We start from the raw sequence: 95,472 nt of genomic DNA on the forward strand, positions 1-95,472 counted from the left end.
AGCTGGATGAATTACTAATTATTGATTCTAACGCACTATACGTATTTGACCGGGGCTATGTCGATTACAAGAAATGGGATGACTATTGCGAAGCCGGAATACGCTTTGTTACCAGGATCAAAGACAACTTTATCATTAACACCATTGATGATAAGCCGGTTGACGGTACCAATATGACCGAAAGCATTGTGATACTTGGTGATCCTAATACAACAATGATGAGGAATAAGTTACGACTTATTCACACTGTGGATACCACGGGAAGTCCGGTTGTTATTCTAACAAATGACTTTAGCATTAGAGCTCAGGAAGTATCTGAGATATACCGCCTCAGGTGGAAGGTGGAGCTGTTTTTTAATTAGAGATTCTACGAAAGCAGCCCACCAGGACTTCTTGTGGCAGGCGAAAGATTGAAGATTACAACTGGCAATTTGAGCAATTGCTAACGGAAATTAAGCATGGAGATACCGAATTCCTTGACAGTTATGATGTAGAGCTGAATTATCTGTAATCCTAAATAAAGCATATCTGTATAAATGTGGATACTGGATTACCTTTTATGGTGCCGTTGCCTTTTTAGATTACGTAAGAAAAAACCCTGTTCAGAAAATTCTGTCACCCCTTTTCTTAGCCTAAATTCTTATTATTTTTTAATGTTGACTTTTGAAATCAAGTTTTATGCAACACTACTGATGTCAGATGAAGAACCTCGACTGTATTCATAAAATGGTATAGAATATGCATATGGAAATCTTCTACCATTATTTTTAGACCAGTGAACAGACTTAAATATAATATAAGATGAGGGGATTTATTTGAAATTCAGGAAAACTATTTTTAAATCAGCATGTATTAATATAATTACCCTGGCTGTTATTATAGCAATAGCCCTGTTACTCACATCCAGTGCCTTTGCTGCCGAGAAAATCTTTTTAGACCTGCCTGAAAGCGATCCTTTCTACCCGTATGTCAACTACTTAGTAAAAACAAACCTCATCCAAGGATACCCCGATGGTAGCTTCCGTCCGGCCGATTCCATCACCAGGGCCGAGGTAGCCGCACTCTTGGTAAGAGCCGGTAAATTAAATGAACTTGCTCCTGTTACACAGACCTATAGCGACATCAGCCCTTCCCACTGGGCGTATACCACAATTGAAAGAGCAACCTATGCTGGTCTCATTAAAGGGTACCCTGACCAAACATTCAGGCCAGAAGCACCTATTAGCCGGGCAGAAGCCTGTGCTTTACTCCTGCGCCTGACCAATAAGCCCGTGCCCTATTCACCGTTAGACGAAACTATCATTGACATTGAGCCTGCATACTGGGCTAGACAGCAGATAGCCGCAGCATTACAGGCCGGTATGTTTACCATGACCTCAAAAAACACTTTCGAACCAGAAGCCCAGGCTACCCGCGCGCAGTTGGCCAGAGGCTTGGCTATAGCGCTCAACATGGAAGACAGCTTGTCGCCTGTTGGTATCACCGCCGGAAACATTAGATCAGGAAACCACATTGCTGGAGGAGCAGATCATACCTTGTTCCTGAATAGTGGTGGTACAATCTGGGCATGTGGGGGGAATATGTATGGCCAGCTTGGTGATGGAACATTAATTGATAGGTATTCTGCACCTGTGCAAGTGCAAGGCCTTACGGGTATGGTGTTAGTAACTGTGGGTGACTTTTTTTCGCTTGCCCTTAAGAACGACGGCACGGTTTGGGCTTGGGGCAAAAATGAGAGTGGCCAGCTTGGTGACGGAACAACAACAGACAGGTACAATCCAGTACAAGTACCGGGTTTGTCCGACGTAGTGTCGGTTGTTGCCGGGGGAGTTCACAGCCTGGCGCTTAAAAAAGACGGTACGGTTTGGGCCTGGGGGTATAATTCCTCTGGCCAACTTGGCAGTGGTGCAACAATGGACAGCTACACCCCGCAGCAGGTGCAATTCCTGACTGACGTGGCAGCGATAGCCGCAGGCTCCGGGCATTCCCTGGCTGTTAAGAGTGACGGCACGGTCTGGGCTTGGGGAGAAAATGATTTTGGTCAACTCGGCGATGGGACAAAAGCACACAGGTACACTCCAGTGCAGGTAGAAGGACTGACCGGTATTACATCGGTAGTTGCAAGGAGGGAATATTCCCTAGCTCGTAAGAGCGATGGCACAATATGGGCTTGGGGTCAAAATTATCTTGGCCAGTTAGGTGACGGGACAAAAACAGATAGGTGCGTGCCAGTGCAGGTGCTGGGTTTGTCCGGTGTGGTGTCAGTATCTGCCGGGGCGGCGCATGTCCTAGCTCTTAAAGGAGACGGCACAGTATGGGCCTGGGGGTTAAATAAAAATGGCCAAGTTGGGGTAGCATCTTCCAGTTACGGCCCTTTGCGGTTACAAGGCATGACTGACGTGGAGGAGGTAGCGGCCGGCGAGCGCTTTTCCCTGGCTCTCAAGAGCGATGGCACGGTCTGGGCCTGGGGGGAAAATTATGCCGACCCGCTGGCAGATGAAATTGCAATGGACAGTTTTAGCCCGGTTCAGGTACCCAAGATTATAAATAGCATTATAGCGGCAGACAGCGGGAACAATATAGGATTGGGAAATGGTGACAGTATTACAATCACCTTCAGCGTAAACATAAACCAGCCCCCGGTTAATAGCAAGGCGGGTGTAGACGCATTAATCAATTTCGGCGGGAAGTCATTCGGTACTAATTATAGCGGGACATGGACGGACGCCAATACCCTTGTGCTCACTGTTGGCAACGCTACCGGTGCTGACCTGGCTGTTGGCGACACGATCACAATAAATGCCGGTGTTGACCTGAAGACTGCCGGTGGAATCTCCTATACCCGCACCTCCAGCGGTACCATCAGCGGTACTTTTGGCAAGGCAGGTGTTGTGCATTTCACGGACACCACTCTGGAGGCCGCTGTCGGGGCAGCTTTAAACATACCGGTAGGTAATATAACTGAAACGGAAATGCTAGGTTTAACGAGCCTGAACGCATCAGGTGAATTCGTTATGTATAGCGACAAAATCAAAAATCTAACCGGTCTTGAGTATGCAGCCAACCTGCAATCCCTTAATTTAACTAACAACAATGTCAGTGACATAGGGGTGCTGTCTAAATTAACCAACCTGCAAACCCTCAACCTTAGCAGTAACCAGATTAGCGATATAAGAGCGTTAACAGGCCTGACCAACCTTCAAACTATTAACCTCGGTAATAACCAAATCAGTGACATAGAGGCACTATCCGGCTTAACTAACCTGCAAACCCTTTACCTTGATAATAACCAGATCATCAATATTGATGGCCTTTCCAGGTTGACCAACCTGCATCATCTTTCCCTTTATAGTAATAAGATCAGTGCTATAGGAATACTAACAGGTCTGACCGATCTGCGGATCCTTAACCTTGAGAAGAACCAGATTGGCGAAATAGAAGCGCTAACAGGCTTGACCAAGCTGCAGAACCTTTATCTTAGTGATAACTATATCAGTGACATTGGGGCACTATCAAGTCTACCCGACTTACAAAACGTTAGTATTGAAAATAACCCGATAAACCTTGACCCTGATTCGCAGGCAATAGGTATTATCAGAGCTCTATTATCCAGATGTGTGATAGTGGATTACTAGCAACGACATGAGTGAAAGAACGGATGGAGTTATCCGTAAATTGACAATTACCTTCACGGGTAACACGGCATGTTACCTGTTACCATGGCTATGCCATAAAACAGGTACCACGGTAGCGATCATCGGTGCAGATATTCCTTCCTCTTGTCCTCCAACCAGGCTGCCTCAATAGCCGCCTTTATTTCATTAACCGTCAACTTGATACCGGCTGCCACCGCTTTTTCTTCCAAGTATTTTTTAGCCTGCTCCAGTTTACTTACCCCATTCAAGTCTTTATAAACCGTTTCAGCGAATGAAAAGGCCTCCTTCCCCAGGAGATTCAGTGTCTTTCTTTGCTCTGCCGTCGTTTTCAATTCCAGGTAAGCCTCGGCCTTCTGCTTCAAGTCCTTGAGCCAGGCTTTTGCCAGTACGACTAGAATGCCTATAACGGCGAGGAAGATTTCAGTAGCATACTGATTGATTTGTTCTTGCATAACATTTTCCCTCCTAATCCAACTGTTACCGTTTTAATCGCTTCGTCCCAAACCTCCTTCCCAAATGAAACTATAACAGGCCTTTTCGAAAACTGCTCCTTTACTATATAAAGAGAAAATAAGGGGCTTTTTAACAACCCCCTAAATAAAGAAGTAGAAAATTTTTTAGCTTGATAATGATGTACATGCTGTATTGATTTAAGGTGACTTTTTCATCATTAATTTTTTAACCTAAATACGGTGAGGGATTATGGTATGTGAATGTTTAGTTTGCCGGCATATGTATCTGATTCCCCTACTAGTTCGGAATTTAAATGTTTTCTTTAAGTGGGATTTCCATCCAAAAAATTTTGCGTCATCGCCAAGTTAAAAGTTATATAGAATATTCTAGCGCAGAACATACTTTTGGTGTCTTGTTACTTGTGGTATACTAGTAATGTAAAATAATATCTGGAAGGTATAATAATGCGGCCTTTTCAGCTAAAATCGGAATATAAGCCCATGGGGGACCAGCCCAAGGCTATCTCCGCCCTGGTAGACGGCTTGCAGAAGGGTTATCGGGGGCAGGTTTTGCTGGGCGCCACCGGTACCGGTAAAACTTATACAATAGCCCAGGTGATCCAGGCTGTCCAACGGCCGGCCTTAATCCTGGCGCCGAACAAGACACTGGCTGCCCAGCTTTGCGGGGAGTTTAAAGAGTTCTTTCCCGACAACGCGGTGGAGTATTTTGTCAGCTATTATGACTACTACCAGCCGGAAGCATATATTCCGCATACCGATACTTACATTGAGAAGGACTCGTCCGTCAATGAAGAAATAGATAAACTGCGCCACTCGGCCACTTGCGCTCTCTTTGAGCGGCGGGACGTGATTATCGTGGCCAGTGTTTCCTGTATTTACGGCCTGGGTGATCCCGAGGAGTACAGCACGCTGGTTCTCTCCCTGCGCCAGGGGGAGAGCTATGACCGGGACGCTGTCTTGCGCAAACTGGTAAGCATCCAGTACGAGCGCAACGATATTAATTTTATCCGGGGGAAGTTCAGGGTGCGGGGCGACGTGTTGGAGATTTTCCCTGTGTCCGCCACGGAAAAGGCAATCAGGGTGGATTTTTTCGGTGACGAAGTGGAAAAGATGCTCGAGTTCGATGTGCTGACCGGGGAAATAATCGGGGAGCGTAAGCACGTGTCTATCTTTCCGGCAAGCCACTACGCCACCTCCAGGGAGAGGATGGACCGGGCTATCGTATCCATAGAAGCTGAGTTGGAAAAGCGGCTGACCGAGTTGCGCTCTAAAGAAAAACTGCTTGAAGCGCAACGTTTGGAGCAGCGCACCAACTACGATCTTGAAATGATGCGGCAAATGGGGTTCTGCAGCGGGATTGAAAACTATTCGCGGCATCTGACGGGAAGAGCGCCGGGACAGGCTCCCTATACCCTGCTGGACTACTTTCCCAAGGATTTTATCGTGTTTATTGACGAGTCCCACGTGGCGGTACCACAGGTGGGCGGCATGTACGAAGGGGACCGCTCCCGCAAGCAGTCCCTGGTGGAGCACGGCTTCCGGCTGCCTTCCGCTTTCGACAACCGTCCGCTGACCTTTCCGGAATTTGTGGAGAGGTTGAATCAAGTTGTTTACACTTCCGCCACGCCAGGACCTTACGAATTGAAAAACAGCGCTCGGGTGGTCGAGCAGATCATTCGCCCCACCGGTTTAGTTGACCCGGAAGTATCCATTAGACCGACCAGGGGTCAAATTGACGACCTGTTGAAGGAGATACAGCGGCGGGTTCAAAAACAGGAAAGAGTGCTGGTTACTACACTGACCAAAAAAATGGCTGAAGACCTTACCGATTATTTCCGTGAGACGGGAGTCAAAGTGCGCTACCTGCACTCGGACATCAATACCATCGAGCGTATGGAAATACTGCGTGACCTGCGACTGGGGGTTTTTGACGTCTTGGTGGGCATCAACCTGTTAAGGGAAGGCTTGGACCTTCCTGAAGTGAGCCTGGTAGCCATCCTCGACGCCGACAAAGAAGGCTACCTGCGCTCCGAACGTTCCTTGATCCAGACCATCGGCCGGGCGGCCCGAAACGCCGAAGGAAAGGTAATAATGTACGCGGACAAGGTCACCGGTTCGATGAAAACAGCCGTTAACGAGACCGAACGCCGTCGGAAAATACAAATCGAGTATAATAAAAAACATGGTATTACTCCGGAAACCGTCCACAAGGCGGTGCGGGACGTGATTGAAGCCACCCGGGCGGCGGAGCCTAAAGCAATTTACGAAGCCGGCCCGCGCGCAGGCAAGAAGATGAGCAAAACCGAGTTGAAAAAGTATATCGCCTCTCTCGAAAAAGAGATGCGGGAGTCGGCGCGCCGGCTTGCCTTCGAGCAGGCGGCGCAACTGAGGGATATTATTATAGAATTGCGGCTCCAACTGAGAGGCGAGAAATCAATAAGTTAATCACAGTATGATTAAATGAAACAGGAGTCTTTTATGCTTGACAAGATCTTAATCAAGGGCGCCCGCGTCCACAACTTGAAAAATATTGATGTTGAGATACCCCGTGACAAGTTTGTGGTAATCACCGGCCTGTCGGGCTCAGGCAAGTCCTCGTTGGCTTTCGACACTATTTACGCCGAGGGTCAGCGCCGTTATGTGGAGTCTCTTTCAGCTTATGCCCGCCAGTTTCTGGGGCAAATGGACAAGCCGGACGTTGATTATATTGAAGGGCTTTCCCCTGCTATATCTATCGATCAGAAGACCACCAGCCACAACCCGCGCTCCACGGTGGGTACGGTGACGGAAATTTATGATTACTTGAGGCTGCTCTACGCCAGAATAGGACGTCCCAACTGCCCCCGTTGCGGCAAGTTGATTACCCGGCAGGCGGTGGAGCAAATGGTGGACCAACTGGCGTCTCTTGCTGAAGGCACGCGGCTCCAGATCCTGTCGCCGGTGGTCCGCGGCAAAAAGGGAGAACATGTGAAAGTTATTGAGGATATCCGCCGCAACGGTTTCGTCAGGATCAGGGTGGACGGTGAAGTACTGGAAGCATCAAGGGAAGTAAAGCTGGATAAAAACAAGAAGCATACTATTGAAATAGTCGTGGACCGTATTATTGTCCGGCCCGGCTTCGAGAGACGGCTCGCCGACTCACTGGAAACAGCCCTCAAGCAAGGCGGCGGCCTGGCGGTGGCCGTAGTTGACGGTAAGGAGGAAATCACCTTCAGCGAGAACTTCGCCTGTGTTGATTGCGGCATCAGTATTATGGAAATCACACCGCGCTTGTTCTCTTTCAACAGCCCTTACGGGGCTTGTCCCGAGTGTACCGGTCTGGGTTTTAAGAAAGAAATTGACCCGGACCTGGTCATACCCGACCGGCGCAAATCTATAGCCGGCGGGGCGATTGAGGGTTGGTCCAAGGGCGGCTATTCTTATCAATTTCTGGAGGGAGTCGCGCGGCATTACGGCTTTAATCTGGATACCCCGGTGCATGAACTGGCGCCGGAACACCTGAATATAATTCTATACGGCACGGGCAGTGACCGGATTCATTTTATCTTACAGAATGATTTTTACGGCCGCAGGCACGAAATGTACGTACCCTTTGAAGGGGTGATTAATAATCTGTCCCGCCGCTATAAGGAAACGGCCTCGGAGCACCAGCGGGAAGAAATTGAAAACTATATGAGCAGCCGACCCTGCCCGGCTTGCGGCGGCGCCAGGCTCAAGCCGGAAGTGCTGGCTGTGAAAGTGGGGGACCGTTCTATCACCGAGGTCACCCGCTTTTCTGTGCTGGAAGCGCGAGATTTCTTTAATACACTGGATCTTACCGGACGGGAAAGAATAATTGCCCGGCAGGTTCTGAAAGAAATCAACGAACGCCTGGGTTTTCTGGTGAATGTGGGGCTTGATTATCTTACCCTGGACCGGGGGGCGGGGACTCTTTCAGGCGGCGAGGCGCAGCGGATCAGGCTGGCCACCCAGATCGGTTCCGGGCTGATGGGTGTGCTCTATATCCTGGACGAACCGAGTATCGGGCTGCACCAGCGGGACAACCAGCGCCTGCTCCGCACATTGGAGCGCCTGCGTGATTTGGGGAACACATTAATTGTTGTGGAACACGACGAAGATACTATGCTTACCGCCGACTATATCATCGATATCGGCCCCGGCGCCGGGGTGCACGGCGGGCGGTTGGTGGCGTGCGGCACGTATCAGGATATTGTTGACAACCCGGATTCTATCACCGGGCAGTATCTAAGTGGAGAGAAATCTATACCGGTGCCCCTTTTCCGCCGTCAATCCAATGGCAAGGCGCTGGTAGTGGCGGGCGCGGCGGAAAATAACTTGAAAAATATTGACGTGTCTTTTCCGCTAGGCTTATTCATTTGTGTGACCGGGGTTTCCGGATCAGGTAAAAGCACCCTGGTGAATGATATTCTTTACCGGAAACTGGCCCAGGAACTGCACCGGGCGAGGACTCAGCCCGGGCGCTGCCTGAGTGTCAGCGGCATTGAATATCTGGATAAAGTAATTGATATCAACCAGTCTCCCATCGGGCGCACGCCCCGGTCCAATCCGGCTACTTATACGGGAGTCTTCAACGACATACGCGATCTTTTCGCCATGACGCCGGAATCAAAGATGCGCGGGTACAAGGCCGGGCGTTTCAGCTTTAACGTTAAAGGGGGACGTTGCGAGTCCTGCCAGGGGGACGGGATTATCAAGATTGAGATGCATTTCCTGCCTGATGTATATGTACCCTGCGAGGTCTGTAAGGGCTTGCGTTACAACCGGGAGACCCTGGAGGTCCGCTACAAGGGCAGGAATATAGCCGACGTGCTGGAAATGACGGTGGAGCAAGCGGTTGAGTTCTTCGGGCAAATCCCGAAAATTCACCGCAAGCTGAAAACCTTGCAGGATGTCGGTCTTGGATACATCCGCCTCGGGCAGCCGGCAACCACTCTTTCGGGCGGCGAAGCCCAGCGGGTGAAGCTGGCTACGGAACTGTCCAGGCGGTCTAACGGCAAGACTGTCTACATTCTGGACGAGCCCACCACAGGCTTGCATACCGCCGACATCGACCGTCTGCTGAAAGTGCTGCACCGGCTGGTGGATGCCGGGGATACGGTAGTAGTGATTGAACATAACCTTGATGTGATCAAAACTGCCGATTATATCATCGACCTGGGTCCTGAGGGGGGCAATAAGGGTGGCGAAGTGGTAGCCACCGGTACTCCGGAAGAGGTGTCGGCAGTTTCCGGGTCGTATACCGGTCAATTTCTGAAAAAAGCTATCTTAAAAGGACCACGGCAAGAGGCTGGGTTCTGGGGGGAAGTGGATGAAGAACCACCGGTGTTGAGCAAGAGCGTCGGCGAGTGAACTTATCAATTGGGGACATGAAAGCGGTGGTTAGGTGGAACTGGAAGAAAAAATTAAACTGCTGCCCGCCAAGCCGGGGGTTTACCTTTACCGGGACGCGGGCGGTGAAATAATTTATGTAGGCAAGGCGGTTTCGCTCAAAAATCGTGTTCGTTCCTACTTCCAGTCCGGCGCTCAACAACAGCCCAAGACGAAGCTGATGCTGCAAAAAGTGGCCGACCTGGATTATATTGTCACCGACTCTGAAGTGGAGGCGCTGATCCTGGAGCAGAACCTGATTAAGGAACACCGCCCCCGCTACAATGTTTTGCTAAAGGACGATAAGAGTTATCCATACCTTAAAATCACGTTGAATGAAAATTACCCGCGGGTGCAGATCACCCGCCGGCACGTAAAAGACGGGTCAAAATACTTCGGGCCTTACACCAGAGTGGGAGCGGTAAACGAAACCCTCCGACTTTTGAAAAAAATCTTTCCGTTCCGTTCGTGCAAGCAGCGGGAACCGGCAATTAGAGAAAGGCCTTGCCTGAATCACCACATCAAGCGTTGCCTTGGCCCGTGCTGCGGGCTTACGGACAGGGAGACATACCGGGCGATGATTAATGAGGTATGCCTTTTCCTGGAAGGGCGGCAGGAGGACTTGGTCAAACACCTGACGGCCAGAATGCAAGAAGCCGCGGAAAATCTTGAGTTCGAGCGGGCCGCTGAATTGCGTGACCAACTGCATTCGGTACGGGAAGTAATTGAAAAACAAAAGATTATTTCAGGCGGCTTTGAAGACCAGGATGTCATGGCCATGGCCAGGGCTTTCGATGAGGCTTGTATAATGGTATTTTTTGTGCGGGGCGGCAAGTTGATCGGGCGTGATCATTTTATCCTGAAAGGCACGGAGGGTCTGAGCCGCTCAGAAGTGCTCGGCGCGTTCATCAAACAGTATTATACCGGCGTTGATTTTATTCCCCGGGAAGTTCTCTTATCCGAAGGCGTTATGGAAGAAAAGGCGGTAATTGAAGAATGGCTAACCCAAAGAAAAGGAGTTAAAGTTTTCCTGAAAACACCCAGCCGCGGGGAGAAAAAGAAATTGGTGGAGATGGTGGCCAAGAACGCTCTACTGACTTTGGAGCAAGTGCGAAGCGAAGGTACCGCCCAACGTGACGAAGCGGCGGCGGCTTTGGCTGAACTAGCCGGCGCGCTGAGGTTGGAGCGGCCTCCCTGCCGTCTGGAATGCTATGACATTTCAAATACCCAGGGTACCGGCAGTGTTGCCTCGATGGTTGTTTTCGAGGAGGGGAAACCTGCCAGGGACCAGTACCGGCGCTTTAGAATTCGTACAGTGGAAGGGCCGGACGACTATGCCTCCATGCAGGAAGTGCTCAGGCGGCGTTTTACCCGCGCCCTGGAAGAGAAGGAGCTTTTGCGCACAGGACAGATTTCCAGTAAGGAAGCAAAATTTTACCGTCTGCCGGATTTGGTTGTTGTGGACGGCGGCAAGGGGCAGCTTTCCGCTGCCCGCCGGGTCATGCGGGAACTGGGTTTAGAAAGAATACCGGCTTATGGCTTGGCCAAGGAGGAAGAACTTCTCTTTGGCGAGGGCCTGCCGGACCCGGTTGCCTTGCCCCCGGATTCCCGGGCGCTCCACTTGTTGCAGCGCTTGCGGGACGAAGCGCACCGCTTCGCGGTGACCTATCACCGGAACTTACGGGGAAAAGCCGGGTTAAGGTCCTTACTGGATGAAGTGGAGGGTATCGGTGAGGTGCGCCGTCGCGCCTTGCTTAAAGCTTTCGGCAGTATCTCAGGAATTGAAAAGGCTTCGTTGGAAGATTTGACTGCCGTTAAAGGAATGAATAAAAAAGCTGCGCTTGCCATATATGAATTTTTTCGCAAGTGAGAAGCTTGTTAATTATTTTGCCTTTTTTTAATCTAATGTATAATATTGGTGCGGGGAGGATTTATGCAGGCATTTAAATTAATCGCCGCGGATTTGGATGACACTTTGCTGGACGATAACCTGCGATTGACCGAGCAGGTTAAAGATACCATAGTCGCTGTGCGGGACGCCGGTGTTCAATTTACCGTTTCCACCGGGCGGATGTTCCGTTCCGCCGTGCCATACGCGCGGGAACTAGGGCTGGATCTGCCACTGATCACTTACCAGGGGGCGTTGGTGAAAAATGCCCTGTCCGGGGAAGTTTTACTATACCGCCCGCTGCCGCTGAACTATGCTAAGGAGATAGTCGTCCGTATTCACGAACTGGGCTACCATTTAAACGCATATCTTGACGACGTGCTTTACATGGAGAATGATACTCCCGAAGGCCGCCGGTACAGTCATATTTCCGGGGTGAAACCTGAACTTGTCGGGGACCTTCTGAAGATCCTGGACCGTGATCCCACGAAAATAGTGGCTATCGCCGGGGAACCGCAGCTTGACCGGCTAAACGCCGAGTTGACACCGCGATATGCCGGGAAAGTGCATATCGCTAAATCAAAGCCGTTTTTTTTGGAATTTTCCCACCCGCAAGCGACCAAAGGACATGCTCTTAAAGCCCTGGCCGGACATTTTGGGGTAAAAAGGGAAGAGATTATGGCCGTCGGTGACAGTTATAACGACCTGGAGATGCTGGAGTATGCCGGTTTGGGTGTCGTGGTCGCCAACGCCAGGGATGACATCAAGAAGAGGGCCGGGTATGTAACCGCCGCGCCGAACGGCGCCGGAGTGGTGGAAGCGTTGGAAAAGTTTGTGTTGGGGAGGTGAGCCTCCTGCCGGATCGTTATGTAATCGGGGTTGACCTCGGCGGCACTAAGATACACACCGCGCTGGCCGACGGGGACGGCAATATTCTGGCAGAAACGAGAGTACCTACTGAGACAATAAAAGGACCGTCACACGTTATCGGGCGAATTATTGCCACTATCGAACAAGTACGGGAGCAGGCTGGATTACCCGCTGGTTTTGTTGAAACTGTCTCAGTGGGATCACCCGGCCCCCTGGACATTGCCAGTGGCATTATTCATTTTTCGCCGAACCTTGGCTGGCACGAAGTCCCCCTAAAAAAACTACTGCAGGAGGGCCTGCGGACAAAGGTAATGATCGACAATGACGCTAACCTGGCCGCTCTTGGCGAGCATGTTTTCGGGGCCGGGCGGGGCGTGAACAATATGGTTTACATTACTGTCAGCACAGGAGTCGGCGGGGGTTTAATCCTGGGCGGGCGATTATATCACGGCGCCACGGACGGGGCCGGAGAGATCGGGCATATCACCGTGTTGCCGGATGGACCGCCTTGTGGCTGCGGCGCACGGGGCTGTTTGGAGTCTGTTTCTTCCGGCACTGCTATCGCGCGGGAAGCCCGGCGGCTGGTGGAATGCGGCAAGGGACAGAATATCCTGACCCGGGCCGGGGGCGATCCGGACAGGATCAGTGCCGTTACAGTGGCTGAGGCCGCATCAGGGGGAGATCAGGAGGCAGTTTCCATCATTTCGAATGCGGCGCGCTTTTTGGGAATTGGAGTGGCCAATGTGATTAATCTGCTCAACCCGGACATGATTGTGCTGGGCGGCGGCGTGATGGAAATAGGAGAACCCATCTGGCAGGGTGTCAGGCAGGAAGTGGAGGCCCGTACTTTGGGCGCGGCCCGTACCCATGTCCAGGTGGTGCCGGCCGGACTGGGCCGGCGCGCCGGTGTGCTCGGCGCTGTGGCATTGGCGCTGCAGATGGACTAACATTGTACATTCAATGAAACTATTCAGAATAAAAGCCAGTCCCACTGATTATGCTATTGGTGGGAGGGGGAAAAGATGTATTTTTTTGGCAAACACGATTGGCGTACTTTCGAGCGGGGTACTGAAAAAGAGTGGCTTGTCACTAATGGTATTGGCGGTTACGCTTCCAGTACGATCATCTGCGCCAACACCCGTAAATACCACGGATTGCTGGTTGCCGCTCACAATCCCCCCGGCAACCGGATGGTGCAGTTGGTTAAGTTGGACGAGCGATTTGCATCCGGCGGGCATACTTATAATCTTGCCACGAACAGCACCGGTTCCGGGGTAAGCGAATCGGGCTATATCCACTTGCGACAAGTTGAAGTCGATCCTTTTCCTGCCTTTACCTACAGTTTTACTGATGTAACCCTAAAAAAAACAATTTTCATGGTGCACGGACAGAATACCACTGTGATTTTATATAAAATCACGAACGGGGCCAGCCCCGGCGTTTTACGTTTAATTCCCATGGTCAACTGCCGGGGCTACCATTTTATTACTTACGCGGACCAGATTAACTTTACTCAGAAGAGAATCAAGGGCGGTGTTTCGGTAAAAGGCCGGGAGGAAGTGCCCCCGTTGCTGCTCACTATCAGCGACGGCGCTTACATTCCTGGCGGCAACTGGTTCAGGGGTATGGCTTACCTTGAGGAGAAAGAGCGCGGGGAAAATTGCTTCGAGGATCATTACATGCCTGGCTCTTTTGAGGTGCCCATTGCCGCGGGTGAAAACAAAACTGTGGCGGTGATCGCCTCGACAATCGAACTTGACAACCCGGCCGGCGAGAAGTTGCTTGAAAGAGCAAGGGGCCGGCAGCGGGATCTGGAAAATCTGGCTGGTTATGACGAAATCCTGACCCGTGAACTAGTGCGGGCGGCGGACGCTTTTATCGTCCGGCGCGAATCAACCGGAGCCAAAACTGTGATTGCCGGTTATCCCTGGTTTACCGATTGGGGCAGGGACACAATGATCGCCCTGCCGGGGCTGACCCTGGTAACAAAAAGGTTTAATGACGCGCGGGATATTTTGTTGACCTATGCGCGGCAATGTAAGAAGGGACTTTTGCCGAACTGTTTTCCGGATGGGGATGAAGCTCCGTTTTATAATACCGTGGATGCTTCCCTCTGGTATTTTCAAGCGGTCTACAAATACTTGGTTTACACCGGCGACCTGGAGTTTATCCACGAACAGATTTATCCTGTGTTAAAGGACATAATCCGCTGGTACATAGACGGGACCGACTACAATATCTTTATGGACGAAGACGGCCTGTTGAATGCCGGGAATCCAGATGTTCAGTTGACCTGGATGGACGCCAAGGTTGACGGATGGGTAGTAACACCGCGGAACGGCAAACCTGTAGAGGTCAACGCCTTATGGTATAACGCCGTCTGCGTGCTGGAAATTCTGGCCGCCATATATGGGGAGCAACCGGCTCACCATGATTTGATAGGCAGGATTAAAGAAAGCTTTACCGGCAGTTTCTGGAGTGAAAAAGAGGGATATCTTTGCGATGTGATATCACCTGAGGGAAAAGACTGGAAAGTCCGGCCGAACCAGTTGCTGGCGGTCAGCCTGCCATACAGCATGCTGACCGGAGAACAGGCGCGCCGGGTCGTGCGCAAAGTCTGGCGGGAGCTTTATATCGCTTATGGCATCCGCAGCCTTTCCCCGGAATCTGGTGAGTACAAAGGGGTTTATACCGGGGACCGGTTTCAGCGGGACAGCTCGTATCACCAGGGGACTGCCTGGAGTTGGCTGATGGGGCCTTTTGTCACCGCCTACCGCAAGGCCAACAACTATAATACAGCCAGTCGCGAGCAGGCATATCGTTTCCTTGAGCCTTTCCGCAATCATTTGCGCGACCGTGGTGTTGGCCAGGTTTCTGAGATATTTGACGGCAATGAGCCTGTAGTTCCAAAGGGCTGTTTCGCCCAAGCCTGGGGGGTTGCCGAGGTGCTGCGGGCTTATGTCGAAGACGTGCTGGAAATCCGGCCGCCGGCGCTGGAAAAAATAGAAGCGTTAATTGCAAACCGCTGAAACCATAACTGTAGTTCCTTTGAGCAACGTCAAAAATTTTTCGAATTATTGCAGTTTTCCTTATTCGACATTATAATAAGAGTATTTTAGGAATAAAAACCGTGTTTTTCTAAATTTGTCCCAATTTTGAGAGGGGGTATGGTTACGCAAAGACTTGTTATTGTTACCGGTTTGTCCGGAGCCGGCAAAACTCAGGCTTTACACAGCCTGGAGGATCTGGGGTTTTTCTGCGTTGATAACCTGCCCCCGGCGCTAATTCCGAAATTTGCCGAGCTCTGTGCACAAGCGGCCAATAAAATTAATAAAATAGCATTAGTTGTAGACATCAGGGGCGGAGAGTTCTTCGATACCTTCTTTGAAGTATTGTCTGACCTCGATGCCAGGGGGATCAGGTGTGAAATACTTTTCCTCGAGGCTTCAAACGAAACACTGGTGCGGCGGTTTAAGGAGTCCAGGCGGCGTCACCCCTTAAGCACGTATGGGGAGGTGCTGGAAGGAATACAGGAAGAAAGAAGCCGGCTTCAAGATTTGCGGGGCAGGGCGAACAAAATAATTGACACCTCAAATATGGCGGTTCAGCAGTTAAAAGAGGTGATAAACGGCATTTTTGCCGACGGCGCCAGTGCCTCCGGGCTGCATATCACGGTTATTTCGTTTGGTTTTAAATACGGAATACCCCTTGATTCGGACCTTGTGTTCGATGTCCGCTTTCTGCCTAATCCGTACTACCAGAATAACTTGAGGCCTTTTACCGGCAACGACGCGGTAGTCCGTGAATATGTTTTCAGTTCTCCGTTGACGAGTGAATTTATGGGGAAATTTTCAGATTTGGTCCAGTTTCTTATCCCGCAGTATTCCAAGGAAGGTAAAACCACTTTAATGATTGCTGTTGGGTGCACCGGGGGCATGCACCGTTCAGTAGCCCTGGCCAACCGGCTGGGGGAAATATTGTCCGAAAAGAATTTCCGGGTGACTGTGCGTCACCGGGATATCAACCGCTCAAAGTAATATGGGAGTATCACAAGAAGATGATCATAATCAAGTGGCTCTATCCGGGCATGCGGGTAAAACGCTGGTTATTCATGGCTCTGGCGGGATTGGTGCTTGCCGCGCTAGGGATTGACTTGTTTACCGGCGGCAAGGTTTTTAGTGACATAGCCTATTCTGTTCATCAGCTGGAAAAGAGTTTCATTTTTAAGAGCTACAATATAGTTACCGGTGTCTTAGTTGTCTCCATGGGTTTAGTTGTAATGATCATCGGCCTGTTAAAAGCATTTCAGTCTGTAGCCTCTGTGCTCTTGCCCGGACAGGAAGGCAGAGTGGCTGAGTTTATTTACGAGAAACGCAACCTTAGGCGCGGACCCAAAATCGTGGTGATCGGCGGAGGCACCGGGTTGTCTGTGCTGTTAAGGGGATTGAAAAAATATACCAGCAATCTGACAGCCATTGTCACTGTGGCTGACGACGGAGGAAGTTCCGGCCGCCTGCGGGGTGATTTAGGTATTTTGCCGCCCGGAGATATACGCAACTGCCTGGTAGCTCTTGCTGATAAAGAACCATTAATGGAAGAGTTGCTGCAGTATCGTTTTACAACTGGTGAACTGGCTGGCCATTGCATGGGCAATCTGCTTTTAGCCGCGCTGACCGGAGTGACCGGGAGCTTCGACCAGGCGGTGCGCGGGCTTAGCAAGGTTCTGGCCGTACGCGGGCGGGTGCTGCCGGCAACTTTGTCGAATATCACATTGTGTGCTGAGCTGTTAGATGGGACAGTGGTACAGGGAGAGTCCAGCATCACCCGGTGCCATGGTAAAATAAAAAGGGTATTTACCAAGCCGCAGCGCTGCCTGCCGTTAGTCGAGGCGCTAGCCGCCATCCAGGCGGCCGACGCTGTTGTCCTGGGGCCAGGCAGTCTTTACACCAGCATCATTCCGAACTTGCTGGTAAAGGGGATTCCCGAAGCTCTGGCCAGGTCTTCGGCTATTAAAATATATGTCTGCAACGTTATGACCCAGCCGGGCGAGACGGATGACTATACCGGTTCGGAACATCTACGTGCGATTATAGCCCATGCCGGAAAATTTCTTGACTACGTTTTGCTTAACACCGGTCAGATTCCGGCCAGGTTACGCGTCCGCTACCGTCACGATGGAGCCAGTCCTGTGTTAGCGGACCTGGAGAAGATTGAAGAAATGGGTGTAACCGCGGTAGGCGAAAACTTAATTCACGAGATAGATGTTGTGCGCCACCACCCGGATGAACTCGCCCAGGTGATTCTGCGTTTGATCTTACCTGCCAACGGGCCGCAAGAGCGTGTCCACTTTTTACATGAGCACCGGAAGAATGTTCACGACCAGAAGCTTTCCGGCGTGAAAACACATTAATTTAAAAAATGAACCGGAATTATAATCACGAGGCGGGAAACCCCGTCTCTTTCTTCATTATATATGTTATAATACATTTAAAAGAAAGAAGGTAAGTTGTTTGTCTTTTTCGGTGGCAACAAAAAATGAGCTGGCCCGCGTTACCGGCCGGCAGTCATGCTGCCGCCTGGCCGAATTGGCTGCCTTGATCAGGATGGACGGCAGTATTCAGATCAGCGGAGGGCGGCTTGTGTCACTGAATATTTCCACTGAAAACGCCGCAGTCGCAAGAAAAATACTATCCATGATCAAGGGTTTGTTTGACATTCATACTGAAGTACTGGTGCAAAGAAAAACCCGCCTGCGCAAAAACAATGTGTATTTGGTGCATATTCCTCCCCAGCCGGGAGTAAACATGCTCTTGAACAGGTTGGGAATGATTGACCGGGACGGCCGTTTGGTTAACGACATACGGGAAGACCTGCTGAAGAAGGAGTGTTGCCGCCGCGCCTATCTGAGGGGGGTTTTCCTCGGCGGCGGTTCAGTGAATAGCCCCGAGGGCAATTATCACCTTGAACTAATTACAGATAACGAGAAACATGCCGGTTACATTGGCAGGTTAATGCAAAAATTGAGACTGCCGGCTAAATTAAGTGAAAGAAAAAACTGGCATGTTGTGTACTTGAAAGGCAGTGAACAGATAGTCCGTTTTTTAAATATTATCGGCGCCCATTCCGCGCTGCTCAACTTTGAGAATGCCAGAATATACAAGGATATGCGCAACCAAGTCAACCGTCTGGTAAATTGCGAAACGGCCAACTTAAACAAAACTGTTAACGCATCGGTCCGGCAGTTGGAAAATATCAAACTCGTGAGAGATACAATGGGTTTTGAGCACATTCCTGTTTCCTTGCGTGAAGTAGCTGAGTTGCGGGTTAAATACCCTGATGCGAGTCTTAAAGAATTAGGGGGGTTTTTGCAACCTCGCTTAAGCAAGTCCGGTATTAACCACCGGCTGCGGAAAATTGAAGAAATAGCTGATAATATCAGAAGAAAAAAGTTCTAATGATAAGTTATTTTGAGATATGGTTGGTGCTCATGAAATAATTACCTGCCGAATATCATGAAATGTCAGATTGTTTGGCAGGAAAAAGCCTTTACTTTAGTGAATCTATTATTTAAGAAAAAGATCTCCAGGGGCGTGGACTTTAATGCAGATGGGTTATAATCTTAACTTGGAACAGACCCAAAAATTACTCATGACACCCAAGTTGTGCCAGGCTATTACTGTGCTGCAGCTTTCTTCCCTGGAACTCTCCGCGTATATTGAACGGCAACTTGAAGAAAACCCTCTTCTAGAGTTGCGGGAGGACGGGGAGGACGGTGTGTCTGATGACGTGGAAAAGCACAACGAGCCGGAAACGGAAAAGCAGGATTACGGATTTAATTGGGAAGATTATTTTGTGGATCAGTACTATGACGGCAGGGACGGCGGGAATATCCAAAAAGAGAGACAGCGGAAACAGATGGGATATAGTTACGAGAAATTCCTGTCTCAGACACCTACCTTGTCTGAACACCTCCTGTCGCAGTTGAATTTAACCTCGTGCTATGGTATGGATAAGTTAATCGGGGAATATTTGATCGGCAACATTGACGACAATGGTTATCTGAGAGTTTCCCTCGCAGAAGTGAAGGAGCGGTTAAATGTTGCCCCGAACAGAATTGCTAAAATGTTGAATTTAATACAGAGTTTTGAGCCGGTGGGAGTTGGCGCCCGGAACTTGCAGGAATGCCTGTTGATTCAGATTGAGCGTTTAGGTATTAAAGATGAGGTTACTAATGAATTAATCAACCACCATTTAACAGACTTGGCTAAAGGGAGGCTTGCCAAAATAGCCCATGATCTGGGGGTGTCGATACTTGAGGTGCAAGAATCCTCAGACCTGATAAAAACGCTTGACCCGAAACCAGGCCGCAATTTCACCAGCATGAACGACGCGTGTTATATTATACCCGATGTTGTCCTGGAAAAAGTGGGGGGAGAGTATATCATCCTGGTGAACGATGTAACCGTTCCACGGGTAACAGTTAACTCGGCTTACCGGTCTGTTTTGAGCAAGGAAAAAAATTTTGATTCCGACACCCGCCGTTTTGTTGAAAATAAGCTTAATGCGGCTGTTTGGTTGATCCGGAGTATTGAACAGCGGCGTTTGACTTTGTACAAAGTTGCCAGTTGTCTGGTTGAACTGCAGAGAGATTTTCTGGAGAGCGGTATTAAGTACCTAAAGCCCCTGAACCTGAAAAAGGTCGCTGAGATGGTTGGACTGCACGAGTCAACGGTAAGCAGGGCCACATCTAATAAATATATCCAGACACCCCGTGGTGTTTTTGAAATGAAATGTTTCTTTTCGACCGGGTTAAACAACGATGCCGGGACAAAAATATCAGCCGGGAGCATAAAAAAATTGCTTCAGGAGATTATCGCCGGGGAAGATAACAGGTATCCTTTAAACGACCAAAAGATCGCCGAAATTTTTAGCCGGAGAGGAATACAAATTTCCAGACGCACTGTGGCTAAGTACCGGGACGAACTGAGTATACCGGCGGTGCAGAAAAGAAAAAGATACTAAAATAGTAGTCAGGAGTCAGTAGTCAGAATTCAGAATATTTAAAAACGATAGATCTTTTTCTCATTCTGACTCCTGACTCCTGAATTCTGAATACTAGAGCAACTTCCGGGGTATGGCAAAAGTCGTGCCCCAATTTTTTATGGGAAATTATATTAAAGAGAAGGAATTTGAAAAGCAAATGAAGAATAAAGTATGTAATAATTAAATAAAATAGGTTCAATATGGCACACTAATGAAGGGAGTGGGTAACACTAATGGGTGTGAAAATTGGGATTAATGGTCAAGGACGGATTGGTCGCGATCTATTAAGGGGCGCCCTGAAGCGCCCGGATATTGATGTCGTAGCGGTTAACCACAAAACCCGCCGGCTTCCAGTTTCAGAGACTTATGCGGAATCAGTCGCGCACATGATTAAATATGATTCAGTGCATGGCGTTTATGACGCAGATATTGCAGTTAAAAATGGAAACTTTGTTATTAACGGGAAGGAAATCAAACTGTTTGCGGAAGGTGATCCCGCAAAACTACCATGGAAAGAATTGGGTGTTGACATAGTTCTTGAGTCCACCGGCAAATTTAACAACCCGGCAGAGGCGGCAAAACACCTGCAGGCAGGGGCTAAAAAAGTCCTCCTGAGCGCCCCGGCCAAAGGCGGAGAATGCTTAACGGTAGTTATGGGCGTTAATGAGGGCACGTATGACCCGGCGCAGCATCACGTGGTTTCCAATGCTTCCTGCACAACCAACTGTCTGGCGCCGGTGGCTAAAGTCCTCAATGATAAGTTTGGCATTGTCAAGGGTGTTATGACTACTGTACACGCTTATACCAATGATCAGCAAATCCTGGATATGCCTCACCGGGATACACGGCGTGCCAGAGCGGCGAACCTTTCTATTATACCCACCAGCACCGGCGCCGCTAAAGCGGTGGGACTGGTGCTCCCGGAATTGAAGGGTAAATTAAATGGTTTCGCAATGCGGGTGCCAACTCCGAATGTGTCTGTCGTGGATCTAGTGGTGGAATTGTCCAAGAAAACTAGTGCGGAAGAAATCAACGCGGCTTTTAAAGAAGCTTCGGAAGGATCCCTGAAAGGAATTATGGAGTACTGCGAACTGCCGCTGGTTTCAATAGACTTCAACGGCAACCCGCACTCGACTATTGTTGACGCGCTTTCAACCATGGTCATCGAAGGGAATTTGGCCAAAGTAATAGCCTGGTACGACAATGAGTGGGGCTATGCCCAGCGGTTGCTGGATCTGACTTCCTATGTTGCTTCTAAAGGCTTATAGGGCGTAAATGAGGTCGCGGTGTTGCCCGCCGGCAAACCGCGACTATTTATATAAGGAGGTGTATGTAAAATAGCCAAGAAAACTGTGCGTGACCTGGATGTAGCCGGCAAACGGGTGCTGGTCCGGGTGGATTTTAATGTTCCGGTGGATAAAAACGGCCAGGTGTCCGACGATACCCGGATCAGGGCGGCCCTTCCCACTATTAATTATCTTCTCGAAAAAAAGGCTAAAGTCATTCTGGCTTCACATCTCGGGCGCCCCAAGGGAAAAATAGACGACAAGTACAGGATGGACCCAGTAGCCAAGCGGCTTTCGGAATTGCTCGGGTTCCCGGTCCAAAAAGTGGACGATTGTATTGGTGAATTGCCGCAGGCCGCTATTGGCAATATGCATGGCGGAGATGTGGTTCTTCTCGAAAACGTCCGGTTCCATCCCGAAGAAGAGAAAAATAACCAAGAATTTGCCCGGAAACTGTCCGAGTTGGCCGATATTTATGTTAACGACGCGTTTGGCACAGCCCACCGCGCCCACGCTTCCACCGAAGGTGTGGCTAAATTTTTGCCTGCAGTGGCCGGCTTCCTTATGGAGAGCGAACTGTCGGCGCTCGGCAAACTCCTGGCAGAGCCGGAAAGACCGTTTGTGGCTATTATGGGCGGGGCAAAAGTCTCCGATAAAATAGAAGTTATCGCAAATTTATTAAACAAGGTCGACAGCCTGATCATCGGCGGCGGAATGGCCAATACATTTTTAAGCGCTATTGGCTGTGCTACCGGCAAATCGCTTCTTGAGGCGGACAAGGTCGAGTTGGCGAGAAACTTGATTGAAACAGCCAAGAGCAGGGATATAGATTTCCTGCTGCCGGTGGACGTGGTAATCGCGCCGGAAGCTTCGCCGGACGCGGAGCGCAAAACCGTACCGGTCAGCCGTATTCCGGACGACTGGATGGCGCTGGACATCGGGCCGGAGTCCGCGGAACTTTTTGTTGAAGCCATTAAATCAGCTAAAACCTTGGTGTGGAATGGTCCCATGGGTGTCTTTGAAATAGAGCCTTTTGCCAAAGGTACGGAAGCTGTGGCCAACGCGCTGGCCGCGATAGACGCGACAACCGTAATCGGGGGCGGAGATTCGGTGGCGGCAGTGAAAAAAGCCGGAGTTGCCGACAAGATGACCCATATTTCCACCGGCGGGGGCGCTTCCCTGGAGTTTCTCGAAGGCAAGCAGCTTCCCGGGGTAGTGGCTTTACTAGATAAATAGCAAATTCCAGTTAATGATCGGGGGCCTGACAGATGACAATGAAACGAAAGCCCATTATTGCCGGGAACTGGAAAATGTATAAAACGGTTTCCGAAGCTTTGGCGTTTGCCCAAGAATTAAAGCGGGCAGTGGACGGAATCAAAGAAGTTGAGGTCGTCGTGTGTCCGCCTTTTACTGCCTTGTATCAAGTGTCCGAGGCGCTGCGCGGCACCGGAATCGGGGTTGGCGCGCAGGACGTGTACTGGGTGGACGAAGGCGCTTTTACCGGTGAAGTATCACCTAAGATGTTGAAAGACGCCGGCTGTTCATATGTAATCATCGGTCACTCCGAGCGCAGGCAGTTCTTCGGAGAAATTGACGATAACGTTAACCGCAAGGTTAAAGCCGTATTAGAAAGCGGCTTAACCCCGATAATGTGTGTGGGTGAACGGATCGAAGAGCGAGAGTCAGGTATTACTGAAAAAGTTATTAGAACTCAAACCGAGGCGGGGCTGGCCGGCTTGGCGGCTGACCAGGTGGCCGGTATGGTAATCGCTTATGAGCCGGTTTGGGCCATTGGGACGGGAAAAACCGCTTCGGACGCGGACGCTCAGCAAGTGATCGGGTTTATCCGCGGTCTGGTGAGTGATTTATTCGGCGCTGACGTGGCGGCAAAGGTGCGTATCCAGTACGGCGGCAGCGTAAAGCCGCAAAACGCCGCGGGCCTGATGGCGCAGCAGGATATCGACGGCGCCCTGGTTGGCGGCGCCAGTCTGGATGTGCCAAATTTTTCAGGTATAGTAAAAGCAGCCGCCGGAGTTTAGCTCTTGTTCCGACGTCCGACTTCCGACGACTGACGACCGAAACCGGAGGTTCTTGATTTGAAGAAAGATAGAAAACCCCTGGTCCTGGTAATAATGGACGGCTGGGGTCTCGGTTCCAGGGTTGAAGGCAACGCCATTGCCGTTGCCAATACGCCAAATATGGATAGTTACCTGGCCGGCTGTCCCCACTGTACCCTCGTTTGCTCAGGTGAGGAAGTCGGCTTGCCTGAAGGACAAATGGGCAACTCCGAAGTGGGGCACTTGAATATCGGCGCCGGCCGGGTGGTCTACCAGGAATTTACCCGGATAAACCGGGCAGTCAGGGATAAAAGTTTTTTTGAGAATGAAGTTTTGCTAGAATCCGTAAAACACGCCAAAGAACATGGTACAGCGCTTCACTTGATGGGACTGCTGTCGGATGGCGGGGTGCACAGCCATATCAATCATCTGTTTGCCCTGTTGGATCTGGCGGCGCGTGAGAACCTCGACAAGGTGTTTGTCCATGCCTTTCTTGACGGGCGGGATGTGCCGCCTGCCAACGCCAAAGAATATTTTACCCTTCTCAAAGCCAAGTTGGATGAACTTGGCTTTGGAGCGGTGGCGACGGTAATGGGCCGTTATTACGCCATGGACAGGGACCGCCGCTGGGAGCGTGTTGAACAAGCGTATAACGCCATGGTTTTCGGTGAAGGGTTTCAGACAGAAACTCCGTTTGAAGCGGTAGACCTGGGGTACGGCAGGGGAGAAACAGATGAATTCATCCGGCCGACGGTAATCACGCGGGAGGACGGTAGGCCGGTGGCTAAGGTTTCCGATAATGACGCCATAGTATTTTATAATTTTCGCCCCGACAGGGCGCGCGAGCTGACCCGCGCTTTCATAGACGAGGATTTTGACGGCTTTATCCGCCGCGACGGATACCCGAAGGTGCATTTCACCTGTATGACGCTTTACGATAAGACCATTATAGCGCCGGTCGCTTTTAAACCCCAGACGCTGGATAATACGTTAGGACAGGTGCTAAGCGACAACGGAATTGTTCAGCTAAGGCTGGCGGAGACGGAAAAATACGCGCATGTGACGTTTTTCTTCAACGGTGGCGTTGAAACGCCCAACCCGGGCGAAGAGAGAATTCTTATTCCTTCTCCCAAAGTGGCGACTTACGACCTGAAGCCGGAAATGAGCGCGTTTGAAGTTACCGATAAATTTTTAGAACAACTAAATACGGACAAGTTCGGTGTAATCATCATGAACTACGCGAACGCCGACATGGTCGGGCATACCGGTGTTATGGCCGCGGCTGTCAGCGCGGTGGAGACCGTGGACCATTGCCTCGGCAGAGTGGTCCGGGCTGTGCTGGAAAAGGACGGCACCGCCCTGATCACGGCGGACCACGGCAACGCTGATGAAATGGTCGATGAAAATGGCGAGGTTTTTACCGCCCACACCACAAATCCGGTGCCCTTTTTGATGATCCGCCGCGATGTGGCAGGGGTTTTTCTGCGTGACGGAAGCCTGGAGGACATTGCCCCAACCATGCTTGAACTGCTGGATATTTCCAAACCACCGGAAATGACCGGTAAATCACTAATTTCAATACACTAGTACAATTAGATAAGGGGGAATACCTGTGTCCACAATAATTGAAGACATTTACGCCCGTGAGATTCTTGATTCCCGCGGCAACCCGACCATCGAGGTGGAAGTAGTTCTGGAAAACGGAATAATGGGAAGGGCGGCCATTCCGTCCGGGGCGTCGACCGGCGCCTATGAGGCAGTTGAATTAAGGGATGGCGACAGCAAGCGGTATAATGGCAAGGGAGTGCTGAAGGCGGTTGAGAATGTCAACTCCATCCTTGCTCCTGAAATAGCCGGATACGATGCGACTGATCAGGCGGGTATCGACCGGGCCATGCTGGAATTGGACGGGACACCGAACAAAGGCAAGTTTGGCGCCAACGCCATTTTAGGCGTGTCCATAGCAACGGCTAAAGCCGCCGCGGAAGCGGTGGGCCTGCCTCTCTACCAGTACCTGGGGGGCACGAACGCCAAAGTGCTGCCGGTGCCGCAGATGAATATCCTGAATGGCGGCAAGCACGCGGATAACAACGTAGATATTCAGGAATTTATGATTATGCCGGTGGGCGCCGCAAATTTCGCCGAAGCTGTGCGGATGAATGCGGAAGTGTACCACATGTTGAAAAGCGTGCTGAAAAAGAAAGGGTTGAACACCGCTGTCGGCGACGAGGGCGGCGTGGCGCCGATGCTTGGGTCAAATGAGGAAGCGCTGGCGGTGATCATTGAAGCGATTCAAACCGCGGGTTACAAGCCTGGTGAGGAGATTGCCCTGGCTATCGATGCCGCCGCGTCAGAATTTTTCAAAGACGGCAAATATGTTTTGGCGGCCGAAGGGAGAAGCCTTACAGCGGCTGAGATGGTGGACTATTACGCCATGCTGGCGGATAAGTACCCGATTATATCCATTGAGGACGGCCTGGCCGAAGACGACTGGGACGGCTGGAAGTTGCTCACCGACCGCCTGGGCGGAAAAATTCAGATTGTCGGCGACGACCTTTTTGTCACCAATACGGAGCGGTTGTCCAGGGGCATCAAGTCTGGCACGGCAAATTCAATCTTGATTAAGTTAAATCAGATCGGCACCATTACTGAAACGTTGGACGCCATTGAGATGGCCAAGCAAGCCGGCTATACCGCTGTTGTTTCCCACCGTTCCGGTGAGACGGAGGATGTAACCATTGCCGACCTCGTGGTGGCGACCAACGCCGGGCAAATAAAAAGCGGCGCCCCCTGCCGCACCGACCGGGTAGCCAAATACAACCAACTGTTAAGGATTGAGGAAGAATTGGGCAGCCTGGCCGTTTATAAAGGAAAGGGAGTTTTTTATAACATAAAATAGAATTAATGTGTCATGATCACTATGAATAATTATGCATAGTCCGGGGGCAGGTGTTAATGTCCCCGGCAGCTTATTTTTCCCTATAATCCGGTAAGCCGGGGATAACTGGCGTGGACTAAATAATTGTCTTATTGCGATTGTCAGTTATTTCACGGTGTGATATAATAACTTCGGTTTATTGACCGCTGAACCCGGTATTGCTATGTATTTATTATCATTATTTTAAAGGGGATTCAAGACCTGATAAGGAGGTGAACTATGTAGTGAAGATCGCAGTGACTGCCCTGCATGTCATTCTTTCTGTCGCACTGATCGCGGTCGTAGTTCTGCAATCCGGCAGGAGCGCCGGTCTGTCCGGATCAATCGCCGGTGGTGCGGAAACACTATTCGGTAAAAAGAAGGGGCTGGACGAGCTGCTGGGGAAAGTCACTATCGTGGTAGCAGTATTATTTGCGGCTACCGCTCTAGGTTTGGTTGCCTGGAAGTAGATTTTGGGGCAGACAAAAGAATTTTGGGAGAAGAGGAGGGTTAATAAAGTGCAGAGTGATATTACATTAGCTTATTATGCCGCTGGCGCCGGAATCATTGCTCTACTGTTCGCGTTTGCTACTCTGGCGAGCATTTTGAAAGAGTCCATGGGCACCCCTAAAATGAAGGAAATCTCTGAAGCTGTTCAGGAAGGGGCCATGGCTTATCTGAACCGTCAGTATAAAACCTTGATTCCTTTCACTATCATAGTCGCAGTTCTTCTGGTGGTAGTATTGCCTATGATTAGTCCGGAAGTTGAAGGTGTTCCACTATGTGTATCATTTCTCGTAGGTGCCGTTTGTTCGGCAATCGCCGGTTACATCGGCATGAACAGCACCACCAAGTCTAACGCCCGTACTGCCGAGGCCGCCCGAAGCAGCGGATTGGGGAAAGCCCTTAACGTTTCTTTCCGCGCTGGAGCTGTCATGGGCTTATCCGTTGCCGGTTTAGGCTTGCTGGGCGTATCTGCGTTATTTATCATTTTTAAGGATCCTGTGGTAATTAACAGCTTTGCTTTCGGGGCGTCAGCCATCGCGTTCTTCGCCCGTGTCGGCGGCGGGATCTATACCAAGGCTGCTGACGTCGGCGCTGACCTGGTCGGTAAAGTTGAAGCCGGTATCCCTGAAGACGACCCGCGCAACCCGGCCACGATTGCTGACAACGTTGGCGACAACGTGGGTGACACCGCCGGTATGGGCGCCGACTTGTTTGAGTCGTACGCCGCGACTACGATTGCTGCAAGTATTATTGGAAACAGCTTATATGGAATGAAAGGTGCTTTGTTCCCGATGGTTGTTGGGGCGATCGGTATTATCGCTTCTATCATCGGTACCTTCTTTGTCCGCACCGGTGAAGGCGGCAATCCGCAGGCAGCCCTTAACGTGGGCCTGTGGGCGACCAATATTATGACTGCTGTAGGTGTTTATTTCTTATCCGTCCAAACCTTTGGTAGTACTGAAGGCTTTGGCATCTTTCTCGCTGTAGCTGCAGGTCTTATCGTTAATGTTGCCATTGGCGCCTTGACTGAGTACTACACCGCCAATAACAAGCCACCCTGCCGGCGAATTGCCGAAGCCTCCAAGACCGGCCCGGCTACTAACGTTATTCATGGCTTGGCTGTTGGTATGGAATCAGTATTTCTTCCCATGTTATTTTTCGCGTGCGCTATTTATTTCGCCTTCTGGGCTGTCGGTCATATTGCTTCACAACACGCCATTTTCGGAATCGCGATGGCTGCCATGGGCATGCTTTCCACCGCGGGGATTGTTGTGGCCATGGACTCCTTCGGTCCTGTTGCCGATAACGCCGGCGGCATCGCCGAAATGGCCGAGCTTCCGCCGGAAGTGCGTCAAAAAACCGACAAACTGGATGCTGTTGGTAACACCACCGCTGCTATTGCCAAGGGATTTGCCATTGGTTCGGCGGCCTTGACAGCGCTGGCCCTCTTCCAGGCATTTGCCGACGAGGTAGCAAAGAACGCTACTTTAATGAGTAAGATGGGTATGCAAGGCGGTCACTTTGTAATTAACTTAATGAATCCGCAAGTATTGATCGGTCTTTTGATTGGCGCGTCGATTCCTTTCGTTGTCGGGTCTTCCACCATGCGTGCTGTTGGCGACGCCGCTTTTGGTATGGTTAACGAAGTGCGCCGCCAGTTCCGTGAGATTCCCGGCATTATGGAAGGTACGGGCAAGCCGGACTACGCGCGTTGCGTGAGCATCGCCACCGGCGCCGCTATCAGCAAGATGATCTTCCCCGGCCTGGTAGCGGTTATTATGCCTATTATCGTGGGCTTTGGATTAGGTGCTCTTTCACTGGCTGGTTACTTGACTGGTTTGACAGCTACCGGTGTTTTGATGGCTCTGTTCCTGGCTAATGCCGGCGGTGCCTGGGATAATGCCAAGAAGTGGATTGAGGAAGGCAACCTGGGCGGCAAGAAGATTGACGGCCAGCCCAACCCGGTTCACCAGGCTGCGGTTATCGGCGACACAGTCGGTGACCCCTGCAAGGACACCTCCGGTCCTGCCATGAACCCGCTGATCAAGGTTGCCGGTACTGTTTCTCTGATTATCGGCTCTGTGCTTTTCCACTAAGAACTAAAAAATGCCGGGTTTAAACCCGGCATTTTTTTTGCCGTTGAAAATTGATAAAAATGGTTTATACTAGTAGAATAGAAGATTTGCCGAACCAAAGAGAAGGTGAGACGATGGCTAAATTCCTGCGTGAAGACAACATGTGCTTCGCTTGCAGCGCACGCAATCCCATCGGACTAAAGTTGAAATTTGAACAGGACGGCGACATCTGTCGGACATATTTTCTCGCCGGGCCCGAACATCAGGGCTGGAACGGAGTATTGCACGGCGGACTGGTTGCCACCTTGCTTGATGAAGTGATGGCCCAGTGGTTATGGGTGCGTGATATTATAACGATGACCGCTGAAATTACCACCCGTTACAGTAAAGCAGTTCCGGTGGGCGTGAAGCTTACCCTCGAAGCGAACATGTTGTCCGACCGGGGGAGGTTGGTTGAGATGGCGGGTAGGTTGATCCTGCCGGACGGTACTGTGGCGGCGCGGGCGAAAGCGAAGTTTTTAAAGATGGACCCGGAAAAGATGTCGAAGGGAGAATTGAAACTTGAACAGAACAGAGGCCGTGGCACTGCTGAAGAAAAACCTGACAAATAAAAACTTGTTTAACCATTCTCTCGCGGTGGAGGCGGTGATGCGCCGTCTGGCCCGGCATTTCGGCCAGGACGAGGAGAAATGGGGGCTGGCCGGGCTGCTGCACGATATCGATTACGACCGTACTAAAGACGACCCTGACCGCCACAGCATAGAAGGCGCCGCGTTATTGGAGGAATCCGGCCTGCCGGAAGATGTTGTTTACGCGGTCAAAGTACACAACGATCGGCATGGATTACCCCGTCAATCACTTATGGATAAAGCTCTTTTTGCCACCGACCCGGTTACCGGGCTTATTGTGGCGGGAGCCTTGATCAGGCCCGAAAAGAAGCTGGCAGTAGTAGATGTTCCCTTTCTGATAAAGCGTTTTAATGAAAAATCATTTGCCCGTGGGGCGAACCGGGAAACGATCAAAGCCTGTTCCGAATTATCGCTTTCCCTGGAAGAATTTCTTGGGCTAAGCCTTGAAGCGATGCAGGGCATTGCCGCGGAACTAAAACTATAAGCCAGTTAACAACTTTTTATACCTTGACAAACCAGGCCCGCCTGCTATAATGAAAGCATTTCCCGGCACGATTTAATTAAAATGGTGCCAGTAAAAGTTCTGGTGAATAAGCATGGGTTTTAAAACCGTAACTGAAAACAGAAAAGCCCGGCATGAATATCATATTATTGAGACCTATGAAGCAGGCCTGGCATTGACCGGGACCGAGGTGAAATCCTTGCGCGCCGGGCGGGCCAATCTGCAGGATAGCTTTGCCCGCGTTGAAAACGCCGAACTTTTATTATATAATATGCATATAAGCCCTTATGATCAAGGAAACCAGTTCAACCATGAACCCAAGCGCACCCGTAAACTACTAATGCACAAGGTGGAGATCTTGCGGTTACTGGGTAAAGCCAGGGAGAAAGGTTTGGCTTTGGTTCCGCTAAAAGTATATTTTAAAGACGGTATTGCCAAGGTGGAACTGGCGTTGGCAAAAGGCAAGAAGATTTACGACCGGAGAGATGATATCGCCGCGCGTGACGCCCGGCGGGAAATTGACCGGGCTGTGAAGGAAAGATCTAAGATGTATTAATTGCATAAATTAAAAAATGTATATTTGACGACTGTCACTTTAAACGAGAAATTTTTTATGGGGGCGTAAAGGTTTCGACGGGGGAAGCGGTGGCAGGAGGAGCGAGCCGGGGTTCCATCAGCCCGCAATACGGTGGAAAACTTATAATTGCCAACGAAGAATACGCTTTAGCTGCTTAGTTGCAGTTAACCTTCTACCCGCGCTGGGCCCGTGGCCCGGGCTAGGGGGTCATCTAAACGGGCTGGCTTGAGTCCAATTCTCGGAGGATTCAAGCAAGACTCATCGAGATAGTTCCAACGGAGCTTGGCTGTAAGCGCCCGCGGAGCAAAACCTAAACTACAGCCTGCGCTCGGAGATACTCCTGTGGTCGGTCTTCCGGACGGTGGGTTCGATTCCCCCCGCCTCCACCATTCAAATCAACAGTAATTTTGAACACAACTTCAATTTTTTCTTTCGTGACAATAACCTTTTCTATGAATTCCTGGAGCAACCTTTTGCAGGTATCCAGGTTTTTATTTTGTAGTAAGCGCATGTTTATTTGAAGATATTCTATTACAGAATCTATGCTGATAGTGTTGGCTTCAGCTTTAAACTGCCATTCTTGTAACTGGATTTCCAAAGTGGACTTCTTATGTTCCAACCCGTTGAGTTTTTCAATAATAGAGTGTACAGCATTGCTACCTATAGCTAGGGCGTTGACTAGATTATCAATTTCTTTTTTTGTTCCGGCCAGTTCCTTTTCAATTTGTTGAAGTTCACCAGCGTAATCAGTCTGTAATCGACGATGATACTCCACAATCTTTTCTGCCAAAGCTGGTAATGTTTCATTGTTAAAAATTTGCTTTTCTAGTTCAGCAAGAACATATGATTCAACGAGGTTCGTAGCAATTTTCTCATTTGAGCACTGTTTTGTCCGGTTGCCATAGTTGCATGTATAGTAGTGAGTCTTTTTATATTCTTTACTTTTTTTTGTTTGATAGCTAGATGAGGCTCCTGTCATCCTGTGGTCGCACTCCCCACACCAAATCAACCCCGAAAGCAGGTAATTGATCTTTGCTTTGGAGCGGGCTGGCCCTGTGCGGTTTTTGTCCATACGCAGCTTGACCCTATTATACGTTTCCTTATCAATTATGTGTGGCAATATATCAGGAATTTCGATAATCTCATCCTGGGGCTTGCTTTTGTGGTTATTCCTGCAGCCGTCATTCTTTGCAGCGCTACGGTTAAATATATATGTGCCGATGTATTTTTTATTGCAAAGGATGTCATGCAGGCTATTTTTGCCGAACTCGCGGCCGGCTTTGGTTTTGTAACCATATGAGTTTAACGTATTGATTATATTGCCGTAGCTTTTACCCTGGCTGTACATTTCAAAAATTATCTTTACCGCCCTGGCTTCTGTTTCATTTATGATATACTTTCCTTCACTGTCAACATCAAAACCTAATGGCGGCTTTCCCCCGTTATGTTTCCCCTGTAACGCTGTTTCTTTCATCCCTTTCATCCCTTTCATCACCTCGCGTGCAAGGTTGCGTGAATAATACTCAGCCATGCCTTCGATAACGGATTCCATCAAAATTGATTCCGGGCTGTCGTCAAGGTGTTCAAGCGCCGATTCCACGCGAACACCAGACTGGCGCAGCTCCCGCTTATAAAAGGCGCTGTCGTACCGGTTGCGGGCAAAGCGATCCAGCTTGTGGACAAGCAGAAAATCAACTTTCATCCTGCCGCTCTTGATATCCTTAATCATTTTGAGGAATCCAGGTCTGTCATCAGTTGTAGCGGAGCGGGCCTCATCGGTATAAACCTTTACAACAGAAAAACCCCGCCGCCCGGCGTACTCGTTGCATGCCCGCACCTGGGCGGTGATGCTTTCCTCCCGCTGGTTGTCGCTGGAGAACCGGGCATATATAACCGCCTTCACAGAGAATCATCCCTCCTAGTCAGTTGTCCTATAACATCCACTAGCCTGTCCAGCCGGCCATGCGCAGCCGCCTCCTGGATCTCAGACTGGTATTGCTCAGCCTTTTCACCGAGCATGAGCACACAGGCAAAGCGGTTGGCCTGGTACTCGTGCTTTGAATAAAAGCCGGTCTTTTCCAGGATAAAAAGAAAATTAGTATTCGGGTGCAATAAAAAATGGCCCAGTTCATGGCCACACACAAGCTGCTGTTCAATTTCCGTCAGGCCGGAGTCAATAAAAATGAATCTCTCAGAACCCAGGGATAAAGTAATACCTTTAAGTACCTTTAACGGTATATATAAAACCTTAATGCCAAGAGAGGCGGCGATCTCTAACGGCTTACCGCTCCCTCGCTTTTTTATATAATGACATTTACAGAAATCACTATCCTTTGGGCTGTATCTTTGCAGCCCGCTCTTTTTTTACTACCTCCCAGGCCGTTTTCAAAGCCAGCATCACGTCGTCTTTCACCTCTTCAGTGAGCGGGTCGCCGAAAACGCGAATATTCGGATGCTCACGGATAAACCTTTCCAGTTCGATATCGTCCGGCGGGCTTTCCTTGTCCAGCCATGATTCATCCCTGCCCAACAAATAGTCAGCCGATACACCGTAAAGGTCTGCCAGTCTTTCCAGGGTTTTAGTCTCCGGCGTCCTGTATTCGCGCTCATAACCGGAAAAAGTGCCGACCTCCACGCCGAGCATTTCAGCGATCTGCTTTTGGGTCCACCCCTTTTTCAGCCGTTCTTCTTTGATGCGCCTCGCCAGAGCTTTATTTCTATATGGCGTTAAATTGTCTTTTGTTTGCCCGGACTGACTTAAGCTACCTCCATTTTTACCGGTTAGCAGGTAATTTGGGCTAGTTTCAAGCTTTTCAGAGATTAACAACAATGTCTTATAACTTGGTTCTCTTTTACCGCTCTCATACAATGAAATTGTCGGCTCGCTAAGATTACAGAGCCTGGCTAAATCAGCCTGGGTCAGGTTTTCCCCCTCCCGCAATTCACGCAGTCTTTGCCCGAATTCTATGCCCATGTTCTCCACCCTTTGCGTATTGCTAACTATTAAACTTATTATAGTTTGCTATTAGTAAATATGCAAGGATATTATCTAATAAACAAGTTTACATTTTGTAAATTTTATTATTGCAAAATGTAATGTAGTCATGATATATTATTTACAGTTAGTAAAGTCTTTAGCTCGGAGGTGATGCATTATCCTTGTTAAATTAAAAGCCTTTCGACTAGAAAAAGAAGTCACGCAGAAGCAAATCAGTGAAGCAATCGGTATTTCCGAGAGCTATTACTGTCAAATGGAAAACGGTTCAAGGCGCATGTCTTTACTCTTAGCCAAAGAAATAGCCCAGTTCCTAAATGCGACTCTGGATGAATTATTTATGGACACTGACTTAGCGTAAAGCTTATACGCTAAAAGTTTCAATGGAGGGTATGCATGCAGACCGTGTTGGTGAAGGTAACAGCCCGCAGGACAAAAAGCGGCTTGGAAACGGTAAGGCGGGAAGTGGTCGGCCACAGTTCGGAAGACGCCGGACAGCACCTGGACCGCCTGGCCGGCATCCTTACGGACCTGTTCATGACACAGATCGATAAAAGTAAAAAGGAGGTTGCGGCAAGTGGACAATAGTGGCATTACCAATATTCTTTCAGTTAGTGAAGCGCTTGAGTTGTTGGAAATTGCTTTAAAAAAGCACGGCCTGGACAGCGCGAATATTACTATCAGCAGTCACGGCCTCACCCCGGAGCAAAGCGGCAGTATTGCCAGGGACATAGTTGCCGGCGGTTTTGGTGAAGATGTCAGGCTGGCGGGAAAACTCGTAAAGTATGAGGACCGGGAAGGCTGGTTTTCCTGGAATACTGTGGGGCGGGACGGTGATTACATTAATCTGTTTTTCAGTGTTGGTGAAGATGACCAACCAGTTAACTATTTTCCTTCGGAAAAGGAGGTAAGCTAAATGGCTATCCAAGCAAGCGAACGAGATTTCATCGGCGCCGCCGGCGACAGGCAGCCAAATGTCCCGCTGCCGGGGGCGCTCACACTATTGGACCTGCCTGCTATCTACAGGGACTTTTGTAGTGAACTACCTGTCGACGCCATTCAACGCACGAAAGGGCGTGAAACCCGGAAAGGTTATGATACCGACGGGTACGGCTACCAGTATTGCATAGACATGCTCAACAACGTGGCCGGGCTCGGTCACTGGCGCATCATTTCGGAGGAAGTGTTTTGCGACGAGGGCGAGTATAACAACGGCCGGAAGGCCTACGAGGTAGGTTATGACGTGGTCGTTCAAATCGGGAACTGGACTCCGGCCGGCTTTGAAGTTCTGGCTGAAACCCCGCGCACACCGGGCGGCCATGTGTCCGCGCTGAAAAACGACGCGAGAAAGGGCGCTCTGACCAACGCAATCAAGAAAGCTCTGGCCTTCTTTGGTATCGGCGCGGCGGCATACCGCGGGGAGCTTGACGACGATAACCTCCTGCCTGGAGGCCGCGAGGACCTCCAGGAGAAGACAGGCCAGAACCCGCCGCCCAGGCCGCAGAACCAGCCTCAGCAAAACCGGACGCAGAGCCAGCCGCCGGCGCAGGGCGCCGGTAAGGCCACTGACAGGCAATTAGGCATGGTCAAGGGCACGATTGAGCGTGCCGCCCAGGCCGCCGGCTTCAACATGACCCTTAAAGATCAGGCGTTTCTCGGCGCTGTCCTGTCCGCCGCTGGCCTGAGCGCGGCAAGTTTGGATGATTTGACCAGGCAGGAGGCCAGTTACCTGATTGAAAACGCGGCCGGACTGGTGAATCAGGCAATCTTTTTCCTTGAAACAAATCGGTCCGGTACACACCAAACCCCGCCGCCCGGGCAAAAACAGGCCCCACCGGCCAGCCGGGGTAATGGCCAGGGAAACAGCCCGCGGAACAGTGAGGGGAATGGAAGGAGGCGGCTATTCTGATGAAAATCAACCGTCTTTATCTCCAGAACTTTCGTAGTCACAGGGAAAGCGACATAAGCCTTGACCGGGTGAATTTTTTCCTCGGCAAAAACAACGCAGGTAAAACCTCCCTGCTGGCCGCTCTGGAATGGGGCTTAACCGGGCGCTGCTACTGGACCGACAAGGCTGGCCGGGGAGCAGGCGACCTGATCAAGACAGGCGCAAAAAGCGCCACCGTGCTGGCGGACCTGGCCGGTGCCGGCCTGGCCGTCCGCACCATGAATCCGAACGGGTTTACTTTTGATGGTGAAACGGCCGCGCAGGCCGCCCAGGCTAAACTATACGCCGCCCTGCAGACAAACGAGGGCGACCTGCAGGCCGCGCTTAACGTGAGCGCTTTCCTCGCCATGAGCCCGTCCGAACAGAAGACCTACCTTTTCAATGTCCTTGACCTGCGCTGGGATATCGACATTGTCCTGGCCGCATTACGCGAATGGGCGAATAGGAGCGGGCACGGTGAAAAAATAGAACGGCTGGAACATCTGGTCCGGCCGCTCTACCCACCGAAGGTTCAGGCCGGGCCGGAAGTGTTGGACGCGATTGAGAAGAAACTGCGCGACCTGCGGCGCGACACCAAGCGTGACCTCCAGCGAATCCGGGCCGCCCAGGAAGAAAACCCCGTTTCAAACCCTGCTCCGGACGTAACGCTGGAAGAAGTGCTGGCCCAACTTGCGGAATTAAGGGCAGAACGCGACAATATCCTGACTATGCTGGCAGACCGCAAGCGGAGCGAGGACCGGCGGAAAACCCTGCAGGCTAATTATGAAGCGGTAAGAGGCAGGTTATCACAAATCACGGACGCACTGGCCGGACTTGCCGGGCAAGCCCCAGTAAAACCTTTCGCGGTACCGGACCGGGCAGTACTGGATGGAGCCGCGGCGCTGGTAGCAAAGCGCCAGGCCGGCGTAGTAAGCCTGGAAGCTGAGTGGCGGACCCTGAAAGCAGCCCTGGATGCGCTTTCAAAAGCGGGCAGCCGCTGTCCGCTGGCGCCGGACCATATCACCTGCGCCATGACCACGGCTAAAAGGATCAAGCTGCTGGAAGACCTGGCCGCACAGGCAGACGCGAAGGCTGCGGCAGTGGAACAGGCGCGGTTGGAACTGGACCAGGCCAGGCGTGAAAACGAGCGGCAAAAGACCTTTGCGGAGCAGGCGAGGCAGGCCGAGCGGGCCGCCCAGGAAGCGAACGCGAAAAAGCCCGGCTGCAGGCCCAGGCTGGCGAACTGTCCAGGCAGGCTGACGACCTGGCCGCGGAGCTGCAAAAATACGAAGCCCTGCAGGCCCCGGATCTATCACCTTTAAAGGCGCTGGATGAGCGCATAGCTAAAGGGGAAGCCTTTGCCGATAAGATGAAAGCCTACCAGCAGGCCAAAGCCCAGGAGGATACTTTTGACCGTGATACCGTCGCGCTGACTGAAGATCTGGCCGAATATGAACTGCTTGTAAAAGCGTTCGGCCCGGACGGCATCCGCCGCTGTGTCCTGGCGAACAGCCTCGACCCGTTTACCGCGCGCGTGAACGCGAATCTGGCCGGCCTCACGGACGGGGAATACTCCGTCGAATTTGCGCCGGACATGAGCCCCATCGTCAAGCACGCCAGCGCGGTTGTCCCGGCCCGCCTGCTGTCTACCAGCGAACAGCTGCGGGTAGGGATAGCGGTACAGGAAGCCATAGCCGCATATCTCGGCCTGCGCATCCTGGCGATTGACGGTGCGGATCTGCTGGATCAGGACAACCGCGACCGGCTGACCGGGTTTGTCCTGGAGCGAGCGGAAGCAGGTGAATTTGACCAAGTCCTGGTGTTTTCCACCGTGGGCGATGTGCAGCCCGCGAACCCGGGCCTGCCCCGCTTTAAAATGTTCCGGGTTGAGGCGGGCACGGTGAGGGAAATTTAGTGACAACTGAATAGCCCCGCTCCATACCGGTCCATCCAGGGGCGGGGCATTCTGTGAATAATACGCACTGTTGACATAACTTTAAGAATTATTGCCGGTCAATAATTGACTTTAGTTTATCAAGTTGCTGCTTAAAGGTAGGACTGTTTACTGTAGGACCACCATTGGATGGGTGCCTGAAGTATACTAGTTTGTTCTTGATTGATGATATCTTGCTTAGGTCGTCTCTGGCTTTGCTGTGCATCGCAATAATTGCCTTTGGGTTAAAATAATTGATTTCTTGTAACAAGTGTTTCTGACAATGAATTCTATTATTTAAAGGTATATTAGGACCAGTTTCAGATTCAGTACTGCATTTAAATAAATCAGTTAGCCAGACATAGTCAAGCCAGTTGTTGAACGCTTCCTTACGGTCAACTAAGCCACAATAAACAAGAGCTTCTACCATGTAATTTTTCATTTTACTGTGGAATACGGTATCCCTGCCATTGCCTCTAATTTGGGGATTAGTAAACGTATCTGTTGCAAAATTGTATAAATAATCTATTTCGTATTGACCTAGCTTATCGTTCATACTTACCTTGCTGAATTGTTTTATTTCACTTTCCATCGGATGGCCGGGATTCAGGGTTACTACAACAAGCTTTACTTTGTTTCTATCCGTGCCGCCCGCCCATCCTCTTGGAGGAACAAAAGGTTCTTTTAGTATAAAATCCGAGTTCCAGCAATAACGGCAGTTAATTGTTTGCGACATTATTTCATATAGTTGCTGAGTAATCATAGGTTTCCCCCTCAATAAAAAACTTTTTGTAAAGTACGACATTACTAACGTAAATCCCTTTCTATGTTACATTTTTCAACATTAATGTTGCAGTAATGTGGAGGTGACATATGGGAAACCCAATTCATAAATTATGCTGTTATCGCTCTGAAGATTTTAGACTATATATTCCAGGGAAATCGTGAGGGAGGGATTGATGTGACTAAGCAATATTTAAGCCCTCAGGAGCAGGCCGTCTTAGACTGTATTCCTGCCGGCCACAAAAAGGCCATTAGTCGCCGGTGCCTGGTAGAAAGAAGCAGGCTAAACGAGCGGAAGGTCCGCAAGATAATTCTTTCCCTGATTGTTCACCGCGGTATTCCTATCGGGAGCTGCACCGGCAAGGAAGGCGGCGGCTATTTTATCATTCAGAGTTACGATGATCTGGCCGTGGCCATGATGCACTTGAAGCCGAGGGCGAAGAAAATATTCCTCCGGGTGCGGGCGCTGGAGAATATCGCCCGGGAGAAATTCAGCCGGCAGCTGAAGCTGGTGATACCCGAATGAAGCAAAAGCCGGTTTTGTGTATTCGTGGCTGTGCCGGGCCTTCCCTGATTAAACAACTTGCCCGCTACCTGGACAGGCAGATCACCGCCTGCCAGGAGTGGCTTGAGGGGCCGGACAAACCGTCTGACCAACTGATGACGAAAGCTGTATTGATTACAAGCGCCGTATATATAGCGGCTCATTTGATATTAAGGATATGCCGTGGAGGCTAATAGTGGAGGGCTGGATCAAGCTGTGGCGAAAACTGAAAAACAACGGGCACTTAAAAATGCCGGGGACAGCATTCAAGTTATGGATCTACTGCCTCCTGGAAGCTGCCCCCTACCCCGACCGGGCGCGGGCATTGGAGGCCGGGGAACTGTGGCTCAATTACGAGCACGTCCGGCAGGTTATCGGCGAGGCCGACCGGCAGATGAGCAAAAGCACCGTTTCAAGCGCCCTGAAATACCTGGCAACGAAAGGCTATGTAGAGCTTGAGGTAAAGCAGTTTTACGGGGTTAAAGCCCGTGTGATCAACTGGCAGGATTACCAGTCGAGTACAGAAACTGTACCCGTACCTGTACCCGTGGAAGACATGTCGAGTACAGAAACTGTACCCGGCAAAAACTCAGAAATGACACCGGTTTGCATGCTGCCGGGCACACAAACTGTACCCGTGGATGGTTCACCGGGTACAGTAACGAGTACAGTCACGAGTACGGAAACCGTACCCGGTCCTGTACTCGCGAGGGCATCTGAGCCTTACGGCGGCGCGGCCTCCGGAACGCCTAAGAACAACAAGAATAAAGATCTTAATAATACAGTAGTTGTTGTTAATCTGATTACCAGTTTTGAAAAAGAGTTCGGTAGGCCGCTTTCACCTTTAGAAGTTGACCAGTTAGCCAAATGGCGCAGTGAGCTTCCGGAAGACTTAATCCTGGAAGCCCTGACCCAGGCTGTCATCCGGAACAAGCGTACCCTGGCCTACACCGGCGGCATCCTGCTGAACTGGCAGCGGGCCGGTATTCGTACCGCAGACGAAGCCCGGCAGGATAAACTCAGGCGAAGCCGGCGGACGGGCAGGCAAGCCGGCAGGCAAGATCCGGCCGGCAGCAAGAAGAAAGAATTTATCAAAACCCTTTATGTATGAGGAGGTTGCCATGAGCGAAATAAAGATAACCATACCAGGCCGGCCTGTGCCGAAGGGCCGCCCCAGGATAGGATACAGCGGGCGCAAAGTTTATTTGTACACCCCGCCGGAAACAGAGAAATATGAGAGGGACGTATCAAGGATAGGTAAGTTAATATGCAATAGCCCTGCGTCGGGGCCGGTTGAAATGGAAATAGCCTTGTTTTTCAACCCGCAGGCAAAAGTTTATACCACGGGCGGAAAACTCCGGCACGGTACTCTGCCGGACTTGGATAACTGCGTCAAATCCATCGTGGACGGCCTGAACAAGGTCGCTTACGTGGATGACCGGCAGGTTGTGCGCATACTGGCAGAGCGTAGATGTGACCAGGTGGAGCGGGCGGAAGTGATTGTGAGGGAGGCTGATGTATAACCATGATCGAAAAGAATGATTTTATGGTTGCCTTGATTTACAGGCAATGCAAGTAAAATTGGAAATAGATACTATTACAGATATAATAACCTGTCGCTGTAGATTCCGCGAATTAGACGCAGGCGGCGAGTGCTGGGCCAAGTGTGACAAGCGAGTGAATAGCTGCGAAGAATGCGGGTTTGGCGGCAGGAAATTTAATCCTGTAAATAAGATAAAGAAGGTCCGGAAAAATGGTAAAATAACAGGGAGGAAGCTATGAGAAAAGCAGACTTTAAGGCGCGAATCAAGAAAATTGAGATTGTCAACCGGGTGCTGACAGACGGTTGGCAGCAGTCCATCCGGGTGATCCTGGAGGACATCGAGCTTTCTGACGAGAACCTTTTAGAATTAAAGCAGTTCAGACCGAATGAGCAGGTTTTAGTAGAATTAACCCCGGTCCAGGTTAACCTGTTTGACTTCGATGCAAAGAAGCAGGCTGCGGGAGCAAAGGGGCAGAACAGCCAGGAGTTGATTGGTACTGCCGGGAATGAGGAGTTTATCAGCTTTGTTGAGGGAAACGAACCCTTGCGTGAAAACGAGAAAATTGAAAAGAGGTGGGAGTTTTAGTGCTCTTAACAAAGGATGAGTTATTTAATCTAAGAAAAGCTTTGGCTATGAGTTTGAGATTTATTGAAGACTGTGACAGGCAAGATGAGGAAACATTAAAAGAAATAAAAGAAATAGAACAGCTCAGGGATTTATTTCACTTTGTCAAAAACGCTGAAGTTGAACTGTATCCGGGAGATGGGGACGACGGCAGTAATGTAAAAAGAATTAACGAGATTTTAGATAAAAGAAGACAAAAGAAGGAAGAAAAAGAAGCTGAAAACGTGATCGTATTCCCCGGCCGCATTTAGGTTAAGAAGGGGCAAGTTATCTGCTGATCAAATTAACAGGTGAGGATAAACGCAAATTAGTTTTTATTACAATTTTTCACGTCATCATCCCCATGTGACAGCTGAGAGCGTCGGGAAGCGGCGCGCCCGATGGGCGAAGCTGGCCCGGCCGGCGCGCTCTTTGCCGGCCGGCAGACCCGGGAGAGCGTCCCGGGCTTGCCTAACCTGCCGCCGGCCGAAAGGGCTGGGCAGTTGCCCGGCCCGGCCTGCCTTGTATAAGATGATCGACCTGTGGATGTGGCGGGGCCGGAGCCGGGCGCGCTGCGTGCGACCGGTGGAGGTCCCGGACCCCAAAGATTCACCCAACGTGGCCGGCGAGCCGGCGACGTGGCAGCAGGACCCGTGAGGATAACACGAATGGCCGGAGCCGGCGCATGGATTCGCCCGGACCCGCGAAGCCAAGCCCCAGGGCTCGGGTGTAGCCAGGCGCGGGCGGGAGGCCCAGTACCCCAAAGACGGGCAGTCTGCCGGGCTGGCTGACTTCAAAGCCAGACCCGGATGGCCTGACTGGCAGTCTGCCGGCATACACGTCATGGTTTATGAGGGCACAGGCGGGCGGTAGCCGGCTTGTGTCTACCTTCGACCCCAGGGCCAGACCCGGATGGGACCGCTTTTCCCGAGCTTTATCTAACCGGCAAGCGCAGTTCCGATCACTTTCAGGAATAAGTTGCCCACGCACAGCGTGCGCTGCCGGCCGCTGCCGGTCGCCTGGCAGCCAGGTTTTGCGCTCAAGGTTTCCAGGTCGCAGCTGCGGCCCTCCCAGGTGAGGATGCGCCGCAGCCGGCGCGCAGCCGCGCGCCAATCCCCGCCCCTCAGGGGTTGGGTTGCCGACAAAAAAGGGGACCTGCCCCTACATATCCAGGAGCAGGCCCCGATGTTGCCGGTGCTCGCTGCGTGTGTGCGCTGCTTCGCCCAGCTCGTGTAGGGCCAGAGCCGCGATGTGCTTGCAATACACGCCGCGCTTCCTGCGATCGTCACAGCTGCAAAACACCGCGTGCCCCCTGCCCGCAACATGAAACTCTACACTGTAAACCTTAACCCCGCGTTTCCCAATGCTGCGAACCGCAGCACGAGTCTCACCGCCATCACGCGCGACATCCTCAACAACCAACTCTCTGCGCACCAGCCCGGCAACCGCCCTGCCCAGCCTGCCATCGTCAACCTTAGCAAGAATCTTTCTCACCTAAACCAGCCTCCTTTTCTCTATGCAAACCAGCTGCGGCGGGCAGTGTCAAGGGCCGGAGGGCGGAAAAAAATATTTTTGACTAAAAAGCAAGGCGCACGCAGGCTAAAAATATTTTTGGAGCGCACCCTTGATACTGCCCGGTAAGCAGCGGGTACAATGGGAGAAAAGGGAGGCGACTGTCCGCATCGGCACAGCGAAGCGCCGGGAGACCCCGGCTTCCAAGGTTGGGGGCGGGGGTTGGGGGCTGGGGGTTGAAGGACCCCGGAGAAAGGCTCGGACGGACCCTAGTGCTGGGCAGTTTGGCCGGGCTGGCTGACATACGAAGCCAAGCATTTGAGGCCAGATCAGGCAGTCTGCCCGACACCGACAGCCGGTAAGCCGGCGTGCTTAAATCGACCACCAGAGCCAGGCACAGGAGTGGCCCGGGCGGGCGTAAGCCGGCCTGGGCCTTCCTGCTAACCCCAGAGCAGAGCCACCGGCCCTAGACTGGCTGACCCTTAAGCATAAATAATGTGCTGGGCCGGGGCGGGCGGCTGACCCCAGCCGCTCTTGAAATAATCAAGGCAGTTGACGGGTGCCAGCCAGTCAACTGCTTCCTTCTGACCCCCGGTTGCAGCTGCGGGGGGCAGCAAACGAAAGAAATCCTAGATGGTCCGATCTTTTCGTGCACTGCGTAATGTTACGGAAGTTAGTGTGCGGCGATGGAAATGCAGAATCATGTGGAAGTATGTATAAATAACAATTTTCTGCAGGATATTTAATCTAAACGGTAGAAGTATACAACTTAGTTGATTATTCATTACCATGTATCGAACATAGTTGGCGCATTAAAATAATCCAAAACACCTTGGATAGTCTAATAGCCAAACAAATTAACTAACCCGGCTAAAGGAGTTACCAGTGGAGTTTTTACTATCAATTGCTCATACGATACTTTTATTTTTTGGACTCGTTATTATTATAAATGTTATGATTATTGCTTTTGCTTTTCTGCTTGGTTTTGAACTCTTAAAGATAATTCATTTTACCCCAGAGCAATCAATAATCACTTTTGTTATGTTCATGATCTTTATTTCCGTTATTTATTTTTTATTAACATTGGGAATCTATTTGATATTTAAAGTAAGACGTAAAGAAAAGATATTTGTTCGTTTTTTTGAAGCAAGTTATTTATTTAATTTTTATGTATGGGGACTTATCACTTTAATAGGGATTCTAAAGCCATATTTAATCAACGAGAACGTATTTAAGGCTTCTGATTTTTTATCGCAGGAACTCACATCTAGCGTAGGTATGATATTTTTTATAGCTTTAATGAACTATACGTTCTTTAAGAATCTGGTGATAGAAAGAAAAGTCTTTTAAATCAAATCAGTTCTTGAGCTAGCGCACCTTTTAAAAGGGAGATATTTCAAAAGATGATTATTACTAGTTTATTGGTAAATAGCTAAGTAACGATTTTGATAGTTTAAAATTGGGACGATCCATCGATGGTCGAAAAATAACGTATAATCTCGTCGGTGGGTACTCCGGAAAACAACGAGTTGCAATCTTCGCAAGGATAACGAAGCCGATTGGTTTCCTGTTTCGGTGCTCCACTAAAACCCGTTGACCTCGTGTAAGAGGTTTATAACCTGATTTTAAACAATTTTGTGATATATATTCAGCTTTGATGGTTATCGTGTCACTATCATGGACAGTGACTTTTGCTTCTTTAATAAAGAAGGGGTTCCGCAGCCTGGCTATTGTAGCTTAGACTGCGGATTTGGTTTAAAAAGTTATTAATCTCCGGTTCTGTTCCTATCCTTGCTTGGATAGGTGAAATCACTCACAACAGGCAAAGTCAACTTTTAACCCAAATGAATAACTAAGTGGTTGCCAGTAACACTATAAATATCACTATCTCTTACTAACCAGCTAAGAAACTTTTTCTTTTCCCTTCGTACCATTTTTTTAGTTTTGTGAGATCATCAAAGAAAACACCAGGTGGAAGAGCTTTATTAACCAATTGATGATAGTTAGCTATCCTGACGTCAAGAACCGAAATAATACCCCAATCGTCTTCATTCCGCAATAACCTCCCAGCCCCCTGTTTTAACCGAAGAAGCATTTCTGGAAATATGACTGTATCTAGGGGTTTTCGTCCAGCTTCTTTTTCCCTGCGAACAAGTGTCTTTATTAGGGGATCAGGAGATGGGAATGGAAGCTTATCCATTATAACCATCGAGAGAGAGGGGCCAACAATATCAACCCCCTCCCAAAAACTACCCGTCGCGAGCAATATACTAGTCTCTTCATCACGAAATTGATTTAAGAGGTTCTTTACACTGTCCTGACCCTGTTTAAGTATAGTCCAAGGTAAATCGTTCCTGCGGTATAAATGGCAAAACACTTTTTCCATGCGGTCATGGGAGGTAAATAACACCAAGGCTCTCCCATTAGTAATCTTAAGTAATTCGGCAATTCGTGCTGCTGCCGCCTCGGTAAAATCGTCTTGATCCTTTTTCGGTTTAGGTAAATCCCATGGGAAATAATAGCCAACTTTTTCTTCCCCTGTTAAAGATGTCTGACCAGCATATTCGGTTACTCTCCAGTTGTTAGACAAACCAAGTTCATTCTTAATAAAACTAAAATCACCTTCTACGGATATTGTACCTGACGTGAGTATCAACGGTATTTTTTGTATCCATAGGTGTTTTGATAAAAAAGGACTAACACTGACGGGTGCTATTGTTATAATAATATCTTTATTTTGAAACTGGCCAGCGAGGAAATAATCATTAGGATTTTGCGTCCATTGAAACAATTTTTCCCTTAATAACTCGATCGGTCGTGTTAGCCGCTCGATTTCACGGTCCATCTTTTCATCTTCATGAACCAAACCCGAAGCCAAATCCATCTGTGAAGCAACTCTAGCTATACCTTCGGCGAGATGTGTGCCTTTTTCAATTATTTCATTCGAATTAGCTATTAAAAAACGAGGGTTCTCATTTATATGCTTGGCGTATTTCTGAACGCAAGTAAAAAAATCAGATAATATCATCTGAATCTTTCCAAAGTTGCTGTCGACAACAGAAGCAATCAGTTTGTTTTTTGACGCTTTTTTTAATAATTTTTCTATAGCATGTATACTAATTTCTTGGGATAACTCCTGTCGGCATGAATCGGCTAAACCGTGGGCTTCATCAATAATTATCGCGCCGGGCATTTTCCAAAGACCGTTTTCTCCTCTTGCACGCAGCATAAGATCAACCACCAGTAGGTCATGGTTGCAGATAATGATATTATTCCAGTTTCTCCGGCTTTCCTTATAGCGGATAAATCCGCATGAATCAAAATAATTACATTCTTTTCTGCTGCAGTCCTCAACGTTTATACTTTCCCATAATTCATCATTCATAGAGGGAGCGTCAGAGCGATCACCATAAGTATTTTTTTGAACCCAATTATCTAACATTTTAATAATTTCTTTATTAACGGACTTAGGGAATGTCGCCTTTCTATAACGATCTTTACATAAAAAATGGTATTGCCCTTTAGCGAGGAAGGGTAATATGTGGGGTGATAGCTTTATAAAAAATCGGGTGTCTTTTCTGTATAACTGATCCTGTAAGATTATCGTTTTTGTACTTATCACTATTGGCCCTCTTACTAGGCCCATTGTAATAGGCACAAGGTAAGAAAAAGATTTACCAGTGCCCACACCCGCTTCTGCCAATAGAATGGAGTCTTTTTTTAAAGCTTCGGCAATTCTGCTTGATAATTCAATCTGTCCAGGTCTTTCAATATAATTACGTAAATTTGGTTTTACCTTGCTATTAAAAACGTTTTTAATTTGTTTAATTAAAGATGCCCTACTAAAACTTACAGGTTCAAATACGTCAAGCGACTGAATTTCATGGTTGTATTCCGGTATAGATATTAATGCAGGAGTTTTTTTGGGCTCTGGGGTTAATAAATCTAGTTCAGCTCGTTTAAGGCGCTCCACTTGAGACATATATCTATTGATTTCTACCAAAGAGAGTTCTGTTGAAAGATATCGCCTTTTATATCCACATTCACAGATTAAATCGAAATTACTCCCGATAGTTTTTACGCATTTTAAAGGTAATTTATTACAATCAGGACAATTTCTTATCAATTTTTTCTCCTTTCATTGTTATAAAAAACTGATTAAAAATGCATCATAGGAACCGGTAACTGGTACATTTTGCGGGTGTGCTTTTCCAAAACCATTTTCATGATTTCATCGTCACCGTACCTCAACACGCATATGAGCAAAAACCTCCTTGTACTAATATTTGATTAATATTGGGAATACAAAATATATCCAAAAACGATAGTAACACATTAGAACATTTATTGCAACATGTATTATATTATGGTAATATAATATTACATAGGAGGGGAGGATTTTCAATGAAAAGGAGAGTACCGACGTTCTCTGAAATCGGCGCCAGGATCAGGGAATTGCGCGAAAAACATGGCATGTCCCAAGATCAATTAGCCACTGAACTAGGGCTTTCGCGACCTGTTGTGACCAAAATCGAAGGCGGCAAAAAAGCCATCAACAGCTTGGAACTTCGGCAAATTGCAGATATTTTGGGCGTCTCAACTGATCTATTGATGGATATAGGAGAAGAAGATGAGGAAACCCTTGTTGGACGTTTCCGCGCCAGGCAAAAAAGCGATGATAAGATGTTGGTGGAATCTGTGGAGCAAATAGAGCACATTTTCAAAGAAATATTGGGCCAGATAAAATTGTGGAGGCAGTCAAATGGCTAAGATAGGCAGCAAAAAGAGAAAAGAACTGGAATTAATCGCACAGGATCGCGCCAGCGAACTACGCCGCTCGTGGGGCCTTGGCATTGAGCCAGTATCGGATATCTTTGAATTGATCGAACGCAGGATAAAGAACGTCATCGTACTGCGTTACCCCGCTCCAAGCTCTGATTTATCCGCATTTGTTTCGCTGAGCGGGGATGACTGTTTAGTTTATATCAACACGACTATGCCTTACGGTCATCAGATTTTTTCTGCTGCCCATGAACTCAGTCATATTCTCTATGACAAAGAACATCTGAAATTATTGGTTTGCCGGCCCGGCGAGGACTCGGAAGATGAAAGAGAAGTGTTGGCAGACCTGTTTGCCGGTGCCCTTTTATTGCCTGCCGAGGGTGTGCGCCACTTTTACTATTCGATATTTAGCTCCAAGCACCGTGTAACATACGGCACGGTCATGGCCCTACAGGGTACCTTCAAAGTCAGCTATGCAGCTATGCTATATGCATTATTGAAAAATGGAATCATTACACCAAAAATATACGGCCATTTAAAAAAAATGGGGGCTAAAGATAATATATCACAGATGCAGCAACTCGCCCGAAGGTACGGGGTGATGGACCTGATTACCCCGTCTTGTAACAAAGTCATTCCCAAGAGCCTGATTCTTGCCTTAAACTCAAACTATAAGGAGGGTCTAATCAGCTTTAAAAAATTAAGTAGTGTACTAGCACTCTGGGACCAAGAACCAGAAGAAATGGGATTTGCCTATGAAGATCCTGTCTAGCCGAGTTGCCGTAAGCGACGCAGATGTAATGATAAAACTATATAAGGCCGGGAGTTTAAGCCTCTTGGGAGACATTTTTTCGGAAGTAATCGTTCCAGGTAAAGTTTACGAAGAAGTAACTAGAAAAATTAACAAGCAAGTTGACGATATTAATTCTCTGCTTGAAAATAAATGGCTTAAAAAAATCACAATCACCGATAGGGAATTCTTAAATGAAGATCAAATCGAACTCATCGGCATCACAATGCATTCATTTCAGCACGCCTTGGATGACGGGGAGCGTGAAGCTTTTGCATTAGCTAACGAGCTAAATATTTCTATCCTTCTGATTGACGATGCATCTGCCAAGCGAATCATCGAACATAATTCCAATGTAAAAGGCCTCTCCCATGTAGAAGTACTTTATTTGGCTATCCTAAAAAAAATCATGACCCCACAAGAAGCGGAAAAGGTCTTTGAAAGAATTAACACTGTCGTTACATACCCGATAAAAACCCCGTTCAGCGACTTAATTAGACGGGCTCAAAAGCGGTTTCGCGAGTTGGGATTGTTATAGCTGAACTTAATAATGCTATTTATTCAAATTGATTAAATAGTCACTGAAAGGAGGTGCATCGTATGGCTAAAAACACGGGGCAGGGCTTCCGCAAGGGCGCCGTTGACGGACGCTCCCAGTTTCAGGCACCCAATGGCAATTGGGTGAAGCGGGACGCTGAAACCGGCCGTTTCATGGACCAAAAGACCTCTGGTGATTCTCCTTTTAAAGGTGTGCGCAAAGAAAAATAAAAACTAACCTGACCAATCCGGATTTTGACAAGCGTTCCGCAGCCGGCTGTTGCAGCTCAGGCTGCGGAACAGATAACACTACCTGTCAGGTTAATATTAAAATGTTACGTTCCTTCTTTTCTTCAGAGGGCCGTAGGTTTTTACCCTTCCCACCTGGCCTGATATCCCCTTACATCAACATGCACAAAACCCTGACCCGGGTAAATACCGATGCCGTCAAAACCCACATTTTCCGCTATTTCAGCAAGTTCATAAACATTCTTTTCATCCGAATAAATATCGGCGGCCATTCCAAAAGTATGGTAGGAGTTTTCAACTCCCCCGCATGCCTTATTATGATCGGCGCAGCGGTAGCCGGAAGTGATGTAAACAGGAGCGCCCACAACATTGCGCAAGGCTTCAAGCTTGCGCAAAAGTTCAGGGTGAACCAATACCATCTCGCAACAACCGCAGGCAAACTACTTCGCCTGAAAATGCTCACTTAATTTTTGCCCTTCCTCTGCTGTTTTAACGCAAAGCATCAAATCACCTACTTATCCATTGATAATTTTGCTGATTTCTTCTACCTCGATCCCGCTTTGCTTAGCTACTACGATAGTCAGCGAGTTAATACTCTTTTGCAAATCTTTGATAATCGGCTCCAGCCTTACAAGCAAATATCCGGCTACTACCATCGGAAAACCGTAATTGGCTGTGAGCTTTAAGATATCTTCCACAGATTCATCCCCCTTTCAACTAACGTAATACTGGATATAAGGCTATCCTTGCGGAAAAAGGGAGGAATAATCCCCCCTTTCGTCTATTTAACAAGATTCAATTCTACAGTGCTTTTAAGCAGGTGTATAAAGGTCCGTAGTGGTTGTTTCAATAATCTTCGCATCTAATTTACTTACCAAATCTCCACCGGAAGAGGTAAAAATGTTTCTCGCGATGATCAGATCCATAGCGGTTGTGATCGTTGCTTCAGTAAGATCATCCTTTGGATTATCAAGGCTGATAGTAACGGTTTTACCTTCCATATTCTTAAAGCCCATTCGAAGGGTTTTAGTTGTCGCCAATGGTTTTCCACCTCTATTCTTTTAAAAATTTCCTTACCGGTATAGCTTAATTAAACATTGACCAATTGGGCGTTATCCACTCTGCTTATGCTGTTTAGCGGGTAGTTCTGCAGATTGGCAAGGGAAGTGGCCACATCATAAATATCTTGATCCGAAGCGGTCGATTTTACGCTGTTCAGACTTTTATCCCGTAATATCGGATTACCGCTGCCACTCGTCCCAGTTCTTAATTCGAGCCTAATGATGGAATTATTGGGGACTTTATTTACCGCCATATTCTTTTTCCCCCTTTCTTTTTTGAGCGGGCTCCGACCGGTAAGCAGGAGCCCGCCCGTAGAAAAATAAAAAGACCGGCAAGATTTACCGGTCAGTAATATTTTAAATTACGTACATATGTTTGTCAATAGTGACTTTTATGGTAGTATTTATTTTTACTTGTTTATATTGAATGGCAAAAGCAACACCGTCACTTTTTAAAAATTATTAAGAAATATTTTTTGCATTATGACAACCAGATATCAATAGGAAAGATATAAAATAAGTGGTAAGCTTATAGTTTTAATGAAAAACCTGTGCTGTTATCCTGTCATCGTCAGACATAATACTGTTTTGGTAATAAAAAAGCAGGAAATTGTTATAGGTTTATACAATATTAACAATAGATTTTTAATCCTAACAAACTGGTAGACTATTAAATACAAAAAAATGTAAGCAGGTGCATAGTATTGCAACAATATTCGGCTGCTTTTACGTCTGAGTGGTTGCTGCAAAACGAAATGAGAATTTTCCTGAGGCTCGAACGAGAAGGAAAGAGCCCGGTTGAAATACGAGCACAAGTGATAGAGGAAAACCTTTTTCGGATGAAGCGTCAAAACACTATCATCGCCGCGTTAAAAGTAATAAACCGCAGGCTGCGTTTCCTGGACCCGGTATTACGTCGGATGTTTTTAGAAAACCAGCGCCATGACCGGTTAGCCGTTTTGCTTTACTCCTTCCTAAAGAGTTACCGTTTGCCGCGTGAGTTTGTCCTGGAGATATTGCGCCATCACTGGCTGAACCATAAAAATCGTCTGCCCGCGGGCGAAGTAGTCAGTTTCTTTGAATATAAAGGAGAGCAAAGCCAAATAGTCGCCGACTGGTCGCCAGAAACCAAAAAGAAATTGCGGCAGGTCATGCTGCGTTTCCTGACCGAGTGCGGCCTGCTGCAGTCGCAAAACGATTACTGGCTTATTACCCCTGTACTGCTTGGCGCTGAATTACGGGCTTTTGTTGATACTGAGCCAAAATACAATGATTTTACAGCCCTTATGTTAAATGCTTAGGAAGAGAGGGGAGCTTCAAAGTGGATGAGCTGCAAAAACGGATGGATCATTTTACCGACTATATCCAGCAGCCGCATTTTCTCGAAAAGAAGGGACTGGGCAATGAAATTCCTTACTTTATATTCGATTACGCCCCCGAGAAAGAATTGGCCGTCCGTTCCTTTATCCAGTATGTCAAAAGCAGAGTGAAATTGAAAATCATTGAAATAAACCTATATCAGTTGCTTCTGGAGCTGTATGAGCAGGACGTGGGTATCGAAACACTGCTGGAAATGGAAGCCGGGGAAGGGACAGCCGAGCTTTTTGACGCGCTTCAGCCGACGCTGGAAGGCGAAAAATTTGCTCAGGCAATTGCCCAAAAGGCTCAGGGCGCGGATGTCCTGTTTCTCACCGGTGTAGGCAGCATTTACCCGATGATGCGCTCCCATAACATTTTAAATCGCCTGCACCAGTATATGACGGACATACCGGTGGTCATGTTCTACCCGGGGAATTATAACGGCTCGGAACTTAGCCTGTTTAACATTTATAAGGACGATAACTACTACCGCGCTTTTCGCATCGAGCCTGCCAAATAGAAATAAATAGAGATAGAGATAGAAATAAAAATAAGGATTTGCAATAGTAATAGGGGTGATTATTTTTGAAAATTAAAGACTTATTCCAGAAAAGTATCCGGCGGAATATCAATGGAGTGATCCAGGCCGGACAGCTCGACGAAGAATCCATTTACACGGAATTGGACGAGTATGTCGTTACCGATGAACTGGCAGGTAATTTAGAAACTTTTTATAGCCATTATGCGGCCGCGCTGAGCGAGCCGACAAGCAAAATGGGCGTGTGGATTTCCGGGTTCTTTGGTTCCGGTAAATCTCATTTGCTAAAAATATTATCTTATCTATTAAGCAACTGTACTGTAAAAGGCAAAAGGGCGGTAGATTTTTTTCGGGACAAAGACATCCGCCCGGAATTGCTTAATCTTATCTTTACCGCTGCCTCTGTGGAAAGCGACGCGCTGCTGTTTAACATCGACTCTAAAAGCGCCACCGGCTCGAAGAATGAAAAGCAGAAAATCGTTGATGTTTTCCTGAAAGTTTTTAACGAGCACCTGGGTTACTCCAGCATGGCCTGGATCGCCGGGATCGAGCGCCATCTGGAACGGGAAGGCCGGTACGGGGAGTTTAAAGCCGCCTTTGCCCAAAATAGCGGCAAGTCATGGGAAGAGTCCCGCGACTATATCTTGCTTAAACAAAAAGATTTCTTCCGGGCCATGCAGGCTATCGGCTATGATGAGGAGGCGTCTAAAACTTTCCTGAAAGGGATGAAAGACACCTTTGAAATAACTTCCGAAGACCTGGCCAAACTCATCGCCGGTTACTGCCGGAAGCGGGGAAAAGACTACCGCCTGGTTTTCCTGGTGGATGAAATCGGCCAGTACATCGGCGATAACCGGGAACTCATGCTCAACCTGCAGACCGTTGTGGAAGACCTGGGTAACTATGCGCAAGGCCGGGTCTGGGTGATAGTCACTTCCCAGGAGAAAATCGACGCCGTGACCAAAGTGCGCGGGGAGGATTTCTCCAAGATCCAGGGACGGTTCTCCACCCGCTTGAACCTTTCCAGCGCCAACACGGACGAGGTCATCAAACGGCGCCTGCTGGCCAAAACAGAGGTGGCCGGACAAACCCTGCAGCTTGATTACGAGGTTAGGGAGCAATCCCTGCGCAATATGCTGTCCTTCGACGGCAATACCGGCGCCTTGCGCTCGGGCTACAAGTCTGCCGCAGACTTTGTTGCCGGCTACCCCTTTGTGCCCTATCAGTTCGACCTCCTGCAAAAAGTATTTGATAAAATCCGCATCCAGGGCGAGGCCGGCAAACACCTGTCCCGTGGTGAGCGCTCACTTTTAAACGCCTTTCAGGAAGTAGCGCTTTTGCTGGGAGAAGAGGATACCGGCCGCCTGGCCACCTTCGCCCAGTTTTATGGAACGCTGGAAAGCTTTCTGGATACCTCGGTCAAGAGCACGATCCGCAAGGCTAAAGACAAGGACGGAATAGCGCCCTTTGATCTCGATGTGCTGCGGACTCTCTATATGATTAAAGGCATCGAGGGCTTTCCGGCCAGTCTGGAGAACATCACCACGCTGCTTCTTAATAGTGTGGACGCGATTAAAAACGAAATAGAACGGCAGGTTTCACGGGCGCTGGATAAGTTGATCCGTCATGTGCTTATTCAGCAGAATGCCGATCAGACATACACCTTCCTGAGTGATGAAGAGCAGGAGATCAACCAGGAGATCAAAAACACTACCCTTGACCAGGCCAAAGTTTTGCAAGACATGACCAAAGTATTTTTTAACGAGATCTACCCGCAGACACGCTACCGCCACGCGAGCGGCCGCGATTTTGACTTTAACCGGCGGTTTGACAGCTATACCCTGGGAGTGGCCCAGCATCCCCTGACCCTGCAGTTGTACTCGGAACCCATCCCGGAGATGGAAGCCATGCTTAAGGCCACCAACGGAGTCCTGGTCGTGCGCCTGCCGGAAGACGGGCCCAATTTTAGCGAGCCCTTTGAATACGCCGTTAAAATCGCCGGCTATCTAAACCGCAAAAGTTCGGTAAACCTGACCAAAACTCAGGAAAGAGTTATTGAGCAGAAGCGCGGTGAGATCAGTGAATTTGAGGGAATAGGCCGGGAAGCGCTAAAAGAAGCGAGCCGCCGGGCCACGTTTTACATTGAGGGGCAATCATACACCTTTAACGGTGAACCGGCGGCGCAGATTGACCGGGCCTTTGAGATCCTGGTACGTAATACCTTTACCAAGCATCATTATATCGATCATAAAATTGAATTGAAAAACGCCGCCCAGCAGATTAAAGAATGGGCGACAAAAGGCATTCAACAGCGTCTTGACGGAACGCTGCCCAATCAGTTGGCCCTGGATGAAGTCATGCGCTACCTGGAAGAACAGCAAGGAAAATATGCGCGTCCGACCATGAAGGCCATTGTGGAGCGTTTTACGGGCGTCCCTTACGGCTGGACGGACTGGGACCTGGCCGGCATCGTTACAATATTGCTATATGAAGGAAAGGTTAAGCTGTCCTATCTGGGTGAGCGGTTTAATACTACTCATCCCGAATTCGTTTCCCGCCTGACCAAGACCACCGAGCGGGAAAAGGTCGTTGTGGAACTTGAGGTGGCGATTCCCACCGATGTTCGCAAAAAATTAAGCGGCATCATGCGTGAATACTTTGGCCGGCAAACTTTGGGGGACACCTATGAAGAAGTGGCTGGTGTGATTCGCGCCAGGGTGGAGGAGCAGATGCAGGCGCCCCTCCGGGAAATCCAGCAGCGGCGGCGGCAGGAGTCTTTAGAGTTCCCTTACCCCGGGTCTAGTGATATTTTGCATTTGGAGAGAACGGTGGAAGCCCTGCTGTCCAGAAAAGATGACGAGCAATTAATTAAAGAGTTGTTTGACCTGGAGGACCAGTTGGATGAATGGTTTGACCAGCTGGAAGACCTGAAGTCGTTTTACCTCGGCAAGGCCATTGAGCACTTTGACGGAGCTGTGAAGGCGCTCCGGCAAAGAAAGACAGATTTGCAAAGCGCCGTTGGAAATATTGAACTACAAACGATCAAGCACGAAATTGAGACTATCTTGCGTCATAAAGAACCCTACAAGCAGATCAGCCAATTGCCCATTTTACTACAGCGGCTGAATGACGGCCTGCGGCAGGTACTGGATGAACAGCGGCGGACATACATGCCTGAATTGGAGAGCATCCAGTCAGTGGTGGCGGATATGACGGAGCAGTACAGCGCCGACCCCGAAATCGAATCTATTATCAAGCAAGGGCAAAATAACATTGACCAGCAAATTCGCCAGTACCGGGAGACCGACAGCATTACCCAGCTTATCGCCGTGCCCACCCTGGCCAAGAACGCGCTGGAGCAGATAAAATCGCAGATCCAGTATACTTTGCAAAAACGAAAGCCGAAGCCCTCTGCCGGCGATACTCCCGTTAAAAGTAAAAAGGTGTTGTCCGGCCTAGACCTGCTGACTCTTGCTCTAACCGCGCCGGTAGTAGAAATAGAAAATGAAGAGGAACTAAACAAGGTGATTGAAGGTCTGCGTAATCAATTGCGTCAACTGATGAAAGACAATATCCTTGTCCTGCGCAGATAGAAATAAATGGCCGGGAGGAACTGATAAGTGAATAAGACCGCAATTAAAAACGTGGCCACATATGCCCGGAAAGAGCTGATCAGCCAGGTGGCTTTGCGGGCGCAGAGCTTCGGCATCACCCCGAAAGGCCCGGGGGAAATAGAAGTTGGAAGCGATTATGTAATCATTAACAGTCAACGCTATCCCAAGAGCTTTGAAAGACCCTATAAAACATTACAAAAGGAAATTGAAAAAAAGGGTTTTCAACAGGTAGTGGAGGAAGTGGCCTACACCTGGTTCAACCGCTTTGTCGCCCTACGCTTTATGGAAGTGAACGACTACCTACCTTCCAAAATCCGCGTTCTTTCCAGTCAAACGCCGGGCAAGGTGGACCCTGATGTCCTGACCATGTACCGGGAGTTGGACTTTCCTTTTGAAGAATCTTTCGTACAGGAAAAAATGCAAAAGGGGGATAACGAGGCTGCCTTTCGCCATTTGCTGATCGCCCAGTGTAACCAACTAAGCCGGATCATGCCTTTTTTATTTGAAAAGATTAACGACTATACCGAGTTACTAATACCCGCGCCGCTATTACATACTGATTCAGTGATTAGCCGTTTGGTTAGTGAAATTGATGAAGATGATTTTAGGGAAGTAGAGATTATCGGGTGGATGTACCAGTATTACATTTCAGAAAAGCAGAAACAGATAGTAGGCATGAACAAAGGCACTGTGGCGAAGGAAGACCTGCCTGCGGCTACACAGTTGTTTACACCTAAGTGGATTGTCCAGTACATGGTGCAAAACTCCCTGGGTAAGCTATGGCACGATCATAATCCGGAATGCAGCTTGATCGAAAAATGGGAATATTATCTACACGCCAAAAGTAAAAGCATTAGTGCTTCCGAGTATCTTGAGCTCGAAAGCATAAAAATCCTTGATCCGGCCTGCGGCTCCGGTCACATCCTGGTATATGCCTTTGATCTGCTCTATGACATGTATGAGTCTCAAGGCTATCCTGCCAGGGAAATACCGGCTTTAATACTCACCCAAAATCTCTATGGGCTGGATATTGATAAGCGTGCTGCGCAACTGGCGGGTTTTGCCCTGCTGATGAAAGCAAGGTCAAAAGACCGTCGGTTGTTCCGGCGGGAAATCAAACTTAATATTTATGATTTTAAAGATGCTGAAACAATATCTGATGAAGCCCTTGAGTGTTTTTGCAAGAATGAGAATGAGATAAAGGAAATCAAAGAGCTGGTTAAGCAGTTTTCTAACGCTAAAAGTTTCGGGTCACTTATTGTGCCTCCAGACCTTGATTATGAGGACTATCTACGTCGGCTGGAAGGTTTGGATGAAGGAGTGGAAGATTTATTTGAACGTAGAAAAGTGGAAGAACTAAAAGAAAAGCTAATTCCACTATTCACCCAGGCAAGTATTCTCTCGAAAAAATATCACGTTGTTGTGACCAACCCGCCGTACCACAACAAGTACAACCCGGAGATGAAAAAGTTTATCCAGGAGCACTATGCAGACTATAAGGCTGATCTTTACTCGGCATTTATTTACCGTTGTACCAGAATGACGCTTCCTTATGGTTATTGTGGTATGATGTCACCTTATACATGGATGTTTATTACCACTCATGAAAAACTACGTCTATATATTATTAATAACCAGAGTATTTCTAGTTTGATACAACTTGAATATTCAGCTTTTGAAGAAGCTACCGTACCTATTTGCACCTTTGTGATCCAGAACCATAGTGGGCATATAATTGGGGAATTTATTCGTCTTACTGAATTCCGGGGAGCGGAGCTACAGCCGGTAAAAGTGCAGGAAGCTGTACTAGATTTGGGTGTTCCTTATCGGTATGTCTTCGACAGTAGGAGCTTTCCAGATATCCCCGGTTCTCCCATTGCCTATTGGTCATCGGAACGAGTACGGCGAATTTTTAGGGAGAATCCAAAGTTGGGAGCTGTTGCAGAACCAAGAGTTGGATTACAAACAGGTGATAACGATCGTTTCCTTCGACTTTGGTATGAAGTATTATTTACTTGTATTGGATTTGCATTAAAGAATAGAGAAAGTGCAAAAGAAATCAAATTAAGGTGGTTTCCTTACAACAAGGGAGGTTCATTTAGGAAATGGTATGGGAATCAAGAATACATAATAAATTGGGAAAACGATGGAAAAGAAATTAGGGATTTCAAACCATCAGTAATTCGTAATCAAGATTATTATTTTCGTAAAGGGATTACCTGGTCTGATGTTAGTTCGAGCTATTTTGGTGTAAGATTTTTACCACAAGGGTTTTTATTTGATGTTTCTGGTTCTATGGCTTTCCCTCTAAATGGAGATATTGAATTCTTCTTAGGCTTACTTTGTTCAAAAATTTCGGTGGCTAAACTTAAAATATTAAATGCTACTCTACATTTTCAAGTTGGTGATATAAAAAGAATACCTGTTATTTATCAAAATAGCTCTTCCATTAGCAAATTAGTTCTAGAGAATGTGTATCTTTCGAAGAATGACTGGAACTCCTTCGAAACATCTTGGGACTTCGAACTCCATCCATTCTTAACCTATCAAAAGGACACATGTCTTATTAACCAGGCTTTCCAAAACTGGGCAGACCACGCTGAAACCCAGTTCCGCCAACTACAGGCCAACGAAGAAGAACTAAACCGCATCTTCATCAAAATATACGGCCTGGAGGACGAACTTACTCCGGAAGTTCCCGATGAAGAAATCACCGTGCGCCGGGCCGACCGGGAGCGGGACGCGAAGTCGTTTCTTTCCTACGCCATCGGCTGCATGATGGGGCGCTACTCCCTGGATGTACCCGGCTTGGCCTATGCCGGGGGCGAATTTGATTCGTCCAAATACCGGCGCTTCCAGCCCGACCATGACGGTATCCTGCCTATTACCGATAAGAGTTACTTTGACGACGACATCATGGATCGCCTGGCTGAATTCCTGGAAGTCACTTTCGGTAAAGAGACTCTACAGGAGAATCTCTACTGGCTGGCCGAGTCCTTGACCATGAAGAACAACGAGACGCCGTTGGAACGGCTGCGTCGCTACTTCATGGAGGAGTTCTACAAGGATCACTTGAAAATATACCAAAAACGGCCCATCTACTGGCTTTTTGATTCCGGCCGGAAGAAAGGCTTCCGCGCCCTTGTCTACCTCCACCGCTACAACCCGCAGACCCTGGCTAAAATGCGCCTGGATTACCTGCAGGAAATGCAAGTCAAGTACGCCAACGAAGAGCAGTTGCTCTTGCAGTGCTTGGAGCAGCCGGACTTGAGCCGGGCTGAGAAAACGGCGACCAACAAACGCCTGGAAGAAGTGCGGGCCCGGCAGCGGGAACTCATTGATTACGATAAGTTATTGGCGGACTACGCCAATCAGCGCATTGCCCTGGATTTAGACGACGGTGTCGTTGCCAATTACGCCAAGCTGCAGCCTCTGCTTTCATCCATAAAGTAAAAAGACCTTATGTTTTGGGGAAACTATGGCGTAGTCGGTTTATACCGTATGACATTTATCATTCTTGAGAGATGAACAATTCTGGGAGAAGGATATGATTGATATATGATTACCGAAATTCATGTTAAGAACTACCGGAGCCTGGGTGATGTCACCCTTAATTTGGGTAATCTTACTGTATTGGTTGGTCCAAACGGGTCCGGCAAAAGTAATCTTATCGATGCAATAAGGTTTGTGTCGGAAGCTTTACAACTCGGCCTTGATTCGGCAATCAAGAAGCGGCACGGTATTGCCATGCTTCGTAGGTGGTCTCCGAAAAAAAATCCTCATGATGTATTAATGGAGTTCAATCTTAAAGGAAATAAAACAGATAATCCTTTTAGTGCGAAATACGGTTTTACACTGAAAAGTGAAAGAGACGGTCGGATTAGTGTAAAAAAAGAGTACTGCACTGTTAACTGGAGGAAAAAAAATGCTGAATACCTGTATGAGAAAGGTGTTCCAGTCAAACCGGTGAGTACAGGTTTAACCCCGCCCGTGAATGAAGATTCTTTTGTCCTTAGTGCCATCGGTGGGACAGAGCCGTTTTCTTATGTGCGTTCCGCTCTTGTGAATACCGGATTCTGTTCAATTTTTCCCGATACCATCCGTTACCCTCAGAATCCGGGTGGAATCGAAATATCACTGGAAGAGCGTGGTTCCAACCTGGCTGCTATATTAAAAAACATGAAAAAACAGGGCAGCAAGTGGCTGCCGGATATCAAATCGGCTTTAAGTAAGGTTGTTCCCGATATTAAGGATTTCCAGGTTCAACAAATTGGGGGATATTTGGTCATCAAATTCCTGCATACCGGTCTTAATGAAGATCACTGGTTTGACGTTTCGCAGGAATCGGACGGCACCCTCAGAGTACTTGGTTTGTTAACGGCTATCTACCACGATCCTTCCATGTCTTTACTTGCTGTGGAGGAACCGGAGCTGACCATTCACCCCGGCGCTCTGGCAGTGCTTTCGGATATATTATTGGAAGCCGGCACGCGCACCCAATTGTTATTAACCACTCACAGCCCGGACTTGATCAGCCGGCTGCCTGTCGATTCGTTGAGAGCCGTTGAAAAATTAGACGGTGTTACTTTAATTAATGAGATAGACGAAACGCAGCGCCGGGTTATCGAGCAGCGGCTCTTTTCCGCGGGTGATTTGCTGAGGCTGGAGGGGTTGAACAGGCGGGCGGACGAGGGGGTGCGGTAGGATGGGTGCTATTGTCCCCGTTGTCGAGGGCGACGGCGAGGTGGATGCTGTCCCCAAGATGCTGGGAGATCGGCCGGGTTTAACCCCTGGGCTTACTTTCGATGATGACCGGATTGAATCGTTAGTTGGAGTGAAGGGCTGGCTAAGCCGTAATTTCCAAAGTGGCAGGATTTACAAGGAGACTCTGGACCAACTGCCTATGACAAGGATGATTGACCTGGACATTGCTTTGCCAAGATCCAGATCGTTAAGAAGATTGGAGCACGCGGTTGTGGAATTGATCGAACACAGAAATGCCGCCTCATTTATTTCACCCTTATGAAATCGAATTGTAATAAAATTATAGTGTATTGATAAAGTAGGTGACTTGCTTGGATGTAATAGACAAGCTAGTTGATCGCTTCCGCACCGGTGATTCGGAGCGGAAGCTGGTCTTTTGGTATGACACCAACCCGGAGCGGGAGCTGGAACCGGTCCGTGAGGCCTTAAGCGCGCTTGGCGTGGACGTTTGGGAGTTAACCGAAGACAATCAGTTTACTACGAAGTACCAGCTGGAGGTAGTTGCCCCCAGCCAATCTTACCTGGTCTACGCGCGCTTTCCGGAGCCGGAGCGGAGAAAAAACTGGCTTTTGGATATCCTGCTCTATTCGGAGAAGTTTGAGGCCGACGACATTGCCGTGCTGATGAGCCGCTTCCATGTGGAGCACCTGGCGGTGCGGGATTTTTTCCAAAAACACCGCCGCTTTTTTAACAGCAATGACCGTGCCAAGAGGCTGGAGAGCATTTTACCACCGGAGCCCACCCGGGAGCAATTGACTCTGGGCATGCTGGCAGTATTGGCGGGCACGCTCTCACCCCAACCCGGCCGGATCATGCGCCAGGTGTTGGTAAAGGGTTTAGACGATGAACATAATAAAGTTTACCAGGATATAGCCAAATTTTTTAATCTTGATGACTTCTGGAGATTTGTGGCCGATAATTTCGGTTATGAGGCCGAAGAGCCGTCGCTGAAAGAATTATTTAATACCCTTGTGTATAACCATTTTGCCCTGGCGGTGGACTTTGAACTGCCGCAAGCGCTGGCTGGTTACAAATCCCGGCTTGCCAACAGCTGCCGCATTTTTATCGACGACTGGCTGAGCAGTTCAGGCCAGGCGGCAGATGTGCTGGCATCCTACTTGAAAGAGCTGCAGACAGAGTGGGGCATTGCCGGTATCCTGGGTAATCAGCCTGTAGAAGCCTATCAGCGCTGTGACACTTTCCCGGTGGCTGAAGAATTAATTATTCGCAAGCTGGCGGAAGAGCTCGAACATGAAACAGTCAATCAAGAATTATGGAATGAGATATTAAGCGAGAGGCGCTCGAAGCACTGGTACAACCGGTATGAGCCTTTGTACCGGCCTCTGGAGGCCGCCCTTCGCCTGGTTAAAACCAGGTTGAGGTTTGAAGGGATGCGGGCGCCGGCGGACGGCCGGGAATGGGTGGAGATGTACAGCAGTGAATTATACCAGGCCGACCAGCTGGCGCGGCACTTTTTCTGCGGCTACCAGGATGCCCACGCGCCCGAAGTGTTGCAGGGACTGGCCATGCGCATCGAGTACTGGTATAATCATGTTTTTCTGGCGAAGATTGCCCTTTGGACAGACCGTCTGCTGGATGAATTTTTGCTCAAAAAATGGCCGGTCGGGGGTGTGCCCAGACAGTGGCGTTTTTATCAGGAGCAGATTGAGCCACTGCTCAGGCGTCCATCAGAGCGTGTATTTGTGATCATCTCTGATGCCCTGCGCTACGAGGCCGGAGCAGAACTGGCTGCGCGGTTAAAAGAGAAACCGAATGTTGAAATTGAATTGAAGCCCATGCAGGCGGCTTTACCCGGCTACACCGCCCTGGGCATGGCCGGCCTGCTGCCCGGCGAGAAGCTCTCCTTCCGGGAAAACGGCAACGTTGACTTGGACGGGCAGCCGACTGTAAGCTTAGCTAACCGGGAAGCGGTTTTGCAAAAGCGTCACCCGGCTTCCCGGGCCAAGAAATTGAAAGAGTTTATGGCTATGCAGACCAAGGACGCCGCCGCCTGGCTGAAAAACCGGCGGGTAGTCTATTTTTACCACGATATCATTGACTCCACCGGCGACAGTCAGAAATCCGAACTATACACTTTTCGTGCCGTGGCTGATACGTTGCGCGAGCTGGAGGGAAGTACCGGCAGGCTTTTCGGGACTTACGGGGCGGCCAGGATCATCATTACCAGCGACCACGGCTTTTTATTTCAATCGGCTCCGCTGGAGCCGACGGAAAAGGCAGAAAGGGTTGAAGGAAAAATATTTTCCGGCAACCGCCGTTTTGCCTTAGGTGTAGGCCTGTCCGTTCCCGCCGGAGCAAGGAAGCTGTCCTTAGCGTATCTCGGCGTGGAGGAAGAGGCCGTGCTCGCGGCCGGGTTGAACCGCTTCGCGGCCGCGGGCGGCGCCCGCTTTGTGCATGGCGGGGCTTTGCCCCAGGAAGCCATCCTCCCTTTGATTATTTGCCGGAAACGCGGGGTGAACCGGCGCACCGAACAGAAGCTGGTGGATGTCCGCCTGGTTAACCGGGAGCGCCTGGTTACTGACTACCGTTACAAGGCAACTTTCTTCCAGGAGCAAAAAGTAGACAACGAGTTCCGCCCCCGCCACCTGCGGATGGCCTTTTATCAGGGAGACGAGCGGATTTCCAACGAGGTCATACTGGTATTTGATTCCGTGGAAGATGCCGGCCGCCGCCAGGTGGAAGTATTTTTCTCGTTCCGGGAAAAGAATTATCTCTCCGGTGAGCGTTGTTTACTGCGCTTAGAGGATGTATCCAGCGGCGGGACCAGTCCATACCGGGAAGAAGAGCTGGAATTGCGTTTATATAACTCAATATTTTAAAGAAATAGTTATTTGAGGGTTGCCATATGTTGCGTGCAGGAGAAATTGTCCGTGGACCCCAGTGGCCGGAGACGGTGGAAATAAAAAAGTGCGAACCGTCTGCTTTCTGCTTTTACCTGGTGGAAGCGCTGGGCCGGGACACCCGGGCTTACTATGAAACATTGCTGGAAGAGTTTCAGTTCGGTCTGGTGGAACGGCTGTCAGAAGGCAGGGAAAGGCCTGCCTTAAGTGCCGCTGCCTTTCAGCGATATTTGCAGTATCTCGCCCTGGAGGAAGAAAGCAAATTCTCTAAGACCAGGGCGCTGGGCAGTCACCAGGTGATCCCGCTGCCCCACCAGATTGAGGCGGTCTACGGCCGTATGCTGCAGTCGCCCCAGGTACGCTATCTGCTGGCGGATGACCCGGGCGCCGGCAAAACGATTATGGCCGGGATGTTGCTCCGGGAACTCCAGGCCCGGGGCATGGCGGACCGGATCTTAATCCTGGTCCCGCCTCTGGTGCTGGTGCAATGGCGGGATGAACTTTTAGAAAAATTTAGCCTGGACTTTCAGATCATTTCCCGGACTACTGTTTCAGAAGCCGGTGGGAAAAATCCTTTTGTGGAATATCCTTTTTGCCTGGCTTCCATCTACTGGGCCTCCAGGGATGATATCACGCTCCTGGTGCGGGACGCCAGTTTTGACCTGGTTATTGTGGATGAAGCGCACAAGATGGCGGCTTATACCCAGGGCAAGAAAGTGCGCAAAATAAAACGCACGAAATTGTACCAGTTGGGTGAATCAATTTTACGCCATGCGCCTCACCGCCTGTTGCTTACCGCCACACCTCACAAAGGGGACATGGAGAACTTCCGGCACCTGATGCAATTAATCGACCAGGACATTTTTTCCCGCTTCAGCGCCGAGGAAACTCTGCGTGATAAGGTAAACCCCTTTATTATTCGCCGTCTGAAAGAAAGAATGGTTCATTTTGACGGGACTCCGATATTCCCGCCACGTAGGGTTAAAACCATTGAATTTGAGCTTTCTCCGGCTGAGCTGGATTTATACGAAGCGGTTACCGAGTATGTGCGCCGGCATTTTAACCAGGCTGCGCGCAGCGGCAATAACCGGATTGCCTTTACTATGATGCTGCTGCAGCGGCGCTTGAGCTCTTCCCTGGAAGCTATCCATTTGTCCTTAGAGCGGCGTCATCAGAAAATAGTTGAACTCATCAAGGTTACATTGGAAGAAAGGGAGAGACTACAGGAAGATCTCATCTCCTTTGATCCGGAACAATACGAAGAAGAAACACCGGAAGCGCAGTCAGAGCTGGAAGAAAAAGCAGAGCTTGTCTTTGAACAGGTAAACCTTGAGGAATTGGAGCGGGAACAGAAAGAACTGGAGCTTTTACTGAAAAAGAGCGCGCAGATCCGGATGAACAATGTAGAGCGCAAGTATCAGGAGCTGGAGGAAACGATCTTTGGTGAAAACGGGCTGCTGAACAAAGGGGAAAAGATTTTAATCTTTACTGAGGCCCGCGATACACTCCTTTACCTGGAGCGCCGCCTCCTGGGACGGGTGCCCCGGGTGGCCAAAATCGAAGGGAGTTTCTCGATGGAACAGCGCCGGGAACAGGTGGAGCTGTTTCGCACCCAGTGCCCGATCATGCTGGCTACCGATGCCGGCGGCGAGTCGATTAATTTGCAGTTTTGCAACCAGATGATTAATTACGACATGCCCTGGAACCCCAATAAGCTGGAACAGCGCATGGGCCGTATCCACCGCATCGGGCAGAAAAACGAGGTCTTTGTCTTTAATCTGGTAGCCGGAAATACCCGTGAAGGGGATGTGATGCGTACCCTTCTTAAGAAAATTGAGCAAATGCGAAAAGACCTGGGTAAAGATCTGGTTTATGATTTTATTGGTGATGTTTTGGAGGATAATGAGATCACCCTGGCTGAACTGATGCAGGAGTGCGTGTTAAACCGGCAGAATCTGGACCAGATTATAGAAGGAATTGACCGTGTCTTATCCAAAGAGCACCAGCGCCTGCTGCAAGTGGCTGCCGAGGAGCGGCTCGATGAAGAAAGTATCGATCTGCCGGGCATGCGCAGGGAGCAAAATACCCTTTTCATTAACCGGGTTCCTTCCCGCGTTTACGCTCAGTTTACGAAAGAAGCCTTAACAGCCCGTAAGGTAGCTATAGCGGAAGGGGAGAGTAAAGATTATTTTCGTATCGAACATTTTCCAAAGTCGGTGCGGGATTTTGCCCGGAGAGAAAACATCAGGGTGCGGCTGGACGATGTTAATTACCGGCTAACCGGCAATGAATCACTGGCAGGGGACAATGCGGAGCTTTTATCCGGAGAGCATCCTTTGTACAAGCTGGCTATGGCGTTAACCAGGCAAGAGTGGCAAAGTATCGCCCTGGATCACATTGAAATTGGATACCCGACCAAAGAACCTTTATTAGTGGAAATTTATGAGGTGGGTATTGTTGACGGCACCGGCCGGGAGTTGGCCAGAGAATTACTACATATCGCCAGGCGGGAAAACGGCAGCTTTATTTATCTGAATCCCTACTGGCTTTATAGCGCGGATTTCAGTGGCGTAGTTGGTTCGAAGCCGCTAGTGGAGGAAGAGCAATTTCGCAACCAGGCTATTCACAAGGCCATGCAGAAAATGGTTGAATTCAGGAATAAGCGCGAAGAGCAGCTGAATAAGAAAAGCCAGTTCTTGCGCCGGGCTTTTGAAGCCCAGTACCGGGAAACCATGAGAAAACTGACGGAGTACCGCGCAACGAATGTAGATAAACGTTTTAGCGCCTTGATTAACCAGATGAATGCCCAGTTGATCGAAATAGAAGAGCGCCGGGAGCAGCGAATAACGGAGATTGAACGGGAGCGGAGTATTCAAATGCGTCCGGCCAGGCGGCTACTGAAGATAACCCTGCGGCCCGGTGATAGTTCAAATATTAGTTCCACGGCCCGGTCAATACATGAGGACTGGATTGGTTCCATCCAGCGTTACGAATTGTTGTCCGGCCGTACTAATTTGCAGGTATTCGACGAGTTTGGGATGGTCGACTTTTACAGCGAAACACCAGAGGGAGAGCCCCGACTGATTATAACCACGGATAGCCCGTTTTATCAGCTTTCACGAGAGCACAGACAAGACTTGGGTGAGTGGATAGAGAAGACATATCTATATTATATTGAGAATAAGGAAGTCGTATGGGTCAGCAAGGTGTTGGATTAAAAATCGTTAATTATTATATACCTCCAATATCCTCTTGGCAATCTCACACATATCTTCCCTTAGCCACTCCGGTTCCAGAACCTCCACCATATCTCCCCACTGCACGAGCCACGTTTTCATTTCATCAATGCCGCAGATTTCGAAAGACATCACGACGGACCCGTCGGGAAGTTCATCTTGAATTACTTGTGAGGGATGATAGACCAGGTTCTTTACCCTGCGGGCAACCTGAGGGCTGAACTTTAGCTTAACTTTACAAACATCGCCGTCGTTAATCACACCCCAGCTATGGGCCATGTGGTCTTTAAGCGAGAAATCTTTAGGATATTCAAAATGCTCAGAAGTATAAGGGATAACATTTGAAACCTGGTCCACCCGGAAGACGCGGATATCGTTTCTCTTCAGGCAGTGGGCTACCAGGTACCAGTTATGGTGCTTGCAAATTAAGCCGTATGGCTCTACCACTCGCTTTGAATTTTCTCCACTGTGTGCAACGTAATACCAGAGCTTTACCCGGTAGCAATCTTTGATGGCCTGCACCAGATTGGCGAATATTTCGCCTACCCCGGCAGGGTCGGCCAGATGCTCTTCCACAACATAAATTCGCTCCTGCATCTGCTCAATCGGCAAGCTCTGAGGCGAGTACTTGTATTTAAAAAGCGTTCCGATTAACGCGTCTTTGATTTCATTAAGACGGCCGGCCAGGGCTGAGCCCTGTTGCTGTAACATGCTGAGTAAAATAATCAGCGCGTTTTCCGGGCTGACTGATGGTAAATAGCCGGCATCCAAGCGGTATAAGCCTTCCTTCTTGGAGGTGTTTTTCTCCGGCCTGACTATTGAAACATGAAGATCATTTTCTATTTGGTCAAGATAGCGGAGTATGCTCCTGGTAGTAACCTCGCAGGAGTCCGCAAGTTCCGTTAATGATACGCCTCCGTACGGGCTTTTTTTATTCAAAAGCTCGATCACTTTGGCTATTCTCAGCGCCTTTGTCGTATCAGGGCCGGCCAATTTTTATCCCCCTTTGTGCATAGTAAGTTAAACAAGGAATATTGTGCCTACAAAGGGGAATACGACCAAGCCTTTAAATTTTCCTTCTTTCGCGACCTTCTATTTGCAAAAAACGTACCGGTCCAGGCCTTTTATCCACCCGCTCCAGTGATCTTCCGGGTCATCGCGGCTCTCAGCAGCGGATTTAAACATATCCACAGCGGCATCGATCATATCCAGATGATGCAGAACGGCGGCTTCTATGAATTTGGGTCTTTTGGGCGATTGCCACTCGTATTGCCCGTGGTGGCTGACTATCATATGGGTCAGCTTGAGCCTGAGGTCCTCCGGGAAACCGGGCAGTTGCCCGATGTAATGATCAAGAAGGCGGACGCCTAGGACTATGTGCCCGAGCAGGCGACCCTCGTCGGTGAAATCTATACCGGTGCGGAAGCGGTATTCTTCCACTTTACCTAAGTCGTGGAGCAGCGCGCCGGTTATTAATAAATCCCGGTCTAAATTTGGGTAAACCTGCACCATCCCCTCAGCAGCGCACACGATACCCAGGCTGTGCTCCAAAAGCCCTCCGATAGTGGCATGGTGATTGCGCTTGGCGGCGGGGGCCGTAATAAAGGCGTTCATGAAATCTTCATCCGACAGAACGAGGGATACCAGGCTTTTCAGGTGTACCTCCTGCAAGGACTCAAGTATCGAAAAGAGTTTTTCTCTTGCGGTTTCCAGGAGCAAAGCACTGGACGGAATAAACCTCTTGGGGTCAATTTCATTAACCTGATACACTGACATTGCTGAGATTTGGATTTGAAGCTTTCCATTGTACTCAGTGGCCTGTCCCTGTACTTTAACAACGTCCCCAACCTTGCAGCCATGATAAGTCTCAAATACTGATTCCCAAATCCGGCCTTCCAACTGGCCGGTCCTGTCTCCCAGAACAACAGCAAGATAATAACCTGTTCCGTTACGTAAGGGCATAAGCTTTTTTACCCTCAGGGCGAAAGTAGCGCTCACTTCTTGGCCGGACTTGAGCTGATTTATGAAAATTTCTGCCAAAGTGAATCCCTCCTGTCAAAAACCCCTCAGCAATAATTATAAACTGATAGGTTGTGAGCAGTTTGTCACCTGAAAAATATTTATTAACTGGTTCCGTAGAAACTGTGGCAACGGCTGGGAAAGTAAAAATTTATTTTCCACAATTGGTAATATCACATGATTGTGCCAACGATGGTATGTGTTGGGTTATAATAGATTGTAATAGATGTTCAGGAAGATATATCTCTTCTACTGCGGATGAGAAGGCCGGAAAGCTCTCATTTAATTAATTTCATTTGTCCCAAGTAGCATAGTAGTTTGAAAAATTTTAGTGCAATCGACAAACTATTGTCGGAAATTGTTTTTATAATTTTTTAAGTAATTTTTTAAGTTCAATATTTGGATGTTAATATTTAGATTTTTGAACTTGCATAATAGGGGGTTGTCGGGTGGAAGAAATAGAAAGCATTCTAAGTAAAATTTCTGCTGAAATAATCTACACGAGAGACGAACCACCTTGTCAAGGAAATATGAGAGGCATACCAAAAGGGTTAGATGGTCGCCTGTATATGTTGACAATGTTAAAATACCGGAGCGGCCTATACTCACATCAGAGCAAAAGTATTGAAGCTAGTTTAAATCGCAAGCATGTGGCAATAAATACATCTACAGCATCAGGTAAGTCACTTTGTTTTATCTTACCTGTCCTAGATGAGCTGGTAAAAAACCATTCAGCAAGGAGTTTGTTTATATTTCCAATTAAGGCTCTATCAAACGATCAAATTAAAAAACTAAAAGAATGGTCGACGTTATTAAAATTAGGGGATGTTGTTCAAAAGTATGATGGCGATGTAAAAGGGGAGGAGCGTTTAAAGGCTATTAAAAACGGCCGGCTGCTGGTTTCTACCCCGGATGTTTTAAATGCGTCTTTATTAAGATTAAATAAAGAGGAATATTACGAGGAGTTCTTTGCCAATTTAAGATATGTTGTGTTGGACGAATGTCATGTCTATAGTGGCGCTTTTGGTACGCACATGGCAATGGTCGTAAGGCGGCTGCGCCAGGTGTGTAAAAATCATAATAACTCACCTCAATTCATATTGTCCAGTGCAACTATTGGATGTCCTAAAAAACATGTTCAAGCTCTTACCGGAATAGATGATATTGAAATAATTAGTGAAAAAGATAACGGCAGTCCTATGGCTGGTAAAAAATATTATCTGATCAGCCCTCCCGAGGAAAATAAGCTTAATACCTTCATTTTAAAACTCACCAGGAATTTAATATTATCCGGTAAAAAATTTTTGTTATTTTGTAATACCCGTAAAGAAGTTGAAAACTTAATAATAAATTTTAAGCAGGCATACCCCGATATTAGAGATCGGATCATGCCCTACCGGGCCGGTTATGAGGTTGAGGACAGAACTGCTATAGAAGACGCCTTAGCCAAAGGCAAACTTGCAGGACTTTTTTGTACTTCGGCCTTAGAAATGGGTATTGATATATCTCACCTTGATGTTTGTGTAATGCTTGGTCTACCCGGAAATAAAATTAGTATGGTTCAGCGCGCGGGAAGAGTAGGACGTAAAGAACCTGGTGCAGTGATTATTTGTGCAGGCGATTCACCATATGATGATTATTACTTTAGCCATCCGAAAGAACTTTTTGAAAGACCTATGGAGGAACTGATTATTAATCTTGAAAATAAACAAATTTTAATTGATCATTTTGCCTGCGCTAGAGCTGAAGCTCTTAATTTTGAGGTACCGGATTTTGATGAAGATATTTTTGATAGGGGATTTATACAAATTGCGAACCATGTGAATTTATACGACTACCCGGATGATATATTATATGATCAGTCTCCTCATTTTAAGGTTCAGATCAGGTGTGTGGATGATCCGACCTATATTATCATTCATGGTCAGCATAGTGATGACCCGCCCATCGGGCAGATTACCTATTCACAGATTTTAAGGGAGGCATACAAAGGCGCCATATATCTTCATTTAGGAAAGCGGTATAGGGTTACAAAAATTTCATACACCGATCATAAGATTTATGTCGATTCCCGCTGTCCTATGGCCCAAACTCGTCCTAAAACAGAAGTTTTTGTGAGGCCTAGAGCTACCAGCCGGGTGATAAAATCAAAAATTTGGCCCGGTCTAAAGGTATGGAAAACAAGTTTAAGTATTACGGAGAAGTTAACAGGATATACGGAAACTATGAATAAAAAGAATAATGAAGTTTCCTACCCACAGCCAATGATCAGATATTTTGTGACTAGCGGGACGGTAATTAGCCTCTCCGGGCTGGATAGCATTACTCATGGCTCGGTCATGGGTCTTGCCGGTGCATTGGAAAACGCTTATCCCATTGTTTATCATTGTTCCAAAGACGATATCGGATCTTATGCTTGGAGCAAGGAAAATAATGAAGCCCATATTTATCTGTTTGATTCTACTGCAGGAGGCCTTGGTATAACTAATAAAGTGGTAAGTTTATTTGAAAATCTGCTTCAGGTAGCGTCACACAATGTTTCCCAATGTCCAAACTGTCTTGCCAACCCGGAAACAGCGGATTATGGATGCTATAAGTGTGTAATCAGCAATAGCTGGTTTAATTACGCTGGTAATACCCGCAAGGAAACAATAAAACTAATTAATGAGTTATCAATTATAACCAGCACGCACATGCCGGCTGAAGAAGAAGTTAGAGAAGATTTTAATAGTAAAAATCATCTTTTTGACCGGCATGGCGACAAATGTTTCGGTGGTACAATGTTGGTTAGTGGTTCCCTGGTTTATACCGGAAAGCATCAAGAGGGCATTGTATTAAATAGTGCGGCCTTTAATAACGGGATTATTGAGGACAGGCTATATAGTATCCGAATAGGCGACCAGGAGGCCAAATATTTGGGGAGCAGGCTGACGCTGATCCAAGGTAAAGTCGAAAGATGGTGTATGAATTGCGGTGAGGAACTAATTGATTTTGAAGAAACATCCTGTCCGGTTTGTGGAGTTCGATTGAGATAGACATAGAAATGAGGGAAGGCAAATGACAGGACACAGAATGGAAGTTAGTGAAAGCATTGAAATGTTGTTGCGCCAATCCGGTTTCAGCATCGAACATGAACACATACAGGCCCCAAGGGATGGCAGGTATTTAAATTGCCCTGAACTGCATCCCAAGATTTTAGCTTATGTGCAAAGTAAGTTTCAGGGAAAACTGTATTTGCACCAGGCTTTGGGTATAGATGCAGCGCTTAGGGGAGAAAATGTTGTACTGGCAACTGGTACAGCCTCCGGGAAGACCATTAGTTTTGCCCTGCCTGTATTTAATGAATTACTGACCGAGCAAAATAGCCGTGCTTTATTTTTTTACCCTACAAAAGCCCTGGCCGGTGATCAATTAAAGGCATTGCAAGATATGGCTGCCAGCTTCGGTCTGGGTGATAAGATTTACCGCTTTGATGGCGATGTAGATACGGAAGGACGAAAAAAAGCCTTGCAGAAAGGGCGAATATTGCTTTGTACCCCGGATGTATTACATACTACCATGTTAAAACGAAATAATGAGAGAGAATACAGTACTTTTTTCCAAAATCTTAAATATGTAATTTTGGATGAGTGCCATATTTACAGCGGAGCGTTCGGCAGTAATATGGCTTTTGTTATGAGAAGACTGAGGCAAGTATGCCGGAGAAAAGGATCTGAATACCAAATCCTTGCTGCCAGCGCCACGTCCCGCGACCCGGGAAGGCATATGGAATTGTTGACATCGCTTAAATTTACGGTTATAGACGAAAAAGAAAACGGTACGCCATCGGTTGGCAGGCGCTTTATATTTACCGGTATTGCTGATGATAGTGAGGTCGGAAAGGCCGGTGATTTAAACCATCTAATAGCGACACTAACGGAAGGAAATTTAAGATTTATTGCTTTCTGTTATTCTCGCCGGTTAACTGAGCAATACTATAACGAACTTACTCTAGCATACCCTGCTTTGCAGAGCAAGGTAATGCCTTACCGCTCCGGCTACGAAGTGGAGGACCGCCAAAAAATTGAGAATACGCTGCGGGATGGAAAGCTTTGCGGCGTTATATCTACATCAGCCCTGGAGCTGGGGGTGGATTTGCCCAATATGGAATATTGTCTACTGATTGGTTTACCGTCAACTGCTATGAGTTTCTGGCAAAGGGTCGGCCGGGTTGGACGGAGTTCAGGTAGCCAGGGAAAGGTATTAATTTTCCCTTCTGATAACTCAATCGATGATTATTATCGCAGCCATCCAGGTAAGTTATATGAACGCCCACTCGAAGAATTAGCCCTACATTTAGATAATAGACAGCTAATTTTATCACATTATTCCTGTGCAAGGGTGGAAAGTGGAAATTTTGATAATCCAGAGCTTGCTGCCGATATTTTTGGTCAAGATTTTGTCGAACTGGAAGAAAAGATAAATAATATTGACATCGTTGATGATATTTTAACCAGTAATGATCCCCATAACCTCTTTGGAATTAGAGGTATTGATGACCCGACCTATGAAATATTTACCACCGGTGGTGATAAGCGTCTTGGCACGATCACTTGGTCTCAGATATTGAGAGAGGCTTACCCACAGGCTGTCTACAGACATATGGGTGAAGCATACCGGGTAGATAGAATTTTAAACAGAGATTATATAATTAAGGTCAAGAGAGAAAAAAAGTCAGCCGGCACATCACCGGCCGGCTATGTTACGGTAAAAGAAAAAGCTTTGGGTGGAACAATTTTTCGAAAAGCTGTTTGGCCTGAAATGTTAGAAATGTACCACAGTACAGTAGCTGTAATAACCCGTACTACGGGCTATAAAGAAAGGATCAATAATAAATGGGTCCAAACAAAATACCCAAGCCCCTTACAAAGACGAGTTATAACAGAAGGAGTATGGCTTAAGTTTTTACCACGGTTTGGAGAATGCAGGCGTAATGGTTTAAACGCCTTCGCCCATGCCGTATCTAATTTATATACAATCCATAATTCTTGTGACAGTGCAGATATTGCCACCCACGCAGTAATTAAAAAATTGGATAATTATGCGGTTATATACTTTTTTGATATTACTTCAGGGGGCTTGGGTATTTCCGCTGGTCTATTTGACGTTTTTTTAGATCTGCTCCAACCGGTAGAAGAAAGATTGCTTAAATGTGACCATTGTGATCCTGAAAGCTTCGACCGGGGCTGCCCGGCTTGCATTCAGGTGCCTAGGTGGTTTGAAGACAATGAACATCTAAGTAAAGAAGAGGCGTTATCTATTTTGTACAGGATCAAAGACCTTTGTAAGCAAACCAGCCCTCAGATAAGCATCTCTTCATCTTACCAACACCGTAGTATGGGAGGTTTTACCTCAATCAGTGACCTTGCCGATGAAATGTCAGCCGATGATATGATTGAGAGATATGGCCGGATTCTATTCCAACCTGGTGCGATAGTTGCCATGCGTTCAGGCGCTGAGGGCACGGTAGTTAAGTATTTCGAAGATGGAGGGGATATTTTTTACCATTTGGAAATGGAAAACGGAAAAGTATTAAGGGTTAAGGATATGGGGCTACGTTTAATAAAGGGTGATCAAAGATATTTATGCATTAATTGTGGGAATGAGGATGTAAACAGAGATTTATTGTGTCCACAATGCGGTGTTGAATTATTTTAAACCTTTTACACTGCGTTGATACTAACTTGACCCGTCGTGCGAGTTCCTAACCTAGAGTGGTGTAAGGGTGGGGATGTTGACGATATTATGACCACCCGAGATAAATGCACTATGCGTAACGGTTGCCGGTTGCCGTCAAAACCCATAAGAGGTGTTATACCCCGCGATAACAGACCAGCCGGGCCGCTCCAGATGCGTAACTGCGTTACAGGCTTAAAAGCTACGCGCAGCTGTGCACTCGTACCGGTATGTAGATTTATTTGTCTGAAAACGGACTATCTCGTTGTCAAAGAAAAAGAAGCAGTTGACCGGCTAGCGCCCGTCCGGGCCACTCCTATGCCGGGCTCTGTGGGTCAATTAAGTCTGCGGGCTTGCCGGCTCTGCCGGGGTCGGGCAGACTACCCGGGCTGGCATTAAAGTACTGGCTTCGTAGGTCAGCCAGCCCGGCCAGACAGCCCAGCTCTGAGGTCCTGACCATGCCTGTCTCCGGGGTCCTTCAACCCCCAGCCCCCGCCCCCAATCTTGGGAGCCGGGAGCTCCCGGCGCTTCGCTGTGCCGATACGGACAATCGCCTCCCTCTTCTCCCATTGTACTGCAGCTCCGACCCCCGTCGGCGCGGCCTCCGTGGGCCTCCCGGGCAGCTGTCAAGAGTACGCGAAAAAATATTTTTTAGCTTCGTCGGCCAGGCTTCGTGGTTAAAAATATTTTTTACGCCCTACGGCTCCGCCTCCGGCTCTTGACACCTTCCCGATCGCTGTAGTGTATGTCAAGAAAAGGAGGCTGGTACAGGTGAGGAAGATTTTAGTGAAGGTTGACGACGGCAGGTTGGGTAGAGCGGTAGCGGGTTTAGTACAGCGCAGCTTGGTTGTTGAGGATGTTGTGCGCGATAGTGGAGAGATTCGTGCGAAGGTGCGCAGCATAGGCAAGAGAGGGGTCCGTGTATATAGTGTAGCTTTTTCTATCGTAGGCCGTGGCCATGCAGTTTTTTGCAGTTGCGAAGACCGGCGGAAGCGTGGTGCGTATTGCAAACACATTGCGGCCCTGGCGCTCCATGAGTTGGGTGTACAGGCGTATGCTAGAAGCACACGTAGCACGGTTGGCTTACTGCAAATGTAGGGGGGGGTGTTTCCCCTTTTTTTGCCAACGCTCAGGTGTGGCCGGCAGCTGCCGGCCCTCTGGTAAGCAGCCGCGCTGCGGACCTATCTCCGGGTCAGGCTCCGGGATCAAAGGTAGCCACAGGCCGGCTACCGCCCGCCTGTGGCCTCATCAATTACATCATGCATGTCGGCCATAGTGCCGGCCAAGCTGGTTTTGCCGACTGAAGGAGAAGCTTCCTTCCTCCGGCGCATAGCCGGCACACTGGTCAGCTTACGGGTCCTGAACCTCCACCCGTGCTAGCGCTCCACTTCGGTGCCAGCTCCGGCTCCGGAATTGCTGGGCTGGGTTTTTAGGTCCCTGCGCCGGAAGCCGTGTGTTCCACACTCCCGCTTCGCCTCCACTCCGCAAGGCTGCCGGCTTGCTTTTGAGCCAGATTTACGGGTATGCCGGCAGCCACTTGCTCCGCTTTCTGCTTCGCTCCCGCTCCAAACACCGCTTCCGGAGCTGCCTGGGCCGGGCTCCGCAGGTCTTTGCCCGCGCCGCCAAACCTCCGGCCTGCTGTAGGCTAGAACTCTCCGGTCACAGCCTCCGGCCTGGCCGCGCTTGGTAGTGCTCCGGGGGCATGCTTCACTCCTTCATAGCTCCGCCCTGCGATGCCGGGTTCTGTGGGTCGAAGGAACTCCCGGACCTGCTAACCGCACGTTCGGGGCTTTAATTTTTCTTGAGATCACATTTTAAAAGCAAAGGTTTGGACAACTTCTAAGGATTTCCCTGCCGTCATAAACGTAATCTAAGAATAGTTGGACTGGCAGGGGGGAAAATCATGTATGCAATGCCACTTGTAGTACACCGTGATCGAACCATTTACTTATTGGAATGGCTGGACAGAGACGGCCAACTAGGACAGCGTCTAACAGATTTCGCGGACTTGGTGAAAACCCCTGAAGAAATCCACACTTACAAACTCTCTCCCTATGCTTTGTGGTCGGCAGCCGCCAAGAATATCACGGCGGACTATATTTTGTCTTTTATAGAATCGAATTCAGTAAACCAAATTCCATATTCCCTGAAAGATTCCATTCGAAGAAATATTACTGAATTTGGAACACTAAAGCTGTACAAAGAAAGCGGTTTTCTATATTTAGTGGCCTTAAGTAGAGATATCATAGATAGGGTCAGTGATGACAAAAATATTGCTGCTATGGTCCAGGGGCAGCCAAATGATGTAACACTATGTTTTCGCGCAGCAGATCGGGTTCAATTGAAAAAGATGTTATTTGGATTGGAGCTTTTCGTATGCGATGCAGCTAATGATTTGGGAGAGACTGTGGACATAAATATCTCTTCCCATACCAGGGAAGGGCTACCCTTTACCTTACGGCCTTATCAAGCGGAGGCCGTAGAGGCATATTTAAAGCACAATGCAAAGGTCGGTGGTGGCGGGGTCATCATCATGCCTCCTGGTGCAGGTAAAACACTAGTAGGTTTAAAAATCATCGCAGAATTGAAAAAGTCAGCCCTCATCATTACAAAAAACCCTGCAAGTGCCGGTGAGTGGAAAAAGGAAATTCTGGACAAAACGGATTTGGCACCCGAAAACGTGGGCCTTTTCCCTCGTTCGGGTGGTGCGTTTATGCCTGTCATAATTTCTACGTACGAACAGGCAGTAAATATCGACGAGTTTTATCAAGGGATGTCCGGATTGAAATGGGGGATAGTCATTTACGACGACGCCCATCATTTGCCCGGCCGAAACGTATGAACAGACCGCCGGTATTGAATCCCAACATAAACTTGCGCTAGCTTCAACCTTGGCGAGGGCTGACGGGAAAGGCAACCTGGTTTTTGCCTTAATTGGACCAAAGTGGTATGAGATCCTCCCCAGAACGCTGGAAAGGTTGGGTTTTCAAATACCAGTCACGTGTTATGAGATAAAGGTACCCCTCGAAGGCGTGGATAAGGAAAAGTACGAAAATGAGCGAAACTGGAGGAAATTAAGGAGAATCGCCGCCGGCAACAAGCGGAAAAAGTCAATCTTGAGCCACTTGCTGGCGGCATTCTGGACAAAGAAAGTGATTATTGTGTCCTACTATCGCAACCTGGCGGAAGAGGCCGGCAATGAACATCAAATTCCCGTAATCGCTAAAGCAGTTGTCTGCCAATATCTTCAACAATTGTTGGATGATTTTAACCAAGGAAAGATTACAAGATTAATCGGCACCTCTGCTATAGAAAAATTACCGGTGGAAAATTGCGAAATAATGATTGCTCTGTCCTATCAGCAGGGTTCAAAGAGAGAAGAATACTTAAGGCTAGGGAAAATCATAAAAAACAACAGAAGAGTGAATAGGGGGTTCTTATATTCGCTGGTGTCGGCGAAAAGCATCGAGGAAGAGGACTATTCAAAGCGACGCAGATGGCTGATCAATTACGGTTATCGGTACCGCATTCTTTCGGTGGAAGAGCTTCTGGAGGGGGATATTACTGATGAAGCTGATTGATTTTCTCGATAGGGTAGGTGAAGAGCGTGTATGGGAAATTGCGCTAGCTCTACAAGTTGTTGGAGTGGGAGATAATTTTTATTTGGGACATATTAAGAAATTAATTATAGATTTTTTGACCCATAGTAGGAGCATTGATTGGCTCTTGAACCGATTGGGTCCGCGTTCTGTCAGTACGTTAAAGAAAATGGTGTACAGCTGGAAAAGTCCCGGCCCAGGTGTAGAGAGTACGCTGTCAAGGTATGGTTTGGTTTTTCATGGTCAGATCCCTGATGATCTAAGAGAACTTTACGTTGCCCATTTTTACCCGAAAGTAGTCGGGACTTTCCCTGGTGTACCACGACCCGTCGTGACAAGTGCTTTCCTCAAACTGGTACTATTGCTGGGGTTTATTCAAAGAGAGAAAGTAGTAATGAATCCGGATAAACCCAGGAGCTTTTCTCAAAAAATGAAAAAATTATCTGGACAGTTGGGCCTCTGCGATGACCACTGGCTGCGTGAAATACTAGAATACCTGAAAGATCGCCGGCTTATTTATATTAAAAATGGGGTTATCTTTCCGGACAGGGGAAAGCTGTTATCTTGGTATAGTGACATGGGGCATGATTGCAAGTGGGACTTTTATGAGTGGGTGGCAGCAAAAACCCGTTCCGAAGAAACGCTTGAATTTTTAACTATCCTTGCACGGGCGCAACGCCAACAGGAAGACTGGATCAATGTTGAGGTTTTTTCCGGTCTGGTTCGGGTAAGAGAAATAAGTGAAAGGCTTGGGCTGGTTCGGTACATGGATAATGGTGAAAAGTGCTACGTGCAATTGACTGCCGAGGGATGGCACATTAGCAAAAAAAGCTACCCTGATGAATGGATAGAACGGGCCATTGTGGTATCGGCAGACTTTGAAACATGTATACCCTGTACGTATGATCCTCAAATCATTGCTATTATGGACTATTTTGGGGAACTGGTGACCCATGATTTCTTTTTGGTGTTCACCCTCGAAAACCTAAAAGGTAAAACTCGTGATGCCTGGTGTGATTATAGGGAATTTTTAAAGGTGCTGTCAGAAAGGAGCCGGCGCCTTCCTGATGTAGTTAGGTATAAACTTAAGCAAGATTTTCATTAACTAAAGAAGAATGATGGAAGTGCTCCCGGGTTATGCTCCGTACCTGACGGCTATGCAAAATACGAAAGAAAAGAAATGTTAACCTGTCTATTTCTGTAGATGTTAACAAAAATGCTGTGGGCCACACGTTGCGTGGCTTCCCACGGCCGGCAGTTGCCGCCTTCTTTTTACCTGGATCAATGTCCAGACGGGTGCAGCTACGCCATATTCCGCTTGAGGTGTGCAATTGAGCGCTTCCCGCCTCCTGGCAGAACATTCAGGCCGTACGCTGTGCGACGATCGACCACGCCAAACATTAGCGGTGCTATATAAAGCGACAATGCCGTTGTACTCGAAGGAGGATGCAATAGGGTCTAACTCTCGGGTCAATAAGGAAGCCCCAGGCCGGCTACGCCCACCAGGGGCCTGATTAAATGTGCATGTCAATACCTGGGGTCCGTGCATGTCGGGCAGACAGCCGGCCAGGCCGCTCTGTGGCCGGGCTCTGTGGTTCGACTGGCTGGCAGACAACCCAGCTCCGGGGTCCAGGCCTTCGCCCGCTCCTTTTCGGAGCTACGTCCTCACCCGGCGCTCAGCTGGCCAGCTTTAGGGACGGCTTCAGGGGTCGGCCGGCTGAAGTCGCTTGGGACAGGAGCCGGCTCCGGCCGCCCAGGCCAGGCTCTGGGATTGCTGCCGCGCCGCTGGCTGCGCTGGCCGCGCTGGGTCTGTCTCACGGGTCCCGAGCCGGCGGTTGCCGGCCATCTTAACGGCGGGCGGCTGCCCGCCTAAGGCTCTGCCATGAGGGAACCGGGCGCGGCTGCCGCTCTGGGTACTGGCTGGGCAGTTGCCGGCCTTATGGGAAGCCGTGGCTACGCTTAAATTCCTGGGGGATAGAAAGATACCCGCCCCTGCAAAAATTCCTCCATATCGAACCCTTGTACGCCTAGAGGGTATTTTTGAAGTGGGGGTCAATTGGTGGAGCGGTAGACTCCGGAGGTTTACTTCTGGCGGACCACTAGGCCAGCTACGTCGGCCAGCAGGCACCGACATCATGGGTGCGCCAGCCACACCCCCAACGACGGCAGGCTGGAGTTGGCAGAGGGCTCTTGGGTAGCTTGGAACGGCAGGGGCTAGCAGGCCCTTGGCATGGGCCAGGCGGGGCGGTCGGGAGAATAGGAGTGGTCAGACAGTTGAGGACCGGAGCCGGCAAAGCGGAGCGAGGAGAAGATCAGGCCTGCTACGGCAGTCAGGGCCTTGTGGAGTAACCAGGTCTTCGCCTGGGTATCAGGCTGCTCCGCGTTGTGGGTAGATGCCCGGGGGATTGGCAGGGACACCGGCCAGGCTCAGCGAGGAAATCCACGCCATACGGATCGGCCACAACGGCTACCCAAGCCCATAAGTGCCGGCGAATAGGCCCCATAAGGCCAGCTTTATAGGTTTCTGCCCAGGAACCAAGCCGGCCACCAGTATCGGACCACACCCTGCCAGGTCGGTACCCGGCCGGCCAGAAGATATTTGATACCTGCACAGGCACCGAGTACCATCGAACGCCGGCTCCGGCCGGCCGCGTCACGCCTGGGTTATTAACTATACGAACAGAGGTCCTCTCTGGAATAGTATTAGACAGAACCGGCCACAGCCGGCCACCGCGCTCTGGTCCCAGATCCGGCAAACTTGTTTTTCGCCCGGGTACCAACCAGGCCCAGCCGGTCGCTGCGGGTAACCCCGTGCGCATCAGCGACGGGACCTGCATGCCGGTATGTTTTGGCTGTTTGGCGCTGGTGTAGCCGCCACTCAGCGGAGGCTCGGTGGTAGTCTTAAAGATTAGCCCGTCCCACATGTCTCATGCGGCTTGCAAAAGACATGTGGGACGGGTTTTTTTAAAAAACTACTCCGGCTAATCCCCTCATTTTTAAACGAGGGATTCAGCTATGTTATTACCCAAATAAATTCATGGTATAATAAGAACTACAGTTCTTTGAAAAGTGAACATATCGGGTTGTATAAACGAGTCCTTGTATACGTAAGATGTTCTTGGCTCAAAGGTTAACTTTTTCTTACAAAGTATCTCCCTGGGGCTACCTACAGAGTAGTGGCGCGGTGACAGTGCCCGTAGTCTGGCGAAAGCTTATGGTCTCCGAACCTGGATACCCTTTACTTCTTCACTGAGGGGAGGAAGTTACAGGCTTTAAGTATATGTTTCTCTGCTGTTGATTTGATACGGTACGGCCCGCCTCCACCATGTTAAAAGCTACATTTTCTTGTCGAAACGCACAAGAAAATGTAGCTTTTTCTCATAATTACAACTAAAAACAGCAAGTAGTAAGCCTCACATGATGGTCATTTGACTGTCATGCTTTTTATTTTTAAAAAAGAAGGGAGTACTTAAAATGAAAAACATTATTGAAATACCAGCAAGCAAGAAAGAGATCTTACGTGTTGCCGCTTACTGCAGGGTCAGCACAGCTTATGAAGAACAGCGGACCAGTCTGGATTCGCAGATTCAATATTATACAGATTATATCAACAATCATGAGGGCTGGGTACTTGCAGGTATCTATTCTGAGCAGGCCTCAGGTACGCGCTTTGATAACAGAACCGCATTCAGCCGTATGATGAAAGACTGCCGTGCCGGAAAAATTGATTACATTATCACCAAGTCCATCAGCCGTTTTGGACGAAATACTCTTCCTTTTTTGCGAAGCTTCAATGAACTTATCGGTTTGGGTATTACAATCTACTTTGAAATGGAGTGGCTGGATTCGTCTGATTGGCGCATGCAAAAAATCATTACCGCAGCTGCGGCTGTTGCTCAAAGTGAGAGTGAATCAAAGAGTGCGAATATCAAGTGGGGAATTCAACGTAGTTTTGAAAAAGGGCATATAAAGCTGAATCATACTAACTTCCTTGGTTATACGAAAGACGAGAACGGTAAACTGGTTATTGTGGAGGAAGAAGCTGAAATTGTCCGGCTCATTTATGATTTATATCTGAATGGTTACGGTTGCCGTAAAATCAAGTCTTATCTTGAAAAGAACGGTATAAAAACTGTGACAGGGAAAGGAGAATGGAGCACATCTACCATTGATCGGATTCTTTCTAATGAAAAATATATCGGCACAGTATTGTCACAGAAAACTTTTGTTAAGGACTGCTTGACACATAAGCAGGTGAAAAATAAACGGTGAACTGCCAATGTATCTCATAGAGAAGAATCATGAAGCGATCATCACCAAAGAGGTTTTCGAGAAAGTGCAGCGTAGGAAGTCTTCATAGGTTCGATAATACGCAAACACAAAGTATCCCAACTTTGTTGCGTGCATAACATCAATTTTAATTAGGGCGAATTCACCCTAATAAAAAAGTATATTCAAGAAAAAGTATATTCAAGACCAATTGATAAGAGACTTTTGGCCTTTTCTCTCCTAAAACTACAAATAGCGCTATTTTTCTAGAAAATAATCAACTTATCGATGGAATCCGTTGTATTGTTCGCGGTATGGATGTATAATGAAATATACAGAGTTTTCCTATAAAGGACTGGATTTATGGATTATATCACAGCGCGAGAAGCATCAAGGCTATGGGGAATTACACAGCGGAGGGTCCAGGTGCTTTGCGCTCAAGGAAAGGTGCCCGGTGCTGTCCTTTTTGGAAACGCTTGGGCAATACCGAAAGATGCGGAAAAGCCGAGAGACGGAAGGTATAAGAAGAATAAACCGGAAAAGGAATAGAAATTCGGGAGAATGATACGATGAAACTGCTCCATATTGCCGATCTGCACATCGGAAAGCGTGTCAATGAATTCAATATGATCGAAGATCAGAAATACATACTGGAGCAGATCCTTCGGATAACCGACGGGGAAAAGCCGGATGGCGTTCTCATCGCCGGGGATGTCTATGATAAGAGTCAGCCTTCCGCTGAAGCGGTGGAGTTGCTCGATGAGTTTCTGACGCAATTGACTGCATTCGGGCAACCCGTTTTTATGATCAGCGGAAACCATGACTCTCCTGAGCGCCTGAGCTTTGGAAGCCGGATCATGCAGAAAAACGGACTTCATATCGCCGGTGTATTTGATGGTGTTCTGCAAAAGGTAACGCTGGAGGACGAGCATGGTATCGTCAATATATATTTACTTCCCTTTCTGAAACCGGCTATGGTGAAACCTTTCTTTGAACAGTCAATAGAGTCCTATGACGAAGCCGTGCGCGCGGTCATTTCCGCGGCGGAAATCAATACACAGGAACGAAACATCCTGCTGGCGCACCAATTTGTGATGGACGGGGCACAGCAGCCCGAGCGCTCGGAGTCGGAAAGCCTGTCTGTGGGCGGGCTGGACAATGTGGACGTATCCGCCTTTGAGGCTTTCGATTATGTTGCTCTCGGCCATTTGCACAGACCACAGGGAATCGGACGGGATACCGTCCGCTATGCCGGTTCGCCTCTGAAATATTCCTTTTCCGAAGCGCGCCATCAAAAATCAGCGACACTTTTAGAGCTTGGCGTAAAAGGCGAGCTTTCAATTCACCAGCTTCCGCTTATCCCGCTCCATGACCTGCGCGAAATCAAGGGGCCGATTGCCGAACTGCTCCGCATTGGACGGGAAGAAACGAAAAGCGCGGAAGATTATATCCATGCAACCCTGACGGACGAAGAAGAAATCTATGACGCGATTGGGCAGCTGCGTCAGGTGTATCCCAATCTGATGGTGCTGGATTTTGAAAACAGCCGCACCGGACAAGCCGTTTTCTCACAGATCGCTGCTTCCTGTGACGTTTCCAGAAAAAGCCCGATGGATTTATTTGCGGCATTTTATCAGATACAAAACAATAACGAGCTGACTCCGGAACAGGTCCGGGTGATGGAACGGATTTTTGAACAGGCGGGAGGTGCCGGAGCATGAAGCCGTTAAAAGTAGTGATGAGCGCCTTCTGCCCCTATGCCGGCAGAACCGAACTGGATCTGGCCGCATTCGGCGGTCAGGGATTATTTCTCATTACCGGTGATACCGGCGCTGGAAAGACGACCATTTTTGACGCCATTGCATTTGCGTTGTTTGGCGAGGCAAGCGGCTGCACCAGAACCGTGGATACCCTTCGCAGTGATTTTGCAGAGCCCAATACAAAGACATATGTCGAGCTTACCTTTCTGCATAAAGACAAGATATACTCCATAACGCGGAATCCCCGTTATGAACGGCCCAAAAAGAGCGGTGAAGGGGTAACGACTGAAAATTCTGATGCCACGTTGCAACTGCCGGATGGAGACATCATCACTGGCTATCGGGATGTTACGGCCAAAATAGTTGAGCTTTTAGGCATCAACTATCGGCAGTTTAAGCAAATTGCTATGATTGCCCAGGGAGAATTCCTCCAGCTTTTGCTTGCGGACAGCAAAGAACGGGGCGATATTTTTCGGCGTGTATTCAATACCGACCTCTATCAAACTGCGCAACGCTTATTGAAGGACAGTGAACGCGAAGCGAAAAAGCGCTGCGAGAGCATTGAGCAGAGTATCCTTCAATATATCTCTGGAATCGCCTGTCCTGAAAGTGAGCAAGGGCAGATGCTATCCGCTAAGATAGGCATAGCCACCATACATACTGCGGAGGATATCCTGTCTGAATTACTGGCTTTGATCACAGCGGATACAACTCTTCGGGACAGCTTAAAGCAGCAGGCAGACAGGCTGGATAAGGAACTCGCTGCGCAAATTGCCATGATAACGCAGGCCCAATATATCAATCAAGCCTTCGCCGATTTGAAAGTCGCACAAGAAAAGCAAAAAGCTCTGACCGAACGTCAGGGGGAACACAATGGGAAGAAGAAAACGCTGCAGGACGCGGAAAAGGCGCTATATACCGTCTCCCCCTTGGAAGCAGCATATTTGCGGGAGCAGGAAACCGAACAGAAACTGACACAGAGCATCACGGCACTGGATATTGAAATACAGGCACAGATAAAAGACCTGGAAACAGTACAAACCGCCTACCAAGCCGAGAAAGAAAAAGAACCGGAGCGAGAAAAGCTTGCTTCCGCAATTGACCGGCTTACAAAAATGCTTCCTCAGTATGACGCTTCCGAGCTACTTGAAAGAGAATTGGAAAAACTGGCGGAAAAGCAATCGGCAATTTGTGAGACATTGGAAAAACTCCAACAGCAAAAAGCTGATCTTTTGGCGCAGAAAAATAACCTTAATGAAGAATTGGAGCAGCTTGCGGACATAGAGGTAAAAGTGTCGGCCTGTGAGCAGGAAGCGAAACAGCTTCAAGCTACTCAATCCGGATTGCTTGATCTGCAGGGTTCCTTATCCCGGCTCAGCAAATTACAAAGTGAGAGCACCAGGCTGCTGCAGCAGTTTACTGATGCGCAAGGGGTGTTCCAAACTGTCAATACAGTTTATATGGAAAAAGAAACTGCTTTTTTCCGTGAGCAGGCGGGACTTCTGGCAGCATCACTGGAAGATGGCAATCCCTGTCCTGTATGTGGCTCCACAGTTCATCCCAACAAGGCGACGCCGGCCGCGGATGCTCCCAGCGAGGCAGAGCTAAATGAATTAAAACAGAAAACCGATCTTGCCCGGCAGAATATGCAGGAAGCCAGCGAACAGTCGGCGGCAAAGCTGGCGGAAGTCAAACTGGCGCGGGAACAGTTGGTACATGCTGCCGGAGCATATTTCCCCGATATCGATAAGAGCATCATGCAGGAGCAGCTTTCTGCCCTGATCGAATCAGCCCTGGCAGAAAGCATACAGAGAAAGAAGGAGAATGACGAGCAATACCTCCAATTAAAAGAGCAAGTCTCTCGTAAAAACCAATCTAAGGAACAACTTGCTTCGTTAGAGCGCTCCTTACAGACCAACGAGGAAGCAACGACTCTGAACGAACAACAGAAAAATAACATTATTTCAGATATTGCTTCCAAGACCGGAGAACTCAAGGCACTGAAATCCTCTTTGGAGTATGCAGACCGCCAGCAGGCTGCGGCATCTATAGAAGAATGGACGGGAAATCTAAATTCTTTGAAAGAAGCTTTCAGGCAAGCGGAAGAAGCATATCATGCACTTAAAAACAAGTTGGAGGGGAACCAAACTCTTCTTAGCGACCAGAGAGAAAGACTGACCAATACCATCCAAACCAAACAACAGGCACTGGCAGCTTACACAAAAAAGCTGTCTGAATGTGATTTCCCCAATGAGGAAGCCTATCATAGCGCATTGAAAACAGAATCGGAAATCAGCGAGTTAAAACATTCCATCGACCAGTATCAGAATGAAGTCCAAGCCGTGGAGCAGGATTTACGGAGGCTTTCCAAAGAAACCGAAAACAAGCAGAAGCAGGATATGGAACAGCTTGAAGCCGCAAAACAAAAGCTGAAGCAGGAAAAAAGGCAGGCGGATGAGTCTATCCGGACACTGATAGCGCGTTTGGGAACCAATGAACCGATTGCCAAAGCTCTAGGCAGAGCAATCTCAGACGCAGTTGCCTGCCAACAGGAATACCTTCTTCTCAGCAATCTTTCCAAAACGGCAAACGGTGAGTTGGCCGGCAAACAAAAGCTGGCATTTGAGCAGTATGTACAGGCTTCATACTTTAACCAGATTCTTATTGAAGCGAACAAGCGGCTGAAGATCATGACAAACAGCCGGTTTGAGCTTCTGCGCAGGGAAGACGCGGCCGACCTCCGCTCTCAGACCGGACTGGAAATTGATGTGCTGGATCATTATACCGGCAGGATACGATCGGTAAAGTCGCTCTCCGGTGGAGAATCCTTTAAGGCTTCTCTTTCCCTGGCACTGGGGCTTTCCGATGTGATTCAAAGCTATGCCGGCGGCGTGGAGATTGATACTTTATTTATTGATGAAGGTTTTGGAGCGCTGGATGCCGAATCATTGGAGCAGGCAATACAGACACTTGTGGGGCTTGCGGCGGGAAACCGCTTGGTTGGTATTATTTCTCATGTAAGTGAGCTGAAAGAGCGGATTGACCGGCAGGTTGTGATTAGAAAAAATAACTCGGGTAGTGATATTTATTTAAAAAGTTAGCTACAAACCATAAAAGTAATTAGCATTTATATCTATAAAACGGATTGAAAGGATTGGGGGAGGAATTATGTCTGCATATCAAAGAGGTTCTGAGTGGAGAAGATGGGATTTACATATTCATACACCGGGCACAATAAAAAATGATTTATTTAGCGGAGCAACCCTTGATGAGAAATGGGATAATTTTTATTCTGACATTGCCGCTTATATAGGTGATGGTAGCGATCCAACAAAATGTATTACCGTAATTGGAATAACGGATTATCTTTCAGTCGCCAACTATAATAAAGTAATATGTGATAATAAACTTCCAAATGGTGTTAAGTTCGTTTTGCCCAATGTTGAAATGAGAATACAACCCATCGCTGCGGATTCCCCTGTAAATATTCATTTTATATTTGATCCAGGTATTGTTGACTCTCTAGAAAGCCGATTCTTTTCTCAATTATCGTTTAGTCATGGTGGAACAAATTATTCTGCGGCACGAGATCAACTAATTCGTTTAGGGAGAAAATTAGATTCCAGTGTGGATGATATTACTGCTTACAAGAATGGCATTCAACAATTTGTACCATCACTTGACAGTGTTAAGGAAGTTTTTGAAAAAGACCCAGATCTAAGAAATTATACTATAATTGCAGTCTCTAATAGTAACAGCGATGGTGTGTCTGGAGCAACAAACCATAGTTCGTATTGCGAGACAGAGGGTGCGCCCTCACAATTGACGCTTTTTAGACAATCTATTTATCAATTTGTAGATGCAATATTTTCAGCTAAACCAAGTGACATTAGGTATTTCTTAGGTGAAGGAACTAGAGATGATATTGAAACAGTAATAAGCAAGTGTGGCTCACTGAAGCCTTGTCTGCATGGATGCGATGCGCATACAAATTCTAAAATATTTGAGCCCGATGAACAACGGTACTGCTGGATTAAGTCAAATCCAACCTTTAATGGATTACGACAAGTCCTTTATGAACCTAAAGAGCGCGTCAGAATTGGTTCATTAAAACCAGAAGAAAAACCTAGCTATTATGTGATCGATCGAGTTGAAATTGAAGATAGTGATTTTCAAACATTACCCATCTATTTTAGTGATAAGCTTACTTGCATTATTGGTGGAAAGTCCACTGGAAAGTCAATATTACTTCATAATTTAGCCACCGCTGTAGATCTAAAACAAGTTTTACAAAAAAATCAAACTGCAAAAACTAATGTAAAAACACTGAATCAGCTAAAAGTTTTCTGGGCAGATGGAGCAGTTAATTCCACAGGGGCGCAAGAAATTGATGCCCATAAGATTATTTATATTCCACAAACTTATCTTAATCGGCTAAGTGATGAAAATGAAGAGGTAACCGAGATAGATAAAATCATCCAAGATATTATATTAATTAATCAAGATACAAAGCGCATATATGATGAGGTTCAAGGGCGATACGGGAATATAAATCATCATTAGATAAAACAATCTATGATTTGCTTGATTCAAAAAGGAAACTTTCTGAAATAGAATCCACAAGAAAAGAACTTGGGACAGAAGAAGGAATAAAAAGTGAAATAGGAAAACTGCAAACTCAAAAGGAAAAACTATCTCAAGAATTGGCGTTGTCTGAAGAAGATATTAAACGCTATGATGAGGCTGTAGCGCAGATTCGTTCCATTACCATCAAAATTAAAATAATTGAATCCGAGATTATATTCTTTAGTGGCATAGATTCTGTTGTTGAAGCAAGATCTTTTTCAATTGATCTATCTGATGAAACCAGAGCAGTATTTGCTGCGGCTATTGAGAAAGCCATACAAGCGGCAAATTCTTCATGGAATAATACTAAAACTGAAATCTTGAATGAATTAACCAAAAAGAAACAAGGTTTGGAGATAGAAATAACAGAACATCAGAAAACCGAGGCTGCTTTGCATGACAAGATTATTGGAAACGAGGCGCTTTCAAATTTATCTCAATCTATTCAGACAGAAAATGCAAAACTTGAAGATTTTAAAATGCTGGATAAACAATTTAATGATGAAAAGGCTAAGTATAGTTCACTAATGAGTCAGGTGGCACAATCCATGCTTTTTTATAAAAGCCAACATGATAAATATGCAATGGCAGTAAATGATAACCCTGATTTATCTGCAAGTGATTTGGAGTTTTCTGTTGAAACCCCTTTCAGGAAAGATGCTTTCTGTGAAAAAATCAAGCTTATTTCTGATAAGCGAACTTTAAAATCTATCATTGATATTGATAACTTTAGACCGGAAGATTACACATTGGAAACGCTTACAACATTATTGAATTCTATTTTAAATGGTAATCTTCCACTAGTAAAAAATAATACTAGCGAAACAGCTCTTAGGGACATTTTAACAGACTGGTATAACATTACTTATAGCGTAAAAATGGATGGAGATCCAATAGAACTTATGTCACCCGGAAAAAAGGCGTTAGTTTTGCTAAAATTATTAATTAGTCTTGCAGATAGTAAGTGTCCCATATTAATTGATCAGCCCGAAGATGATTTAGATAATCGGTCGATATTTGATGACTTAATTCCGTTTATTAAAGAAAAAAAGAAAGAACGCCAGATTATTGCAGTTACCCATAATGCTAATATAGTATTAGGTAGTGATGCTGAAGAAATTATTGTTGCAAATCAACGTGGGAAGAATTCACCAAACAAAGCATTCCGTTTTGAATATCGATCCGGTGCCATCGAGGATGATTTGCCTATACTCAATTCTAGAAACCAAGTAGATGATGGGATTTTAAATCAACAGGGAATTCAGCAGCATATTTGTGATATTCTCGAGGGTGGAGAGAAAGCATTTGATTTGAGAAAGAATAAATATCGGATATGAATATGGCATCTTTTTTCACCTAACTTCTCATCATAATTTGTCGAAATCTGTCGTATGTGAGACTGGAAGTATAAATTTGCCATTGCGGTAATCTTATGCTTCTTTTTAGTGTGGCGAACTAGTAATACTAACCAAACTTACCAATTGATTAACCCATGTCAATTCCTCCGTCCCCTTGACACCCTAAAAATTACAAATTAAACCAAGACTTTTTGTTTTGTGCGTATATGCAATGCGGGTCTGCAAAAAATTTTCTATAGTGAATGAACTACTTCTCAAAATATAGAAGGAGCCGGCAAAGATAAAGAAGAAGTAAAATTTATGAAACATTGTGAATTATATTTTCTATCCATAATACGATCATGCTTGTATTATAATTTGCAAAGGAGATGATGGTGTATGCAGCACCGCGTTGTTACCGAGTATTCTAACGAATTACATCAACTGCTGGTTTCCGTATCAAAACATTTTTATTTTGGCAGTGACGGCAATGTAAGATACCAGGAAAAACCCATGGATGTAAATATAAAAAATTGTTACAAATCCAGGAAAGAGCACCTTGTATACTATATTTTACGGGACCACTTCAGCGGGACCTTCACTTTCCAGATTGCTACCACCAAAAGACTTGTCCCTCTTGCCGATTTCTTGCATTATGCCTGGAGTGAAGATGTGGGAGAAGAAAAATTCATCTGGGGGATGCCCGACTTTATTTTCATACCCCAGATGATTACCATGGACGGGCTCTTTTCCGGATTGAACAATATTCATGTTAATCCCTTGCATCCTCCCAGTGGTTTTGCTTCGGGAATTAGAATCATCAGGGATATTGAAGATAGTCTGTCTTTCTTTATGAACAGAACCGTAGACCATAGATTGGAGGGCATGAGCAAATTACGGTTTGAAGTATATGACTACCTCATTAATTCATCTTATCGAGATAACATATTTGTTAAATGGCAGACAAACCTGCCTTCCGAAGGGCATCCCAGAATTGTGCCCCCTTATCCCGATTTTATCCGCCTCTTTTCTAAAGGTGACGCCGGGAACTCCGGTTTGGTCCTGGTGGGTAAGGAACAGAAGGACAAGGGTGTTCAACAGGAAAAGCAAAAGCTGAAAAAGAAAAAAGCAGCCCCTGATTATCCCTCATTTTCCGAGGAAAAACTCAGCCAAGCCCAAGAATTGATCTATGACGCTTGGGAAGAACCGAACAGGCAAAAATGCCTTGCCTTGGCCCGTAAAGCATTGCGCATTTCGCCTTACTGTGCCGATGCCTATAATCTGTTGGCTGAAAAAAGCGAATCCATGGAAGAACGTCAGGATTTATACCAAAAAGGGGTACAAGCCGGTCGCACAGCCTTGGGGGATTTATTTTTTAAAAAACATGCCGGCCATTTCTGGGGATATCTTGAAACCCGGCCTTATATGAGGGCTTTGGCTGGTTTGTCGGAATGTCTTTGGAAGAACGGGCAGCGACAGAAAGCTATCGGAAACTATCAAAAGATGTTGCAATTAAATCCCAACGATAACCAGGGAATCCGCTACATTTTGATCAACTGCCTGCTGGCCGAAGCAATGGATGGGGAGGCTGAAAAACTCCTGTCGGAGTATCAGGAGTCATCATGCTTTATGTTATACAGTCAGGCCCTCTTGTCCTTTCGGAACTTAGACCGTGGCAAGTCCACCAAGCGTCTAAAGCAGGCCATTGACTCCAACCGATATGTGCCTAACTACTTGTTAGGGTTAAAGCGCATTCCCTGGTTTCTTCCTGCTGGATATTCGTGGGGAAGTGAGGAAGAGGCTGTCTTATATGCTTCTGACGCCTATGATGTGTGGAAAGATACGTCGGGTGCTTTAGATTGGCTGGCTGATGAAATTAAGAATGGTCCCATGGAGAATTAAACACTTCCACTGGTTGAATAAAATAACCGAGAAAATAAAGAGCAAAGTAGTTGTCAAACTTTAAAGAATTGATATAATAAAAAGTAGGGAAAGTAGGATTTTTTGAATAACAAGGAGGTTTTAAAAATGGCTACAAACCAGCCGATTGTAGATAATGCCAAAATTATGGCAAAAGGTCAGGTAACAATTCCCAAAGATATACGGGACATGCTCAAATTAGCTGAGGGTGAAAGAGTGACATTCATTTGCCAGGGCGATTATGCTATTGTTATGAACTCTGCTATTTATGCAATGAAAACCCTTCAAAAAGAAATGCAAGGAAAATTTGAAGCTGTGGGAATCAACTCGGACGACAATATAAATGATTTGGTTAAAGAAATACGGCAGGAGATTGAAGGTAGATGAGGATAATGGTTGATACCAATATCATTATTTCTGCCATTCGCAACCCCAATGGAACTCCCTTTGCCGCTTATGCAAAAGCGGCTCAACCACCATATAAAATTGTCTTGTGTGATCAAATTGTTGATGAAGTACGAAAAGTTTTTAATAGGAAATTCCCTGATAGTGTACCTTTGATAGAAAGATTTTTTACGTGGGCACTTTTTGAAGTAGTAAGCACGCCCAGTCAAGAAGAAGTGAACGAAAAAGAAAACATGATTAGGGATGTAAACGATAGGCCTATACTTAGAGCGGCATTAATGGCAAAGGTGGATGTCTTGATTACAGGGGATAAAGATTTTTTGGAATCTGGTATAAAAATCCCCAAAATCGTAACAGCGGCAGACTTTATAAAGGATTTTTAGTAAAAATAGCCTGCATCTAAATTGATCACACATTACATACATATGAGCTACAGTGGCCCGAGAGGGTCATTTTTGCTATCAAGAGAAAGTAGCGGTCTTCGGTTTGGTTACCGGAGACCGCTTTGTTGTTGGGTTCTGACATCCAGTGTGGTCGAAACCTGCGATTACGCTCATGACTTCGACTCGGTAAGCGAATCGAACTTATATGAGCTATAAAGGCTGGTTATTGATTTGTGCATACTTGACGTAGGAGTCCTTTGTAGGAATGATTGTTTCCCCGTCCAGTTTGGCTACTTTAATGCTTACCCATAATAGTTGTGTAATGTTGTCATAGGTGATTTCGTTGATATATTGCCTCAACAAATGGGATTGTGCCTCCTTCGGGATTTCCCTTATGTTTCGGACGAAGTCCTGAAGTTGGCCGACCACTGTACCAAGTGATGCAGTATCTTTAATATCAGCAGCGTCAATGGCATCAAGCAGTGTAGATTTCTTAGTGTTAAGCTGCTGAAGCTCCGTCTCAAGTTCATTTAAGTAGTTATTCAGTTTACCTGGGTCGGGAACCCTGTCAATGTCTTTTTGTAAAAGCTCAATACGCCGAAGAGAGAAGCTTATATCATTCTCGGTTTGTTGTAGATCGAAACGGAGATTCTTAAGTTTCTCTCCCAATTGCCGTTTAACCTCTTCTTCTAGAGTTCCGGGCAAAGATAGAATAATGAATTCCTTGATAAGCGTATCAATGACCAAATCTTCAAGATAATCTTTCTTGAAAGCCTGGAACTGGCATACCGTATTCCCTTTGCGCTGATATGCCCCACAGACATAATAACGGCGGATGTTGCGATAACCGCCACGTCCGCCGCCTTGACCACTTACCATATTACTGCCGCACCTTGGGCATTTAAAGAGGCCTCGTAGAATATAAGGAGAGCCAGTAGCTACGAATGGACTACTGGCTCTTATTCGCTGCTGGCTCTTGGTTTTTACAAGGTTGAACATCTCCTGGGTGACCAATGCCGGGTGAGCATTTGTAACTCTGATCCACTGGTCCTCCGGCTTGTATTTCTTTCCCGGTGTTTGATAGTCCTGTTTGTTCCAAACCCGGTTGCCGATGTAGGCTTCGTTATGGAGGATATGCCAGATGGTAGTGTAACTCCATTTATCGCCGCTGGGACAAGGTATGCCTTCTTCATTTAGTAATCGGGCGATCTTTTTATAACCCATACCTTCATATACGTATAGGTGGTAGATACGCTTGACGGTGGCAACTTCCTCTTCAGATCCAGGTACCCATATTGACTTGATAACGCCATTATGATCAAAGCGGTGGTTGCGGTAGCCATAAGGAGCAGAACCACCATTATGAAAGCCACGGCGGGCATTTTCCACCATACCTTTACGGGTTTCGTTTGCCAGATTCATATTGTAGAACTCTGATATAACTTCCAACATTCCTTCAAGCAGGAACCCATGAGGCGTGTCCGAGTCGGTCTGCTCTGTTACAGAATAAACGTGAACACCATGTTTCTTTAAAAGTGCCTTGTAAACAACATGATCCTCCCTGGAGCGGGAGAAACGGTCAAACTTGTGAACGACGATGCCCTCGAAGTGACGGTTTTGTTTCTTTGCAATAGCGATCATCTTTTGGAAGGCTGGCCTGTCAGCGGTTTTGGCTGACTTGCCCTCATCAACGTATTCAGCAACGAGTTTCCAGCCCTTATCCTGGCAAAATTTACAAATTGCTTTTAGTTGGGCGGGGATTGATAGTTCTTTTTCTGCTTGTTCTTTTGAAGAAACCCGGGCGTAAGCGGTCACTCGGATTTGGTTCATGTGATTCCCTCCTAAGAAAAAGTAAAACCCCGAAGACGTTCAGCCTTACGGGGTTTGTTATTATTCTTAAATTAGCAATAATAGCTTATAGTTGTTATTAAGACCTAATGTGTAACCAGTTTTTCATAGATTTAACCAGTTTCTTTATAACCATATGATCATGTCCCTTATAAACTGCCTTAGCGAGACCATAATGTTTTATCCTCGCTTCTTCTTCTGTAATAGGTTCAAAATCACTGAAGATACTTTTATTTGCTAAGTTGAATGCCTCTTCAAAGAACAGATAAATCCAACCATCTCTTTTCCCACCCCTGTTTACATTACAAGTCTTTTTCTCTTTTCCGGAAATATAGGTAAAATACTTCATATACTGGGTTTTCTCTTCTTTCTCAAAATGTAAGTTTTCTTCATCTAACGCTCTCTCTAGATGTTTCATATTCAAATAGTAAAATTCGGTCATTATATTTCCTCCCTAAAATGTAATTACTCAATAGGCATTGCTAAACTGCTAAGTGCTACTTAAACTTATTGTATCTTGTTTCTTAAATTAATGACAAGTATATTATCATCCCTCCTTAAAGAAGCCCCTTCTCTTTAAAGCTGACAAACTTACCGTCTCCAATTATGATATGATCCAGAACTTCAATCCCCATAATCTTTCCTGCATCAGCAAGCCGCCCGGTTATATCTATGTCCTCACGGCTTGGTGTGGGTTCTCCGGAAGGATGGTTGTGTACAAGGATTATGGCAGCGGCGCTATTCTTGACAGCGAATTTAAACAGTTCCCGAGGATGTACCTGGGAAGAACTCAAGGTACCGATTGATACAGTTTCTATTCTAAGTACTTGGTTTTTGGTGTTCAGCAACATTACTCGAAAGTGCTCACGGTCAAGGAAGCGCATTTCAGCCATTACAAGGTTGGCAATATTGTTGCCGCTCAGTTTCCCTATCGGGAAATGAATAGTTTTTTCTTGCCAAAGGGAGCGGTAATCTGAGACAATAATTGACGTGTGCAGCCGGAGGTTGCGCCGACAATCATTATGTCAGGAGCAGCGAGACCGACAAAATAAAAAGGAAGACGTTAAGGGCTGCAACCCCGTCTTCCTTTT

Annotated in this window: 85 protein-coding genes, 1 other RNA gene and 2 pseudogenes; 67 read left to right on the forward strand and 21 right to left on the reverse strand. The window is 47.8% G+C overall.

Annotated features, from left to right (window positions below):
- Together L7E55_RS07320 and L7E55_RS07325 are read left to right on the forward strand one after the other, a co-directional pair.
- Nucleotides 1-362: transposase (locus tag L7E55_RS07320; RefSeq protein ID WP_277443464.1), on the forward strand; the 362-nt coding region annotated here is incomplete at its 5' end.
- Nucleotides 363-815: 453 nt separating this feature from the next.
- Nucleotides 816-3,635: an RCC1 domain-containing protein gene (locus L7E55_RS07325; protein ID WP_277443465.1), complete on the forward strand. Its 2,820-nt coding sequence runs from the start codon at nt 816-818 to the stop codon at nt 3,633-3,635.
- A 119-nt stretch (nt 3,636-3,754) separates the two neighbouring features.
- Here L7E55_RS07325 and L7E55_RS07330 read toward each other — a convergent pair whose 3' ends face one another.
- The gene (locus L7E55_RS07330) at nt 3,755-4,108 is read right to left on the reverse strand and encodes a phage holin (protein ID WP_277443466.1); all 354 of its coding nucleotides are present in this window, start codon (nt 4,106-4,108) and stop codon (nt 3,755-3,757) included.
- Between the two features lie 465 nt (nt 4,109-4,573).
- On the opposite strand from L7E55_RS07330, the gene uvrB reads away from it, so the two are divergent.
- The 21 genes from uvrB to ssrA all read left to right on the forward strand — a co-directional run bounded on the left by uvrB (nt 4,574) and on the right by ssrA (nt 31,257).
- Entirely contained in the window at nt 4,574-6,574 is a 2,001-nt protein-coding gene (gene uvrB, locus L7E55_RS07335) for an excinuclease ABC subunit UvrB (RefSeq protein WP_277443467.1), read from the forward strand.
- Between the two features lie 33 nt (nt 6,575-6,607).
- The gene (gene uvrA / locus L7E55_RS07340; protein ID WP_277443468.1) at nt 6,608-9,499 is read left to right on the forward strand and encodes an excinuclease ABC subunit UvrA; all 2,892 of its coding nucleotides are present in this window, start codon (nt 6,608-6,610) and stop codon (nt 9,497-9,499) included.
- Between the two features lie 34 nt (nt 9,500-9,533).
- Nucleotides 9,534-11,387: an excinuclease ABC subunit UvrC gene (gene uvrC / locus L7E55_RS07345; RefSeq protein WP_277443469.1), complete on the forward strand. Its 1,854-nt coding sequence runs from the start codon at nt 9,534-9,536 to the stop codon at nt 11,385-11,387.
- Between the two features lie 63 nt (nt 11,388-11,450).
- Complete coding sequence (locus tag L7E55_RS07350) at nt 11,451-12,254, forward strand: Cof-type HAD-IIB family hydrolase (protein WP_277443470.1); 804 nt, start codon at nt 11,451-11,453, stop codon at nt 12,252-12,254.
- Nucleotides 12,251-13,222: an ROK family protein gene (locus L7E55_RS07355; protein WP_277443471.1), complete on the forward strand. Its 972-nt coding sequence runs from the start codon at nt 12,251-12,253 to the stop codon at nt 13,220-13,222. The genes L7E55_RS07350 and L7E55_RS07355 overlap by 4 nt, the downstream gene beginning before the upstream one ends.
- 75 nt (nt 13,223-13,297) lie before the next feature.
- The gene (locus tag L7E55_RS07360; protein WP_277443472.1) at nt 13,298-15,304 is read left to right on the forward strand and encodes an amylo-alpha-1,6-glucosidase; all 2,007 of its coding nucleotides are present in this window, start codon (nt 13,298-13,300) and stop codon (nt 15,302-15,304) included.
- Nucleotides 15,305-15,442: 138 nt separating this feature from the next.
- A complete protein-coding gene (gene rapZ, locus L7E55_RS07365; protein ID WP_277443473.1) occupies nt 15,443-16,312 on the forward strand; it encodes an RNase adapter RapZ in 870 nt (289 codons plus the stop codon).
- Between the two features lie 20 nt (nt 16,313-16,332).
- Nucleotides 16,333-17,685, forward strand: a complete 1,353-nt coding sequence (locus tag L7E55_RS07370; protein ID WP_277443474.1) for a gluconeogenesis factor YvcK family protein — start codon at nt 16,333-16,335, stop codon at nt 17,683-17,685.
- 100 nt (nt 17,686-17,785) lie between these two features.
- Entirely contained in the window at nt 17,786-18,730 is a 945-nt protein-coding gene (gene whiA / locus L7E55_RS07375; RefSeq protein ID WP_277443475.1) for a DNA-binding protein WhiA, read from the forward strand.
- 145 nt (nt 18,731-18,875) lie between these two features.
- On the forward strand, nt 18,876-20,297 hold the full coding sequence (gene rpoN, locus L7E55_RS07380; protein ID WP_277443476.1) for an RNA polymerase factor sigma-54: 1,422 nt from the start codon (nt 18,876-18,878) through the stop codon (nt 20,295-20,297).
- A gap of 254 nt (nt 20,298-20,551) precedes the next feature.
- Nucleotides 20,552-21,586 (forward strand): type I glyceraldehyde-3-phosphate dehydrogenase, encoded by a 1,035-nt coding sequence (gene gap / locus L7E55_RS07385; protein WP_277443477.1) that lies wholly within the window; start codon nt 20,552-20,554, stop codon nt 21,584-21,586.
- A gap of 69 nt (nt 21,587-21,655) precedes the next feature.
- A complete protein-coding gene (locus tag L7E55_RS07390; protein WP_277443550.1) occupies nt 21,656-22,840 on the forward strand; it encodes a phosphoglycerate kinase in 1,185 nt (394 codons plus the stop codon).
- A gap of 38 nt (nt 22,841-22,878) precedes the next feature.
- On the forward strand, nt 22,879-23,643 hold the full coding sequence (gene tpiA, locus L7E55_RS07395; RefSeq protein WP_277443551.1) for a triose-phosphate isomerase: 765 nt from the start codon (nt 22,879-22,881) through the stop codon (nt 23,641-23,643).
- A gap of 57 nt (nt 23,644-23,700) precedes the next feature.
- Nucleotides 23,701-25,248, forward strand: coding sequence for a 2,3-bisphosphoglycerate-independent phosphoglycerate mutase (gene gpmI, locus L7E55_RS07400; protein ID WP_277443478.1), 1,548 nt, complete (start codon nt 23,701-23,703; stop codon nt 25,246-25,248).
- Between the two features lie 25 nt (nt 25,249-25,273).
- A complete protein-coding gene (gene eno / locus L7E55_RS07405) occupies nt 25,274-26,560 on the forward strand; it encodes a phosphopyruvate hydratase (RefSeq protein WP_277443479.1) in 1,287 nt (428 codons plus the stop codon).
- A gap of 263 nt (nt 26,561-26,823) precedes the next feature.
- Nucleotides 26,824-27,048 carry a preprotein translocase subunit SecG gene (secG, locus tag L7E55_RS07410; protein ID WP_277443480.1) on the forward strand — a complete coding sequence of 75 codons (225 nt, stop codon included), beginning with the start codon at nt 26,824-26,826 and terminating at the stop codon, nt 27,046-27,048.
- Nucleotides 27,049-27,096: 48 nt separating this feature from the next.
- Nucleotides 27,097-29,181 carry a sodium-translocating pyrophosphatase gene (locus L7E55_RS07415; protein ID WP_277443481.1) on the forward strand — a complete coding sequence of 695 codons (2,085 nt, stop codon included), beginning with the start codon at nt 27,097-27,099 and terminating at the stop codon, nt 29,179-29,181.
- A gap of 113 nt (nt 29,182-29,294) precedes the next feature.
- Nucleotides 29,295-29,771, forward strand: coding sequence for a PaaI family thioesterase (locus L7E55_RS07420; protein ID WP_277443482.1), 477 nt, complete (start codon nt 29,295-29,297; stop codon nt 29,769-29,771).
- Nucleotides 29,722-30,273: an HD domain-containing protein gene (locus tag L7E55_RS07425; RefSeq protein WP_277443483.1), complete on the forward strand. Its 552-nt coding sequence runs from the start codon at nt 29,722-29,724 to the stop codon at nt 30,271-30,273. The genes L7E55_RS07420 and L7E55_RS07425 overlap by 50 nt, the downstream gene beginning before the upstream one ends.
- Nucleotides 30,274-30,385: 112 nt before the next feature.
- Nucleotides 30,386-30,847, forward strand: coding sequence for an SsrA-binding protein SmpB (smpB, locus tag L7E55_RS07430; RefSeq protein WP_277443484.1), 462 nt, complete (start codon nt 30,386-30,388; stop codon nt 30,845-30,847).
- 59 nt (nt 30,848-30,906) lie between these two features.
- Nucleotides 30,907-31,257, forward strand: a transfer-messenger RNA (tmRNA) gene (gene ssrA, locus L7E55_RS07435).
- Between the two features lie 497 nt (nt 31,258-31,754).
- Here ssrA and L7E55_RS07440 read toward each other — a convergent pair.
- From L7E55_RS07440 to L7E55_RS07445, 3 genes and pseudogenes are all read right to left on the reverse strand, one after another.
- Nucleotides 31,755-32,771, reverse strand: a pseudogene (locus L7E55_RS07440) (recombinase family protein); the annotation flags it as partial.
- Complete coding sequence (locus L7E55_RS17700) at nt 32,768-33,220, reverse strand: ImmA/IrrE family metallo-endopeptidase (protein WP_420852021.1); 453 nt, start codon at nt 33,218-33,220, stop codon at nt 32,768-32,770. The pseudogene L7E55_RS07440 and the gene L7E55_RS17700, both read right to left, overlap by 4 nt.
- Nucleotides 33,195-33,842, reverse strand: coding sequence for a helix-turn-helix domain-containing protein (locus tag L7E55_RS07445; protein WP_277443486.1), 648 nt, complete (start codon nt 33,840-33,842; stop codon nt 33,195-33,197). The genes L7E55_RS17700 and L7E55_RS07445 overlap by 26 nt, the downstream gene beginning before the upstream one ends.
- Before the next feature lie 181 nt (nt 33,843-34,023).
- On the opposite strand from L7E55_RS07445, the gene L7E55_RS17705 reads away from it, so the two are divergent.
- The 6 genes from L7E55_RS17705 (at nt 34,024) to L7E55_RS07470 (ending at nt 37,705) form a co-directional block, all read left to right on the forward strand.
- Nucleotides 34,024-34,224: a helix-turn-helix transcriptional regulator gene (locus L7E55_RS17705; RefSeq protein WP_420852022.1), complete on the forward strand. Its 201-nt coding sequence runs from the start codon at nt 34,024-34,026 to the stop codon at nt 34,222-34,224.
- Between the two features lie 35 nt (nt 34,225-34,259).
- Entirely contained in the window at nt 34,260-34,451 is a 192-nt protein-coding gene (locus L7E55_RS07450) for a hypothetical protein (RefSeq protein ID WP_277443487.1), read from the forward strand.
- Nucleotides 34,441-34,779, forward strand: a complete 339-nt coding sequence (locus tag L7E55_RS07455) for a hypothetical protein (RefSeq protein ID WP_277443488.1) — start codon at nt 34,441-34,443, stop codon at nt 34,777-34,779. The genes L7E55_RS07450 and L7E55_RS07455 overlap by 11 nt, the downstream gene beginning before the upstream one ends.
- Complete coding sequence (locus L7E55_RS07460) at nt 34,780-35,772, forward strand: Rad52/Rad22 family DNA repair protein (RefSeq protein ID WP_277443489.1); 993 nt, start codon at nt 34,780-34,782, stop codon at nt 35,770-35,772. It begins immediately after the preceding gene.
- A complete protein-coding gene (locus L7E55_RS07465; RefSeq protein ID WP_277443490.1) occupies nt 35,772-37,112 on the forward strand; it encodes an AAA family ATPase in 1,341 nt (446 codons plus the stop codon). The genes L7E55_RS07460 and L7E55_RS07465 overlap by 1 nt, the downstream gene beginning before the upstream one ends.
- A 212-nt stretch (nt 37,113-37,324) precedes the next feature.
- Nucleotides 37,325-37,705, forward strand: coding sequence for a hypothetical protein (locus tag L7E55_RS07470; protein WP_277443491.1), 381 nt, complete (start codon nt 37,325-37,327; stop codon nt 37,703-37,705).
- An 88-nt stretch (nt 37,706-37,793) separates the two neighbouring features.
- On the opposite strand, the gene L7E55_RS07475 is transcribed toward L7E55_RS07470, so the two are convergent.
- Nucleotides 37,794-38,486, reverse strand: a complete 693-nt coding sequence (locus tag L7E55_RS07475; RefSeq protein ID WP_277443492.1) for a hypothetical protein — start codon at nt 38,484-38,486, stop codon at nt 37,794-37,796.
- Between the two features lie 198 nt (nt 38,487-38,684).
- Here L7E55_RS07475 and L7E55_RS07480 point away from each other — a divergent pair, with 198 nt between their 5' ends.
- The 6 genes from L7E55_RS07480 (at nt 38,685) to L7E55_RS07505 (ending at nt 41,469) form a co-directional block, all read left to right on the forward strand.
- On the forward strand, nt 38,685-39,032 hold the full coding sequence (locus tag L7E55_RS07480; RefSeq protein WP_277443493.1) for a DNA replication protein: 348 nt from the start codon (nt 38,685-38,687) through the stop codon (nt 39,030-39,032).
- Complete coding sequence (locus L7E55_RS07485; RefSeq protein ID WP_277443494.1) at nt 39,029-39,244, forward strand: hypothetical protein; 216 nt, start codon at nt 39,029-39,031, stop codon at nt 39,242-39,244. Before L7E55_RS07480 ends, L7E55_RS07485 begins: the two co-directional genes overlap by 4 nt.
- 2 nt (nt 39,245-39,246) lie before the next feature.
- Nucleotides 39,247-40,161, forward strand: a complete 915-nt coding sequence (locus L7E55_RS07490) for a DnaD domain-containing protein (protein ID WP_277443495.1) — start codon at nt 39,247-39,249, stop codon at nt 40,159-40,161.
- A 10-nt stretch (nt 40,162-40,171) separates the two neighbouring features.
- Complete coding sequence (locus L7E55_RS07495) at nt 40,172-40,573, forward strand: RusA family crossover junction endodeoxyribonuclease (protein WP_277443496.1); 402 nt, start codon at nt 40,172-40,174, stop codon at nt 40,571-40,573.
- Nucleotides 40,574-40,828: 255 nt separating this feature from the next.
- On the forward strand, nt 40,829-41,179 hold the full coding sequence (locus L7E55_RS07500; protein ID WP_277443497.1) for a hypothetical protein: 351 nt from the start codon (nt 40,829-40,831) through the stop codon (nt 41,177-41,179).
- Nucleotides 41,179-41,469: a hypothetical protein gene (locus L7E55_RS07505; RefSeq protein ID WP_277443498.1), complete on the forward strand. Its 291-nt coding sequence runs from the start codon at nt 41,179-41,181 to the stop codon at nt 41,467-41,469. The genes L7E55_RS07500 and L7E55_RS07505 overlap by 1 nt, the downstream gene beginning before the upstream one ends.
- A gap of 84 nt (nt 41,470-41,553) precedes the next feature.
- Here L7E55_RS07505 and L7E55_RS07510 read toward each other — a convergent pair whose 3' ends face one another.
- Both L7E55_RS07510 and L7E55_RS17710 read right to left on the reverse strand, forming a co-directional pair.
- Entirely contained in the window at nt 41,554-42,042 is a 489-nt protein-coding gene (locus tag L7E55_RS07510) for a hypothetical protein (RefSeq protein WP_277443499.1), read from the reverse strand.
- Between the two features lie 316 nt (nt 42,043-42,358).
- Nucleotides 42,359-42,499, reverse strand: coding sequence for an SWIM zinc finger family protein (locus tag L7E55_RS17710; RefSeq protein ID WP_420852023.1), 141 nt, complete (start codon nt 42,497-42,499; stop codon nt 42,359-42,361).
- Here L7E55_RS17710 and L7E55_RS07515 point away from each other — a divergent pair.
- The 3 genes from L7E55_RS07515 (at nt 42,449) to L7E55_RS07525 (ending at nt 44,059) form a co-directional block, all read left to right on the forward strand.
- Entirely contained in the window at nt 42,449-42,838 is a 390-nt protein-coding gene (locus tag L7E55_RS07515) for a hypothetical protein (protein WP_277443500.1), read from the forward strand. The two genes, L7E55_RS17710 and L7E55_RS07515, sit on opposite strands and share 51 nt — an antisense overlap.
- Nucleotides 42,839-42,945: 107 nt before the next feature.
- Nucleotides 42,946-43,071: a hypothetical protein gene (locus L7E55_RS07520; protein ID WP_277443501.1), complete on the forward strand. Its 126-nt coding sequence runs from the start codon at nt 42,946-42,948 to the stop codon at nt 43,069-43,071.
- A 523-nt stretch (nt 43,072-43,594) separates the two neighbouring features.
- Nucleotides 43,595-44,059, forward strand: a complete 465-nt coding sequence (locus tag L7E55_RS07525) for a hypothetical protein (protein ID WP_277443502.1) — start codon at nt 43,595-43,597, stop codon at nt 44,057-44,059.
- Nucleotides 44,060-44,603: 544 nt separating this feature from the next.
- On the opposite strand, the gene L7E55_RS07530 is transcribed toward L7E55_RS07525, so the two are convergent.
- Entirely contained in the window at nt 44,604-46,712 is a 2,109-nt protein-coding gene (locus L7E55_RS07530; protein ID WP_277443503.1) for an ATP-dependent DNA helicase, read from the reverse strand.
- A 401-nt stretch (nt 46,713-47,113) separates the two neighbouring features.
- On the opposite strand from L7E55_RS07530, the gene L7E55_RS07535 reads away from it, so the two are divergent.
- The 4 genes from L7E55_RS07535 to L7E55_RS07550 all read left to right on the forward strand — a co-directional run bounded on the left by L7E55_RS07535 (nt 47,114) and on the right by L7E55_RS07550 (nt 49,049).
- Nucleotides 47,114-47,479 carry a helix-turn-helix domain-containing protein gene (locus tag L7E55_RS07535; RefSeq protein WP_277443504.1) on the forward strand — a complete coding sequence of 122 codons (366 nt, stop codon included), beginning with the start codon at nt 47,114-47,116 and terminating at the stop codon, nt 47,477-47,479.
- Nucleotides 47,472-48,263, forward strand: a complete 792-nt coding sequence (locus L7E55_RS07540; protein WP_277443505.1) for an ImmA/IrrE family metallo-endopeptidase — start codon at nt 47,472-47,474, stop codon at nt 48,261-48,263. The genes L7E55_RS07535 and L7E55_RS07540 overlap by 8 nt, the downstream gene beginning before the upstream one ends.
- Complete coding sequence (locus tag L7E55_RS07545) at nt 48,247-48,819, forward strand: PIN domain-containing protein (protein ID WP_277443506.1); 573 nt, start codon at nt 48,247-48,249, stop codon at nt 48,817-48,819. The genes L7E55_RS07540 and L7E55_RS07545 overlap by 17 nt, the downstream gene beginning before the upstream one ends.
- A 62-nt stretch (nt 48,820-48,881) precedes the next feature.
- Entirely contained in the window at nt 48,882-49,049 is a 168-nt protein-coding gene (locus L7E55_RS07550; RefSeq protein ID WP_277443507.1) for a hypothetical protein, read from the forward strand.
- Nucleotides 49,050-49,189: 140 nt separating this feature from the next.
- On the opposite strand, the gene L7E55_RS07555 is transcribed toward L7E55_RS07550, so the two are convergent.
- The 4 genes from L7E55_RS07555 to L7E55_RS07570 all read right to left on the reverse strand — a co-directional run bounded on the left by L7E55_RS07555 (nt 49,190) and on the right by L7E55_RS07570 (nt 50,382).
- Entirely contained in the window at nt 49,190-49,486 is a 297-nt protein-coding gene (locus L7E55_RS07555) for a YcbK family protein (protein ID WP_277443509.1), read from the reverse strand.
- 96 nt (nt 49,487-49,582) lie between these two features.
- On the reverse strand, nt 49,583-49,765 hold the full coding sequence (locus tag L7E55_RS07560) for a YvrJ family protein (protein WP_277443510.1): 183 nt from the start codon (nt 49,763-49,765) through the stop codon (nt 49,583-49,585).
- Between the two features lie 114 nt (nt 49,766-49,879).
- Nucleotides 49,880-50,107, reverse strand: coding sequence for a DUF2922 domain-containing protein (locus L7E55_RS07565; protein ID WP_277443511.1), 228 nt, complete (start codon nt 50,105-50,107; stop codon nt 49,880-49,882).
- A gap of 50 nt (nt 50,108-50,157) precedes the next feature.
- A complete protein-coding gene (locus L7E55_RS07570) occupies nt 50,158-50,382 on the reverse strand; it encodes a DUF1659 domain-containing protein (RefSeq protein WP_277443512.1) in 225 nt (74 codons plus the stop codon).
- A gap of 450 nt (nt 50,383-50,832) precedes the next feature.
- Here L7E55_RS07570 and L7E55_RS07575 point away from each other — a divergent pair, with 450 nt between their 5' ends.
- The 8 genes from L7E55_RS07575 (at nt 50,833) to L7E55_RS07610 (ending at nt 66,482) form a co-directional block, all read left to right on the forward strand.
- Nucleotides 50,833-51,429: a DUF1819 family protein gene (locus L7E55_RS07575; protein ID WP_277443513.1), complete on the forward strand. Its 597-nt coding sequence runs from the start codon at nt 50,833-50,835 to the stop codon at nt 51,427-51,429.
- 20 nt (nt 51,430-51,449) lie between these two features.
- Nucleotides 51,450-52,007, forward strand: coding sequence for a DUF1788 domain-containing protein (locus L7E55_RS07580; RefSeq protein WP_277443514.1), 558 nt, complete (start codon nt 51,450-51,452; stop codon nt 52,005-52,007).
- A 65-nt stretch (nt 52,008-52,072) separates the two neighbouring features.
- Entirely contained in the window at nt 52,073-55,618 is a 3,546-nt protein-coding gene (gene brxC, locus L7E55_RS07585; protein WP_277443515.1) for a BREX system P-loop protein BrxC, read from the forward strand.
- 27 nt (nt 55,619-55,645) lie between these two features.
- Entirely contained in the window at nt 55,646-59,092 is a 3,447-nt protein-coding gene (gene pglX / locus L7E55_RS07590) for a BREX-1 system adenine-specific DNA-methyltransferase PglX (protein WP_277443516.1), read from the forward strand.
- A 105-nt stretch (nt 59,093-59,197) separates the two neighbouring features.
- Complete coding sequence (locus L7E55_RS07595) at nt 59,198-60,343, forward strand: AAA family ATPase (protein WP_277443517.1); 1,146 nt, start codon at nt 59,198-59,200, stop codon at nt 60,341-60,343.
- A 1-nt stretch (nt 60,344) separates the two neighbouring features.
- Complete coding sequence (locus tag L7E55_RS07600) at nt 60,345-60,665, forward strand: hypothetical protein (RefSeq protein WP_277443518.1); 321 nt, start codon at nt 60,345-60,347, stop codon at nt 60,663-60,665.
- Nucleotides 60,666-60,714: 49 nt separating this feature from the next.
- A complete protein-coding gene (gene pglZ, locus L7E55_RS07605; protein WP_277443519.1) occupies nt 60,715-63,243 on the forward strand; it encodes a BREX-1 system phosphatase PglZ type A in 2,529 nt (842 codons plus the stop codon).
- A 26-nt stretch (nt 63,244-63,269) separates the two neighbouring features.
- A complete protein-coding gene (locus L7E55_RS07610; protein WP_277443520.1) occupies nt 63,270-66,482 on the forward strand; it encodes a DEAD/DEAH box helicase in 3,213 nt (1,070 codons plus the stop codon).
- Nucleotides 66,483-66,488: 6 nt separating this feature from the next.
- On the opposite strand, the gene L7E55_RS07615 is transcribed toward L7E55_RS07610, so the two are convergent.
- Both L7E55_RS07615 and L7E55_RS07620 read right to left on the reverse strand, forming a co-directional pair.
- Nucleotides 66,489-67,493: a helix-turn-helix transcriptional regulator gene (locus tag L7E55_RS07615; protein WP_277443521.1), complete on the reverse strand. Its 1,005-nt coding sequence runs from the start codon at nt 67,491-67,493 to the stop codon at nt 66,489-66,491.
- A gap of 99 nt (nt 67,494-67,592) precedes the next feature.
- Entirely contained in the window at nt 67,593-68,540 is a 948-nt protein-coding gene (locus L7E55_RS07620) for a 3'-5' exoribonuclease YhaM family protein (RefSeq protein ID WP_277443522.1), read from the reverse strand.
- Between the two features lie 428 nt (nt 68,541-68,968).
- On the opposite strand from L7E55_RS07620, the gene L7E55_RS07625 reads away from it, so the two are divergent.
- A complete protein-coding gene (locus L7E55_RS07625) occupies nt 68,969-71,554 on the forward strand; it encodes a DEAD/DEAH box helicase (protein WP_277443523.1) in 2,586 nt (861 codons plus the stop codon).
- A 22-nt stretch (nt 71,555-71,576) separates the two neighbouring features.
- The gene (locus L7E55_RS07630; protein ID WP_277443524.1) at nt 71,577-74,216 is read left to right on the forward strand and encodes a DEAD/DEAH box helicase; all 2,640 of its coding nucleotides are present in this window, start codon (nt 71,577-71,579) and stop codon (nt 74,214-74,216) included.
- A 357-nt stretch (nt 74,217-74,573) separates the two neighbouring features.
- Here L7E55_RS07630 and L7E55_RS07635 read toward each other — a convergent pair whose 3' ends face one another.
- On the reverse strand, nt 74,574-74,804 hold the full coding sequence (locus L7E55_RS07635; RefSeq protein WP_277443525.1) for a hypothetical protein: 231 nt from the start codon (nt 74,802-74,804) through the stop codon (nt 74,574-74,576).
- 201 nt (nt 74,805-75,005) lie between these two features.
- On the opposite strand from L7E55_RS07635, the gene L7E55_RS07640 reads away from it, so the two are divergent.
- Nucleotides 75,006-75,332 carry an SWIM zinc finger family protein gene (locus tag L7E55_RS07640; protein WP_277443526.1) on the forward strand — a complete coding sequence of 109 codons (327 nt, stop codon included), beginning with the start codon at nt 75,006-75,008 and terminating at the stop codon, nt 75,330-75,332.
- A 331-nt stretch (nt 75,333-75,663) separates the two neighbouring features.
- On the opposite strand, the gene L7E55_RS07645 is transcribed toward L7E55_RS07640, so the two are convergent.
- Nucleotides 75,664-75,807: a hypothetical protein gene (locus tag L7E55_RS07645; RefSeq protein ID WP_277443527.1), complete on the reverse strand. Its 144-nt coding sequence runs from the start codon at nt 75,805-75,807 to the stop codon at nt 75,664-75,666.
- 330 nt (nt 75,808-76,137) lie between these two features.
- Between L7E55_RS07645 and L7E55_RS07650 the strand changes: the two genes are divergently transcribed.
- Genes L7E55_RS07650 through L7E55_RS07660 form a run of 3 tightly spaced genes read left to right on the forward strand, consistent with a single transcriptional unit; the run spans nt 76,138 to nt 78,938 of the window.
- Entirely contained in the window at nt 76,138-77,076 is a 939-nt protein-coding gene (locus tag L7E55_RS07650) for a helicase-associated domain-containing protein (protein ID WP_277443528.1), read from the forward strand.
- Nucleotides 77,077-77,125: 49 nt separating this feature from the next.
- Complete coding sequence (locus L7E55_RS07655; RefSeq protein WP_277443529.1) at nt 77,126-77,815, forward strand: P-loop NTPase family protein; 690 nt, start codon at nt 77,126-77,128, stop codon at nt 77,813-77,815.
- On the forward strand, nt 77,802-78,938 hold the full coding sequence (locus L7E55_RS07660; protein ID WP_277443530.1) for a hypothetical protein: 1,137 nt from the start codon (nt 77,802-77,804) through the stop codon (nt 78,936-78,938). The genes L7E55_RS07655 and L7E55_RS07660 overlap by 14 nt, the downstream gene beginning before the upstream one ends.
- Nucleotides 78,939-79,535: 597 nt before the next feature.
- Here L7E55_RS07660 and L7E55_RS07665 read toward each other — a convergent pair.
- A complete protein-coding gene (locus L7E55_RS07665; RefSeq protein ID WP_277443531.1) occupies nt 79,536-79,985 on the reverse strand; it encodes a hypothetical protein in 450 nt (149 codons plus the stop codon).
- A gap of 38 nt (nt 79,986-80,023) precedes the next feature.
- Between L7E55_RS07665 and L7E55_RS07670 the strand changes: the two genes are divergently transcribed.
- On the forward strand, nt 80,024-80,182 hold the full coding sequence (locus tag L7E55_RS07670) for a hypothetical protein (protein ID WP_277443532.1): 159 nt from the start codon (nt 80,024-80,026) through the stop codon (nt 80,180-80,182).
- Here the strand turns inward: L7E55_RS07670 and L7E55_RS07675 are convergent.
- Nucleotides 80,164-80,757 carry a hypothetical protein gene (locus tag L7E55_RS07675; protein WP_277443533.1) on the reverse strand — a complete coding sequence of 198 codons (594 nt, stop codon included), beginning with the start codon at nt 80,755-80,757 and terminating at the stop codon, nt 80,164-80,166. The genes L7E55_RS07670 and L7E55_RS07675 overlap by 19 nt on opposite strands.
- Nucleotides 80,758-81,307: 550 nt before the next feature.
- On the opposite strand from L7E55_RS07675, the gene L7E55_RS07680 reads away from it, so the two are divergent.
- The 10 genes from L7E55_RS07680 (at nt 81,308) to L7E55_RS07725 (ending at nt 92,533) form a co-directional block, all read left to right on the forward strand.
- Entirely contained in the window at nt 81,308-82,105 is a 798-nt protein-coding gene (locus L7E55_RS07680) for a recombinase family protein (protein WP_277443534.1), read from the forward strand.
- Between the two features lie 7 nt (nt 82,106-82,112).
- Nucleotides 82,113-82,193 (forward strand): recombinase family protein, encoded by an 81-nt coding sequence (locus L7E55_RS07685; protein ID WP_277443552.1) that lies wholly within the window; start codon nt 82,113-82,115, stop codon nt 82,191-82,193.
- A 335-nt stretch (nt 82,194-82,528) separates the two neighbouring features.
- Nucleotides 82,529-82,651, forward strand: a complete 123-nt coding sequence (locus tag L7E55_RS07690; RefSeq protein WP_338091189.1) for a hypothetical protein — start codon at nt 82,529-82,531, stop codon at nt 82,649-82,651.
- Nucleotides 82,652-82,671: 20 nt separating this feature from the next.
- Nucleotides 82,672-83,823 carry an exonuclease SbcCD subunit D gene (locus L7E55_RS07695; RefSeq protein ID WP_277443538.1) on the forward strand — a complete coding sequence of 384 codons (1,152 nt, stop codon included), beginning with the start codon at nt 82,672-82,674 and terminating at the stop codon, nt 83,821-83,823.
- Nucleotides 83,820-86,963 (forward strand): AAA family ATPase, encoded by a 3,144-nt coding sequence (locus L7E55_RS07700; RefSeq protein ID WP_277443539.1) that lies wholly within the window; start codon nt 83,820-83,822, stop codon nt 86,961-86,963. Before L7E55_RS07695 ends, L7E55_RS07700 begins: the two co-directional genes overlap by 4 nt.
- A 67-nt stretch (nt 86,964-87,030) precedes the next feature.
- Nucleotides 87,031-88,425 (forward strand): hypothetical protein, encoded by a 1,395-nt coding sequence (locus L7E55_RS07705; protein WP_277443540.1) that lies wholly within the window; start codon nt 87,031-87,033, stop codon nt 88,423-88,425.
- A gap of 17 nt (nt 88,426-88,442) precedes the next feature.
- On the forward strand, nt 88,443-89,825 hold the full coding sequence (locus tag L7E55_RS07710; protein WP_277443543.1) for a coiled-coil domain-containing protein: 1,383 nt from the start codon (nt 88,443-88,445) through the stop codon (nt 89,823-89,825).
- A 399-nt stretch (nt 89,826-90,224) separates the two neighbouring features.
- Nucleotides 90,225-91,727 carry a tetratricopeptide repeat protein gene (locus tag L7E55_RS07715; RefSeq protein ID WP_277443544.1) on the forward strand — a complete coding sequence of 501 codons (1,503 nt, stop codon included), beginning with the start codon at nt 90,225-90,227 and terminating at the stop codon, nt 91,725-91,727.
- 126 nt (nt 91,728-91,853) lie between these two features.
- Entirely contained in the window at nt 91,854-92,132 is a 279-nt protein-coding gene (locus L7E55_RS07720) for an AbrB/MazE/SpoVT family DNA-binding domain-containing protein (protein ID WP_277443546.1), read from the forward strand.
- Nucleotides 92,129-92,533: a putative toxin-antitoxin system toxin component, PIN family gene (locus tag L7E55_RS07725; RefSeq protein WP_277443547.1), complete on the forward strand. Its 405-nt coding sequence runs from the start codon at nt 92,129-92,131 to the stop codon at nt 92,531-92,533. Before L7E55_RS07720 ends, L7E55_RS07725 begins: the two co-directional genes overlap by 4 nt.
- A gap of 210 nt (nt 92,534-92,743) precedes the next feature.
- Here the strand turns inward: L7E55_RS07725 and L7E55_RS07730 are convergent, their stop codons facing one another.
- The 3 genes and pseudogenes from L7E55_RS07730 to radC all read right to left on the reverse strand — a co-directional run.
- Nucleotides 92,744-94,363 carry a recombinase family protein gene (locus tag L7E55_RS07730; RefSeq protein ID WP_277443548.1) on the reverse strand — a complete coding sequence of 540 codons (1,620 nt, stop codon included), beginning with the start codon at nt 94,361-94,363 and terminating at the stop codon, nt 92,744-92,746.
- 97 nt (nt 94,364-94,460) lie between these two features.
- Entirely contained in the window at nt 94,461-94,823 is a 363-nt protein-coding gene (locus L7E55_RS07735; RefSeq protein WP_277443549.1) for a hypothetical protein, read from the reverse strand.
- A gap of 115 nt (nt 94,824-94,938) precedes the next feature.
- Nucleotides 94,939-95,301 (reverse strand): annotated as a pseudogene (radC, locus tag L7E55_RS07740) (RadC family protein); the annotation flags it as partial.
- Nucleotides 95,302-95,472: the final 171 nt, after the last annotated feature.

The sequence above is a fragment of the Pelotomaculum isophthalicicum JI genome, assembly GCF_029478095.1.
Taxonomy (GTDB): domain Bacteria; phylum Bacillota; class Desulfotomaculia; order Desulfotomaculales; family Pelotomaculaceae; genus Pelotomaculum_D; species Pelotomaculum_D isophthalicicum.

Excerpts from the sequence above, each read along its gene's own strand:
- L7E55_RS07330 (WP_277443466.1), bottom strand. The coding sequence starts at position 4,108 with ATGCAAGAACAAATCAATCAGTATGCTACTGAAATCTTCCTCGCCGTT.
- uvrB (WP_277443467.1), top strand. The coding sequence starts at position 4,574 with ATGCGGCCTTTTCAGCTAAAATCGGAATATAAGCCCATGGGGGACCAG.
- uvrA (WP_277443468.1), top strand. The coding sequence starts at position 6,608 with ATGCTTGACAAGATCTTAATCAAGGGCGCCCGCGTCCACAACTTGAAA.
- L7E55_RS07350 (WP_277443470.1), top strand. The coding sequence starts at position 11,451 with ATGCAGGCATTTAAATTAATCGCCGCGGATTTGGATGACACTTTGCTG.
- L7E55_RS07360 (WP_277443472.1), top strand. The coding sequence starts at position 13,298 with ATGTATTTTTTTGGCAAACACGATTGGCGTACTTTCGAGCGGGGTACT.
- rapZ (WP_277443473.1), top strand. The coding sequence starts at position 15,443 with ATGGTTACGCAAAGACTTGTTATTGTTACCGGTTTGTCCGGAGCCGGC.
- L7E55_RS07370 (WP_277443474.1), top strand. The coding sequence starts at position 16,333 with ATGATCATAATCAAGTGGCTCTATCCGGGCATGCGGGTAAAACGCTGG.
- rpoN (WP_277443476.1), top strand. The coding sequence starts at position 18,876 with ATGCAGATGGGTTATAATCTTAACTTGGAACAGACCCAAAAATTACTC.
- gap (WP_277443477.1), top strand. The coding sequence starts at position 20,552 with ATGGGTGTGAAAATTGGGATTAATGGTCAAGGACGGATTGGTCGCGAT.
- tpiA (WP_277443551.1), top strand. The coding sequence starts at position 22,879 with ATGAAACGAAAGCCCATTATTGCCGGGAACTGGAAAATGTATAAAACG.
- L7E55_RS07420 (WP_277443482.1), top strand. The coding sequence starts at position 29,295 with ATGGCTAAATTCCTGCGTGAAGACAACATGTGCTTCGCTTGCAGCGCA.
- smpB (WP_277443484.1), top strand. The coding sequence starts at position 30,386 with ATGGGTTTTAAAACCGTAACTGAAAACAGAAAAGCCCGGCATGAATAT.
- L7E55_RS07445 (WP_277443486.1), bottom strand. The coding sequence starts at position 33,842 with ATGGGCATAGAATTCGGGCAAAGACTGCGTGAATTGCGGGAGGGGGAA.
- L7E55_RS07450 (WP_277443487.1), top strand. The coding sequence starts at position 34,260 with ATGCAGACCGTGTTGGTGAAGGTAACAGCCCGCAGGACAAAAAGCGGC.
- L7E55_RS07460 (WP_277443489.1), top strand. The coding sequence starts at position 34,780 with ATGGCTATCCAAGCAAGCGAACGAGATTTCATCGGCGCCGCCGGCGAC.
- L7E55_RS07465 (WP_277443490.1), top strand. The coding sequence starts at position 35,772 with ATGAAAATCAACCGTCTTTATCTCCAGAACTTTCGTAGTCACAGGGAA.
- L7E55_RS07475 (WP_277443492.1), bottom strand. The coding sequence starts at position 38,486 with ATGATTACTCAGCAACTATATGAAATAATGTCGCAAACAATTAACTGC.
- L7E55_RS07485 (WP_277443494.1), top strand. The coding sequence starts at position 39,029 with ATGAAGCAAAAGCCGGTTTTGTGTATTCGTGGCTGTGCCGGGCCTTCC.
- L7E55_RS07495 (WP_277443496.1), top strand. The coding sequence starts at position 40,172 with ATGAGCGAAATAAAGATAACCATACCAGGCCGGCCTGTGCCGAAGGGC.
- L7E55_RS07500 (WP_277443497.1), top strand. The coding sequence starts at position 40,829 with ATGAGAAAAGCAGACTTTAAGGCGCGAATCAAGAAAATTGAGATTGTC.
- L7E55_RS07510 (WP_277443499.1), bottom strand. The coding sequence starts at position 42,042 with ATGACGTGTATGCCGGCAGACTGCCAGTCAGGCCATCCGGGTCTGGCT.
- L7E55_RS07535 (WP_277443504.1), top strand. The coding sequence starts at position 47,114 with ATGAAAAGGAGAGTACCGACGTTCTCTGAAATCGGCGCCAGGATCAGG.
- L7E55_RS07540 (WP_277443505.1), top strand. The coding sequence starts at position 47,472 with ATGGCTAAGATAGGCAGCAAAAAGAGAAAAGAACTGGAATTAATCGCA.
- L7E55_RS07545 (WP_277443506.1), top strand. The coding sequence starts at position 48,247 with ATGAAGATCCTGTCTAGCCGAGTTGCCGTAAGCGACGCAGATGTAATG.
- L7E55_RS07550 (WP_277443507.1), top strand. The coding sequence starts at position 48,882 with ATGGCTAAAAACACGGGGCAGGGCTTCCGCAAGGGCGCCGTTGACGGA.
- L7E55_RS07555 (WP_277443509.1), bottom strand. The coding sequence starts at position 49,486 with ATGGTATTGGTTCACCCTGAACTTTTGCGCAAGCTTGAAGCCTTGCGC.
- L7E55_RS07570 (WP_277443512.1), bottom strand. The coding sequence starts at position 50,382 with ATGGCGGTAAATAAAGTCCCCAATAATTCCATCATTAGGCTCGAATTA.
- L7E55_RS07595 (WP_277443517.1), top strand. The coding sequence starts at position 59,198 with ATGATTACCGAAATTCATGTTAAGAACTACCGGAGCCTGGGTGATGTC.
- L7E55_RS07600 (WP_277443518.1), top strand. The coding sequence starts at position 60,345 with ATGGGTGCTATTGTCCCCGTTGTCGAGGGCGACGGCGAGGTGGATGCT.
- L7E55_RS07610 (WP_277443520.1), top strand. The coding sequence starts at position 63,270 with ATGTTGCGTGCAGGAGAAATTGTCCGTGGACCCCAGTGGCCGGAGACG.
- L7E55_RS07630 (WP_277443524.1), top strand. The coding sequence starts at position 71,577 with ATGACAGGACACAGAATGGAAGTTAGTGAAAGCATTGAAATGTTGTTG.
- L7E55_RS07635 (WP_277443525.1), bottom strand. The coding sequence starts at position 74,804 with ATGGGAGAAGAGGGAGGCGATTGTCCGTATCGGCACAGCGAAGCGCCG.
- L7E55_RS07650 (WP_277443528.1), top strand. The coding sequence starts at position 76,138 with ATGTATGCAATGCCACTTGTAGTACACCGTGATCGAACCATTTACTTA.
- L7E55_RS07660 (WP_277443530.1), top strand. The coding sequence starts at position 77,802 with ATGAAGCTGATTGATTTTCTCGATAGGGTAGGTGAAGAGCGTGTATGG.
- L7E55_RS07675 (WP_277443533.1), bottom strand. The coding sequence starts at position 80,757 with ATGTGGGACGGGCTAATCTTTAAGACTACCACCGAGCCTCCGCTGAGT.
- L7E55_RS07680 (WP_277443534.1), top strand. The coding sequence starts at position 81,308 with ATGAAAAACATTATTGAAATACCAGCAAGCAAGAAAGAGATCTTACGT.
- L7E55_RS07685 (WP_277443552.1), top strand. The coding sequence starts at position 82,113 with ATGTATCTCATAGAGAAGAATCATGAAGCGATCATCACCAAAGAGGTT.
- L7E55_RS07695 (WP_277443538.1), top strand. The coding sequence starts at position 82,672 with ATGAAACTGCTCCATATTGCCGATCTGCACATCGGAAAGCGTGTCAAT.
- L7E55_RS07700 (WP_277443539.1), top strand. The coding sequence starts at position 83,820 with ATGAAGCCGTTAAAAGTAGTGATGAGCGCCTTCTGCCCCTATGCCGGC.
- L7E55_RS07705 (WP_277443540.1), top strand. The coding sequence starts at position 87,031 with ATGTCTGCATATCAAAGAGGTTCTGAGTGGAGAAGATGGGATTTACAT.
- L7E55_RS07715 (WP_277443544.1), top strand. The coding sequence starts at position 90,225 with ATGCAGCACCGCGTTGTTACCGAGTATTCTAACGAATTACATCAACTG.
- L7E55_RS07720 (WP_277443546.1), top strand. The coding sequence starts at position 91,854 with ATGGCTACAAACCAGCCGATTGTAGATAATGCCAAAATTATGGCAAAA.
- L7E55_RS07725 (WP_277443547.1), top strand. The coding sequence starts at position 92,129 with ATGAGGATAATGGTTGATACCAATATCATTATTTCTGCCATTCGCAAC.
- L7E55_RS07730 (WP_277443548.1), bottom strand. The coding sequence starts at position 94,363 with ATGAACCAAATCCGAGTGACCGCTTACGCCCGGGTTTCTTCAAAAGAA.
- L7E55_RS07735 (WP_277443549.1), bottom strand. The coding sequence starts at position 94,823 with ATGACCGAATTTTACTATTTGAATATGAAACATCTAGAGAGAGCGTTA.